Annotated in this window: 110 protein-coding genes (1 of these 110 only partly in view); 59 read left to right on the forward strand and 51 right to left on the reverse strand. The window is 69.5% G+C overall.

From position 1 onward, the window contains the following. Nucleotides 1–128: 128 nt before the first annotated feature. Nucleotides 129–575 (reverse strand): hypothetical protein, encoded by a 447-nt coding sequence (locus tag ACYVF3_RS03430; protein WP_461152787.1) that lies wholly within the window; start codon nucleotides 573–575, stop codon nucleotides 129–131. A 77-nt stretch (nucleotides 576–652) separates the two neighbouring features. Next, on the reverse strand, nucleotides 653–1,237 hold the full coding sequence (locus tag ACYVF3_RS03435; protein ID WP_461152788.1) for a TetR family transcriptional regulator: 585 nt from the start codon (nucleotides 1,235–1,237) through the stop codon (nucleotides 653–655). Between the two features lie 94 nt (nucleotides 1,238–1,331). Between ACYVF3_RS03435 and ACYVF3_RS03440 the strand changes: the two genes are divergently transcribed. Next, nucleotides 1,332–2,363, forward strand: coding sequence for an NAD(P)-dependent alcohol dehydrogenase (locus ACYVF3_RS03440; RefSeq protein ID WP_461152789.1), 1,032 nt, complete (start codon nucleotides 1,332–1,334; stop codon nucleotides 2,361–2,363). Here the strand turns inward: ACYVF3_RS03440 and ACYVF3_RS03445 are convergent. Beyond that, nucleotides 2,327–2,854: a molybdopterin-binding protein gene (locus ACYVF3_RS03445; protein WP_461152790.1), complete on the reverse strand. Its 528-nt coding sequence runs from the start codon at nucleotides 2,852–2,854 to the stop codon at nucleotides 2,327–2,329. The genes ACYVF3_RS03440 and ACYVF3_RS03445 overlap by 37 nt on opposite strands. A gap of 203 nt (nucleotides 2,855–3,057) precedes the next feature. On the opposite strand from ACYVF3_RS03445, the gene ACYVF3_RS03450 reads away from it, so the two are divergent. Further along, nucleotides 3,058–3,981, forward strand: a complete 924-nt coding sequence (locus ACYVF3_RS03450; protein WP_461152791.1) for an alpha/beta fold hydrolase — start codon at nucleotides 3,058–3,060, stop codon at nucleotides 3,979–3,981. Between the two features lie 60 nt (nucleotides 3,982–4,041). Here the strand turns inward: ACYVF3_RS03450 and ACYVF3_RS03455 are convergent, their stop codons facing one another. Together ACYVF3_RS03455 and ACYVF3_RS03460 are read right to left on the reverse strand one after the other, a co-directional pair. Beyond that, nucleotides 4,042–5,250, reverse strand: coding sequence for an acyl-CoA dehydrogenase family protein (locus ACYVF3_RS03455; RefSeq protein ID WP_461152792.1), 1,209 nt, complete (start codon nucleotides 5,248–5,250; stop codon nucleotides 4,042–4,044). Nucleotides 5,251–5,282: 32 nt separating this feature from the next. Then, nucleotides 5,283–6,575, reverse strand: coding sequence for an acyl-CoA dehydrogenase family protein (locus ACYVF3_RS03460; RefSeq protein ID WP_461152924.1), 1,293 nt, complete (start codon nucleotides 6,573–6,575; stop codon nucleotides 5,283–5,285). Between the two features lie 248 nt (nucleotides 6,576–6,823). Between ACYVF3_RS03460 and ACYVF3_RS03465 the strand changes: the two genes are divergently transcribed. Continuing rightward, a complete protein-coding gene (locus tag ACYVF3_RS03465) occupies nucleotides 6,824–8,320 on the forward strand; it encodes a potassium/proton antiporter (RefSeq protein ID WP_461152793.1) in 1,497 nt (498 codons plus the stop codon). A gap of 6 nt (nucleotides 8,321–8,326) precedes the next feature. Here the strand turns inward: ACYVF3_RS03465 and ACYVF3_RS03470 are convergent, their stop codons facing one another. The 5 genes from ACYVF3_RS03470 to ACYVF3_RS03490 all read right to left on the reverse strand — a co-directional run bounded on the left by ACYVF3_RS03470 (nucleotide 8,327) and on the right by ACYVF3_RS03490 (nucleotide 12,638). Then, the gene (locus ACYVF3_RS03470; protein ID WP_461152794.1) at nucleotides 8,327–8,674 is read right to left on the reverse strand and encodes a hypothetical protein; all 348 of its coding nucleotides are present in this window, start codon (nucleotides 8,672–8,674) and stop codon (nucleotides 8,327–8,329) included. A gap of 96 nt (nucleotides 8,675–8,770) precedes the next feature. Then, on the reverse strand, nucleotides 8,771–9,070 hold the full coding sequence (locus tag ACYVF3_RS03475; RefSeq protein WP_461152795.1) for a hypothetical protein: 300 nt from the start codon (nucleotides 9,068–9,070) through the stop codon (nucleotides 8,771–8,773). A gap of 9 nt (nucleotides 9,071–9,079) precedes the next feature. Next, the gene (locus ACYVF3_RS03480) at nucleotides 9,080–10,744 is read right to left on the reverse strand and encodes a sodium:solute symporter family protein (RefSeq protein ID WP_461152796.1); all 1,665 of its coding nucleotides are present in this window, start codon (nucleotides 10,742–10,744) and stop codon (nucleotides 9,080–9,082) included. Between the two features lie 171 nt (nucleotides 10,745–10,915). Beyond that, nucleotides 10,916–11,791 carry a LysR family transcriptional regulator gene (locus ACYVF3_RS03485; RefSeq protein WP_461152797.1) on the reverse strand — a complete coding sequence of 292 codons (876 nt, stop codon included), beginning with the start codon at nucleotides 11,789–11,791 and terminating at the stop codon, nucleotides 10,916–10,918. 91 nt (nucleotides 11,792–11,882) lie between these two features. Then, the gene (locus ACYVF3_RS03490; protein ID WP_461152798.1) at nucleotides 11,883–12,638 is read right to left on the reverse strand and encodes an SDR family oxidoreductase; all 756 of its coding nucleotides are present in this window, start codon (nucleotides 12,636–12,638) and stop codon (nucleotides 11,883–11,885) included. Between the two features lie 222 nt (nucleotides 12,639–12,860). Here ACYVF3_RS03490 and ACYVF3_RS03495 point away from each other — a divergent pair, with 222 nt between their 5' ends. Then, nucleotides 12,861–13,307, forward strand: a complete 447-nt coding sequence (locus tag ACYVF3_RS03495; protein ID WP_461152799.1) for a hypothetical protein — start codon at nucleotides 12,861–12,863, stop codon at nucleotides 13,305–13,307. Nucleotides 13,308–13,312: 5 nt separating this feature from the next. Here ACYVF3_RS03495 and ACYVF3_RS03500 read toward each other — a convergent pair whose 3' ends face one another. Together ACYVF3_RS03500 and ACYVF3_RS03505 are read right to left on the reverse strand one after the other, a co-directional pair. Next, nucleotides 13,313–13,936: a LysE family translocator gene (locus tag ACYVF3_RS03500; RefSeq protein WP_461152800.1), complete on the reverse strand. Its 624-nt coding sequence runs from the start codon at nucleotides 13,934–13,936 to the stop codon at nucleotides 13,313–13,315. A 21-nt stretch (nucleotides 13,937–13,957) separates the two neighbouring features. Next, a complete protein-coding gene (locus tag ACYVF3_RS03505; protein ID WP_461152801.1) occupies nucleotides 13,958–15,145 on the reverse strand; it encodes an MFS transporter in 1,188 nt (395 codons plus the stop codon). Between the two features lie 145 nt (nucleotides 15,146–15,290). Between ACYVF3_RS03505 and ACYVF3_RS03510 the strand changes: the two genes are divergently transcribed. The 4 genes from ACYVF3_RS03510 to ACYVF3_RS03525 all read left to right on the forward strand — a co-directional run bounded on the left by ACYVF3_RS03510 (nucleotide 15,291) and on the right by ACYVF3_RS03525 (nucleotide 17,313). Continuing rightward, nucleotides 15,291–15,743 carry a MarR family winged helix-turn-helix transcriptional regulator gene (locus ACYVF3_RS03510; RefSeq protein ID WP_461152802.1) on the forward strand — a complete coding sequence of 151 codons (453 nt, stop codon included), beginning with the start codon at nucleotides 15,291–15,293 and terminating at the stop codon, nucleotides 15,741–15,743. Continuing rightward, on the forward strand, nucleotides 15,744–16,478 hold the full coding sequence (locus tag ACYVF3_RS03515; protein ID WP_461152803.1) for a protein phosphatase 2C domain-containing protein: 735 nt from the start codon (nucleotides 15,744–15,746) through the stop codon (nucleotides 16,476–16,478). 166 nt (nucleotides 16,479–16,644) lie between these two features. Continuing rightward, nucleotides 16,645–16,962: a type II toxin-antitoxin system RelE/ParE family toxin gene (locus ACYVF3_RS03520; protein ID WP_461152804.1), complete on the forward strand. Its 318-nt coding sequence runs from the start codon at nucleotides 16,645–16,647 to the stop codon at nucleotides 16,960–16,962. Nucleotides 16,963–16,965: 3 nt separating this feature from the next. Continuing rightward, nucleotides 16,966–17,313: a helix-turn-helix domain-containing protein gene (locus tag ACYVF3_RS03525; protein WP_461152805.1), complete on the forward strand. Its 348-nt coding sequence runs from the start codon at nucleotides 16,966–16,968 to the stop codon at nucleotides 17,311–17,313. A gap of 167 nt (nucleotides 17,314–17,480) precedes the next feature. Here the strand turns inward: ACYVF3_RS03525 and ACYVF3_RS03530 are convergent, their stop codons facing one another. Next, nucleotides 17,481–17,969, reverse strand: a complete 489-nt coding sequence (locus ACYVF3_RS03530) for a Pycsar system effector family protein (protein ID WP_461152806.1) — start codon at nucleotides 17,967–17,969, stop codon at nucleotides 17,481–17,483. A 147-nt stretch (nucleotides 17,970–18,116) separates the two neighbouring features. Here ACYVF3_RS03530 and ACYVF3_RS03535 point away from each other — a divergent pair, with 147 nt between their 5' ends. From ACYVF3_RS03535 to ACYVF3_RS03550, 4 genes are all read left to right on the forward strand, one after another. Further along, nucleotides 18,117–18,800: a Crp/Fnr family transcriptional regulator gene (locus tag ACYVF3_RS03535; protein ID WP_461152807.1), complete on the forward strand. Its 684-nt coding sequence runs from the start codon at nucleotides 18,117–18,119 to the stop codon at nucleotides 18,798–18,800. 96 nt (nucleotides 18,801–18,896) lie between these two features. Further along, nucleotides 18,897–19,718, forward strand: a complete 822-nt coding sequence (locus ACYVF3_RS03540; protein ID WP_461152808.1) for a hypothetical protein — start codon at nucleotides 18,897–18,899, stop codon at nucleotides 19,716–19,718. Next, on the forward strand, nucleotides 19,705–21,678 hold the full coding sequence (locus ACYVF3_RS03545; RefSeq protein WP_461152809.1) for a hypothetical protein: 1,974 nt from the start codon (nucleotides 19,705–19,707) through the stop codon (nucleotides 21,676–21,678). Before ACYVF3_RS03540 ends, ACYVF3_RS03545 begins: the two co-directional genes overlap by 14 nt. Next, nucleotides 21,675–22,679 carry a hypothetical protein gene (locus tag ACYVF3_RS03550; protein WP_461152810.1) on the forward strand — a complete coding sequence of 335 codons (1,005 nt, stop codon included), beginning with the start codon at nucleotides 21,675–21,677 and terminating at the stop codon, nucleotides 22,677–22,679. The genes ACYVF3_RS03545 and ACYVF3_RS03550 overlap by 4 nt, the downstream gene beginning before the upstream one ends. A 52-nt stretch (nucleotides 22,680–22,731) precedes the next feature. Here the strand turns inward: ACYVF3_RS03550 and ACYVF3_RS03555 are convergent, their stop codons facing one another. The 5 genes from ACYVF3_RS03555 to ACYVF3_RS03575 form a co-directional block, all read right to left on the reverse strand. Beyond that, nucleotides 22,732–22,938 (reverse strand): DUF397 domain-containing protein, encoded by a 207-nt coding sequence (locus tag ACYVF3_RS03555; RefSeq protein WP_461152811.1) that lies wholly within the window; start codon nucleotides 22,936–22,938, stop codon nucleotides 22,732–22,734. Nucleotides 22,939–22,941: 3 nt separating this feature from the next. After that, entirely contained in the window at nucleotides 22,942–23,766 is an 825-nt protein-coding gene (locus ACYVF3_RS03560) for a helix-turn-helix domain-containing protein (protein ID WP_461152812.1), read from the reverse strand. A gap of 300 nt (nucleotides 23,767–24,066) precedes the next feature. Further along, a complete protein-coding gene (locus ACYVF3_RS03565) occupies nucleotides 24,067–24,888 on the reverse strand; it encodes an FAD binding domain-containing protein (RefSeq protein ID WP_461152813.1) in 822 nt (273 codons plus the stop codon). Then, nucleotides 24,885–25,358, reverse strand: coding sequence for a (2Fe-2S)-binding protein (locus ACYVF3_RS03570; protein WP_461152814.1), 474 nt, complete (start codon nucleotides 25,356–25,358; stop codon nucleotides 24,885–24,887). The genes ACYVF3_RS03565 and ACYVF3_RS03570 overlap by 4 nt, the downstream gene beginning before the upstream one ends. A gap of 57 nt (nucleotides 25,359–25,415) precedes the next feature. After that, a complete protein-coding gene (locus ACYVF3_RS03575) occupies nucleotides 25,416–27,674 on the reverse strand; it encodes a xanthine dehydrogenase family protein molybdopterin-binding subunit (protein WP_461152815.1) in 2,259 nt (752 codons plus the stop codon). 231 nt (nucleotides 27,675–27,905) lie between these two features. On the opposite strand from ACYVF3_RS03575, the gene ACYVF3_RS03580 reads away from it, so the two are divergent. From ACYVF3_RS03580 to ACYVF3_RS03605, 6 genes are all read left to right on the forward strand, one after another. Then, nucleotides 27,906–29,717: a hypothetical protein gene (locus ACYVF3_RS03580; protein ID WP_461152816.1), complete on the forward strand. Its 1,812-nt coding sequence runs from the start codon at nucleotides 27,906–27,908 to the stop codon at nucleotides 29,715–29,717. Nucleotides 29,718–30,280: 563 nt separating this feature from the next. After that, nucleotides 30,281–30,571 carry a hypothetical protein gene (locus ACYVF3_RS03585; RefSeq protein ID WP_461152817.1) on the forward strand — a complete coding sequence of 97 codons (291 nt, stop codon included), beginning with the start codon at nucleotides 30,281–30,283 and terminating at the stop codon, nucleotides 30,569–30,571. Nucleotides 30,572–30,731: 160 nt separating this feature from the next. Continuing rightward, entirely contained in the window at nucleotides 30,732–31,532 is an 801-nt protein-coding gene (locus ACYVF3_RS03590; RefSeq protein ID WP_461152818.1) for a hypothetical protein, read from the forward strand. A 107-nt stretch (nucleotides 31,533–31,639) separates the two neighbouring features. Then, nucleotides 31,640–33,532: a fumarate reductase/succinate dehydrogenase flavoprotein subunit gene (locus ACYVF3_RS03595; protein ID WP_461152819.1), complete on the forward strand. Its 1,893-nt coding sequence runs from the start codon at nucleotides 31,640–31,642 to the stop codon at nucleotides 33,530–33,532. Then, entirely contained in the window at nucleotides 33,532–34,275 is a 744-nt protein-coding gene (locus ACYVF3_RS03600; protein WP_461152820.1) for a succinate dehydrogenase/fumarate reductase iron-sulfur subunit, read from the forward strand. Before ACYVF3_RS03595 ends, ACYVF3_RS03600 begins: the two co-directional genes overlap by 1 nt. A gap of 824 nt (nucleotides 34,276–35,099) precedes the next feature. Then, complete coding sequence (locus ACYVF3_RS03605; RefSeq protein WP_461152821.1) at nucleotides 35,100–35,891, forward strand: VanZ family protein; 792 nt, start codon at nucleotides 35,100–35,102, stop codon at nucleotides 35,889–35,891. A gap of 66 nt (nucleotides 35,892–35,957) precedes the next feature. Here the strand turns inward: ACYVF3_RS03605 and ACYVF3_RS03610 are convergent, their stop codons facing one another. After that, entirely contained in the window at nucleotides 35,958–36,830 is an 873-nt protein-coding gene (locus ACYVF3_RS03610) for an SDR family oxidoreductase (RefSeq protein WP_461152822.1), read from the reverse strand. A gap of 137 nt (nucleotides 36,831–36,967) precedes the next feature. Beyond that, a complete protein-coding gene (locus ACYVF3_RS03615; RefSeq protein WP_461152823.1) occupies nucleotides 36,968–37,501 on the reverse strand; it encodes a DUF305 domain-containing protein in 534 nt (177 codons plus the stop codon). Between the two features lie 379 nt (nucleotides 37,502–37,880). On the opposite strand from ACYVF3_RS03615, the gene ctaD reads away from it, so the two are divergent. The 5 genes from ctaD (at nucleotide 37,881) to ACYVF3_RS03640 (ending at nucleotide 42,721) form a co-directional block, all read left to right on the forward strand. Beyond that, nucleotides 37,881–39,671 carry an aa3-type cytochrome oxidase subunit I gene (ctaD, locus tag ACYVF3_RS03620; RefSeq protein ID WP_461152824.1) on the forward strand — a complete coding sequence of 597 codons (1,791 nt, stop codon included), beginning with the start codon at nucleotides 37,881–37,883 and terminating at the stop codon, nucleotides 39,669–39,671. Between the two features lie 267 nt (nucleotides 39,672–39,938). Then, nucleotides 39,939–41,165 (forward strand): phosphoserine phosphatase SerB, encoded by a 1,227-nt coding sequence (gene serB, locus ACYVF3_RS03625; RefSeq protein ID WP_461152825.1) that lies wholly within the window; start codon nucleotides 39,939–39,941, stop codon nucleotides 41,163–41,165. An 18-nt stretch (nucleotides 41,166–41,183) separates the two neighbouring features. Then, nucleotides 41,184–41,990, forward strand: coding sequence for a peptidyl-tRNA hydrolase (locus tag ACYVF3_RS03630; protein WP_461152826.1), 807 nt, complete (start codon nucleotides 41,184–41,186; stop codon nucleotides 41,988–41,990). A gap of 50 nt (nucleotides 41,991–42,040) precedes the next feature. Beyond that, a complete protein-coding gene (locus tag ACYVF3_RS03635) occupies nucleotides 42,041–42,313 on the forward strand; it encodes a ribbon-helix-helix protein, CopG family (RefSeq protein ID WP_461152827.1) in 273 nt (90 codons plus the stop codon). Next, on the forward strand, nucleotides 42,314–42,721 hold the full coding sequence (locus ACYVF3_RS03640) for a PIN domain-containing protein (protein ID WP_461152828.1): 408 nt from the start codon (nucleotides 42,314–42,316) through the stop codon (nucleotides 42,719–42,721). It begins immediately after the preceding gene. 106 nt (nucleotides 42,722–42,827) lie between these two features. Here ACYVF3_RS03640 and ACYVF3_RS03645 read toward each other — a convergent pair whose 3' ends face one another. From ACYVF3_RS03645 to ACYVF3_RS03680, 8 genes are all read right to left on the reverse strand, one after another. Further along, nucleotides 42,828–43,433: an energy-coupling factor transporter transmembrane component T family protein gene (locus ACYVF3_RS03645; RefSeq protein WP_461152829.1), complete on the reverse strand. Its 606-nt coding sequence runs from the start codon at nucleotides 43,431–43,433 to the stop codon at nucleotides 42,828–42,830. Then, complete coding sequence (locus ACYVF3_RS03650) at nucleotides 43,430–44,104, reverse strand: energy-coupling factor ABC transporter ATP-binding protein (RefSeq protein WP_461152830.1); 675 nt, start codon at nucleotides 44,102–44,104, stop codon at nucleotides 43,430–43,432. The genes ACYVF3_RS03645 and ACYVF3_RS03650 overlap by 4 nt, the downstream gene beginning before the upstream one ends. Then, a complete protein-coding gene (locus tag ACYVF3_RS03655; RefSeq protein ID WP_461152925.1) occupies nucleotides 44,101–45,201 on the reverse strand; it encodes a thiolase family protein in 1,101 nt (366 codons plus the stop codon). The genes ACYVF3_RS03650 and ACYVF3_RS03655 overlap by 4 nt, the downstream gene beginning before the upstream one ends. 5 nt (nucleotides 45,202–45,206) lie before the next feature. Next, on the reverse strand, nucleotides 45,207–46,481 hold the full coding sequence (locus tag ACYVF3_RS03660; protein ID WP_461152831.1) for a class I adenylate-forming enzyme family protein: 1,275 nt from the start codon (nucleotides 46,479–46,481) through the stop codon (nucleotides 45,207–45,209). Nucleotides 46,482–46,486: 5 nt separating this feature from the next. Further along, entirely contained in the window at nucleotides 46,487–47,065 is a 579-nt protein-coding gene (locus ACYVF3_RS03665) for a biotin transporter BioY (protein ID WP_461152832.1), read from the reverse strand. 94 nt (nucleotides 47,066–47,159) lie between these two features. Further along, a complete protein-coding gene (locus ACYVF3_RS03670; protein ID WP_461152833.1) occupies nucleotides 47,160–49,307 on the reverse strand; it encodes an ATP-dependent DNA helicase in 2,148 nt (715 codons plus the stop codon). A gap of 35 nt (nucleotides 49,308–49,342) precedes the next feature. After that, nucleotides 49,343–49,912, reverse strand: a complete 570-nt coding sequence (locus ACYVF3_RS03675; protein ID WP_461152834.1) for an isochorismatase family protein — start codon at nucleotides 49,910–49,912, stop codon at nucleotides 49,343–49,345. Nucleotides 49,913–49,945: 33 nt separating this feature from the next. Next, a complete protein-coding gene (locus tag ACYVF3_RS03680) occupies nucleotides 49,946–51,232 on the reverse strand; it encodes a nicotinate phosphoribosyltransferase (RefSeq protein WP_461152835.1) in 1,287 nt (428 codons plus the stop codon). 187 nt (nucleotides 51,233–51,419) lie between these two features. On the opposite strand from ACYVF3_RS03680, the gene clpS reads away from it, so the two are divergent. After that, nucleotides 51,420–51,713, forward strand: a complete 294-nt coding sequence (clpS, locus tag ACYVF3_RS03685) for an ATP-dependent Clp protease adapter ClpS (protein ID WP_132625503.1) — start codon at nucleotides 51,420–51,422, stop codon at nucleotides 51,711–51,713. Next, nucleotides 51,714–52,277 (forward strand): DUF2017 domain-containing protein, encoded by a 564-nt coding sequence (locus ACYVF3_RS03690; protein ID WP_461152836.1) that lies wholly within the window; start codon nucleotides 51,714–51,716, stop codon nucleotides 52,275–52,277. A 337-nt stretch (nucleotides 52,278–52,614) separates the two neighbouring features. On the opposite strand, the gene ACYVF3_RS03695 is transcribed toward ACYVF3_RS03690, so the two are convergent. The 4 genes from ACYVF3_RS03695 to ACYVF3_RS03710 are packed head-to-tail and all read right to left on the reverse strand — an operon-like array spanning nucleotide 52,615 to nucleotide 56,855. After that, nucleotides 52,615–53,514 (reverse strand): TAXI family TRAP transporter solute-binding subunit, encoded by a 900-nt coding sequence (locus tag ACYVF3_RS03695; protein WP_461152837.1) that lies wholly within the window; start codon nucleotides 53,512–53,514, stop codon nucleotides 52,615–52,617. Next, nucleotides 53,514–54,860: a sensor histidine kinase gene (locus ACYVF3_RS03700; protein ID WP_461152838.1), complete on the reverse strand. Its 1,347-nt coding sequence runs from the start codon at nucleotides 54,858–54,860 to the stop codon at nucleotides 53,514–53,516. The genes ACYVF3_RS03695 and ACYVF3_RS03700 overlap by 1 nt, the downstream gene beginning before the upstream one ends. Beyond that, nucleotides 54,853–55,515 (reverse strand): response regulator transcription factor, encoded by a 663-nt coding sequence (locus ACYVF3_RS03705; RefSeq protein ID WP_461152839.1) that lies wholly within the window; start codon nucleotides 55,513–55,515, stop codon nucleotides 54,853–54,855. The genes ACYVF3_RS03700 and ACYVF3_RS03705 overlap by 8 nt, the downstream gene beginning before the upstream one ends. Before the next feature lie 41 nt (nucleotides 55,516–55,556). Further along, nucleotides 55,557–56,855 carry an MFS transporter gene (locus ACYVF3_RS03710; protein WP_461152840.1) on the reverse strand — a complete coding sequence of 433 codons (1,299 nt, stop codon included), beginning with the start codon at nucleotides 56,853–56,855 and terminating at the stop codon, nucleotides 55,557–55,559. Nucleotides 56,856–56,966: 111 nt separating this feature from the next. On the opposite strand from ACYVF3_RS03710, the gene ACYVF3_RS03715 reads away from it, so the two are divergent. The 4 genes from ACYVF3_RS03715 (at nucleotide 56,967) to ACYVF3_RS03730 (ending at nucleotide 59,867) form a co-directional block, all read left to right on the forward strand. After that, nucleotides 56,967–57,998 carry a P1 family peptidase gene (locus tag ACYVF3_RS03715; protein WP_461152841.1) on the forward strand — a complete coding sequence of 344 codons (1,032 nt, stop codon included), beginning with the start codon at nucleotides 56,967–56,969 and terminating at the stop codon, nucleotides 57,996–57,998. Between the two features lie 101 nt (nucleotides 57,999–58,099). After that, a complete protein-coding gene (locus tag ACYVF3_RS03720) occupies nucleotides 58,100–58,555 on the forward strand; it encodes a M67 family metallopeptidase (RefSeq protein ID WP_461152842.1) in 456 nt (151 codons plus the stop codon). A gap of 69 nt (nucleotides 58,556–58,624) precedes the next feature. Continuing rightward, complete coding sequence (locus tag ACYVF3_RS03725) at nucleotides 58,625–58,903, forward strand: MoaD family protein (RefSeq protein ID WP_461152843.1); 279 nt, start codon at nucleotides 58,625–58,627, stop codon at nucleotides 58,901–58,903. Nucleotides 58,904–58,916: 13 nt separating this feature from the next. Next, nucleotides 58,917–59,867: a PLP-dependent cysteine synthase family protein gene (locus ACYVF3_RS03730; protein WP_461152844.1), complete on the forward strand. Its 951-nt coding sequence runs from the start codon at nucleotides 58,917–58,919 to the stop codon at nucleotides 59,865–59,867. 145 nt (nucleotides 59,868–60,012) lie between these two features. On the opposite strand, the gene ACYVF3_RS03735 is transcribed toward ACYVF3_RS03730, so the two are convergent. Next, a complete protein-coding gene (locus tag ACYVF3_RS03735) occupies nucleotides 60,013–60,855 on the reverse strand; it encodes an SMP-30/gluconolactonase/LRE family protein (protein WP_461152845.1) in 843 nt (280 codons plus the stop codon). A 189-nt stretch (nucleotides 60,856–61,044) separates the two neighbouring features. On the opposite strand from ACYVF3_RS03735, the gene ACYVF3_RS03740 reads away from it, so the two are divergent. The 6 genes from ACYVF3_RS03740 (at nucleotide 61,045) to ACYVF3_RS03765 (ending at nucleotide 65,566) form a co-directional block, all read left to right on the forward strand. After that, on the forward strand, nucleotides 61,045–61,686 hold the full coding sequence (locus ACYVF3_RS03740) for a rhomboid family intramembrane serine protease (RefSeq protein ID WP_461152846.1): 642 nt from the start codon (nucleotides 61,045–61,047) through the stop codon (nucleotides 61,684–61,686). After that, a complete protein-coding gene (gene murI / locus ACYVF3_RS03745; RefSeq protein ID WP_461152847.1) occupies nucleotides 61,683–62,498 on the forward strand; it encodes a glutamate racemase in 816 nt (271 codons plus the stop codon). The genes ACYVF3_RS03740 and murI overlap by 4 nt, the downstream gene beginning before the upstream one ends. Beyond that, the gene (locus tag ACYVF3_RS03750) at nucleotides 62,495–63,265 is read left to right on the forward strand and encodes an MBL fold metallo-hydrolase (protein WP_461152848.1); all 771 of its coding nucleotides are present in this window, start codon (nucleotides 62,495–62,497) and stop codon (nucleotides 63,263–63,265) included. The genes murI and ACYVF3_RS03750 overlap by 4 nt, the downstream gene beginning before the upstream one ends. Nucleotides 63,266–63,391: 126 nt before the next feature. Next, a complete protein-coding gene (gene rph, locus ACYVF3_RS03755; protein ID WP_145743251.1) occupies nucleotides 63,392–64,147 on the forward strand; it encodes a ribonuclease PH in 756 nt (251 codons plus the stop codon). Then, nucleotides 64,144–64,749 carry an RdgB/HAM1 family non-canonical purine NTP pyrophosphatase gene (gene rdgB, locus ACYVF3_RS03760; protein ID WP_461152849.1) on the forward strand — a complete coding sequence of 202 codons (606 nt, stop codon included), beginning with the start codon at nucleotides 64,144–64,146 and terminating at the stop codon, nucleotides 64,747–64,749. The genes rph and rdgB overlap by 4 nt, the downstream gene beginning before the upstream one ends. Nucleotides 64,750–64,807: 58 nt before the next feature. Next, the gene (locus ACYVF3_RS03765; RefSeq protein ID WP_461152850.1) at nucleotides 64,808–65,566 is read left to right on the forward strand and encodes a sulfite exporter TauE/SafE family protein; all 759 of its coding nucleotides are present in this window, start codon (nucleotides 64,808–64,810) and stop codon (nucleotides 65,564–65,566) included. Nucleotides 65,567–65,701: 135 nt separating this feature from the next. On the opposite strand, the gene bcp is transcribed toward ACYVF3_RS03765, so the two are convergent. Both bcp and ACYVF3_RS03775 read right to left on the reverse strand, forming a co-directional pair. Then, nucleotides 65,702–66,175, reverse strand: a complete 474-nt coding sequence (bcp, locus tag ACYVF3_RS03770; RefSeq protein ID WP_461152851.1) for a thioredoxin-dependent thiol peroxidase — start codon at nucleotides 66,173–66,175, stop codon at nucleotides 65,702–65,704. 31 nt (nucleotides 66,176–66,206) lie between these two features. Next, a complete protein-coding gene (locus ACYVF3_RS03775) occupies nucleotides 66,207–66,338 on the reverse strand; it encodes a hypothetical protein (protein WP_461152852.1) in 132 nt (43 codons plus the stop codon). A 211-nt stretch (nucleotides 66,339–66,549) separates the two neighbouring features. On the opposite strand from ACYVF3_RS03775, the gene ACYVF3_RS03780 reads away from it, so the two are divergent. The 3 genes from ACYVF3_RS03780 to ACYVF3_RS03790 all read left to right on the forward strand — a co-directional run bounded on the left by ACYVF3_RS03780 (nucleotide 66,550) and on the right by ACYVF3_RS03790 (nucleotide 69,822). Next, complete coding sequence (locus ACYVF3_RS03780) at nucleotides 66,550–68,283, forward strand: pyruvate dehydrogenase (protein WP_461152853.1); 1,734 nt, start codon at nucleotides 66,550–66,552, stop codon at nucleotides 68,281–68,283. 495 nt (nucleotides 68,284–68,778) lie between these two features. Next, nucleotides 68,779–69,627 carry a helix-turn-helix domain-containing protein gene (locus ACYVF3_RS03785; RefSeq protein WP_461152854.1) on the forward strand — a complete coding sequence of 283 codons (849 nt, stop codon included), beginning with the start codon at nucleotides 68,779–68,781 and terminating at the stop codon, nucleotides 69,625–69,627. Beyond that, nucleotides 69,628–69,822, forward strand: coding sequence for a DUF397 domain-containing protein (locus ACYVF3_RS03790; RefSeq protein WP_461152855.1), 195 nt, complete (start codon nucleotides 69,628–69,630; stop codon nucleotides 69,820–69,822). A 56-nt stretch (nucleotides 69,823–69,878) separates the two neighbouring features. Here ACYVF3_RS03790 and ACYVF3_RS03795 read toward each other — a convergent pair whose 3' ends face one another. From ACYVF3_RS03795 to ACYVF3_RS03805, 3 genes are all read right to left on the reverse strand, one after another. After that, nucleotides 69,879–71,360, reverse strand: coding sequence for a PH domain-containing protein (locus ACYVF3_RS03795; RefSeq protein ID WP_461152856.1), 1,482 nt, complete (start codon nucleotides 71,358–71,360; stop codon nucleotides 69,879–69,881). After that, nucleotides 71,357–71,854 carry a PH domain-containing protein gene (locus ACYVF3_RS03800; RefSeq protein ID WP_461152857.1) on the reverse strand — a complete coding sequence of 166 codons (498 nt, stop codon included), beginning with the start codon at nucleotides 71,852–71,854 and terminating at the stop codon, nucleotides 71,357–71,359. Before ACYVF3_RS03800 ends, ACYVF3_RS03795 begins: the two co-directional genes overlap by 4 nt. 134 nt (nucleotides 71,855–71,988) lie before the next feature. Next, on the reverse strand, nucleotides 71,989–73,488 hold the full coding sequence (locus ACYVF3_RS03805; RefSeq protein ID WP_461152858.1) for a glycosyltransferase family 39 protein: 1,500 nt from the start codon (nucleotides 73,486–73,488) through the stop codon (nucleotides 71,989–71,991). A 193-nt stretch (nucleotides 73,489–73,681) separates the two neighbouring features. Here ACYVF3_RS03805 and ACYVF3_RS03810 point away from each other — a divergent pair, with 193 nt between their 5' ends. From ACYVF3_RS03810 to ACYVF3_RS03820, 3 genes are all read left to right on the forward strand, one after another. After that, complete coding sequence (locus ACYVF3_RS03810; RefSeq protein WP_461152859.1) at nucleotides 73,682–74,929, forward strand: sensor histidine kinase; 1,248 nt, start codon at nucleotides 73,682–73,684, stop codon at nucleotides 74,927–74,929. After that, nucleotides 74,922–75,581 carry a response regulator transcription factor gene (locus tag ACYVF3_RS03815; RefSeq protein WP_461152860.1) on the forward strand — a complete coding sequence of 220 codons (660 nt, stop codon included), beginning with the start codon at nucleotides 74,922–74,924 and terminating at the stop codon, nucleotides 75,579–75,581. The genes ACYVF3_RS03810 and ACYVF3_RS03815 overlap by 8 nt, the downstream gene beginning before the upstream one ends. A gap of 675 nt (nucleotides 75,582–76,256) precedes the next feature. Further along, nucleotides 76,257–77,045, forward strand: coding sequence for a S1 family peptidase (locus ACYVF3_RS03820; protein ID WP_461152861.1), 789 nt, complete (start codon nucleotides 76,257–76,259; stop codon nucleotides 77,043–77,045). A gap of 96 nt (nucleotides 77,046–77,141) precedes the next feature. Here the strand turns inward: ACYVF3_RS03820 and ileS are convergent, their stop codons facing one another. Further along, nucleotides 77,142–80,027: an isoleucine--tRNA ligase gene (gene ileS, locus ACYVF3_RS03825; RefSeq protein WP_461152862.1), complete on the reverse strand. Its 2,886-nt coding sequence runs from the start codon at nucleotides 80,025–80,027 to the stop codon at nucleotides 77,142–77,144. 94 nt (nucleotides 80,028–80,121) lie between these two features. Here ileS and ACYVF3_RS03830 point away from each other — a divergent pair, with 94 nt between their 5' ends. Next, on the forward strand, nucleotides 80,122–80,901 hold the full coding sequence (locus tag ACYVF3_RS03830) for an IclR family transcriptional regulator (protein ID WP_461152863.1): 780 nt from the start codon (nucleotides 80,122–80,124) through the stop codon (nucleotides 80,899–80,901). Between the two features lie 201 nt (nucleotides 80,902–81,102). Here ACYVF3_RS03830 and ACYVF3_RS03835 read toward each other — a convergent pair whose 3' ends face one another. Next, nucleotides 81,103–81,870 carry a dioxygenase family protein gene (locus tag ACYVF3_RS03835; RefSeq protein ID WP_461152864.1) on the reverse strand — a complete coding sequence of 256 codons (768 nt, stop codon included), beginning with the start codon at nucleotides 81,868–81,870 and terminating at the stop codon, nucleotides 81,103–81,105. Nucleotides 81,871–81,941: 71 nt separating this feature from the next. On the opposite strand from ACYVF3_RS03835, the gene ACYVF3_RS03840 reads away from it, so the two are divergent. The 7 genes from ACYVF3_RS03840 (at nucleotide 81,942) to ACYVF3_RS03870 (ending at nucleotide 91,938) form a co-directional block, all read left to right on the forward strand. Next, nucleotides 81,942–82,400: a MarR family winged helix-turn-helix transcriptional regulator gene (locus ACYVF3_RS03840; RefSeq protein WP_461152865.1), complete on the forward strand. Its 459-nt coding sequence runs from the start codon at nucleotides 81,942–81,944 to the stop codon at nucleotides 82,398–82,400. Nucleotides 82,401–82,469: 69 nt separating this feature from the next. Next, nucleotides 82,470–83,333: a fumarylacetoacetate hydrolase family protein gene (locus ACYVF3_RS03845; RefSeq protein WP_461152866.1), complete on the forward strand. Its 864-nt coding sequence runs from the start codon at nucleotides 82,470–82,472 to the stop codon at nucleotides 83,331–83,333. Between the two features lie 104 nt (nucleotides 83,334–83,437). Beyond that, on the forward strand, nucleotides 83,438–86,242 hold the full coding sequence (locus tag ACYVF3_RS03850) for a penicillin acylase family protein (protein WP_461152867.1): 2,805 nt from the start codon (nucleotides 83,438–83,440) through the stop codon (nucleotides 86,240–86,242). A 128-nt stretch (nucleotides 86,243–86,370) separates the two neighbouring features. Then, entirely contained in the window at nucleotides 86,371–88,332 is a 1,962-nt protein-coding gene (locus ACYVF3_RS03855) for a hypothetical protein (RefSeq protein ID WP_461152868.1), read from the forward strand. 23 nt (nucleotides 88,333–88,355) lie between these two features. Then, nucleotides 88,356–89,930, forward strand: a complete 1,575-nt coding sequence (locus ACYVF3_RS03860; RefSeq protein WP_461152869.1) for a type 1 periplasmic-binding domain-containing protein — start codon at nucleotides 88,356–88,358, stop codon at nucleotides 89,928–89,930. A gap of 62 nt (nucleotides 89,931–89,992) precedes the next feature. After that, nucleotides 89,993–91,237, forward strand: coding sequence for an amidohydrolase (locus ACYVF3_RS03865; RefSeq protein ID WP_461152870.1), 1,245 nt, complete (start codon nucleotides 89,993–89,995; stop codon nucleotides 91,235–91,237). A 68-nt stretch (nucleotides 91,238–91,305) separates the two neighbouring features. Next, the gene (locus ACYVF3_RS03870; protein ID WP_461152871.1) at nucleotides 91,306–91,938 is read left to right on the forward strand and encodes an NAD(P)-dependent oxidoreductase; all 633 of its coding nucleotides are present in this window, start codon (nucleotides 91,306–91,308) and stop codon (nucleotides 91,936–91,938) included. Nucleotides 91,939–92,057: 119 nt separating this feature from the next. Here ACYVF3_RS03870 and ACYVF3_RS03875 read toward each other — a convergent pair whose 3' ends face one another. Together ACYVF3_RS03875 and ACYVF3_RS03880 are read right to left on the reverse strand one after the other, a co-directional pair. Further along, nucleotides 92,058–92,927 (reverse strand): Vgb family protein, encoded by an 870-nt coding sequence (locus tag ACYVF3_RS03875; protein ID WP_461152872.1) that lies wholly within the window; start codon nucleotides 92,925–92,927, stop codon nucleotides 92,058–92,060. Nucleotides 92,928–92,983: 56 nt separating this feature from the next. Next, on the reverse strand, nucleotides 92,984–93,418 hold the full coding sequence (locus ACYVF3_RS03880) for a MarR family winged helix-turn-helix transcriptional regulator (RefSeq protein WP_461152873.1): 435 nt from the start codon (nucleotides 93,416–93,418) through the stop codon (nucleotides 92,984–92,986). Between the two features lie 80 nt (nucleotides 93,419–93,498). Here ACYVF3_RS03880 and ACYVF3_RS03885 point away from each other — a divergent pair, with 80 nt between their 5' ends. Beyond that, nucleotides 93,499–93,909: a DUF6010 family protein gene (locus ACYVF3_RS03885; protein ID WP_461152874.1), complete on the forward strand. Its 411-nt coding sequence runs from the start codon at nucleotides 93,499–93,501 to the stop codon at nucleotides 93,907–93,909. Here ACYVF3_RS03885 and ACYVF3_RS03890 read toward each other — a convergent pair whose 3' ends face one another. Next, on the reverse strand, nucleotides 93,910–94,443 hold the full coding sequence (locus tag ACYVF3_RS03890; RefSeq protein ID WP_461152875.1) for a TetR/AcrR family transcriptional regulator: 534 nt from the start codon (nucleotides 94,441–94,443) through the stop codon (nucleotides 93,910–93,912). It lies immediately after the preceding gene. 94 nt (nucleotides 94,444–94,537) lie between these two features. Here ACYVF3_RS03890 and ACYVF3_RS03895 point away from each other — a divergent pair, with 94 nt between their 5' ends. Then, complete coding sequence (locus ACYVF3_RS03895) at nucleotides 94,538–95,467, forward strand: aldo/keto reductase (RefSeq protein ID WP_461152876.1); 930 nt, start codon at nucleotides 94,538–94,540, stop codon at nucleotides 95,465–95,467. A 13-nt stretch (nucleotides 95,468–95,480) separates the two neighbouring features. Further along, nucleotides 95,481–96,890, forward strand: coding sequence for an amidase (locus tag ACYVF3_RS03900; protein ID WP_461152877.1), 1,410 nt, complete (start codon nucleotides 95,481–95,483; stop codon nucleotides 96,888–96,890). A gap of 212 nt (nucleotides 96,891–97,102) precedes the next feature. Here ACYVF3_RS03900 and ACYVF3_RS03905 read toward each other — a convergent pair whose 3' ends face one another. Further along, complete coding sequence (locus tag ACYVF3_RS03905) at nucleotides 97,103–97,669, reverse strand: TetR/AcrR family transcriptional regulator (protein ID WP_461152878.1); 567 nt, start codon at nucleotides 97,667–97,669, stop codon at nucleotides 97,103–97,105. A 231-nt stretch (nucleotides 97,670–97,900) separates the two neighbouring features. On the opposite strand from ACYVF3_RS03905, the gene ACYVF3_RS03910 reads away from it, so the two are divergent. Genes ACYVF3_RS03910 through ACYVF3_RS03920 form a run of 3 tightly spaced genes read left to right on the forward strand, consistent with a single transcriptional unit; the run spans nucleotide 97,901 to nucleotide 101,465 of the window. Continuing rightward, the gene (locus tag ACYVF3_RS03910) at nucleotides 97,901–98,344 is read left to right on the forward strand and encodes a (2Fe-2S)-binding protein (RefSeq protein ID WP_461152879.1); all 444 of its coding nucleotides are present in this window, start codon (nucleotides 97,901–97,903) and stop codon (nucleotides 98,342–98,344) included. Continuing rightward, nucleotides 98,344–99,306, forward strand: coding sequence for an FAD binding domain-containing protein (locus ACYVF3_RS03915; RefSeq protein ID WP_461152880.1), 963 nt, complete (start codon nucleotides 98,344–98,346; stop codon nucleotides 99,304–99,306). Before ACYVF3_RS03910 ends, ACYVF3_RS03915 begins: the two co-directional genes overlap by 1 nt. Next, entirely contained in the window at nucleotides 99,303–101,465 is a 2,163-nt protein-coding gene (locus tag ACYVF3_RS03920) for a xanthine dehydrogenase family protein molybdopterin-binding subunit (protein WP_461152881.1), read from the forward strand. The genes ACYVF3_RS03915 and ACYVF3_RS03920 overlap by 4 nt, the downstream gene beginning before the upstream one ends. Before the next feature lie 309 nt (nucleotides 101,466–101,774). On the opposite strand, the gene ACYVF3_RS03925 is transcribed toward ACYVF3_RS03920, so the two are convergent. Next, a complete protein-coding gene (locus tag ACYVF3_RS03925; protein ID WP_461152882.1) occupies nucleotides 101,775–102,143 on the reverse strand; it encodes a carboxymuconolactone decarboxylase family protein in 369 nt (122 codons plus the stop codon). A 77-nt stretch (nucleotides 102,144–102,220) separates the two neighbouring features. Beyond that, a complete protein-coding gene (locus tag ACYVF3_RS03930; protein WP_461152883.1) occupies nucleotides 102,221–102,703 on the reverse strand; it encodes an RrF2 family transcriptional regulator in 483 nt (160 codons plus the stop codon). A gap of 152 nt (nucleotides 102,704–102,855) precedes the next feature. Between ACYVF3_RS03930 and ACYVF3_RS03935 the strand changes: the two genes are divergently transcribed. The 4 genes from ACYVF3_RS03935 (at nucleotide 102,856) to ACYVF3_RS03950 (ending at nucleotide 107,525) form a co-directional block, all read left to right on the forward strand. Beyond that, complete coding sequence (locus ACYVF3_RS03935; protein WP_461152884.1) at nucleotides 102,856–104,493, forward strand: alpha-amylase family glycosyl hydrolase; 1,638 nt, start codon at nucleotides 102,856–102,858, stop codon at nucleotides 104,491–104,493. A 100-nt stretch (nucleotides 104,494–104,593) separates the two neighbouring features. Then, on the forward strand, nucleotides 104,594–106,219 hold the full coding sequence (locus tag ACYVF3_RS03940) for an alpha-amylase family glycosyl hydrolase (RefSeq protein ID WP_461152885.1): 1,626 nt from the start codon (nucleotides 104,594–104,596) through the stop codon (nucleotides 106,217–106,219). A gap of 219 nt (nucleotides 106,220–106,438) precedes the next feature. After that, nucleotides 106,439–106,777 carry a hypothetical protein gene (locus tag ACYVF3_RS03945; RefSeq protein ID WP_461152886.1) on the forward strand — a complete coding sequence of 113 codons (339 nt, stop codon included), beginning with the start codon at nucleotides 106,439–106,441 and terminating at the stop codon, nucleotides 106,775–106,777. Between the two features lie 88 nt (nucleotides 106,778–106,865). Further along, nucleotides 106,866–107,525 carry a poly-gamma-glutamate hydrolase family protein gene (locus ACYVF3_RS03950; protein WP_461152887.1) on the forward strand — a complete coding sequence of 220 codons (660 nt, stop codon included), beginning with the start codon at nucleotides 106,866–106,868 and terminating at the stop codon, nucleotides 107,523–107,525. On the opposite strand, the gene ACYVF3_RS03955 is transcribed toward ACYVF3_RS03950, so the two are convergent. The 5 genes from ACYVF3_RS03955 to ACYVF3_RS03975 all read right to left on the reverse strand — a co-directional run. Beyond that, nucleotides 107,512–108,168: a dihydrofolate reductase family protein gene (locus ACYVF3_RS03955; protein WP_461152888.1), complete on the reverse strand. Its 657-nt coding sequence runs from the start codon at nucleotides 108,166–108,168 to the stop codon at nucleotides 107,512–107,514. The genes ACYVF3_RS03950 and ACYVF3_RS03955 overlap by 14 nt on opposite strands. 10 nt (nucleotides 108,169–108,178) lie before the next feature. Next, nucleotides 108,179–109,336 carry a sensor histidine kinase gene (locus ACYVF3_RS03960; RefSeq protein WP_461152889.1) on the reverse strand — a complete coding sequence of 386 codons (1,158 nt, stop codon included), beginning with the start codon at nucleotides 109,334–109,336 and terminating at the stop codon, nucleotides 108,179–108,181. Between the two features lie 14 nt (nucleotides 109,337–109,350). Continuing rightward, nucleotides 109,351–110,094, reverse strand: coding sequence for an ABC transporter permease (locus ACYVF3_RS03965; RefSeq protein WP_461152890.1), 744 nt, complete (start codon nucleotides 110,092–110,094; stop codon nucleotides 109,351–109,353). Then, nucleotides 110,091–110,996, reverse strand: a complete 906-nt coding sequence (locus ACYVF3_RS03970; protein ID WP_461152891.1) for an ABC transporter ATP-binding protein — start codon at nucleotides 110,994–110,996, stop codon at nucleotides 110,091–110,093. The genes ACYVF3_RS03965 and ACYVF3_RS03970 overlap by 4 nt, the downstream gene beginning before the upstream one ends. A gap of 83 nt (nucleotides 110,997–111,079) precedes the next feature. Then, nucleotides 111,080–111,942: the 3' portion of a sensor histidine kinase gene (locus ACYVF3_RS03975; RefSeq protein WP_461152892.1), read on the reverse strand. It continues 271 nt past the right edge of the window; 863 of the gene's 1,134 nt are visible here — the last part of the coding sequence; its start codon lies beyond the right edge, outside the window; its stop codon occupies nucleotides 111,080–111,082.

The raw sequence follows: 111,942 nt of genomic DNA on the forward strand, positions 1-111,942 counted from the left end.
TTCACCTGTCTACGGACAACCCACCGGGACAACCTCCCCGGACATCACATTTAGTCCAAACTGAGCCGACATTTCGGGCACGAAGGCCCCTCGGTTTGGACTAAAACTGGGAGATGCCCGGGCGGCGATCAGACTCGGGCGGGCTCTCGGGTGAAGTAGCGGTTCGCGGTGGGTTGGAACATGAGCCAGGTCGCGGCTACCACTCCGATGATGTGGACCAGCCTGACCAGGAGGAACGGCCATGCGAACGGGCCGTCGCCGCCGAGGGCGCCCATCAGGGTGCTTCCGCCGGCGATTTCGAGTGCGGCGGGTACGACCATCGAGGCCAGGCCGAGGACGCTGAGCATCACCGTCAGCGCGGTTCGGGCCCAGCGCCTGCCGCGCGCGAAGTGGAAGATCAGCACGCCCGCGATCGCGAACACCGGCAACCGGATCGCGAGCTGCGACGCCACGTCGGAACCGAGCGCGTTCTCGCTCGCGGCCCGCAGCACCGCCAGGCCCGACTCGACCACGCCGCAGGCCACGGCGATCGTCCAGGCCGTGGTGGCGCGTCGGACCGAATCTGGTGCGTTCATGCCGATCAGTCAACGCCGTGCGCGTGCTCGGCGCCTCCGGCGCATCCCCGGCATCGCCCCTGACGCCGGTCGTGGTCTCAGGGGTTCATCACCGCGCGGCGAACGGTCTCGCGGAGCAGTTCGCGGCGGCGCTCGTGGACCTCGTCGGGTTCGTCGGCGGAGGCGGCGTAGACGTTGCTGACCGGCGACCAGGCCATCGACATCGCGATGACCAGGGCCATCACGTCGAACGGGTCGCCGGGCACGACGTCACCCGCGGCCTGGGCGTCGGCGATCGCGCTGACCTTGTGGTCGTTGCGGTGGTCGGCGTCGGCGAGCAGGTGCCCCTGGGGCCGGCGTTCCATCCGGGACCAGGTGGCCAGCCGGATGAGGTCGGGGCGCAGCAGGTAGTCGTCGTAGAGGCGCACCGCCCAGTCGGCGAGGTCGGGGCCGATCGGCACGGCGTTGACGATCCGGTCGAGGGACGCCGTGAAGATCGCGTCGAACAGGCCTTCCTTGTTGCCGAAGTAGCCGTAGAGCTGGGCCTTGTTGGTTCGCGCGGCGGCGACGATCCGCTCGATGCGCGCGCCCGCGATCCCGTGCTCGGCGAACTCCTGGGTGGCGACCTCGACGATGCGGTCGCGGGTGGCGGCTCCGCGCGAGGTCAGGGGCTTGTCGACCATCGGGTCAGGGTAGCAAACAGAACAGTTGGTTTGCTTTCTGCCGGAGGCCGGTCTAGTTTGAAATAGACAGAACAGTCTGTTTGAAGGAGTGCCGATGCGCACCACCACCGGATGGCGGGCCGACGGCCCGGCGCAGGAGCTGCACCGCGCGTCCCTGCAGCGGCGCGAGCTGCGGGCCGACGATCTCGCCGTGCGGGTCGACCACTGCGGCGTCTGCCACACCGATCTGCACAGCATCAACTCCGCCGCCGGCCCGGTCGTGCCGGGTCACGAGTTCACCGGGACGGTCACCGGCATCGGGCCGGAGGTGACCGGCTTCGCCGTCGGCGACCCCGTCGCGGTCGGCAACATCGTGGACTCCTGCGGCGAGTGCGCGATGTGCCTCGCGGGGCAGGAGAACTTCTGCCACGAGTTCCCGACGCTGACCTACGGTGGCACCGACCGCCACGACGCGACGCCCACGCTGGGCGCCTACTCCCGCGAGTACGTCGTCCGGGAGTCCTTCGCCTACGCGCTCCCTCGCGGGCTCGACCCCGCCGCAGCCGCTCCGCTGATGTGCGCCGGGGTGACCGTGTGGGAACCGTTGCGCGCCCTCGGCGTGGGCAGCGGCAGCCGCGTGGCGGTGGCCGGGCTCGGTGGGTTGGGGCACCTCGCGGTCAAGTTCGCGGTCGCGCTCGGTGCCGAGACCACGGTGATCAGCCGGAGTCCGGGCAAGCTCGACGACGCGGGGCGGCTCGGTGCGCGGGACCTGCTCGTCTCCGCTGACGACGCTGCGATGGCCCGCTCGCGCGACCGGTTCGACGTCATCGTCGACACCATCTCCGCGGCGCACGACCCCGGCCCCTACCTGCGGCTGGTGGCCCTGGACGGAACGCTCGTCCAGGTCGGGCACCTCGGATCGGTCTCGCTCAACGCCGTGGACCTGCTCATCGGGCGGAAGAAGTTCGCCTCAGCCGGGAGCGGGGGACGACCCGCGACTCGCGCGATGCTCGACTTCTGCGCCGAGCACGACATCACCGCAGACGTCGAGGTGCTGCCGTCGTCGCAGGTCAACGAGGCCTTGGAACGCCTGGGGCGCAACGACGTCCGCTACCGCTTCGTGCTCGACATGTCCGATCTGGACTGAGGGTCCTCGCAAGGGGCCACGTTGAGCAGGCTGATGCGGCACAAGCGGCGGACGTAGCGGCTCGCGCGGCCGTCGCCGGGCAGCACGAGGGTCGGCCTCCGCAAGAGCTCGTCGTTGTACCGCGTGGCCAGAAGTGCCCGGTTGGCACCGAATTCCGGATCGACCTCGGCGAGCGAGAGCACCACCTGGAAGCCGTCCTCGGACGTCGCCACCACGACGACGTTGAGCCGGCCCATCTTGTGCCGCCGGTCCCAGTGCGGCTCCAGCTCGGAGAGCACCTCGTGCAGCGGGACGCCGCGCACCCGGTGCACCTCGCGGATGCGCCTGGTCACGTAGTCCACGTCCTGCGCCGCGCTCGCGCGGGCGTCCAGCTCGCGCGTGTCGAGAAGCCGGTCCTGGACGAGGTCGCCGGTGATGAGCACCTGATCGGGTTCGAGGTGCTTCCGCTGAGTCGGGACGACCGCGTCCACCGCACTGCGCAACGGCTCCATGACCGAGCACGGTAGAGCGCGCCACGCCCGGTCACATCCACCGATCAGGGGCGGGTTTCCGCCGCATTCGATCACTCACAGGAACGATTCGATCTCATCTGCGGGTTCACGGAGTGCATGTATCCGCAACTGCGGAATCGGATTTCCCGCTTCCGATGAAGAGGTGAGTTGTCGGCTGCGGACTTCGCGCTCACTCTGGGGAGGTGGACAGCGAGAGCTACGCCCGTTTCCTGCCGGACTCCTACCGGCGGCGTGCCTCCGAAGTGGAGCCGACGCCGACGTGGTGGAACTGGCGGGGTGGTCGCGTGCACATCGCGCGCGCCGCGGCTCCGGAGGCCTCCGCGCGGGTGATGGTGATCCACGGCGCCGCCGGCCACTCGGCCGCGCTGTGGCCGGTGTGCTCGCCCGTCGCGGGCATGGCCGACCTGCTGGTTCCCGATCTGCCGCCCTACGGTGGCACTTCCGTGCCGGATCCGAGCGGGATCCGGTACTCGGACTGGGTCGAGCTGCTGTGCGAGCTGGTGATCGCCGAGCGGCGTCGCGACGACCGGCCGCTGGTGCTGTTCGGCGCGAGCATGGGCGGGATGCTGGCCTACGAGGTCGCCGCCCGGACCGGCCAGGCGTCGGCGGTGGTCGCGACCTGCCTGCTCGACCCGGCCGATCCCGAGGCTCGCCGCAGAGCCGCCCGCACGCCGTTCGGCTGGATCCCGCCCGCCGGTCTGGCCCTGCTGGAGCGGCTCGCCGGTGATGTCCGGGTCCCGATGCGCTGGCTCGCCGACGAGCGCAAGATCAGCGGCAACGCGGAGCTCTCGGCGATGTGCGCGGCCGACCCGCGCGGCGGTGGAGCCCGCACCCCGATCGGCCTGTTGACCAGCTTCGTCCGCTACCGGCACACCTCGCCGGAGACATTCGCCGACACCCCGGTGATCCTCGCCCACCCCGCGGCCGACGACTGGATCCCGCCGGAGCTCAGCCTCCACTTCCTGGAACGCATCGAGGCGCCGACCACCGTGGTCATGCTGGAGAAGTGCGGGCACTACCCGATCGAGGAACCGGGCCTGACCCAGCTCGCCGAAACCCTCTACAGCCTCGTCGGCAACACCCTCGAAGAAACCGCCGAGGGCTGAACGAGAACGGCCCGGGAACCGTCCACGTGGGACGGTTCCCGGGCCGCTTCGGGGCTGTTCCTACTTGAGCTCGGCGCTCGACTTGCCGAGCAGGCGGCGGGCGACGATGAGCTGCTGGATCTGCTGGGTGCCTTCGAAGATGTCGAGGATCTTCGAGTCGCGGGACCACTTCTCCAGCAAGGACTCCTCGGTGTACCCGACGGTGCCGCAGAGCTCGACGCAGCGCAGCGTGATGTCGACGACCGAGCGGCCGGCCTTGGCCTTGGCCATCGAGGCCTGCAGCGAGTTCGGCTTGCGGTTGTCGGCCATCCACGCGGCCTGCAGCGTCAGCAGGTACGCGGCCTCGTAGTCGGCTTCCAGCTGCAGGTACGCAGCGGCGGCGGCGTGCTGGGAGTTGGCGGGGCGGTCGTAGTCGACCGTCACACCGGCCTCGGCGAGGACCTTCGCGGTCTCCTCCAGCGCGGCGCGCGCCACGCCGATCGCCATCGCGGCGACCAGCGGGCGGGTGTTGTCGAAGGTCTGCATGACGCCCGCGAAACCGGACTTGGTGTCGATCTCAGGGGAGCCGAGCAGGTTCTCCTTCGGCACCCGGCAGTTGTCCAGCCGGATGACCGCGGTGTCGGAGGCCTTGATGCCCAGCTTGTGCTCCAGGCGCTCGACCTTGATGCCCGGACGGGTCTTCTCCACCACGAACGACTTGATCGCGGCACGGCCGATCGTCTTGTCGAGCGTCGCCCACACGACGACGGTGTCGGCGCGGTCCCCGGCGGTGACGAAGATCTTCTCGCCGTTGAGGACGTAGTCGTCGCCGTCGGCCACGGCGGTGGTGGTGATGTTGGCCGAGTCCGAGCCGGTGCTCGGCTCGGTGATGGCCATGGCCGCCCAGACGTCGGCGAAGCGCTTGGCCTGCTCCTCGTTGGCGACCGAGGCGATCGCGGCGTTGCCGAGGCCCTGGCGCGGCATGGCCAGCAGCATCGCCACGTCGCCCCAGCACATCTCCATGGTGCCCAGCACCAGGTTCAGGTTGGCGCCGTTGCGGTTGCCCTTGTCCTTGTCGTCGCCGCCCTTGCGCACGCCGGCCGCGCCCGCGCCGCCTTCACCGGAGGAGTTCAGCCCGTCCAGCAGCGCCGCGAGGGTGTCGAGCTCCTTGGGGTAGGAGTGCTCGGCGCGGTCGTACTTGCGCGAGATGGGGCGGAAGACCTCGGAAGCGGCTTGGTACGCCTGGTTGACCAGCGCGTTCGCCTTCTTGGGGATCTCAAGATTGATCATGGGGTAAGTCCTTCGCGTCTCGAGAGCCCTCGTCAGACGAGGACCGCGCCTTCCATCACGCCGATGGCCCGCAGGTCGCGGTACCACCGCTCCACGGGGTGTTCCTTGGTGTAGCCGTGGCCGCCGAGCAGCTGAACGCCGAGGTTGCCGATGAGCATCCCCTTGTCGGTGGCGAGCTTGCGGGCCAGCGCGGCTTCGCGGGCGAACGGCTTGCCCTGCTCGGCGCGAGCGGCGGCGCGCAGCGTGGTCAGCCGGATGCTCTCCAGCTCGATGCCGATGTCGGCGACGCTGAAGGCCACGGCCTGGCGGTGGCTGATCGGCTCGCCGAACGCGGTGCGCTCGTTGACGTAGGGGATCACGTAGTCGAGCACGGCCTTGCCGGTGCCTGCCGCGAGCGCGGACCAGCCCAGGCGGGACAGCCGGACGAGGTCGGTGAACACGTCGAGCTTGCCGCCGCCGAGCAGCGCGGTGACCGGGACGTTGACGTCCTCCAGGTGCACCTTGCCGGTTCCGGCGGAGCGCAGGCCCATGGCCGGGTCGGACTCGATGGACAAGCCGCTGCTGGAGGACTCCACGAGGAACAGCGCGGGGCTGCCGTCGAGGTTCGCCGAGATGATGAACAGCTCGGCCTGCGCAGCGCGCGGGACCAGCGACTTCACGCCGCTGAGCTGGTAGCCCTGCGGGGTGCGCTTGGCGGTGGTCGTCGGCTTGAGCGGGTCGCCGAGCGCGACGTGCTCCTGCAGCGCCAGCGCGGCGGCGGGCACGCTCTCGCCCGCGAAGGCCGGCAGGTAGGTGGCCTGCTGGTCCTCGTCGCCCCACAGGGTCAGCGCGGTCGACACGGCCGACGGCGCGAGGACCGCGACGGCCAGGCCCATGTCGCCGTGCGCGAGTGCCTCGGTGACCAGCACGTTGGTGACCGCGGAGCGCTCGGTGCCGATGCCGCCGAGGGACTCGGGGATGCCCACGACGCTCAGGCCGAGCTCGCCGGCGCGCTCTAGGAGGTCCTCGGGCGGGGTGAGCTTGGCGTCGGCGTCCACGGCGGCGGGACGCAGCTGCTCGGCGGCGAACTCGCTGACCGTCTCGGCGATGAGCGACTGCTCGTCGTCGGGCGAGAGGTCGAAGAGGTCCTTGGCCGGGGCCGGGGTCAGGCGCGCGGGCTTGTTGTGGCCCTGCACCTTCTTGAACGACCTGGTCGCGGCACCGGCGGCCCTGAAGCCGGTCCGGGTGCCCGACTGGACGAGCGTCTCGAACTGCTTCCGCAGGCCGAACTTGTCGATGATCGGCGCGCTGGCGATCTTGGTCAGTGCGGCGAGGCCGAGGCCCATGGCGTCGCGCTTCCGGGCGCCGCCTGCCTGTCCGCGATGGGCGTTTGACACGGTGCGTCTCCAATCGGCCGGCGTCGGCCGGGCATTACCTACTGACGAGTAAAATAACGTGTCCGGGGACGGTTGCGCCAGAGAGGTCGATCACGGCTTGCTTGCTTTTTCGCACGGCGAATGGTTGAGCGACCGATTTCCGGTGGCCGTTGAGGCGATTGGCTAGTATCACTGACCGATTCTGTGGCAGGGGGCACATGTCGCTCGAGCAGCTGTACCTGGCGCTGCTCGCCGGTGGGTTGGTCGTGCTGGCGGGTGTGGTGGGCACTCGCGTCGCGCACGGGGCCGGACTGCCCAGCCTGCTGCTGTTCCTCGCGCTGGGCGTGGTGATCGGGGAGGACGGCTTCGGCGTCGACTTCGACGACGCCGAACTGGCGCGCAACCTCGGCACCACGGCGCTCGCGGTGATCCTCGTCGAGGGCGGTCTCACCACGAAGTGGTCGGACGTGCGCAAGGTCGTGGCTCCGGCCGGAGTCCTGGCCACGGTCGGCATCTGCATCAGCCTCGTGGTCACCGCGACGGGGGCGCACTTCCTGCTGGGCTTCGACTGGCAGCTGGCCCTGCTGCTGGGCGCGATCGTGTCCTCGACCGACTCGGCCGCGGTGTTCTCGGTGCTGCGGGTGCTGCCGCTGCCCCGCCGGGTCGCCGGGTTGCTGGAAGCCGAGTCGGGGTTCAACGACGCGCCGACCGTGATCCTCGTCCTGCTGTTCAGCACCACACCGCTGGTGATCTCGCCGGGGCCGCTGCTGGCGAGCCTGGTCTACCAGCTGCTGATCGGCGTGCTGGTCGGGCTGGGCGTCGGGTGGCTGGGCGGCGTCGTGCTGCCGCGCCTCGCGCTGCCGGCGTCCGGTCTCTACCCGCTGGCGTCCTTCGGTCTCGGGTTCGTCGCCTTCGCCGCGTCAGGTGCGGTGCAGGCCAGCGGTTTCATCGCCGCCTACCTGTGCGGGGTGGTGCTGGCCAACAGCGGGCTGCCGCACCGCTCGGCGACGCGGTCGTTCGCCGAGGGGCTCGGTTGGCTGGCCCAGATCGGCTTGTTCGTGCTGCTCGGTCTGCTGGTCACCCCGAGCAGGCTGGCGGTGGAGGTCGTTCCCGCACTGGTCGTCGGCCTGGTGCTGCTGCTGGTCGCCCGCCCGCTGTCGGTGGTCGTCTCGCTGGTCTGGTTCCGGGTTCCGTTGCGGGAGCAGGCGTTCCTGTCCTGGGCGGGCTTGCGCGGAGCGGTGCCCATCGTGCTCGGCACCTTCCCCGTGGTGCACGGGGTTCCCGGCAGCGAGCGGTTGCTGGACGTCGTGTTCGTGCTGGTCATGGTCTACACCGTCGTGCAGGGGCCGAGCCTGCGCCCGGCCGCGAGGTGGCTGGGCATCCTGCCTCGGGAGGCGACCAGGGAGATCCAGGTCGAGGCCGCCCCGCTGGACGTCCTCGACGCGGAGCTCCTGTCGATGTCGGTGCCGCCGGGCTCGGCCATGCACGCGGTGTCCATCCGCGAACTGCGCCTGCCGGAGCCCAGCGTCGTCACCCTGGTCATCCGGGACGGTCACACCTTCGTCCCCAGCCCCGAGACCGCCATCGAGACCGGGGACGAACTGCTCATCGTCACCACGTTCTCCCAGCGCCAGCGCACCGAGCGGCGCCTCCGCGCGGTGAGCCGCAAAGGCCGCTTGGCGCACTGGTTCGGGGAGCGCGGTGATCCCGCGTGACCCGACTCAGGTCTTGCGGGCGACCTCCGCGCTGAGCGCTTCGGACTCGTGGCGGCGGCGGATCCGCCCGAACGTCCAGATCGTCACCGCGTGCGCGAAGGCCAGCACCAGCAGCAGGACGCCGATCCGGCCGACCACCGTCTTCGGCTCGCCGCCCAGGTCCAGCGGCAGGATCGCGATCAGCGCGGCCAGACCGAGCGTCGCGAGGTGGAACACCACCGTGACCAGCTGGTTCAGCGGGCCCGCGTTCTCCCCGAGCTCGCCCAGGTAGGCGGTTCCGCTGCGCCGCAGCAGGTGACCGTCCACGGCCACCAGCAGCGCGGCCACGAGCAGGAACGTCAACAACGATGCCATCGCACGACTCCTCTCCTCGCCCGTCGCCGTACCCCGAGATCGAGTGCGGGCAAACGCGAGTCCACCGAAGGCACCAATCGCCGGCCGTCCGCCCGGCTACTCCTTCGACGGCGCCTGCAGCGGTCGCAACCGCAGCCAGAGGAGGAACAGGGCGCCGACGACCAGCATCGACAACCCCGTCCACAGGTTGATGTTGATGCCCTGCGCCTTGTCGAGCTCGGCGGTGTCGGGCGCGATCCCGGCGGCGCCGATGAGCACCCCGTAGAGGACGAACAGCCCGCCGATGACGGTGCGGACGTCGAAGAGCCGGGAGGCCGTGCCGGATTCGCGCTCCAGGTCGTCGATCTCGGCTGCGTGGTGGGCGATCTCGGTTTCTTCGCGCGGGTTCTCGGCCATCGCGGGCTCCTAGAGGGTGAACGGGATGTAGCAGAGTGCGGAGAGGATCAGCGCGCCCCAGCCGAGCACGGCGGGCTTGCGGTACCAGGCGTCGTCGCCGGCGGCCACCACGCCCTTGTCCCTGGCGGAGGCCCGGGTGTAGACGAGGCCTTCGAGCTCGGCGTCCGGCTTCGGCTTGGTGGCGAGCGCGATCGGGACGCTGACCAGTAGGTCCACGGCGAACGCGATCATCGAGGCGGTCATGTTCGCGCCCTGGTCGGAACCCATCTCCACGATCCCGGCCTGGTAGGCGAAGTAGAACGCGATCGGGGCCGCGGTTCCCAGCAGCAGGCCCCAGAAACCGGCCTTGGCGGTCATCCGCTTCCAGAACAGCGCCAGGATGAACGTCGCGAACAGCGGGACGTTGAAGAACGCGAACAACGTCTGCATGTAGTTCATGATGTTGCTGAACGACGCCGCGAGGAACGCCGTGCCCATGCCGATGACCACGCCGATGGCGGTGATCGCGCGGCCCACCTGCAGGTAGTGCGCGTCGGGCATGTGCGGCTTGATGTACGCGCGCCAGATGTCGGTGGTGAACACGGTGTTGAAGCTCGACACGTTGGCCGCCATGCCCGCCATGAAGGAGGCCATCAGGCCGGTGACGGCGAGCCCGAGCACGCCGTTGGGCAGCAGGTCGCGCATGAGGATCGGGATCGCGTCGTTGTAGTCGTACCCGCCGGTCTTGCCGATTGTCGGCTCGATGACCAGCGCGATGATGCCGGGCAGCACCACGATCAGCGGGATGAAGATCTTCGGGAACGCCGCGATCAGCGGGGTGCGTCGCGCGGCCGAGAGGTTCTTGGCCGACAGCGACCGCTGCACCTCGGCGAAGTTCGTCGTCCAGTAGCCGAAGGAGATCGCGAAGCCGAGCCCGAGGGTGATGGTCAGCCAGTTGGTGCCCAGCGGGTTGGTCTCGCCGAATCCCGTTCCGGCCCAGGTGGACAGGAACATGTCGCCCTGCTGCGCGGTCACCTTCTCGATCAGCCCGCCGATGCCGCCGACCCGCACCAGGCCCAGCACCGTGAGCGGGATCAGCGCCGCGACGATCACGAAGAACTGCAGCACCTCGTTGTAGATCGCCGAGGACAGCCCGCCGATGACGATGTAGGCGAGCACGAAGATCCCGGCCAGCAGGATCGAGATCGGCAGCGGCCAGCCCAGCAGGGCCTTGAGCACGATGGCCAGCGCGTAGAGGTTCACCCCGGCGATCAGCACCGAGGCTACGGCGAAGATGACCGCGCTGAGCAGGTGCGACGAGCGGCTGAACCGCAGCAGCAGGAACTCCGGAACGCTGCGCACCTTCGAGTTGTAGTAGAAGGGCATCATCACCAGGCCGAGGAACACCATCGCCGGGATCGCGCCGATCCAGTACCAGTGCACGGTGTAGGCGCCGTACTGCGCGCCGTTGGCGGCCATGCCCAGGATCTCGGTGGCGCCCAGGTTCGCCGAGACGAACGCCAGCCCGGTCACCCAGGCCGGGAGCGCCCTGCCTGCCAGGAAGAAGTCGAGGCTGTTGCTGACGCTGCGCCTCGCGGCCAGCGCGATGCCCAGGACCACGGCGAAGTAGATGACCAGGATGAGCGTGTCCATCCAGTTCATCGACAACCTGAGGTCGTCCGCTGCCAGAACCATGGTCCCCATCTCCGTCGTCTCCGCTGACGATGTTCGACCGACCGGACATCGTTCGGGACGCTACGTGAAGGGAGATCGCGCGGTCAATCATCCATTCATACGGCAGGATGCTAGTCCGATCGGATGTGAACCATTGCGGGACCGAAACTTTCGGTCCATCCACAGTGGAACTCACATGTCCGCGGCGGCGAGGAAGTCCTCGCGGGCCTCCGAGCTCGTGTGCTGCGGCCACAGCGCGTGCAGCGGGACGAACGTCGGCGGGAGGAGTTCGAGCACGCGGACCGCGCCGCCGGGAGCCGGGCCCGCGGCGGCGGTGACGAACGCGACGTGGTTCGTGCCCAGCACGGCGGTGGTCGGGGGAGTGCCCTGGATGGGATTGCGCCGGACGTCGGGCTCGAAGCCCGCTCGGCGGCAGCTGTCGATGAGCAGGTCGGTGTAGCCGGAGTTGCCCGGCCGGCCCCACACCATGATCGTTTCGTCGGCGAGCTCGTCGAGCTCGACCGACTCCCGCTGGGCGAGCCGGTGATCGGCCGCCACCGCCACCCGCAGCCGGTGGTGCGCCAGCGTCGTCCGGGTCAAGCCGCGCTCCGGCGCCATCCCGCGGCAGAGCCCGAGGTCGAGCTCCCCGCTGATCAGCTGCTCGGTGAGCTCGGCCGGGTAGCGCTGGTTGACCTGCGTGCACAGCTCCGGCTGCACGTCGTGCGCGCGACGCAGCAGCGCGGTCACCTCGTCACCGGTGACCGCGGGGGTGTGACCGATCCGCAGCACCTCGGTCTCGCCGCGTCCGATCCGCCGGGCGCGGTGCAGCGCCGACCGGGCCGCGCCGTGCAGCAGCCGGGCGTCGGCGATCAGCGCCTCACCGGCGGGCAGCACCCGCAGCGTCGAGCCGCTGCGGTCCAGCAGCTCCACCCCCACCTCGCGCTCCAGCGCGCGGATCGAGGTGGACAGGGCTTGCTGGGACAGGTGCAGCCGACGGGCTCCCCGGGTGAACCCGCCTTCCTCCGCGACGGCGATCAGGTGTCCGAGTTTGTGCAGGTCGATCGTCATCGACACCATCTTGCCCCACGTGCGGCGGTCAGACGCGAGCCGGCGCGGGCCCCCCTCAGCGCCCGCGCCGGCTCGCTCGACTCCACGCCGCTCAGCGGGTGGTGTAGCCCCCGTTGGGGAACAACGTCTGGCCGGTGAACCACCAGCCCTCGGTGGTCAGGTGCCGGATGATCGGCACGATGTCCTCGATGTGGGTCAACTGGTTGCCCAGCGCCTGGGACTTGTGGAACTCGACGCGCTCCGGCGTCTCCTGCGGGTAGAAGAACGGTGTGTCCATCGGGCCCGGGGCGACGACGTTCACCGAGATCCCGCGGTCGGCGAACTCCTTGGCCGCGGCCCGGGTGAAGTGCTCCAGCGGGGCCTTGCCGCCCGCGTAGGTGGAGTATCCGTCGGTGAACGCGGCCAGCAGCGAGGTGCCCAGGCTGATGATCTTGCCGCCGTCGTTGAGACGCCGACCGGCCTCCTGGATGAAGAAGTACCCGGCCTTCGCGTTGATCGCGAACATCCGGTCGAACTCCTCCTCGGAGGTCTCCAGGATCGGCTTGCGCAGCACCATCCCGGTCGTGTTCACCGCGACGTCGACGCCGCCGAAGTCGTCCACGGCCGCGTCGAAGACCCGCTGCACCCCGGCGACCTGCGTCAGGTCGGCCTGCACCGAGATCGCCTGGCTGCCTGCTTCCTGCACGGCGCGCACGGTCTTCTCGGCGTCGGTCGCGGAGGCGTCGCCGTGGTAGTGCACCACGATCTTCGCCCCGTCCTCGGCGAGCGTCCGCGACAGTAGACCGCCGAGGTTCTTGGCGCCCCCGCCGATCACGACGACCTTGCCCTGCAATGCGTTCGCACTCATCGATAACCCCCTCGTCGGTTTCGCACCCCGACGTTATGGGGAGGTGCGGGAGCTGGAAAACGCGAACAACTGGTGGGTCCACAAGGAACTTGGATAAGTGCAGGTCATGGGTTTTCCGGAAGCAGGGTCAACCACTTTCGTGTGACTGGCGGGAAAGCGCCCGAACGCCGTTCTCGATCACCTACACTTCGCCGCGAAACGCGTCCGCTGCATGGAGGAACCGTGGCGACCTGGGAAGACCTGAGCAAGTTCATCCGCACCGAGTACCTGCCGGCGCCGGAGGACGATGACGACGAGGAGCTGGAGGAGGAGCCGGAATACCGGATCATCGAATCCAGCGAGGAGGAGATCCGGATCCTCGTCGAGTACGAGGACGACCGCAGCCAGATCGTCATCGTCTGCCGCGAACGGCTCGACGACACCGAGGACTGGGTCCAGGTGGTCTCGGTGATCGGCCGCGCCGACCAGGTCGACCTGCACAAGCTGCTCGACGAGCTGGGGCAGACGTCGGTGGTCTGCGGCGCGGTGATCATCGGTGAGCACGTGGTGCTCCGGCACTCCGTCCCGCTGCTCAACCTCGACATCAACGAGTTCGTCGATCCGCTGAACTTCGTCGCGGAGACCGCGGATCACCTGGAGGAGATGTTCTTCCCCGAGGACGACTACTGATCCGCTCAGTCGGCGCGCCCGGTGACGGCCACGGTGACCCCGAGGCCGATCATCGAGGCACCGCCGGTGCGGGTCAGCTGGGTGATCCGCCGCGGTGAGCGGCCGAACCAGCCGCGCGCGGCGGATGCCATCAGGCCCCAGGTGCCGTCGGAGGCCAGCTGCAGCAGCGCTCCGGCCAGTCCCAGCACCAGCATCTGCCCGATGACGCCGTCCGCGTCGCGATCCACGAACTGCGGCACGGCCATCAGGAAGACGATGCTCTTCGGGTTGCTGACCCCGACCAGCCCGCCTTCGACGATCCGCCGCGATTCCGGAATCGGTTGCGGGTCACCGATTTCCGGCGTCGGTGCGCGCATCGCCTGAACGCCCAGGAACACCAGGTAGGCGGCTCCGGCCAGCTTGATCGCGGTGAAGGCCAGAGCGGACTGCGCCACCACGGTGCCCAGCCCGAGGGCGACCGCGATGACCAGGAAGTACCCGCCGAGCGCGTTGCCCAGTGCGGACGACAGCGCGGCGCGTCGGCCGTGCGCGAGGGCACGGCCGACGACGAAGAGCACGCTGGGCCCGGGAATCGCGGACAGCAGCAGCGACATCGCGCAGAACGCGATCAGTGCGTGCAGGTCGACCACGGTTCGAGCATGGCACGCGGATCAGCCTGTGGTGGCCGGAATCGCGTCTTCGGCGCGCTCTTCCGGCTTGGTCCGCGTCGCGCCGAGCATCAGCAGCACGCTGACCCCCGCCAGCGCCGCGCCCACCCACAGCGGTGAGGTGAAGCCGAAGCCCGCACCGATGGTCAGCCCGCCGAGCCACGCGCCGAGCGCGTTGCCGACGTTGAACGCCGCGATGTTGATGGCCGAGGCCATCGTCGGCGCGTCACCGCCGTAGGTCATCACCCTGGTCTGCAGCGGGGGAACGGTGCCGAACCCGAACCCGCCCATCAGCAGGATCGCCACCACGGCGATCACCTTGAACCCGGCGAGGGCGCCGAACGCGGACATCACGATCGTCAGGCCCACCAGCAGGACGAGCAGGGTGCCGTCGAGGTTCTTGTCGGCCATCCGGGCCCCGAACAGGTTGCCCGCGAACAGTTTTGCGCCGAAGACCAGCATCAGCCAGGGCACGGTGCCTGCCGCGAACCCGGAGATCTCGGTGACCAGCGGTGCGATGTAGGTGAACGCGCCGAACATGCCGCCGAAGGCCAGGATCGTGATCGCCACCGTCCACCACACCTGGGGGCGGCGCAGCGCGGTGAGCTCGGCCCGCAGCCGGGTCGGCACCACGTCGGCGTCGACCTTCGCCCCCGGCACCAGCAGCTGGATGCCGATCACCGCGATCAGGCCGATCGCGGTGATCGCCCAGAACGTCGAGCGCCAGCCCATCGCCTGCCCGAGGAAGGTGCCCAGCGGAACCCCCAGGACGTTCGCGGTGGTCAGGCCGGTGAACATGATCGCCACCGCGCCGGCCTTGCGGTTCGGCGGCACCAGCGCGGCGGCGACGACCGACCCGATGCCGAAGAACGTGCCGTGTGTCAGCGCGGCCAGGATCCGGCCGGTCAGCATCAGCCCGTAGGTCGGCGCGATGGCCGAGAGCAGGTTGCCCGCGATGAACAGGAACATCAGCGAGACCAGGACCTTCTTGCGGGGGAGCCTGGTGACGGCGGCGGTCAGGAAGATCGCTCCGACCGCCACGGCCAATGCGTAACCGGAGATCAGGTACCCGGCGACCGGGATGCTGACCGCGAAGTCGGCGGCGACCTCTGGGAGTAGGCCCATGATGACGAACTCGGTCAGGCCGATGCCGAACCCGCCGAGTGCGAGGGCCACGAGTGCAACGGGCATCCCCGTCCGCTCCTTACGTGCGTCTGTTGGTATCTAGCGCACGCAGGTAGTTGCACGCGCTTGGTAAATAGTTGCGCGCGCGTTCTATCGGCGCAAACGGCTATAGTGGGGAGGAGGTGGACGTCACCGGCAGGGAGGTGCAGGAGTGGGGATCGCCGACGATGCGGTGGAGATCCGGGCGCACGGCTGGCGCACGCTCGCCGCCCTGCACGGCATGATCGAGACCGCGCTGGAGAAGGCGCTGCAGGCCGACCACGGGCTGTCGGTCGTCGAGTACACCGTGCTCGACGCCCTGAGCAGGCAGGACGGCTGGCACATGCGCATGCGGCAGCTCGGCCGCGCCACCGCGCTCAGCGGCAGCGCCACGACGCGGCTGGTCAGCAGGCTCGAAGACCGGATGCTGCTGACCCGGGTCCTGTGCCGCGACGACCGGCGCGGCATCTACACGGAGCTCACCGACGAGGGTCGTGCCCTGCTGGGGGCGGCCCGGCCGACGCACGACGAGACGCTGGAGAAGGCGCTGGCGGAGGCCGAGCATGTTCCCGAGCTCGCCCCGCTGGTCGAAGCTCTGCACCGTCTCCCGCAGCTCGGCGAGTAGATGCCGGCGACGGGCGCGAGCATCGGCACCCCCGGTCGCCGCAACGAAGACCGCTTCGCCATCGGCCCCGACTGGGCCTTCGTCCTCGACGGCGCCACGGCACCGTCCGGTGTGGACAGCGGCTGCGTGCACGACGTCGTCTGGCTGGTCCGGCGCCTCGGCGGGGCGCTGGCCGAACTGCTCACGATCAGCGACGAGCGGCTGGCCGACGTCCTCGCCGAAGCGATCCACCGCGTCCGCGCCGCCCACGCCGACACTTGCGATCTGAACAACCCCAACAGCCCGTCCTCGACGGCGACCCTGCTGCGGCTCCGCGACCAGGCCGAGTACCTGGTCCTCGCCGACAGCCCGCTGGTCCTCGACGTGGACGGCGAGGTCCGAGCCGTCGTCGACGACCGCATCGACCACCTGCCCAGCCGCACGCTCGACGCGGTCACCGGGCTCCGCAACTCCGAGGGCGGTTTCTGGGTCGCCTCGACGAAACCCGAAGCGGCGCACCGGGCCGTCACCGGCACGCTCCCGCCGTTCCGCAGAGCGGCCCTGCTCACCGACGGCGCCTCCCGCCTCGTCGACCACTTCGCCCTCACCGACTGGCGAGGCCTCCTCGACCTCCTCGACGAGGGCGGCCCGGAAACCCTCCTCAACCGAGTCCGCGAAGCGGAGTCGACCGCACCCCCACCCGCCCGAGGCAAACCCCACGACGACGCCACCACCATCCACTGGACCGAGCGGTAGAACATCACCGGGACCCGTGTCGCGCGGTTCTGGACGAGGTGTGGAAGGGGTCGGTGCGGGTTCCGCCTTGACTGGTGTGTCGAAGCCTCAACCGTGATAACGTGTGGATTATATTACCTGGATGGGATGGTCAGCCGAGCTCCACAGGGATGTGGAGGAGTGGTTCTTGGCACTTGCCGAGCGCGATCCGGTGAGCGCTGGCTACGTTGAGCAAGCGCTCGACATGTTGGTGGCATGCGGCCCCGGTTTAGGTCGCCCCCTGGTCGACAGGATCAAAGGGTCCCGATTCCACAACCTGAAGGAGCTGAGACCGGCATCGGGTGGCAGAAGCGAGATCCGGATGCTGTTCGCCTTCGATCCCCGTCGCAGCGCCTTGGTGTTGGTGGCAGGAGACAAGGCTGGCAACTGGAAGGGTTGGTACGAAGTGAACATCCCGCTGGCGGAGAAGCGCTACGCGCGACACGTTGCTGAGTTGGAGGGCTGAGCGATGGGACGTTCCTGGGACGAGGTCAAGAGTGACAAGCTCGCGCTGGACCGTGCGCGGGGCCGCGACGTGGAGGCAGACCAAGAGCATGCCCGCGCCGTCACCCACGCCTACATCGTCGGCTACCGGCTCGCGCAGTTCCGCGAAGAACGCGGTCTGTCGCAGGCGCAACTGGCTGCTCGGATGGGTGTCAGCCAGCCGCGGATCAGCAAGCTCGAAAAGGGAGATCTCGCGCAGTTCGAGGTGGGCACCATCGAGCGCTACGTCCAGGCCCTCGGTGGTTCCTTGCGGCTGGTCGTCAATTTCGGAGATCAGGACATCACGCTCGATCGGCCCGCGGTCTGCGCATGAGAGTCGTTTCCCAACGTGGTTCCGCTGTGAGGTGCAGCGGTGGGCGATGGCGTCGTGGGGTGCGTGCGCTTTGATGTCGTTGTCGAGGTACGCGTAGACGTCGCGGTTCCTGCGAGCGCTCGGAGGCGGAGCGGTATCACGCGCCCAACTCCACCCGGCCGGACCCATCATTTGAGCAGGCCCGCCCCCAAGGCGGTGATCAAGGCGATCGCGAGCAGCCAGATCGCCGGCGTGACCTTGCGGAACTTGCGCCGCGCGATGTGGCTCGTCGTCCACACCTGCTCCGCCAGAGCCTTCTCCAGTCGAGGGCCGTCGCTGAGCAACTTGCGGTAGGCGGGGACGAACTCGGCCGGGTCGGCGTACTGACGTGCGACGGTGCCGAAGTAGAGCAGCGACTCAGGGCGATCGTTGCGCAGTCGCGGCGCGAAGACCAGCAGGGCGCACAGGATGCTCGCGCTGAGGGCGGCGATGCTCCCGAGCAGCAGCACCACGTGAGGCCATGCGGTCGGCCAGGCGCTGTGCGGAGGTAGCGCCTTGAGCAGGACCCCGCCCAGAACGCCGTTGCCGGTGACGATCGCAGCGGCCTTGGTATCGGCGACCTTGATCAGATCATGCGTCTGCTGAAGAGCCTTCCACGCATCCTCGCTGTGGGCCATACCTACGACACTCCTGAGATTTCGCAGGAATGCCAACGCCATTCGGGTGAGATGACTGTGACTTTTCGGTGGATGCCCTGCTCCCTTCGAGCGGTATCTCGCCGAATTCCTCGCGCGCGGGCGCCCTGACCCGGTACGGAATTCGTCGTGCAACACCACAACGGCGCGGTGCCCCGAGGTTTCCGGGCTCTGCTGGGGGAGAGCCGATGGGGAACGCTCGAACAACGAGGAGGGCTGCGACGTTACGAGCCGGGCGATCACCTGCTCCGCCAAGGTGAGGAAGGCGGCTTCCTCGTCGCGCTGGTCAGCGGAAGGGTCAAGGTTCTGGCCGGTGATCGGCAGGGCTCGGCGGTCCTGCTCTCGCTGCGCGGACCAGGGGATCTCGTGGGCGAGATGGCGGCCGAGCGCAACACCGCCAGGACGGCCACGGTGCAAGCGCTCGACGTGTGCGTGGGGCGGGTGGTGATGCGCTCGGAGTTCGAGCGATTCCTGGACGAGCGGGACGCTCGCGGGGCGTACGCCGACTACCTCGTGGCGAAGTTGTCCGAAACTGTCCCCTACCAGGTGCAACAGGCACACTTCGGGCCGCGACGACGGCTCGCGCGCCTGTTCCTGGAGGTCGTGCGGCACTCGGACGCGAATCCGCCTGCCTGCTACCGGATCCCGTTCTCCCAGGAAGCGCTGGCAAGTGCGCTGGGCCTGGTCAGGAGCACGGTCGCGGAGCAGATCAAGGCCATGCGCGCAGATGGGGTGCTGGGCCCAGGGCCGCGCATCGCGGTCGCCGACATGCGAGGCCTGATCGAGGACGCCGGCGCCATCCAAGTGGAGTGACTCAGGTCACCGTCAAACTGTCCGATCGCGGACAGCGCGGGGCCTGGGGAACCGGCATCTTCCTGTGCGTCTTGAGAAATCTTCGGAAGGAGAGCCATGCCAGTGGAAACGCAGCAGCCGACCGAACTTCCGCCGTACCGAGCGGTTCTGGTCGTGGACGTGAAGGACTTCAGCGGCCGCAAGAGCCGCTTCCACCAGCAGATCACGCGCGATATCCCGCTCATCCTGGAGAACGCGTTCGCCCGGTGCGGCCACGCCGACCTGTGGGGGAAGGGCATCGGCGACACCACTGGAGACGGCTACTTCCGCATTCTCGACCCGATCTACCTGCCGTACCTGCTGAACCCGTTCCTCGGCGCATTGCAGGACGAGCTCGTCGAGCAGAACAACATGGTGCCGCGGGAGTACGGGAACTTGCGCATGCGCGTGAGCCTGTCCGTGGGGCCCGTGACCGACTCAGGTGACGACGTGCTCGGCGACGGCAACGGCGCCACCCGCATCGAGGCGCACCGAATCCTGGACTCCCACCCCGTGCGAGACATCCTGGACCGATCCGCGGACGTGACCCGGGTCGCGGCCATCGTCTCCCAGCGCGTGTACGAGGACGCCGTCCTGTCCGGCTACGCGGCCGAGGAAGCCGGGGAGTACGTCGAAGTCGAGACCGAGGTGAAGACCTTCCGGGGTCGCGCCTACCTGCGCGTCCCCAAGCCCTCCGGCGGACTGCTCCGCGACGGCTTCGTCGTGAAAAAGCTCGAGAACGTTGCGGCCGAGGAGAACGTGAACCGAGTTCCCACGCCGGGAGCGGCGCCGCACTTCGAATTCCACGGTTCGGCGACGACTCAGATGGGAGTGGGGGAGGTCTACGACGGCCTGCACATCGGTGACAACTACTCGGGTGGTCCGCATGACGACCGTTGAGGGACCGGCCTCGGTCGGCATGCAGGACGTTGACTCGAAATACGCCACGAGTGTCGGCAAAGCCGACAACGTATTCATCGGGGAACTGGGCGAGTCCCTGCAGCGACGATTGCTTCGAGACCTCCCCAAAGCGGAACTGGCTGAGTCCCGATTGCAGTGGCTTGCGGACAGATTCGTCGAGCCCGACAACCTCGACGAGGCGCGGTCCAAGCTGCAGCGATCGCGGTCTGTGCTGGTCAGTGGTCCTGCTGGAGCTGGGCGGCGCAGCGCGGCGAAGATGCTGCTCCGCCAGTTCGCGAGTTCGAGGTCACCGATCAGAGAGGTTCCTGTCGACACTGAGGAAGAGGAGAAGGACTTCCTCAGGCCGGAGACGGTTCTCGGAGGTGAGCGCCTGCTGGTGGACCTCTCGGCGGACAGCGAGTTGCGACGGCTCGACTCAGCTGGCCGCACCTTGGAGGCCTTTCTCGGAGCGGTGGAGAAGGGCGAGGGCTGCGCGGTGGTCGTGCTGCCGCCTGGGGCGGTGGACTCCCTCGCGGTGGAGTTGTCCTCACAACTCGTGGAGATCGAGCGTCCGAACGCTTCGGATGTTCTCGCTAGGCACTTGAGCGACCTGTTCTCGCCGTTACCGCAAGCTGTCTTCAACGATGAGAGGGTGACGGAGTTCCTCTCCACCGCCTCGATGGAGGAGATCGGGCGGCTGAGCGAGCACTGCTTGAAGCTCTGCAAGCAGACTCCGGAACGTTCCATCGCGGACTGCCTGCGCTTGGCGTTGCAGGCCGTATCCAAGCGTGACAAGACATTCGAGAAGTTCGTCTCGACTCTGTCGGCCCCCGAACGCGCGCTCTTGTTGTCCGCTGGATTCCTGGAAGGTGCGCATGCCGATGTCGTTGGTGACGCGGCGGAGCGACTGCGAAAACAAGCAGAAGACCCAGGTGGACAGGTTCCGATACTCAGCAGCGCCGGCCTGGACACGCAGCTGCGCGAGTTGCGCCTGGACCTGACCGGGTTGCGCGAAGTGCGTCTCAGCACCTGGTCGGCCGAGACGGTCGTGAACTACTTCTGGCATGCATTCCCGCGGCTTCGTCCAGTTCTGCTGGAATGGGTAGGCCGATGCTGCACGTCGTCGGTGCTGACCAATGCCGATCGAGCGCAGCTCGTGCGGCAGTTCGCGATGGTGTGCAGGCAGGGACGGCACGGTGCGGACCTCTGCACGCTTGCGTCGTGGTTGCTGCAGCTGGATGCGCGCCACCAGCCTCCGCGCGTGCGCGACTGGGCGGCGCGAATCCTGGCCGAAGGTCTCAAGGAAGAGCCGGGCGCGCTGGCGATCAGGCGGCAGATCTACGAGTGGGTCATCAGCCAATCTCTTTCGACGGATCTGGCTGACGTTCTCGTGTTCGTCTGCTCGAACGTGCTCGCCAAAACCCATCCTGAGCAGGCGATGGTGCGGCTGCGTCACCTCGCGAGGCATTCCAATCCTCGAATAGCGGGGCAGGCCTCGGAAGCACTCGTGGATCTTGGCGGCGACGACCGGATCTTCTTCGACTTGCTCTGGCGCTTGTCCCTGGTTTCCAGACGCGCCGATGCCGACGTCGGACTCTTCCTGCGCGTCGCTGATCCCACGCGGCTTCTCCGCGAACCGCGCGTGCTCGGTGACAGCGCTGTGCACGAGCAGCTGATCACGAACTGGGCTTCCGTCGTCGATCGGCCTCGTGGCTTGTGGGACGAGCGGGCGTGCGATTGGTTCAGCGCTCATGCCCGAGACCCCTCGGCTGAAGCGCTTCTTGACGTGTTGGTCGGAGCCGCGAGCAGGGCGGGTCGGCTGGGGCGGTTGTTCGTGGTGTTGCGCGGTTGGACGGCTGACGGCGATGAGGAGTCGGCAGAGCAACGTCAGCGGACGGAGCAGGTGGTGCGGAAGAAGATTGACGAAGTGCAGGTCAAGCGGACTGAGGAGTCGGAATGACCAGGGAGCAGCGTAGTGCCGTGCGGGTCGTGTCCGTGCTCGTCGCGATTCTGTGGGTGGTTCTCGGGTTGATGCTGGGGTGGGCGCCCGGGTTGTGGATCGTGCTCGCGGTGGCGACCGCGATCGCTCCCTCGTTGCTGGCCGGGCCCGTCAGCCAGTGGCTGCACGATCGGCGGCGTCCGGCCCCTGAACCGGCCATGACCTCGGTGGTGCCCGTGGAACCCCCGCCTCCGGGGCGGTACGAGATGCGGCACGTGCCCCTGCCGAGTGCGAGGGATGACTACCGGCTCGTCTTCTCGTGCACGGCTTGGTGGCGGCGCATGTCACCAGAGCCGGGAATTCCGCACGCGGATCCGGGCAGTCTCGCCGCCGAAGTGGTGTTGGAGCAGGCGTGCCAGGTGGTCGCGGCCGTGTCGCCGGAGGAGGTCGAGATCGCGCGGGCGAAGCTGACCTCGTACCTCGGCGTTGTGCGCGCGGACTCGACCGGGCACATCGAGGTGTGGGCGACGGACGTCGCGTTGCGCTTGTCGGAATCGGATGCGGACAGGTTGCGGCGGCTCGCTGACGTCCGGAAGGAAGAGGAGGTCTGGGAGCACGAGCGCAATCACGAGCGGAACAAGCGCGAATACCTCGGTGACGACGTGCTCAAGAGCGCCGGCAGTGCTCTGGTGTGGTGGTTGGCCCGTGACGAGAGCCAGATCGACGATGCGGTGGAGAAGATTCCCAACCTGCGCAAGCTCACCGCTGCAGCGCACGACGAGCGGGTCCCCGGGCTGGACGTGGAAGGCGTGGAATTCGGCCCGCACGATCACCTCGTCGAGCTGATCCGCAGTGTGCAGTCCGACGACGAGGAACGTGCTCTGCTGAGCGACAGCATCGCTTCGGCGCTCGAAAAGCGCGGCCACACCGAGCTCGCGAAGAAGATACGCGCGGAGTTCGACCAGCCGAAGACCGCACCGGACCCGCGCTCCAACGGTCACGCACCAGCGGGAACCCACTGAGCCGACAGGGCGCCGACGGCGGTTCGCCGGAGGTGCCCGGTTCGTGGTGGGGTCAACTCGTGTGAGGAGAGCCGAGCTTTCCTGCGCGGAGCGACTCGACGAAGCGTTGCCACGTCGGCTCGGTGAACTGGAGTGGTTCGCTGCCGGGGTTCTTCGAGTCTCGAGTCAGCACGTCGGTGCCGGTGAAGGCGACTTCGACGCAGTTGTTGTACGTCGAGCTCCGGGAGCTCTTCTTCCAGGGCAGCTCATCAGAGAGCACAGCTCACTCCTTCAGCTCACGAGCAAGTCGCTCAGCGAGGGATGCGATCAATGCAAAGGATTCGGTCGTCGGCAGGGCAAGACCGCGCAGTTGCGTCAGCACGTCCTTCGTCTCGGTCACGTACTTTGGCTCCTCCAGGTAGGAAGTCGCAGCTCGGTTCTCCAGGTAGACCAAGTCCTGGTGGTCGGTGAACTGCAGCAACAGGAGCGGACCGTCCATGCCCGAGTGAGTTCCCACTGAAGACGCCATCACGCGAATCTCAACGTTCTCTCGGCTGATAGTCGAATTCAAGTGCCGGAGCTGGCGGTACATCACCCCGGCCCCGCCGGTGTGGCGTTCCAGCACTGTCTGCTCGATCAAGAACTCGAAATCCTGATCTGGGCGAGTGCGCAGGATCTGCTGCCGCTCCATTCGACTCGTGACCAGGCGGTCGACCTCGGCGGCCGACAACTCGCGCGCAGACGATTCGCACAGCGCGACGGTGTATTCGGACGTTTGCAGCAGACCAGGAATGATCGAGGGTTCGTAGTTGCGGAACGCGATCGCGGTCCTCTCGAACGCGGTCAGTTCCTCCAGCAGCGGCGTCCGGCTTTCCTGCGCCGGCCACCAGTTGGGTTTGTGGGCGTTCCTGACGATCTCCAGCAGTTCGTTTCGGCGTTGTGCTGGGACTCGGTAGAGGCCGAGGAGGGCTGCGACGTCATCCGGTTGGAGGCCGCGCTGGCCGGATTCCATGCGGGAGAGCTTGCTCATGGAGATGCCCAGGGCTCGGGCGACCTCTTCGGCGCCGAGGCCGCTGCGGAGCCGGAGTTCTCGCAGTTCGCTGGACACTCGTCGGACTCGTACCGGTACGCCCGCGCGGCCACTCATCGTTCCTCCCGATCACGATCAACAACGAGATCACGATCGGCACGTGACCAGTGGGCACGTGAGAACAACGGCGCGGATTCAGCCGCCAGGTGTACGCGAGCGGCCCCGGAAGATCGGTCGATCACGTCAAGTGACGGACGGTAGGACGCCGACGAAAGGGAGGACCCGTTTTTGGGGTGGAAGGTAGACGGTGGGGTGGGGGAAGTTTTCATGAAAACTTCCCCCACCCCCGAAAAGAGACCGTCCAGCTCGCTCGGGTCGTCAGCTCGCTCGGGTGGCCGAGGCTTCGAGGGCTCTGCGGACGAGGACCTTGGCGAGGTGGCGGCGGTAGTCCGCGCTCGCCGTGGGCTGGTCCGGGGGAGAGGTGTCCTCCGCTGCGCGTTCCGCTGCTTCGGCGGGGTTGGCGCCGGAGGCCAGGGCCTCCTCGACTCCCGCCGCGCGCATCGGCGTGGGCCCCATGTTGACGAGGGCGACGCGGTTGCCCGCGACGGCCACGCCCACGACCGCCCAGTCGATGGCGCGCTTGGTGAACTTCTGGAAGTCCCAGCCCTGCGCGGGATTCTTCTCGACCCGGATCTCCACCAGGATCTCGTCCTCGCCGAGCGAGGTCTCGAAGAAGTCGGTGAAGAAGTCCGTGATCGCGATCTCCCTGGTGCCCGACGGGCCCTGGGCGACCAGGACCGCGTCCAGCGCGAGCGCCACCGCCGGCAGGTCCGACGCCGGGTCGCCGTGCACCAGCGAACCGCCGATGGTGCCGCGGTGGCGGACCTGCGGATCGCCGATGGTGCCCGCCGCGTGGGCCAGCAGCGGCACCTCGCGCTTGAGCAGATCCGAGTGCTCCACGTCGTGGTGCCTGGTCAGGGCACCGATGCGGATCTGCGAACCCTCCTCGCGGACGTAGGACAGGTCGCGCAGGCCGCCGACGTCGATGACGACCTCCGGTACCGCCAGCCGCAGCTTCATCAGCGGCAGCAGCGAATGCCCGCCCGCCAGCAGCTTCGCGTCGTCACCGTGCTCGGCGAGCAGGCTCAGCGCCTCGTCGACCGTGCCGGCGCGCTTGTAGGTGAAGGCGGCAGGGATCATTCCGCGGCCCCCTGCTTCTCCTTGGCCGCCTCGAGCACGGCTTGGACGATGTTGTGGTACCCGGTGCAGCGGCAGAGGTTGCCCTCCAGCCCGGACCGGACGTCGGACTCGGACGGGTTCGGGTTCTCCTCCACCAGGGACACCGACGCCATCACCATGCCCGGCGTGCAGTAACCGCACTGCAGACCGTGGTTCTTCTGGAAGGCGCGCTGCATCGGGTGCAGCTGCTCGCCTTCCGCCAGGCCCTCGATGGTGGTCACGTCGTGGCCCTCGGCCTGCGCCGCGAGCACCGTGCAGGACTTCACCGACTCACCGTCGAGCAGCACCGTGCACGCACCGCACGACGTGGTGTCGCACCCGATGTTGGTGCCAGTCAGCTCGCAGTCGTCGCGCAGGTACTGGACGAGCAGGGCGCGGTCCTCGACCTCGTGGCTCCGCTGCTCGCCGTTGACGTTGATCGAAACTTGCACGAAGGAAACTCCTCAACGCTTCGCAGGTGTACTACCTGAACAACATCAGCGGGATTTCTATGCCTGGTTGATGGCCTGCCACACCCGTTCGGGGGTGGTGGGCATGTCGATGTGCCGGACGCCGAGGTGAGCGAGCGCGTCGACCACCGCGTTCTGCACCGCCGGAGTGGCCCCGATGGTCCCGGCCTCGCCGATCCCCTTGGCGCCCAACGGGTTCAACGTCGTGGGCGTCTCCATCGTCAGCAGCTCGAAGCTCGGCAGCTCGGCCGCGGTGATGATCGCGTAGTCGGCGAAGCTGGCGTTCTGCGGGTTTCCGTCGGCGTCGTAGGAAACCTCCTCCAGCAGGGCCTGCGCCGCGCCCTGCGCGATGCCGCCGTGCCGCTGCCCTTCGGTGAGCACCGGGTTCACGATCACACCCGCGTCATCGACGGTGATGTGCCGCAGGTAATCGACCTTGCCGGTCTCGACGTCGACCTCGACCACCGCGAGGTGGCTGCCGAACGGGAACGTCGGCCGGTCCTCCACGAAGTGCACGTCGGCGGCCAGCCCGTCGTCGGCCTTCTGCGCCAGCTCCGCCCACGAGACCGTGACGCTCGGAGTGCCGCGAACCTGCCACGTTCCGTCGGTGAGCTCCAGGTCCGCCTCGTCGATCTCGATCATCTCGGCGGCCAGCTTGCGGGCCTTCTCCTTGACGTCGACAGCCGCGCGGTGCACGGCCGTGCCGCCCAGCTGCAGCGAGCGGGACCCCATCGTCCCGACGCCCTTCGGGATCAGGTCGGTGTCACCGTGCACGACCTCGATCTTGTCCAGGTCGATGCCCAGCTGCTCGGACACCAGCATCGCGAACGACGTCCAGTGGCCCTGGCCGTGCGCGGAGCTGCCGGTAAGCACCAGAACGCTTCCGTCAGGCCGGATCTCGACGTGCCCGGTCTCGCCCTCGGTGTTGTTCGGCGCGGTGATCTCCACGTAGCTGGACAGTCCGATGCCCAGCTGCTTGGTGGCCCCGTCCGCGCGCCGCTTGGACTGCTCCTCGCGCAGCGAGGCGTAGTCGGCGGCTTCCAGTACCGAGTCGAGCCCCTTGATGTACTCGCCCGTGTCGTAGAGCATCCCGCCCGCCGTCTGGTACGGGAACTGCTCCGGCTTCACCAGGTTCGCGCGGCGCACATCGGCCGGGTCGGCGCCGATCTCGGCGGCGAACAGGTCGATGGCGCGCTCGATCGCGGCGGTGGCCTCCGGGCGGCCCGCGCCCCGGTAGGCGCCGATCGGCGTGGTGTTGGTGACCACCGTCCGGCCCTGCGACTCGACCTTCGGGATGTCGTAGACGCCGCTGGCCATCATCCGCGTGAACACCGGCAGGAACGCGCCCATCCGCGGGTAGGCACCCACGTCCTGCACGATGTCCAACCGGTAGGCCAGGACCGTTCCGTCCCGCCTGCCGCCGATGGTGACCACGTGCCGCTGCGCGCGACCGTGGGTCATCGCGACCAGGTTCTCGCTGCGGGTCTCGACCCACTTGACGGGCTTGCCGACCTGCTTGGACAGCAACGACAGCAGCGCGGCCTCCTGCTCGGAGCCGATCTTGGCGCCGAATCCGCCACCGACGTCCGGCGTGATCACCCGCAGCTTGTCCTGCGGCAGGCCGAGGTTGGCCATCAGCTCGTCGCGGCAGGACTGCGCGTTCTGGTTGGACAGCCAGAAGGTGACCTTCTCGCCCTCCCAGGCGCAGGCCGCCGATCGGCCTTCCAGCGAGGCCGCGGCCACGCGCTGGTTGAGGATCTGCTCGCTGACCACGACCTCGCAGTCGTCGAAGAGCGAGTCGTCGGGCTCACCGGCGGCACCGATGATGTTGGTGCCCGCCTCGGGGAAGACCAGCTTCTCGCCGGTCAGCGCCTCGTCGAAGTCGATCACCGCGTCCAGCGGCTCGTAGTCGATGGAGACCATCTCCGCCGCGTCCTGGGCCTGGCCGAGGGTTTCGGCCACGACCGCCACGACCGGTTCACCGGCGTAGCGGACCACGCCCTTGGCCAGGTGCGGCCGGTCCAGTCCGGGCGGAGTCGGGCCGGAGAGGCTTCCGCCCGACGCGTAGGGCGGGAGGTCGACGTCATCAGCGGTGAAAACCCCGTGCACGCCCGGAGCGGACTTGGCTTCGTCGACGTCCACTTCGGTGATGGTGGCGCTCGCCAGCGGGCTGCGGACGAACAGGACGTGCAGCGCCCCTTGCAGGGCGGGCTCGCGCAGGTCGTCCACGTAGGTGCCGCCGACTGTGAGAAGGCGCGGGTCTTCGACACGTTGGACCCGGGTGCCGAGAATGCTCAAAGCTGCCTCGCAGTCAACAGGATCAAAAATAGTTCGGGAACTGCCCCAGAGTCTTGTGCTCCGGACTGTGACCCACAAGACTTGAGGCTCGGAGAAGTCGGCGTGTCGAGGATTCTGCGGGGCGGAAGGATCAACGCGGTGATCGGCTGATCGGGTGAACCCGTACTCTGACAACGTTGAATGTCACAGTACGGCCTGACATCGTCGTAGGTTTTGGTGTTCGATCACGGAATGACCTCGCTCATCCAGCAGTCGCCGGGCGCTGCACCGGCGGATGGCGCGGCCCTCAGCCAGATCCTCATCGCCACCGGTAGTGCCGCACTGCTGGCCGCACTGCTGATCGCCCTCGGCTACGGCCACCGCACCGGGAAGATCACGGTGCTGGCCCGCCTCGCCGAACGCTCCGAGCACTCGTGGCTCTTCCGCGGACTTCCCGGCTGGTCCGCGTTCCCGCTTCGGCTCGCCCTGCTCTCGCAGCTGGTGCTGCTGCTGGGGATCTACTGGGACATCGCGCTGCGCATCACGCGGGGACGCGGCGAGGGGCCGCTGTCGAACATGGCGCACTACCCGATCCTGTTCGGGATCTTCGGGCTCTGCACAGCGGGCACGCTGGCGATGGTGCTGCCGGTCGGTGAGCACCCGGGCCGCGCCGCGCTGCGCATCACCCGGTGCTGGGAAGCGCCCACCAGCGGACTCCTGCTGGGACTCGCCGGATTCTTCTCCCTGCTGGGATTCCCGCTCGACGCGGTGTGGCAACGGCTCTTCGGGCAGGACGTCACCTTGTGGGGTCCCGCGCGGTTGATGGTCATCGGAGGAGCGTCGCTGTCGCTGGTGGCGATGGCTCTGCTGGAACGCGAGGGCCGCTTCGTGCGCACCGGCCGCGCCGAGACCATGCGCGCGCTCTACGTGCGGCGCGGCCTGCTCTGCGGAGCGCTGCTGGTCGGGCTGTCGCTGTTCCAGGCCGAGTGGGACTTCGGGGTCCCGCAGTTCCGCATGGTCTTCCAACCGCTGCTGATCGCCATCGCCGCCGGCTGCGCGCTCGTCGCCGCGCGGCTGTGGGTGGGGCCCGGCGGCCCGATGCTCGCCGTGGCCCTGTTCGTGCTCACCCGCGGCGTGCTCACGCTCCTCGTCGGACCGGTGCTGGGCGGGCTGAGCTCGGCGATCCCGCTGTACGTGGTCGAAGCGCTGTGCGTGGAGATCGCGGCCGTCGCGCTCGCTCGACGACCGCTGGCGCTGGGCGTGTTCTCCGGGATGCTGATCGGAACCATCGGCTACACCAGCGAATACGTGTGGACGGCCGCCGCCTACCGGCTGCCGTGGTCGCCCGACATGCTGCCCGAAGGCGTGGCGATGTCGCTGGTCGGCGGCGTCTGCGGCGGTCTCATCGGAGCGTTGCTGGTGCGGGCGCTGCGCGGGGAGCTGCCGACCGCGCGGGTGCGCAACGCCCTGTTCGCGGTGGCGGTCGCCGGGATCGCGGCCGCGGTGGTCAACGGGCTGGTGGGGACGTCCCCGGAGGGCGTGCGCGCCAGCGTGGCGGTCGACGAGGCGACGAAGCAGGCGACCGTGCGCATCGAGCCCGTGACGATGGCCCAGCACCCGACCTGGCTCACCGTCACCGGCTGGCACGGGCACGCGCTGCACGTCGACCGGCTGACCGAGATCGCTCCCGGCGTCTACCGCACCAACCAGGCGATGCCGGTGACCGGGCCGTGGAAGACGATCATCCGGCTGCACACCGGCCGGGCCATCCTCGCGACCCCGGTGTACTTCCCGGCCAACGCGACCCGCAACCAGCCGGGCGTGTCCGCGCCCGCGGAGTTCACCCGCGAAGCGCTGCCCGAGTACCAGCTGCTGCGCCGGGAAGCCGCCCCCAGCGTCCCGGGCTGGCTCTGGCCCGCCGCGTCGTCGGTGGTGTCAGCGCTGTCGCTGGCCTACGTCTTCGCACTGGGCTGGGGAGCGCAGCGCATCGGCCGAGCCATCTCAGGTCCACCCTGCAGCAACTCCCACACCACCCCGGCCCACCTCACCCCAGACCCCCGATAACCCTGGGAAGCGCGTGACCTCGCCCGATCCCAGTTTTAGGGGTCGTTGCAGAATCACCTTGCTTGGCGGTGCGGGTAGCGGAACCTCACACGCCGTCTGGACTCCGTGCGCCACTCCTGATGTATGCCAATACACGGCGTCGCGGCGTACTCGCCAGACGACGTGTGAGAACCCGCGGCGGTGCCAGCTGAGTCCCACACCTGAAACAGCGGCTCCGCCGCATTCTGAAACGACTCCTTAGTCCAAACCGAGGGGTCTTCGTGCCCGATTTGTCCGCTCAGTTCGGGCTAAAACTGGGATTTGCCCGGAAGTTGGGACGTGACTTCGCGTGCTCGCCGGTGTTGTGCTCGACCGGGTTGTGCTGGGCGGTGTTGGGCCGGGTTGGGTGGAGTTGGGCTGGGTCGGGTTGGGTTGGGTTGGGAGTGGTGGTTGTGGGGGTGGGCTCTGGGGCTCGTTCGGGGGACGGGTGGGTGATCGTTGGAGTGTGGTACTTGTCACATTCGGCGTTGGCGGGCAGAGTCTAGGCCGAGGTCCCACCACCTAGGCGCGAGAGGTGTTCGCCGATGGCCCCCACGACGACCGAACTGGCCGAGTTCCAGAGGGCGCTGACGCAGCTGCGGGCAAGCGCAGGCGCGCTGCGGCAGCGGTACGGCGATGCCGCAGTGGTCCGCCGCATCGACAACGACCTCGAAAGACTCGACATCGACACCGCCGAGCTCGCGTCCGCCGTGCCCGTCCCGCGGCGCAGCGATGACGCCCGCGACGACGTGGTGATCGTGCCGGACACCCCCTACGACCCGTCGCTGTGGCGCGACGCCGACGACGAGGGACTCGGCGGGCACTCGCGGTACTGACCCCGGGCGAGCAGGTTCCGCCCGGCGGACCCGTGCAGGGCGCGCGGCGCGGCGAGCAGATTGCGCCGGTCGGGGGACTACCGAGCGTGCTGTGATCTGATCCACAATGATCGGCCTCATGGTGAGCACGTCGGACGACTCACGACAACGAGGTCAAAGAATGTCCGCACCCGCTAGCGCCAGCGGCCGCGCTCGCATCGGTGCGCGCACCTTGCGCACCGATCGCTGGTGGCTCCCGCCCCTGGTGACCTTCCTCGGCCTGCTGGCCTTCGTGGTCTACGGCCTGATCCGCACCTTCATGAACCAGTGGTACTGGGTGCCGGAGCACAACTACCTGGCACCGTTCTTCTCGCCCTGCCTGTCGGCGGCCTGCGTGCCGGGCTCCAGCCACTTCGGGCAACCGTTCCCGGACCTGGGCTGGCTGATCCCGCCGCCGATCTTCGTGCTGCCGTTCGTGCTCGGCTTCCGGCTGACCTGCTACTACTACCGCAAGGCCTACTACCGGTCGTTCTGGGCGTCGCCGCCGGCCTGCGCGGTCGCCGAACCGCACCGCCGCTACACCGGCGAGACGCGGTTCCCGCTGATCATGCAGAACGTGCACCGCTACTTCTTCTACGCGGCGCTGCTGGTCGCGTCGGTGCTGACCTACGACACGGTCATCGCCTTCAAGGGCACCGACGGCGGTGTCGGCGTCGGGCTCGGAACGCTGCTGATGCTGATCAACGTGGCGCTGCTGTGGTCCTACACGCTGTCCTGCCACTCCTGCCGCCACCTCATCGGCGGGCGCCTCAACCACTTCTCCAAGCACCCGGTGCGCTACTGGCTCTGGACCAAGATCACCTGGTTGAACGGCAAGCACATGCTGCTGGCCTGGTCGTCGCTGGTGTCGGTGGCGCTGGTCGACCTGTACGTGATGCTCGTGGCGAGCGGCGCCTTCGCCGACCCCCGGCTCTTCAACTAGCAGCGCCGCAGCCCTCGCGCACGGCCCGGGCTGCGATGCGCCCGGAAATCCCCTGGTGAACATCAGCGGCTGCAGCCGCTTCCCAGCGAACTCACAAAGGACTCGAAGTGGAGATCGAACGGCACGAGTACGACGTGGTCGTCATCGGCGCCGGTGGCGCGGGTCTGCGCGCGGCGATCGAGGCGCGATCAGCGGGACTGCGCACAGCGGTGGTGTGCAAGTCCTTGTTCGGCAAGGCCCACACCGTGATGGCCGAGGGCGGCATCGCCGCCTCGATGGGCAACGTCAACTCCCGCGACGACTGGCAGGTGCACTTCCGGGACACGATGCGCGGCGGGAAGTTCCTCAACAACTGGCGGATGGCAGAGCTGCACGCTCGCGAGGCCCCGCAGCGGGTGTGGGAGCTGGAGACCTACGGCGCGCTGTTCGACCGCACCGCGGACGGCAGGATCAGCCAGCGCAACTTCGGCGGTCACGAGTACCCGAGGCTCGCGCACGTCGGCGACCGGACCGGCCTGGAGCTGATCCGCACGCTGCAGCAGAAGATCGTCTCGCTCCAGCAGGAGGACCACGCCGAGGTCGGCGACTACGAGGCGCGCATCAAGGTCTTCCAGGAGTGCACGGTCACCGAACTGCTCAAGGACGGCCCCGCGGTGTCCGGTGCTTTCGCGTACTGGCGGGAGTCCGGCAGGTACGTGCTCTTCGACGCCCCGGCGGTCATCCTCGCCACCGGCGGCATCGGGAAGTCGTTCAAGGTCACCTCGAACTCCTGGGAGTACACCGGCGACGGGCACGCGCTGGCCCTGCGCGCCGGGGCGACGCTGATCAACATGGAGTTCGTGCAGTTCCACCCGACCGGCATGGTGTGGCCGCCGAGCGTGAAGGGGATCCTGGTCACCGAATCGGTGCGCGGTGACGGCGGAGTGCTGCGCAACTCCGAGGGCCGCCGGTTCATGTTCGACTACATCCCCGAGGTGTTCAAGGACAACTACGCCGACAGCGAGGCCGAGGCGGATCGCTGGTACGACGACCCGGACAACAACCGCAGGCCGCCGGAGCTGCTGCCGCGGGACGAGGTCGCGCGAGCCATCAACAACGAGGTCAAGGAAGGCCGGGGTTCCCCGCACGGCGGCGTCTTCCTCGACGTGGCCACGCGCCTGCCCGCCGAGACCATCACCAAGCGTTTGCCGTCGATGCACCACCAGTTCAAGGAACTGGCCGATGTGGACATCACCACCGAGGCGATGGAGGTCGGCCCGACCTGCCACTACGTGATGGGCGGGGTCGAGGTCGAGCCCGACACCGCCGCCTCCCGCGTACCCGGCCTGTTCGCCGCGGGTGAGGTCGCGGGCGGCATGCACGGTTCGAACCGGTTGGGCGGCAACTCGTTGTCGGACCTGCTGGTGTTCGGCCGTCGGGCGGGCACCGGCGCGGCCGGCTACGTGCAGGGCCTCGCGGACCGCCCGAGGATCGCACCGTCCGATGTGGACGCTGCGGCGGAGCGCGCCGCCGACCCGTTCAACCCGGCCGAGGGCAAGAGCGAGAACCCCTACGCGCTGCACTCGGAGCTCCAGCAGTCGATGAACGACCTGGTGGGCATCATCCGGCGGGACGAGGAGATGCGCGAAGCGCTGGGCCGGCTGCGGGGCCTGGTGGAGCGAGCCGAGCACCTCGAGGTGGAGGGCAACCGGCAGTTCAACCCCGGCTGGCACCTGGCCATCGACCTGCGCAACATGCTGCTGGTCAGCGAATGCGTCGCCCGCGCAGCGCTGCTGCGCACCGAGAGCCGCGGCGGGCACACCCGCGACGACCACCCGTCGATGGACGCGCAGTGGCGCCGGAAGCTCCTGGTTTGCGAGCAGTCCGGCTCGGGGATCGAGATCACCGAGGAACCGCAGGTTCCGATGCGCCACGAGCTGCTGGAGCTGTTCAAGCTGGAGGAGCTGCGCAAGTACTACACCGACGAAGAGCTGGCGGACGTCCAGGTTGAGGAGCTGTGATGGGGTACCAGGCGCACTTCCGGGTGTGGCGCGGCACGGATGACGGCGAGCTGCGGGACTTCACCGTCGAGGTCAACGAGGGCGAGGTCGTCCTCGACATCATCCACCGGCTGCAGGCCACCCAGGCTCCGGACATGGCCGTCCGCTGGAACTGCAAGGCGGGCAAGTGCGGCTCGTGCTCGGCGGAGATCAACGGCCGCCCCCGGCTGATGTGCATGACCCGGATGTCCACCTTCACCGAGGACGAGACCATCACGGTCACGCCGATGCGCGCGTTCCCGCTGATCAAGGACCTGGTGACGGACGTGTCGTACAACTACGTCAAGGCCCGCGAGGTCCCGGCCTTCACGCCGCCCGCGGATCTGGAGCCCGGCGAGTACCGGATGCAGCAGGTCGACGTGGAGCGCTCCCAGGAGTTCCGCAAGTGCATCGAGTGCTTCCTGTGCCAGGACACCTGCCACGTCATCCGCGACCACGAGGAGAACAAGGAGGCCTTCTCCGGCCCCCGGTTCCTGATGCGGGTCGCCGAGCTGGAGATGCACCCGCTCGACGAGGCCGAGGACCGGCCCGACAAGGCGAGGGGCGACCACGGGCTGGGCATGTGCAACATCACGAAGTGCTGCAGCGAGGTCTGCCCGGAGAACATCCACATCACCGACAACGCCCTCATCCCGTTGAAGGAGCGAGTGGCGGATCACCGATACGACCCGATCCTGCGCCTGTTCCGGAAGAAGAAGGACTAGGAACTGCTCGCGTGCGAGCGGAATCTCGCACCTGAGGCGCCGACTCCGCCGCATTCCTCACCGCGGACACGACGGCCCACCGACTTTTTTCGGTGGGCCGTCGTCTTTTCGTGGGAGGCAGCCGCACGGGGCTGTTCGGGTGCGTGTAGTTTCAACCATGCGCCGAGCGGGATGCGTCCCATTCGACACCGCGCGGTGGGAAGCGATTCACTCGCGAGTTCCCCGTTATTCACGGTACTCATCATCGCGTTCACCCGCGGTTACACACAATTCACGAACCTCCGCGCGCTGGCAATTGTGTGAATTATCTGACAGCGAGCGCCCAGAAGTCGCTTTCCGCGCGAATATTCGCTGGCCGCAGCGGATTGACTTCGTCCGGTTCATCCATTGTGGACGGCTGTGACGGCATGGCGTGTTCTCGTCATAGCTGTCGTTCGGCCCGCTTCTCCGGTTACGTTTCAGTGCGAACGGAGTCGATTCAGATGGACATCAACCGACCAGTCGCGGGGCTCGCTCCGTGGACGTCCGGACGGCCGATGGGAACCGTACCCCGACGAGGGCCCATCGATACGCCGAATGGCCTTTCACGACGCGAAACCCCGCCCTGCCGCCGAATCGGCGACAGGGGACTGGCGGCCGGACGTCGCGAAACCCCGAGGCGGCGTCCGGCCGCCGCCGGCTGATGCAGACCCCAGAAAACTTCGGTCAACGCCGACCGCTGGAAATGACAATTCCCAACGGTTTTCAGGTATTCGGGAGATCCGAGGAGGATTCACCGCGTGCCTTGAGTTCTGGCGCTGGCTGCCAGAGGAAGTGCGGCGGACGTGCAGCAGATTCTCGTGGCTTTCGACGGATTCGTTCCGGTGGTGACGACACTGCTCCTGATCGCGGGCGCCGTCGGATGCGGATCAGCCTTGTTCCGAGGCTATTCGACCGAGCCGTTCGTGATGCGGGAGCCGATGATCGACGGGGCCCTGGCCTATTCGGTCCTCGTCGTGGGCTACCTGGTCTTCACGCCCCAGGTGCCGACGCTCGAGCCGTTCCGGCCCGACATCGGCAATGACGTCACGGAGGCGCTCACAGCGGCTCCGGGCGACTCGCAGCCGTGGCTGCAGCTCGTGGGCAACCTCGTGCTGCTGCTGCCGCTGAGCGTGCTGGTGCCGCAACGGCTCCCGTGGTTCGACAACGTCGCCAAGATCGCGCTCGGCGGCCTGCTGTGCTCTGCGACGATCGAGGCGATTCAGTTCATCGCGATCAGCGGGCGCGTCTGCTCCGCCGACGACGTGGTCTGCAACTCCGTCGGCGCCACCCTCGGCGGGATGCTCGTGCGGCTGCCGTTCTGGATCAGCCCCACCAGTCGCCCGCAGCACCGGACCACGGGGCAGAGCGACCCGACGGTCTGGCTGCTCATCGCCCGGATCGAGCACGAGCGCCAGTGCTACAAGGCCGCGGCGTGGAGCCGGCAGAGCCTGCCGCGGCGTCGCCCGTCCCTGCCCCAGCAGCCGGTGCTCACCAAGCGCCCGGCGCTGGCGGGGCAGGAAGTCTTCCGCCAGCCGCCCGGGCTGGTCGGCGGTCCCGCGCCGCGCGCTCTGGTGGGTCAGCAGCGCACCCGCTGAAGACCCCGGTGGTCGGGAGCACTCCCGTCGCGATCCCGACCACCGGCCCTCCGCGCTGCGGCGCTTCTACGAGTTCAGCTTCTCGTTCCGCGCGCTCATGGAGCGCCCGAGCTCGCGGGTCTCGGCCTCCAGCTGCGGGATGAGCCGGATCAGCTGCCGCCGCATGACCAGTTCCACCAGCGCCGAACCCGGCACGTTGCGCAGCCAGTGCATCAGCATGACGGCGCGCGGGACGTAGACGCGGCGCTTGCGGCGCTCGATGGCGTTGGCGAAGGCCGTGGCGCACCGCTGCGGCGTCGTGATGGCGCGCATCGGCCAAGGCAGGCGCTTGCGCATCTCGGTGAAGGTCTTCAGGTCGCCGGCCACCTCGCGCACCAGGTCGGTGTCGATCCACGACGGGTGCGCCGAGCCGACCGACACACCCAGGTGCAGGACCTCCATGCGCAGCGCGGATGCGAGCGCTTCGCTGCCCGCCTTGCTCGCGGTGTAGGCGGCCATGCCGCCGATCGGGGCGAACGCCGACAACGAGGAGACGACCAGCAGGTAGCCCTTGCTCGCGGCCAGCTCCGGCATCACCGCGCGCGCGGTGTGGAACACGCCGTTGACGTTGACGTCGACGGTCTTGAGGAAGCCGCGGGGGTCGCCCTCCCGGACCGTGCCCAGCGGAGCGATGCCCGCGTTGGCGATGGCGGCGTCGATGCGCCCGAACTTCGCGGTCGCGGCGTCGACGGCGACCTGCAGCGAGTCGGGGTCGGTGACGTCGGCCTGGGCCCAGAAGTGGCCCTCGCCGAGCTCGGCGGCGACGGCGGCCAGCTCGTCGGGTTCCAGGCCCACGAGGGCGAGCTTGGCGCCGCGTCGTGCCAGCTCGCGTGCGGTTTCGGCGCCGATGCCACGGGCGGCACCGGTGATCAGGACGACCTTGCCGGACACGTTCGCCATCTGCTCTCCCTCGAGTCGACCGCTAGCTACTCCGCAGTAGCTTACTCGCGGTAGCTTACGCCGAGTAGGTTTCGAGGTGAAGAGCGAAAAAGGCACCCGCGACGAATCGCGGGTGCCTCTCGTGGGAGCTCCGAGGATCAGGCGGCGGCGTTGAGCTTCGCCGTGATCTCCTGCTGCTCGGTGGTCAGCTCGGTCGCCAGCTCCTTGAGCGCGGCGTCGTTCTGGGCCGAGGAAGCCAGCGTGGCCGCCTCGTTGACCAGCGCCAGCACCTGCTGCTTCCACTGGGCGTCGAACGCCGATCCGCTCAGCGCCGACAGCGACGCGTCCGCCGACTCGGCGTGCGCGGCACCGCCCGCGTGCTGCTGGAGTTCGGTGACCTGCTCCGCCGCGGACTGCTGGAGCTCCGCCGCGACCGACTTGGCCTGCGGGCTCGTGGCCTTGGTGGCGCCCAGCTCGGCCAGCGCCAGGACCTGCTGGCGGTTGCTCAGCAGCTGGGCGGCCGGACCGCTCGCGCCGTGCTCGCCCGTCGAGGCCTGCCCGGCCATCTTCGGCGCGTCCGCGGGCGGGGTGCCCGGGGCCGGCGGCTGGTCGCTGTCGTACTCGGCCGGTGTGCAGCCCGCGAGTGCGATACCGCCGACCAGCACAGCGCCGATGATCGTGCTCTTCCGCACGTGCTTCCCCTCCAGGATCTGGTGGACGTCGTCCCAGGGCTGCCCGGTGCGAACGCAGGTGGGCTGCCGGACCTGTTGCCACGTAGGTTATCTGTCCGCCTCGCGCCCGGTGCGCCCGACGTCCACGCGCGCCGCCGCAGATCGCTGTGTGTCTGATGGCTCTCACCCGGCGTGACGATCGAGGCCCCGATGAATAGGGTGGCTACGGCCCGGCCGAACTCCGGCCGGAGCCCAGGACTAGTATCCGCAGTCGGCGGCATTGCGACCGGCTCCCGCGCAGGGGTTCCTGCCGGGCATCGCATGCGGTCACCGGCCCAACCCGGGCCGGGGCGGATCCGTCCGGGTCCGAGCAGGCTTCAAAGGGAGTGCAGGAGGCACCGTGACGGCCGTCGCGCCACAGCCGATCGCCACGCGCCCCTATCCGGTGCGCAAAACGGTTAAGGGGTCGTTCCTGGCGCGGATGTTCCGCACCACGGACCACAAGCAGATCGGCATCCTCTACCTGGTCACCTCGATCGCGTTCTTCTTGGTCGGCGGCCTCATGGCGATGCTGATCCGCGGCGAGCTGGCCGTTCCGGGACTTCAGTTCCTGTCGCAGGAGCAGTACAACCAGCTGTTCACCATGCACGGCACGATCATGCTGCTGCTGTACGCGACGCCGATCCTGTTCGGCTTCGCCAACTACATCCTTCCGCTGCAGATCGGTTCGCCCGACGTCGCGTTCCCGCGGTTGAACGCGTTCGGGTACTGGCTCTACCTGTTCGGCGGCCTCATGGTCGTCAGCGGCTTCCTGCTGCCGGGTGGCGCCGCCGACTTCGGCTGGTTCGCCTACACCCCGCTGTCGGACGCCCTGCACTCGCCGGGCCACGGCGCGGACATGTGGATCGCCGGTCTGGCCGTCTCCGGTCTGGGCACGATCCTCGGTGCGGTCAACATGCTGACCACCGTGGTCTGCCTGCGCGCGCCCGGCATGACGATGTTCCGGATGCCGATCTTCACCTGGAACATCATGGTCACCAGCGTGCTGATCCTGATGGCGTTCCCGATCCTGACCGCCGCGCTGCTCGGCCTGATGGCCGACCGCCAGCTGGGCGCCCACGTCTTCGACCCGGCCAACGGCGGCGTCATCCTGTGGCAGCACCTGTTCTGGTTCTTCGGGCACCCCGAGGTCTACATCGTCGCGCTGCCGTTCTTCGGCATCGTCTCCGAGATCTTCCCGGTGTTCAGCCGCAAGCCGCTGTTCGGCTACTCGGGCCTGGTCTACGCGACCCTGGGCATCGCCGCGCTGTCGGTCGTCGTGTGGGCGCACCACATGTACGCCACCGGCGCCGTGCTGCTGCCGTTCTTCGCGTTCACCACGTTCCTGATCGCGATCCCGACCGGTGTGAAGTTCTTCAACTGGATCGGCACCATGTGGAAGGGGCAGCTGACCTTCGAGACGCCGATGATCTTCAGCGTCGGCTTCCTGGTCACGTTCCTCTTCGGTGGTCTCACCGGCGTCCTGCTGGCCATGCCGCCGATCGACTTCCACGTGTCGGACACCTACTTCGTGGTCGCCCACTTCCACTACGTGCTCTACGGCACGATCGTGTTCGCCACCTTCGCCGGCATCTACTTCTGGTTCCCGAAGATGACGGGCCGGATGCTGGACGAGCGGCTGGGCAAGCTGCACTTCTGGCTGACCTTCATCGGCTTCCACGGCACGTTCCTCGTCCAGCACTGGCTGGGCAACGAGGGCATGCCGCGCCGGTACGCCGACTACCTGGAGTCCGACGGCTTCACCGCGCTGAACGCCATCTCCACGATCGGCGCGTTCATCCTGGGCGCATCGATGCTCCCGTTCCTCTACAACATCTTCAAGAGCTACCGCTACGGCGAGGTCGCCGAGGTCGACGACCCGTGGGGCTACGGCAACTCGCTGGAGTGGGCCACGTCCTGCCCGCCGCCGCGGCACAACTTCAAGGAGCTGCCGCGGATCCGCTCCGAGCGGCCCGCGTTCGAGCTGCACTACCCGCACATCTCCGAGCGGATGCGGCTGGAAGCGCACCTGTCCCTGACCGGCAAGACCTTGGCTCACAAGCACGAGGAGGGCTCCGGCGGTACCGCCACCCTGACTCAGCCCGCCAAGGACAAGGACACGTCGGATCGGGACGACACCACCGAGAAGTGACCTCGTCGATAGCCCCGAACGGCACGGTTGTGCCAGGGTAGGGACTAGCTCGACGGCGAGCCCCGGCAAGCCACACGGCTTGCCGGGGCTCGTTGCTGTTTTTGGTGTTGTCTCGGGGAGGTTCGCGTGGTGGTGCGGGTGTCAGAAATCCCCACAGGGGAAGGCACCGCGGTGCGGGCTGAGTCCCACACCTGAAGCAACGGGAAGCGCCACCTCCTCGAACGACCCACGTCCAGCTTTCTCGGTTAGAGAGGAACTTTCGCAGTCGTGAGCTCCCATGCGACCACCGTGTTGATCACTGTGACCGGCAAGGACAAGCCCGGTGTCACCTCCGTGCTGTTCGCCGCGCTCACCCGTTACGGCGTGGACATCGTCGACGTCGAGCAGGTGGTGATCCGCGGTCGTCTCGTGCTGGGCGTGCTGGTGTCCACCGAGATCGACCCGGAGACGCTGCAAGAAGCCGTGGAACAGGCGATGGCGACGGTCGGCATGACCGTCGACGTCGAGATCGGCGCCGAGGACATCGACGCCGCCAAGCTCGGTTCCACGCACGCCGTGGTCGTGCTGGGGCAGCCGGTGACCGCCCGCAACTTCAGCGACGTGTCCCGGGCGCTCGCCGAGATCGGCGTCAACATCGACTCCATCCGCCGCGTCGCCGACTACCCGGTGACCGGGCTGGAGCTGCAGGTCACGGCGCCGCACGCGGAGGACGACACCGAGCTCACCGAGGCGATGGCCGCCCTCGCCGCCAAGACCGGCGTCGACCTGGCCGTGGAGCGCACCGGGCTGTCCCGCCGCGCCAAGCGGCTCGTGGTCTTCGACGTCGACTCCACGCTGATCCAGGGCGAGGTCATCGAGATGCTGGCCCGCCGGGCCGGCTGCGAGGACCAGGTCCGCGAGGTCACCGAGCGCGCCATGCGCGGCGAGCTCGACTTCGGCGAGTCCTTACGGCAGCGGGTCGCCGTGCTGGAAGGACTGCCCGCGACCGTGCTCGACGAGGTCGCGGCCGAGCTGGAGCTCACCCCCGGCGCGCGGACCACCATCCGCACCCTGCGCAGGCTCGGGTTCCACACCGGCGTCGTCTCCGGCGGGTTCACGCAGATCATCGACCAGCTGGTGGACGAGCTGGGCCTGGACTTCAGCGCCGCCAACGAGCTGGAGATCGTCGACGGCAAGCTCACCGGACGCGTCATCGGCGAGATCGTCGACCGGCCCGGCAAGGCCAAGGCGCTGCGCAGCTTCGCCGAGTCCTTCGGAGTCCCCTCCGCGCAGTGCGTGGCCGTGGGCGACGGGGCCAACGACATCGACATGCTCTCCGCCGCAGGTCTCGGTGTGGCGTTCAACGCCAAGCCCGCCCTGCGCGAGGTCGCCGACACCGCGCTGTCCTACCCGTTCCTGGACACGGTGCTGTTCGTGATGGGCGTCACGCGCGCCGAGATCGAATCCGCAGATGCCGAGGACGGCGTGCTGCGACGGGTACCACTCGAGCAGTGATTCCGGAACACCCACGACGTGACGGGAGTTGAGCTGGTCGTGCTGCCGCTCTCCGTGCTCGACCCGCTCCTCTCCCGCTACGCGCAGTGGCTCGCGCTGACCGGTGAGGCCACCGCCGACACCTCGGACGAAGACCCCGAGCAGGTCGTGCTGATGCCGATGGTGCTGCGCATCGAGCGCCGCGAACCCCCGGCGCGCACGGCGCTGCTGGAAGCCGCCGCCGCGGCCGCGCTCGCGGTCTGCCTCGACGAGCGCTGCGCGCCCGGTGAGGAGTGGCACGAGGCCATGCACGGCTGGATCTCCGGCCGCATCCGCAAGGTCACCCGCCGCGCCCGAGGTTCCCACTGGGAAGCGGTGCAGGCGCTGCCCGGCATCACCGTCGAGGTCGACGGCGCGGAGGCCCGGGCGCTGCTGCCGATGCGGGTCGCCGACATGCCCAAGGAGCTCAGCCGCCTGCAGATCTCCGGCAGCGAGCTCGAACCCGACGAGCCCGGGCCGGTCCCGGACGGCGTGCCGGTCCTGTGGCTCAACCCCGACGCCGGGATGAGCGCGGGCAAGTCCGCGGCTCAGGTCGGCCACGCCACGATGATCCTCGCGGCCCAGCTCCACGGCGAAGGCATGGATGCCGAGCTGGAGCGCTGGGCGGCCGAGGGCTACCCGTGCGCGGTCCGCCAGGCCGCACCGGAGACCTGGGCCCAGCTCCACCCCGGAGACGACCCGGAAACCGCCTGGCGCAAATCCCGGGTCGCCGTGGTCCGCGACGCGGGCTTCACCGAAGTCGACCCGGGCACCGTCACCGTCCTCGCCCAGTGGCCATCGGCGTGATCACCTGAGCGTGGTACCAAAATCGGCCACAGGTTTGGTACCATACTCGCATGGCACTCAACCTGCGGCTTCGTCCCGAGGCGGAGGAGGCATTGCGTGCTGAGGCGGAGCGGTCCGGTCGGTCTCAGCAGGAACTGCTCCGGGATGCGGTAGATCGCTATCTCGGACTGGGAACCTCCGAGCCGAAGCACGAGTGGGATCACCTGTTGAGTTCCGGAAAGGTCTTGCCTCCCAGGGGGAGCTACCGCAAGGTCGTTCCGATGATTGAACTTGCCCCGGGGCAGCGGTCGATCGACCTGCTCGATCGGGAGGACCGCTTCTAATTGCGCGTTTACCTCGACAGCAGCGCGGTGATCAAACGCGTCCTCCGCGAAGCGGAGTCGCAGGCTCTTGTTGATGAACTCGACGAGCTGCATCGCCAGGGGGCTTTGCTCGTGTCAACCACGTTGACGTGGACCGAGGTCGCTAGGGTTCTGCGAGTCGGTCAGGACGCGACGTATCGAGAAATCGCTGATGACCTCCGCAACGCGATGCTCGGAGTGGCCGAGCATCCGCTCGACCTTGAGATCATGAATCTCTCAAGGAGGGTCGACCCGAACCGGCTCCGTTCGTTGGACGCGATTCATCTCGCCGCTGCTGTGGCCGTCGACGCCGACCTGTTGATCACCTACGACGATCGTCTGGCGGCCGCCGCGTTGGCCAGCGGGATTCCAGTGGCCTCGCCGGCGTGACGAGATACGAGTCCTCTCGGGGCATTGTCAGACCCCGGCCGTAGGCGCAGGACTTCACGAGCGGGACTCGACATTCGCGCGAGATTCGAACCGGTGCCGCGCCTAGTCAGTCGTCGCCGATGCCTCTGGCTGCGAGGGCTTCGCCGAGGTCGTCGGCGTGGCGGAGGGTTCTCACCAGGAACGGGATCGCGAAGGCCGGGAGCGAGCGCTCCGCGCCTCGGGCGCGCTGGGCTTCCCGGACCTGGGCCGCGATCGTCGACAGGGCTGCGATCGCCTGGACCGTGAGCCCCACCAGCAGGCCGACCCGTTCCGGGCGGACGCCGAAGCGGCTGAGGGGCGTGAGCGCGCGTTCCACCGACGAGACCAGGTCGTCGACCCTGGTGACCAGGGTGAACAGGTTCGCGGCGGCGAGGGTGGCCAGCAGGCGGAGACTGATCGTTTCGGCGCGGGCGAGGTCGAGCATCCACCACTGCAAGGCGAAGACCACCGCCACCAGCGGGATCAGGAGCCGGCCGATCTGCCAGACGCGGCGCAGCGGAATCCCGGCGACCGCGTAGCCGAGGAAAGCGGCCAGCACGCAGCCCATCAGCGCGGCCGGGGCGCTCAGGACGAACGTCACCACCGCGAAGACGAGCAGCGCCAGCAGCTTCCAGCCGGCGCCGAGGCGGTGCAGCGGACTCGTCCCCGGTTCGTGGAGGCCCAGCGGGTTCACCCGATCAGCTCCCGGTAGAAGCCGACCGCCGCCTCCGGGACGTCGTCGGCCACGATCCGCCCCTGGTCGAGGACGATCACGCGGTCGAACCCGGCGAGCAGGTCGAGGTCGTGGGTGACCAGCACGACCTGCTGCTCCAGCCCGGCCAGGACCTCGGCGAAGTGCCGCTTGTTGCGCAGGTCCAGCAGGGTCGTGGGCTCATCGCAGACCAGCACGTCCGGTTCCAGCACCAGCATCGAGCACAGCGCCAGCAGCTGCTTCTGGCCACCGGAGAGCTGGTGCGCGGGGTGCTCGGCGTAGCCGTCCAGCCCGTGGCGGGCCAGCACCTCGGCCGCGCGCTGCTGCCGCTCCGCCTTGGACAAGCCCTGCCTGCGCAGCGAGAACGCGACGTCCTCGCCGGCGGTGGGCATCACGATCTGGCTGTCGGGGTGGGTGAAGACGAACCCGACGCGGCGCCGGACCTCGCGGCCCTTGCGGGCCACATCCAGGCCGTCGACCAGCACCCGGCCACGGCTCGGGCGCACCAGACCGTTGATCATCCTGGCCAGGGTGGACTTGCCGGAACCGTTGGCGCCGACGAACGCCACCCGCCGCTCGGCCAGCCGCAGATCCACGGCGTCCAGCACGGTCCGCTCGTCGTAGCTGTGCCCGACGCCTTCGAACTCGATCAACCCACTCGCTCCCACATCGTCGCCACGCCCAATCCGCCGCCGGAGGACAGCGCGGCCATGCCGATCCTCGGCCCGTCCTGGCGGACCATCCGGCTGAACAACCGGACCACCAGCACCGCCCCCGACGCGCCCCACGGGTGTCCGAGCGCGATCGCCCCGCCGTCCGGGCTCGCGAGATCATCATCGATGCCCGCCGCGTCCAGGCACGCGAGGGCCTGCCCGGCGAAGGCCTCGTTGAACTCGACGACCTCCGGTGCGTGCCGCTCGCACAGCGCCCGCATCGCCGGGACCGCGCCCAGGCCCAGCCGGTTCGGGTCCACGCCCGAGGTCCGCGCGCCCACCAGTCGCAGACCCGGCACGCCCAGTCTCGCGCGTTGCCGCTCGCTGGTGACCAGCACCGCCGCCGCGCCGTCGCTGATGCCGCAGGAGTTGGCCGCGGTCGCGGTGCCGTCGGGGGTGAAGGCCGGGCGGAACCGGGCGAGTCGCTGCGGCGTGAAGCCCCTGCGCGGGCGCTGGTCACCGGTCACCGAGCCGATCGGGACCAGCTCGGCGTCGAAGCGGCCCGCGTCCTGCGCGGCGACCGCGCGTGCGTGGCTGCGGGCGGCGAAGGAGTCCTGGCGGTCGCGGCCGACACCGGCCTCGGCGGCGACGAGGTCTGCGGCCGGTCCCATGTCCGGATCGCCGATGTCGGCGGGAGCGAACGGCGCTCGCCGGTAGAAGGTCGGTGGCTCGGTCGCGTTCCTCGGCCGCCACGCGCGCCACGGCGCCGTCGACGGGCTCTCCACGCCGCCTGCCAGGAAGAACTCGTCGTCGGAGACCATCGAGGCCGCCGTGGTGATCGCCGTGAGGCCGCTGGCGCACTGCCGGTCGACCGTCATGCCCGGGGTCGCTTCGCCCAGCCCGGCGCGCAGCGCGGCCACGCGGGCGGGATTGCCACCGGGCCCGAGGACGTTGCCCAGCACCACGTCGTCGACGCGCTCGACCCCGGCGTCGTCGAGGACCGCGCGCAGCACCGGTGCCGCGAGCCGGTCGGCCTCCACGTCGCGGAGGAGACCGCCCGACTCGCCGATGGGGGAGCGGCGGGCCGCGATGATCACCGGGTTCACAGCTGCTCCCCGCTGCTCAGCCGCTCGGCGATCACCGCGCGTGCGGGCTTGCCGGACGCCGTGCGGGGAAGCGCGCCGACGATCAGCCAGCGACGCGGGAGCTCGGCGGGGTGCAGCTTCCGGCGGGCGTGCGCGCGCAGGTCGGCCAACCGCGCGTCGCCCTCGACGACCGCGGTGACGATCGATCCGAAGCGCGGATGACTGGTGGGGGCGACGACCACGTCCACCACGCCGTCGACCTCCCGGAGCACCGACTCCACGGCCTCGACCGGGACCAGCCGGGCACCGGTGTCGATCACCGCGCCCACGCGGCCCAGGATCTCCAGCGCGCCGTCGGGATGCTGAACGGCCTCGTCACCGGTCCAGGGGGTGGAGGCGGGGACGAGCTCGCCGCGTTCCAGGTAGCCGTCGAAGGCGAGGTCGGAGCGGACCAGCAGGCGCCCGTCGAGGACCGCGACGTCGACCACCGGCATCAGCCGCTCGTCGTGGCGGACCGCGATCAGCGAGTGCTCGGCCGAGCCGTAGTACTCGACCAGCCCGCAGCCCGGGAGAGCCTCCGCCAGGCGCTCCGCCAACGCGGGATCGGGCTTCGCGCCACCGCACACGACCAACCGCAGCGCGCACTGCGACCGCAGCAGCGGATCGTGCTCCAGCACGGCCAGAAGCGCCGACAGTTGGGCCGGGACCAGGTGGACCACGGTCGCGTCGCGGGTGGCCTCCGCGGCTGCCGACACCGACCAGCGGCCCAGCAGGTGCAGGTCGGCGCCACCGTGGAGGGCGTGCAGGGCGCCGAAGAGGAACAGCGACGAGCTCAGCGGCGCGGGGATCAGCACCCGGTCGCCGGGTTCCAGCGGCACGCCGAGCGCGGCGAAGCTGCGCAGCCACGAACCGCGCGAACGGGCCAGCACCTTCGGCCGTCCCGTGGTCCCCGACGTCGTGGGCAGGTAGAACCACGTCGACTCGTCGCCCACCGGAACCGCGGTGCCCAGGTCGGGACCGGGCGGCGCGTCCGCGTCGAGCAGGACGTCCGGGCGCGCGTCGTCCAGCACCCCGTCGAGATCGGGCCAGTCCGGATCGGTCAGCAGCGACGCGCACCCGGCCAGGTCGGCGCCGAGGAAGTGGATCAGCCGGGACGTCTCGTCCGATCCGGAGATCGCCACCCGCGCACCCGGCGGCACCCTGCGGGCGACCTCGTGCGCGGCCGACATCAGCTCAGGGCCGGTCAGGTCGCCGACGCGCGAGACGGGTTCGCGCCCGAGGATGGGCAGCACGTCGGTCAGCTCTCGACCGGCCGCCGCGCAGCACCCGTGAGCGCCTGCGGCACCGCTCGGTGCACGGCGACGGCCACCAGCGACACCGCGACCAGCTTCACCGCATCTCCCGGCAGGAACACCAGCGACTGCACCGCGGCCGACGGCAGATCGCCGATCATCAAGCCCCAGTACGGGATTCCGACGAGGTAGTCCGCGGCCACCCCCGCCAGGTTGGCCAGCAGCAGGACACCGAGACCCGGCTTCGCCGAGCGCTGCACGATCAGCCCGACGACCAGGGCCGAGAGGATCCAGCCGAGCAGGAAACCACCGCTGGGGCCCAGGAACGGCGCGATCCCGCCGCGCCCGCCCGACAGCAGCGGCAGGCCGATCGCCGTCAGCGCCACGAACAGCAGCACCGACGAGGTCCCGCGACGGGCACCGAGGATGCTGCCCGCCAGCAGCGGTCCGGCGTTCTGCAGCACCACCGGCACAGCGGCACCGGCGAGGTAGAAGCCGGGGAAGATCCCGAGCACCGCGATGAACGCGGCGAACACCACGGTGCGCGCCAGGTTCGCAGCCGGCGAGGACGGGCGTTCGGACACGGCGGTGCTCCCAAGTTCGAGGTCGGCGACCGATTGAACCTACCTGGGTTCGACCAGGCCGCTCAAACGACGAAGCGGAGCTCACACCGCGAGCTCACCCCGTGGTGAGCCGCTTCAGCGCCCCGCGCACCACATCTGGATCGTGCGTCGTCCAGAACGGCGGGAGCGATGCCCGCAGGAAGCCCCCGTAGCGGGCGGTGGCCAGCCGCGGATCCAGCACCGCGATCACGCCCCGGTCGTTCTGGGAGCGCAGCAGCCGCCCGGCGCCCTGCGCGAGCAGCAGCGCGGCGTGCGTGCCTGCGACCGTGAGGAAGCCGTTGCCGCCGTGCTCGGAGATCCGCTGCTGGCGAGCCGAGGCCAGCGGGTCGTCGGGCCGGGGGAACGGGATCCGGTCCATGATCACCAGCTGCAGCGAGTCGCCGGGGACGTCCACGCCCTGCCACAGCGACAGGGTCCCGAACAGCGAGGTCTCCGGATCTTCGGCGAAGCGGTTGACCAGCAACGCCGTGGTGTCGTCGCCCTGGCACAGCACCGGCGTGGACAGGCGCTTGCGCAGCTCCTCAGCCGCCTGATCGGCGGCCCGGCGGGAGGAGAACAGCCCCAGCGTGCGGCCGCCCGCGGCCTGCACCAGCTCGGTGATCTCGTCCAGCACCTGCGGCTGCAGCCCGTCGCGGCCGGGCGGTGGCAGGTGGCGGGCGACGTAGAGGATGCCGCTGCGCTGGTGCTCGAACGGCGAACCGACGTCCAGACCGCTCCACTTCAGCGTCCCGCCGTCCGACGGCGCCTCCTTCGCGGTGGCCATCCCGGCAGCGGGCTCGACCTGCTGCTGCGGGGGCAGGCCCCACTGGCGTGCCAGGGTGTCGAACGAGCCGCCCAGCGACAGCGTCGCCGAGGTCAGGACCGTCGTGCGCTGGCCGAAGAGGCGGTCGCGCAGCAGTCCGCCCACGCCGATCGGCGCCACCCGGACGGCCTTGGGTCGGTTCGGATCGCTGGCCACCCACACCACGTCGTGCTGCTTGGCGTCGTCGAAGGCCTCCAGCAGGCGGACCGCCGTGTCGTGCACGTCCTCGGTGAGCGCGTGCGCGAGCTTGCGGGCCGTGCTGCCCTCGACGTCCTCCTTGCGCTCCGGGCCCAGCGCCGAGATGCACGCCCACGCCGCGTCGCGGACCACGGTCACCGCGCCGGCGAGGGCCTCGGGGAGCTTCTCCAGGCGGCCGGGGGAGGAGTCCTCGAGGACCAGTTCCAGACCTTCGGCCGCTTCGTCGAGGCGGTCGGCGGTCTCCTCGTCGACCGCCCGGCCGCAGCGCCGCGCGGCCAGCTTCACCGCGCCCGGGGTGAGCTCGCCGGTGGCGGCGGAGGTGACCCGGTCCACCAGGTCGTGGGCCTCGTCGATCAGCACCACGTCGTGCTCGGGCAGCACCGGGCGGTCGTCGAGGGCGTCGATGGCCAGCAGCGCGTGGTTGGTGACCACGATGTCGGCTCGACCGGCCGTGCCGCGGGCGCGCTCGGCGAAGCAGTCGGTGCCGACCGGGCAGCGGTGCACGCCCAGGCATTCCTTCGCGGTGACCGACAGCTGCCGCCACGCCTGGTCGGTCACGCCCGGCACCAGCTCGTCGCGGTCGCCGGTCTCGGTCTCGGTCGCCCACTCCTGCACCCGCTGCACCTGGCGTTCCAGGGCGGAGGCGGCGAAGGCGTCGAACAGCGCGTCCTCGTCCGGTTCGGACGGCGCGTTGCCGTGGACGCGGTTCAGGCACAGGTAGTTGCGGCGGCCCTTGAGGATCGCGAACGTCGGCTTGCGGCCGAGGGTTTCGGCCAGCGCGTCCGACAGGCGCGGCAGGTCGCGGTCCACCAGCTGGCGCTGCAGGGCGATGGTCGCGGTCGACACGACGACGGTCGTGCCGTCGGCGACGGCGTGCCGGATCGCCGGGACCAGGTAGGCCAGCGACTTGCCGGTGCCCGTCCCGGCCTGCACGGCGAGGTGCTCGCCCGAGGTGATGGTGTGCTCGACGGCATCCGCCATCTGCGTCTGGCCCTCGCGCGGCACACCGCCGACCGCCTCGACTGCGACCTTCATCAACGTCGCGAGGTCGGGGATGTCCTTGCGCGCCTTGGCCAGCGGCAGCGAAGGCGCCCCGGAACCGGCGCCGCGCTCCAGGTCGGCGGCGATCTCCGGGGGGAGCTCGTCGTCGTCATCGGACTCGAACGCGACCGGGTCGGACCATCGCGGGACAGAGGTGGGCACCCCGAAAACCTACCGCCCACCACCGACGCGATCGGTCAGGAGACCACCGGTTCTCCCAGGAGCGTGACTCCGGCCGCTTCGAGCTCCTGGCACGCCTGGTCGACGGTCGCGCGCGACACGCCGGCGGTGAGCGGGAGACGGACGGTGGTGCGCAGTCCCGCGCGCAGCGCGTCGAGAGCGGTCGCCCGGACGCAGTGGTCCGTGGCGATGCCGACGACCTCGACCTCGTCCACCCCGCGGTCCCGCAGCCAGCTCACCAGCTGCTCGTCCGCGCGGGCCACGCCCTCGAAACCCGAGTAGCCATCGCTGTAATGGCCCTTGGAGAACACCGCGGAGACCCGGCTGACGTCCAGCTCCGGGTGGAACGCCGCGCCCGCGGTGCCCGCCACGCAGTGCCTCGGCCAGGAGCGCACGAAATCGGGCTCGTCGCTGAAGTGAGCACCCGGATCCACGTGTGAGTCGCGGGTGGCCACCACGTGCTCGTGGTCGGAATCGGCCGCGTACTCCGAGATCGCGGCCGCGACCCCGGCACCGCCGGCGACGGCCAGCGCCCCGCCCTCGCAGAAGTCGTTCTGCACGTCCACGATGATCAACGCCTTGGTCATGGCACCTCACCTCCAGCCGATTCTCGCCGAACGTCAGGCCCCGAGGAAGACCGTCGGGATGGCCGGTTCGCCGTTGGAGAGCTTCAGGCCCTCCCACGGCAGCGTCACCAGCGCGCGGCGCAACCGCTCGCGATCCTGCTCCAGCGTCGGCAGGTCGTCGACCAGCTTGCCGTCCCGGATCATCGGGATCTGCACGTGGCGGTCGTGGGGACCCATCGGCGGTTCGGCGTCCGCGCGGTGGACGACCTCCTCCACGGCGGTGCCGGTCTCCTTGCAGCGGCGGATCGCGGCCTTGCGCCCCCCGCGCGACTCCTTGTGCGAGCTGCGCTTGGCCACCGGGCGGCCCTCCACCTCGACCAGCTTGTAGACCATCTCCGCCGTGGGCGCGCCCGAGCCGGTGACCAGCGACGTCCCGACTCCGTAGCCGTCGACGGGCTCGGCGCGCAGCGAAGCGATCGCGTACTCGTCGAGGTCACCGGAGACCACGACGCGAGTGCCGGTCGCGCCGAGGGAGTCGAGCTGCTCGCGGGCCTGCCGCGCCAGCACTCCCACGTCACCGGAGTCGATGCGGACCGCGCCCAGCCCGGTCCCCGCGGTCTGCACGGCGAGGTCGATGCCGCGGCTGATGTCGTAGGTGTCGACCAGCAGCGTGGTGCCGGTGCCCAGGGCGGCGATCTGCGACTCGAACGCGGAGGCCTCCGAGTCGTGCAGCAGCGTGAAGGCGTGCGCGGCCGTGCCGGTGGTGGGGATGCCGTAGCGGCGTCCCGCTTCGAGGTTGGAGGTGGCGGTGAAACCAGCGAGGTAGGCGATGCGGGCCGCCGAGACGGCCGACTCCTCGTGGGTGCGTCGCGAGCCCATCTCGATGATCCGGCGCCCGTTGGCGGCCGAGACCATGCGCGCGGCAGCGGCGGCGATCGCGCTGTCGTGGTTGAGGATCGACAGGATCACGGTCTCCAGCACCACGGCCTCGGCGAAGGTGCCGCGCACCGTCAGCAGCGGCGAGCCGGGGAAGTACAGCTCGCCCTCCGGGTAGCCGTCGATCTGCCCGCTGAACCGGTAGTCGCGCAGCCAGTCCAAGGTGCGCTCGTCGACGACCTGGTGCTCGGCGAGTTGTGCGAGCTCGGCCTCGCCGAACCGGAAGTTCTCCACCGCGTCCAGCACCCGGCCGATGCCGCCGGCCACGCCGTAGCGGCGCCCGTTGGGCAGTCGCCGCGTGAACACCTCGAAGACGCACTCGCGGTGCGCAGTGCCGTCGCGCAGTGCGCTGGCCAGCATCGTCAGCTCGTAGTGATCGGTCAGCAGCGCGGTGCTAGAGCTCATGGGCAGAGATTACGTGCTCCTTGTGGGGGACGGGGAAACCCAGTGCGCGGGCTTGTGCGGGGGTGGGGGAAGTTTTCATGAGAACTTCCCCCACCCCCAGCAACCGGCCGACGCCGCCACCATGCCGTTGTTCGGATTTGTTCGTGCGGTGGGCACGGCCGTTATCGGGTCGTGCGACGATGGGGCCATGACCTCGCCCGCTGAAATCGAGCGCGCGCAACTCGAGCAGGACGCCGAAGGCACGACGGACAAGCCGTGGGTGACCGTGGTCTGGAACGACCCGGTCAACCTCATGTCCTATGTGACCTACGTGCTCCAGAAGATCTTCGGGTACTCCCGGGATCACGCTACGAAGTTGATGCTGGACGTGCACCACAAGGGCAAGGCGGTGGTTTCCTCGGGTTCCAAGGAGAAGGTCGAGGGCGATGTGGCGAAGCTGCACTCCGCCGGCTTGTGGGCGACGATGCAGAAGGATTCGTGAGTGGACGGCTGGACCCGCAAGAACGGCCACGTGCAGGCCGAGTTCTCCCAGCAGGAGGCGGCCGTGGTCCGCGGGCTGGTCGGGCAGATCAAGGACATGCTCACCGCCCGCGCCGATGAGGCCCCGAAGGACGAGCTCGCGGAGCTGACCGGCATCCGCACGGGACCGTCGGCACCTCCGGAGGACCGGGTGGTCGCTCGGTTGCTGCCGGACTTCTACCGGCGCGATCCGGTCACCGGTGACACCGACGAGGAAGATGCCAACGCGGCGGGCGCCATGAGGTCGTTGCACGAACCGGCGTTGCTGGAGGCCAAGACCAACGCGGCGCAACTCGTCCTGGAGACCTGCCCGCCGATGGGCGGCAAGGTCAAGCTCACCAGCGAGCAGGCGGACAACTGGCTGACCGCCCTCAACGACGTTCGCCTGGCCCTGGGCACGGCGCTGGACGTCGAGGACGACATGCCGGACGAGCTTCCCGAGGATGATCTCCGCCGCGAGCACCTCGGCGTCTACCAGTGGCTCACCTGGGTCCAGGACTCCCTCGTCTCCGCCATCCTCGACTGAGCTCGGCTGCGGGCTTGGACTGACCTCGGCATTTCCCAGTTTTAGTCCAAACCGAGGGGCCTTTGTGCCCGAAATGTCGGCTCAGTTTGGACTAAGGAGTCGTTTCAGAATGCGGCGGAGCCGCTGTTTCAGGTGTGGGACTCAGCTGGCACCGCCGCGGGTTCTCACACGTCGTCTGGCGAGTACGCCGCGACGCCGTGTATTGGCATACATCAGGAGTGGCGCACGGAGTCCAGGCGGCGTGTGAGGTTCCGCCACCCGCACCGCCAAGCAAGGTGATTCTGCAACGACCCCTAAAACTGGGAAATGGCGACCACCGCACCCATCCCGCTGTGGGTTAGCCGTGGAGGGTGCGGTAGGTGTTGGCGGCGCCTGGGTGGAGTGGGACTTCGCCGGTGCCGATCAGGTTGCGCACGTCGAGGAACTGGGTTCCCACCGCTTCCCCGGGGACGAGGAACGGGGCGCGGAGCGCCAGCACCCTGACCACCGCTGCGGCCAGGTCGTCGGGAAGGCCCGGGCCGCAGGCGAGGATGTTGGGGACGCCGATGGTCGGCGTGCCCGTGGCCTCCCGGTACGCGCCGGGCGGCACCCGCAGCTGGTCGCAGTCCGGCGTGCAGCGCGCGGCCGCGGTGTGCAACGGCAGCAGCCGAATTCCGATCCGCTCGTCGAGCGTTCTCAGCAGCGGAGTCGGGAGCCCGCCCGACCACAGGAACGCTTCGATCCGGCGTTCCTCCAGCGATCTGACCGCGTCCTCCAGCGAGAGCATCTCGATGCGCAGCCCCGGTTTTCCGCCGAAGAGCCGCGCACCCATCAGCGCCGTTCCCGACTTCGGCGCGCCGACGGACACCGAGCGGAGCTCGGACAGAGCGCGCACCGGCGAGTCGGCGGGCACCACGAGCTGCGCGTAGTTCTCGTAGACGCGGCCGATCGCGCGCAGCGGCGCGGGTGGACCGAGCTCTCCCGCGAGGGCGGCGTGCGCGGCGTCGGCCAGTACCATGCCCAGGTCGGCGCGGCCGTCGCGGAGCATCTCCAGGTTGTCCACGCTGCCCTGGCTGGTCAGCACGACGGGGTGCAGTTCCGGTTCGGCTGCGGCGAGCTCGGCGGCGAGCAGCCTGCCGAAAGCCGTGTAGAAACCCCCGGATTCACCCGCCGCGATGCGCAGCTCGCGCACCGGCTCGGCGCGCCCGCACGCGGCGAGCAGCCCGACGCCGAGGCCGAGGAACGCGCGGCGCCGCATCACCGCACCTCCGGGAGGTCTAGGTGCACGCTGAGCCCGTGCGGTTCGGTGCGGGCGATGCGCATCTCGCCGCCGTGCGCGGCGAGCAGCTGCCCGGCGATGGCCAGTCCGAGCCCGCTGCCGCGGCTGCCCCGGTGGTGATCGGCTCGCCAGAAGCGCTGCGAGGCGAGCGAGATCTCCTCGTCGGACAGCCCGGGCCCGGTGTCCGCGACGGTGAGCGCGCGGCCGTCCCAGATCACCTCGACCGATGCGCCCGCGGCGTACTTCACCGCGTTGTCCAGCAGCACGTCCAGCACCTGCGTCAACTCCTCAGTGGACAGTGCCGTCCGGCCCGAGGCGGATTCCGGTGCGGACAGCGAGATCCCGGCGTCGTCGGCGGCCGGTCGCCACGCGCGGACGCGGTCGTCGATCACCGCCGCCACGTCGCCTGGCTCGCCGGAGTCCGACGCCTCATCGGCGGTGGCCAGCGCCAGCAGCCGGTCCAGCAGCGCTTCCAGCCGGTCGACCTCCCCGACGGTGGAGCGGTAGGTCCGCTCGCCGTCGGGGGTGATGCGCCGTTCCAGCGCGTCGACCCGCAGCCGCAGCGCCGCCATCGGGTTGCGCAGCTGGTGGGAGGCGTCGGCGACCAAACGGCGCTGGCGCTCGTCGGCCTCGGCGACCGCCTCGGACATCCGGTTGAAGGAGACAGCGAGTTCTCGCAGCTCAGGCGGACCGGCGTCGGCGGGAACCCAGGAGCGCCGCGACCCCGCGCTGATCGCCCGCACCCCGGCGCCGAGATCGGCCAGCGGCCGCAGCACCCAGCGCGACAGCACCAGCGCCAGCAGACCGCACACCACCAGCGCGGTCAGCGCGCCCGCCGCGATCAACACCCACTGCCCGGCGATGTCCGAGGTGGCCCGGCGCACCGAGGCTTCCATGACGACGGCCCCGGACACCCGGGTCCCGTCGCCGACCGGTCGGTAGCGGACCAGCTGTTCCCGCGACCACGGGCGCAACCACTGCACCGCGCCAGCGGGTTCGTTGCGCAGCGCTTTGTCGATCGGCCCGGCCACGTCGGCGGCGCGGGCCCCGCCGGTCTCCACCACGGGTGCGCGGGCGGCGTCGACGACGACGAGGGGTTCGTCGTAGAGATCGGTGTAGCGGCGGGCTTCGGCGCGCAGCACGGTGGCGTCGCCGGTGCCGAAGGCGTGATCGGCGAGGCCCGCGAAGCGGTCGAGATCGGCGTTGCGGGCCAGGACCAGCTGCTGGGTGCGTTCGGCGGCGGTGGCGCGCAGCAGCGGCGCGGCGAACCCGGCGACGGCCAGCACCGAGAACGTCAGCAGGACCAGCAGCAGCCGCTTACCCATCGTCGCCGAGCCGGTAGCCGAAGCCTCGGATGGTCACCAGCAGGTCCGGGCGGCCGAGCTTGGCGCGCAGCTGCGCGATGTGCACGTCCAGCGATCGAGACACCGCGAGGTAGGCGTCGCCCCACACCTCGTCCATCAGCCGCTGCCTGCTCACGGCGGTGCCGACCTCGGAGGCGAGGATCGCCAGCACGTCGAACTCCTTGGGCGTGAGCTCCACCGCGTGGCCGGCGACGTGCACCCGGCGGGTCCGCAGGTCGATCCGCACGTCGGCGACCTCGACCTGATCGGAGCCGGGGGAGGGGTGCCTGCCGCGCCGGGCGACGGCTTCGATGCGGGCCAGCAGCTCCGCCATGCGCACGGGTTTGACGAGGTAGTCATCGGCGCCGGAGCGCAGGCCGCGCACGACCATCCGCTCCTCGCCGCGCGCGGTGAGCACCACGACCGGCATCGGTCCGATGCGCCGGAGCTTGCGCAGCACTTCCAGGCCGTCAGTGTCCGGCAGACCGAGGTCGAGCAGCACCAGGTCGTGCTCGCGGTGCTGCAGCAGGGCGTCCGAACCGCGGCTGACGCGCGTCGTCCGGTGCCCGTGGGAGTCGAGGACGTCGACGAGCGCTTCTGCGACGCCGTCGTCGTCCTCGACGAGCAGAACCCGCACCGGCCACACCTCCTCGGGCAGAGTATGGCCGGTGCCGGTCGTCAGTTCCCCATCCGGGAATCCTTCGAGGTTTCCCGCATCCGCAGGTAGACCAGCAGCGAGATGAGCACGCAGCCGGAGACGTAGTAGAAGAACAGGCTCTCCACACCCGCCTGCTTGAGCCACAGCGCGACCAGCTCGGACGTGCCGCCGAAGATCGCCACGGTCAGCGCGTAGGGCAGGCCGACGCCGAGGGCGCGGATGTTGGTCGGGAACAGCTCGGCCTTCACGATCGCGTTGATCGAGGTGTACCCGGTGACGATGATCAGGCCGCCCATCATCAGCAGGAACGCCGCGATCGGGTTCTGCGTGCCGCCCAGCACCGTCATCAGCGGGACGGTCAGCAGGGTGCCGGAGACGCCGAAGAACATCAGCAGCTTGCGGCGCCCGATCCGGTCGGACAGCGCACCCGCCAGCGGCTGCAGCACGCCGAAGGCCAGCAGCGCGAAGAAGTTGATCCAGGCGGCCGTGGGCTTGTCGATGCCGCCCGTGTTGACCATGTATTTCTGCAGGTAGGTGGTGTAGGTGTAGAACGCCACCGTGCCGCCGAGGGTCAGGCCGACGACCAGCATGCATTCCCGCGGGTACTGCAGCAGGGCCTTGACGGTGCCCTGCTCGGCACCCGAGGACGACGAGTTCTTGTAGCTCTCGGTCTCGTCCATGCCGCGTCGCAGCCACAGCACGACCAGGGCGCCGAACGCGCCGATGACGAACGGGATCCGCCAGCCCCAGGCGTCCATCTGATCGCCGGTGAGCACCTGCTGCAGGATGATCTGCACGCCCAGCGCGACCAGCTGACCGGACACCAGAGTCACGTACTGGAAGCTGGAGTAGAAGCCGCGCTTGCCCTCGGTTGCGACCTCGGAGAGGTAGGTCGCGGAGGTCGCGTACTCGCCGCCGACCGAGAGGCCCTGCAGCAACCGCGCGGTGACCAGCAGGAGCGGTGCGGCCAGGCCGATCGATTCGTAGCCCGGCGTCAGCGCGATGACCAGCGAACCGAACGCCATCAGCGCCACCGACAGGGTCAGCGCGGCCCGCCTGCCGAAGCGGTCGGCGTAGCGGCCGAGCATCCAGCCGCCCAGCGGGCGCATCAGGAACCCGACGGCGAACACCGCGGCGGTGTTGAGCAGTTGCGCCGTCGAGTCGCCCTTGGGGAAGAACGTCGCGGCGAAGTAGACGCTGAACGCCGTGTAGGCGTACCAGTCGTACCACTCGATGAGGTTCCCGATGGAACCTCGCACGACGTTGCCGATCACTCGGCGTTCGGAGCGAACCGCCTCGTCGCGGTGTGCTGTCGTCATCTGTCCTCCCGGTCTTGCGTTGAGAAGTGACGATGAACAAGCCGCGACGGGAGGACAACGGTCGGCGCGATTCCTTTACGTCGAGCTAACGTGATCGACAGGAGGTGCGCGATGCCGTTGCAGCCGGGTGAACTGGACGCGTTGGTGGACGTGGAGGGCCTGCTGGTGGGCCATGACCAGCGGCTCGACGAGCGCTGGGCGACCGGTGCGACCGCGGTGATCGCCCCGGGCGGCGCCACCGCCGCCGTCGACGTCCGAGGCGGAGGACCGGGCACCCGCGAGACCGACGTGCTCGAACCCGGCCACCTCGTGCAGCGCGTCAACGGGCTGGTGCTGGCGGGCGGCAGCGCCTACGGGCTGGCCGCCGCCGATGGGGCGATGCGCTGGCTGGGGGAGCGCGGTCACGGCGTCCCGGTCGGCGGACCCGGCCAGGTCGTGCCGGTGGTGCCCGCGGCGGTGATCTTCGACGTGCCGATGAACGACTGGGGCAACCGGCCGGACGCCGAGTTCGGCTACCGGGCCTGCCGGAACGCCACCCGCACCGAGACCCGGCAGGGCAACGTCGGCGCCGGGACGGGGGCCGTGGTCGGGCCGGTCAAGGGCGGTGTCGGCACGGCCAGCGCCGTCCTGCCCGACGGCACCACCGTCGCCGCGCTGGTCGTGGTCAACGCCGCCGGTTCGGCCATCGACCCCGACACCGGCCTGCCCTGGACGCCCACGCCGGGGCTCCGCGCGCCGAGTTCTCACGAAGTGGAAGCGGCGCGCCCGCGTTACGAAGGGAGGCCGGGCCGTAACGGGCCGGTCGACCGCCCGCTCAACACGACGCTCGGCGTCGTGGCCACCGACCTCGCGCTGAGCAAGTCCGAGTGCGGGCGCCTGGCCGTGGCCGGGCACGACGCGCTCGCCCGCGCGGTCCGGCCCGCTCACCTGCTCGTCGACGGCGACACGATGTTCGCCCTGGCCACGGGTACCGGCGAGGCCCTGCCGGATCCGGGAGAGCCCGGCTGGGCGGTGCGGTTGGACCAGGTCAGCGCCGTGGCGGCCGAGGTCGTCGAGCGCGCGATCGTGCGCGGGATGCTCGCGGCCGAGCCAGTCGGAGAGGTGACGTGCTACACGCGCCTCTACCCCTCCGCGCGGGAATGAATCATCGTGGGGCGTCGTTTGCCGTAACGACGAACACGCACCGCTCGACCACGGATCCCACATCCTGGGAGGTCGGTGCCCCACCTACTAGGATGGTTGCTGTGCTGGTGATCCGACGCGACCTCGTGGACGCGATGGTCGCGCATGCCCGACGGGACCACCCGGATGAGGCGTGCGGCGTGATTGCCGGGCCGGAAGGGTCCGACCGTCCGGAGCGCTTGATCGAGATGATCAACGCCGAGCGTTCGCCCACCTTCTACCGGTTCGACTCCGCCGAGCAGTTGCAGGTGTGGCGGGGCATGGACGCCGCCGACGAAGAACCGGTGGTCATCTACCACTCGCACACCTCGACCGAGGCCTACCCGTCGCGCACCGACGTCTCCTACGCCTCGGAGCCCAACGCGCACTACGTGCTCGTGTCCACGCGGGACCCGCAGACCCATGAGCTGCGCTCCTATCGCATCCTCGATGGCCAGGTCACCGAGGAGCCGGTGGAGGTCGTGGAGTCGTACATGTTCGCCCACACCGGTAGCGACGAGGTGCCCGACCGCGACTGATCCGCGGCTCGACCCCAACACCGTTGTTCGCGTTCCCTACGCAGTCCTTTGTGGACAGGAGGATTTCCCATGGCAATCAACGTTTCCATCCCCACCATCCTGCGCACCCACACCGACGGCCAGAAGTCGGTGGAGGCCAAGGGTGACAACCTCGCCGCCGTGATCGACGACCTCGACGCCAACTTCAACGGCCTCAAGGACCGCCTGGTCAAGGAGGGCAACCTCCACCGGTTCGTCAACGTCTACGTCAACGACGAGGACGTCCGCTTCTCCGGTGGGCTCGAAGCCCAGGTGTCCGACGGCGACAACGTCACCATCCTGCCGGCCGTCGCCGGCGGCATGCGCTGACGCAGGAGGAACCGTGGCTCGTTTCGGCTCGCTGCTCGACGCGCTGGGGGAAACCCCGCTCGTCGGGCTGCCGCAGCTCTCTCCCGCGCCCGACGTCCGACTGTGGGCGAAGCTCGAGGACCGCAACCCGACCGGCTCCATCAAGGACCGGGCGGCGCTGAACATGATCGAGGCCGCCGAGAAGGAAGGCCGGCTCACCACCGGCTGCACCATCCTCGAACCGACCTCGGGCAACACCGGCATCTCGCTGGCCATGGCTGCCAAGCTCAAGGGCTACGGCCTGGTCTGCGTCATGCCGGAGAACACCTCCGAGGAGCGGCGCCAGCTGCTGCAGGCCTACGGCGCGCGGATCGTCTCCTCGCCCGCGGCCGGCGGGTCGAACCAGGCCGTGGCGATGGCCAAGGAGCTGGCCGAGCAGAACCCCGACTGGGTCATGCTCTACCAGTACGGCAACCCGGCCAACGCCGATGCGCACTACCGGGGCACCGGGCCGGAGATCCTGCGGGACCTGCCGACCATCACCCACTTCGTGGCCGGTCTCGGCACCACCGGGACGCTCGTGGGCGTCGGCCGGTACCTGCACGAGCACAAGCCCGGGACCCAGGTCGTGGCGGCCGAGCCGCGCTACGGCGAGCTCGTCTACGGGCTGCGGAACCTCGACGAGGGCTTCGTGCCGGAGCTCTACGACGAGAGCGTGCTCAACCGGCGGTTCTCCGTCGGGTCCTACGACGCCCTGCGCCGGACCCGCCAGCTGCTGGAGAGCGAAGGCATCTTCGCCGGGATCTCCACCGGCGGGGTCCTGCACGCGGCGCTGACCATCGCCGAGAAGGCGGCGGCCGCGGGGGAGTCCGCGGACATCGCCTTCGTGGTCGCCGACGCCGGCTGGAAGTACCTCTCCACCGGCGCCTACAGCGGCACGATCGACGAAGCCGCGCAACGCCTGGAGGGCCAGCTCTGGGCCTGACACGCACGTGAAGTGAAGCCCCCGCCTCCAGCATCGGAGGCGGGGGCTTCTTCGTCCGCACCGGTCCGGGGCATGCGAATCTCGCGCGAAATTGGAGGGCTGAGTTCCCATCTCAATTTCGCGCGAAATTGAGATGGGGTCTGGGTCAGCCGGTGAAGGCGAAGGTGCGGAGGCCTTCGGCGGGAGCGCGGAGGGTGAGGACGGTGCCGTCGGTCCCGGTGGGCGACGGGAGGCCGTCGCGGGTCGTGGTGATGTAGAGGTCGCGCAGGTCGCGTCCGCCGAAGCAGAGGCCGGCGGGTCGCTGAGCCGGGAGCGGGATCGTCCCCACGAGCTCGCCGTCGGGGGCGTAGCGGTGCAACTCGCCCTTGTCCCGGACCGCCGTCCAGAGCGTCCCCTCGGTGTCCACCGCCAGGCCCGAGGGCTGGCCGCCGACCTCGCAGAGGGTTCGGCGGTTGCCCATCAGGCCGCCCGCGACGTCGAAGTCGAGGACTTCGATCCGGCTCGTGCCCGCGTCGGCGATGTAGAAGCGCGAGTCGTCCGGGCTGATCGCCAGGCCGAGGCCCGCCTGCAGGTCCTTGATGATGACGCCCGCCGAGCCGTCCGGGTTCACCCTGGCCAGCCAGCCGCCCCCGGACTCGTCCTCGCGCATCGTCGTGGCCCACATGCGGCCGGTGCGGTCGATCGCGGTGGCGCCCGCGGTCATGCCCTCCCGGGCCCAGTAGACCAGCCAGGTGCGCTGCTCCCCGTGGGCGTCGAACAGCGCGACGCCCTCCTGCAGGTGCAGCACCAGCCCGCCTCGGCTGCGCGGTTTCGCGCCGCCGGTCTGCTGCTGCAGCGTCATCGTCGCGTTGGTGTGGCCCGGGCGGTAGCGGTGCACGTCACCCGCGGGCGGGTCCGTCCACAGCAGGGTCTCGGTGCCGATGTCCCAGGTGGGCGCCTGTCCGGCACGAGCCGTCGCCTGCACTGCGATGTCGACCTGGGCGTGCACACTCCACCTTCCAACCACCGGACGCAACGGGCCCGAACCTTACCGCCAAGATCATCCGATGGGGCCGGATGGCGGAATCCCGGCTCATCCGCAACTCACTCGACACCGGGATGATGCTCGATCGCGGTGTCGGAGAAATCAGGGACGATCCCGATCCTCCGCTTCTCCCGGAACGCTAGGCTCGATGGTGTGACACGCCCGATGGAACGCCCACGCCCGCGAGTGCTGCCAGCGAACCCGCTCCGGGCCGCGATCGGAATGCTCCTCGCCATCGCGGGGCTGTTCGCCATCGAGTTCTACGACGCGGCGACGCCCGCGCCCAACGTGGCGATGGACCTCGACGGCAACGGCATCCAGCCGCGCACCGTCGACGGGCTCGACGGCATCCTCTGGGCGCCGCTGCTGCACTTCGGCTGGGGGCACCTGATCAGCAACTCGCTGCCGCTGTTCGTCCTGGGCTGGCTGCTGCTGGCCGGCGGGATCCGGCAGTTCATCGGGGTCACCGCGGTCGTGTGGATCGTCGCGGGCATCGGCACCTGGCTCGTCGGAGCGCCCGGATTCCACGTCGGGGCGTCCGGCGTGATCTTCGGCTGGATGGTGTTCCTGCTGCTGCGCGGGTTCGCCCAGCGCAGCATCGCCCAGATCCTGGTGGCGGTCGTGCTGTTCTTCTACTGGGGCGGGATGCTCTGGGGCGTGCTCCCCGGCCAGCCCGGCATCTCGTGGGAAGGCCACCTGTTCGGTGCGCTCGGCGGGGTGCTCGCCACGTGGTTGGTGGCGCGCAGCACGCGACGGCGGGTTTCGCGCTCGGAGCCTGGCACACTGACCGCGTGACCAACGCTCCGATCGGGATCTTCGACTCGGGCGTCGGCGGGCTGACCGTGAGCCGCGCGATCATGGACCAGCTGCCCGGCGAGACCATCCACTACGTCGGGGACACCGCCAACGCCCCCTACGGGCCCATGCCGCTGGCCGAGATCCGCTCCCGCACCTTGGCGATCACCGACGCGATGGTCGACGAGGGCGTGAAGATGCTGGTCATCGCCTGCAACACCGCTTCGTCGGCCTGCCTGCGCGACGCGCGCGAGCGCTACTCGATCCCCGTCGTGGAGGTCGTGCTGCCCGCCGTCCGCCGTGCTGTGGCCACCACCCGCAACCGGCGGGTCGGGGTCATCGGCACCGACGCCACGATCCGCTCCCGCGCCTACGACGACGCCTTCACCGCGGCCCCGGACATCGCGCTGACCACCGCGGCCTGCCCGCGGTTCGCCGACTTCGTGGAGCGCGGCATCACCAGCGGCAGGCAGGTGCTGGGACTCGCGCAGAACTACCTCGATCCGCTGCAGCAGGCCGGTGTCGACACCCTCGTGCTCGGCTGCACGCACTACCCGCTGCTGACCGGGGTCCTGCAGCTCGCGATGGGCGAGCACGTCACGCTCGTCTCCAGCGCGGAGGAGACCGCCAAGGACGTCGTGCGGGTGCTCACCGAGCACGACCAGATGGCCGAACCGGACAACCTTCCCGAGCACGAGTTCCGCGCTACGGGCGAACCAGAGCGTTTCGCCCGATTGGCCCGGCGCTTTCTCGGTCCGGCTCCCTCAGCCGATGCCGTTCGGCCGCTTCGCGTGACAAGCTCTCTCGCATGAAGCTGACGGTCCTCGGTTGTGCCGGGAGCATCCCCGGACCCGACTCGCCCGCGTCCGGATACCTGCTGGAGTCCGGTGGCACCCGCATCGCGCTGGATCTGGGCAACGGCACCCTCGGCGCCATGCAGCGCTTCATCGACCCGTTCGACCTCGACGCGCTGCTGTTCAGCCACCTGCACCCCGATCACTGCGCCGACTTCGGCGCGCTCACCGTCTACCGGCGCTACCGGCCGAACCCGCCGTACGACGCGCGCGCCCGTCGGCTCCCGGTGTTCGGCCCGGACAACGCCCCGGAACGGCTCGCCGCGCTCTACGCGCCGACCGCGGCCGAGCTCGCCGAGACCGACCTGTCCGACGTCTTCGACTTCCGCCCGGTCAGCACCGAGCCGGTCCGCGTCGGGCCGTTCAGCATCCGCGCGGTCGAGGTCGCGCACCTGTGCCCGACCTGGGGATTCCGCGTCGAGGCCGAGGGCCGCGTGCTCGCCTACACGGGTGACACCGGGCCGTGCGGACAGCTCGACGAGCTGGCCTCCGGTGCGCACGTGCTGCTCGCGGAGGCGTCCTGGGAGCACCACGAGGACGCCCCGATGAACGTGCACCTCTCCGGCCGTCAGGCGGGCGAGGTCGCCAAGACCGCGGCAGCCGAACGCCTGCTGATCACCCACCTGGTGCCCTGGACCGACCACGGCGCCATCCACGCCGAGGCCGCCGCCACCTTCGACGGCCCGACCCAGCTCGTCCAGGCGGGCGCCACCTACGAGGTGTGAGGGAGTTCGAGTTCCGAGGGCGAACCCTCGGACTCCAATTTCGCGCGAAGTTCGAATGGGTCCCGGGGTCGTGCCGGTGGGCGGGGCCTCCGACGGGAAGTCGAGGCCTGGGCTTAGGGTTGAGCCGTGGCTAGAGCGGATGGGCGTAGTGACGATCAGCTTCGCGATGTGAAGATCACCCGGGGGTACCAGGACTGGCCGGCCGGTTCGGTGCTGGTGGAGTTCGGCCGTACCCGGGTGCTGTGCGCGGCCAGCGTGCAGGAGGGCGTCCCGCGCTGGCGGACCGGCTCCGGACTGGGGTGGGTCACCGCCGAGTACGCGATGCTGCCCTCGGCGACCAACACGCGCAGCTCCCGCGAGTCGGTGAAGGGCCGCATCGGCGGCCGCACCCACGAGATCTCCCGGCTCGTCGGCCGGTCCCTGCGCGCCTGCATCGACATGGCGGCGCTGGGCGAGAACACCATCACCCTGGACTGCGACGTGATCCAGGCCGACGGCGGAACCCGCACCGCCGCGATCACCGGTGCCTACGTGGCGCTGGCCGACGCGGTGACGTGGCTGGGCGCCGCCAAGCGGCTGTCCGACCCGAAGCCGCTGTCGTGCTCGATCCAGGCGGTCAGCGTCGGCGTCGTCGACGGTCGGGTGCGGCTGGACCTGCCCTACGAGGAGGACTCGCGCGCCGAAGTCGACATGAACGTGGTCGCCACCGACCACGGCACCCTGGTCGAGGTGCAGGGCACCGGCGAGGGCGCGACCTACACGCGGTCCACCATGGACAAGATGCTCGACTTCGCGCTGGCGGGCTGCGGTGAGCTCGCGCGGCTGCAGGAGTCCGTGCTCGCCGAGCCGTACCCGGGCGAACTGCCCGGAGGCGCTGCGTGAGCCGGTTGCTGCTGGCCACCCGCAACCAGAAGAAGCTGGTGGAGCTGCGCCGCATCCTCGACGCCGAGGGCGTCACCGGCCTGGAGGTCGTGGGTCTGGCCGATGTGCCGGAGTTCCCCGAAGCGCCCGAGACGGGCGCGACCTTCGAGGAGAACGCGGTGGCCAAGGCCGCCGACGCCGCCCGCGCCACCGGTCTTCCCGCCGTCGCCGACGACTCCGGGCTGGAGGTCGACGCGCTCAACGGGATGCCGGGCGTGCTCTCGGCGCGCTGGGCGGGCCGGCACGGCGACGACCAGGCGAACCTCGACCTGGTGCTCGGGCAGATCAACGACGTGCCCGACGAGCGGCGCGGCGGGGCGTTCGTCTCCGCCGCCGCGCTCGTGCGGCCCGACGCGCGCGAGACCGTGGTGCGCGGCGAGTGGCGCGGCACGATCATCCGGGAATCGCGCGGAGCCAACGGGTTCGGCTACGACCCGATCTTCGTGCCGGAGGGCGGGACGCGCACCAGCGCGGAGCTGTCCCCGGAGGAGAAGGACGCCGACTCCCACCGCGGCCGGGCGCTGCGCCTGCTGCTGCCCGCTCTGCGGGAGCTGGCGGGCTGAGTGTGATGCCGCTCGCCCCGGTGGGGGCAGCAGCGGCATCGGCGGTTAACTTCGGTGCGTGTTCACCGATTGGTTCGAACTGGTCCTGCTCGTCGTCGTCGGATTCCTGTCCGGCGCGGTGAACGCGGTGGCCGGTGGAGGCTCCCTGCTGGTGTTCCCGGCGCTGCTGGCGACCGGGATGTCACCGCTGGTCGCCAACGTGACCAACTCGGTCGCCCAGGGCCCGGGTTTCGTCGGCGCGGCGGTCAGCCAGCGCGACGACCTCACCGGCAACGCGCGCAGGTTGTGGAGCACGTCGATCGCGGCCTGCCTGGGCTCGGCGATCGGCTGCGCGCTGCTGATGGTCCTGCCGGGCGAGGTGTTCGACGCCGTGGTCCCGGCGCTGGTGGGGCTCTCGGCGGTGCTGATGGCCTTCCAGAACACCATCCGCAAGTGGCTCGGCACACCGGCGGAGGGAGAGGGGGACCGGACGGTCCTGCTCACCGTCGGGATCTTCCTCGCCTCGATCTACGGCGGGTACTTCGGCGGGGCCCGCAGCGTCATCCTGATCGCGATCCTGGTGCTCGCCGCGACCGACAGCATGCGCAGGCTCAACGCGCTGAAGAGCTGGCTGGGCATGATCGGCAGCGCGGCCACGCTGGTGGTCTACTCGCTTATCGCGCCGGTCGACTGGCTGGCGGTGGCGATGCTGGTGCCCACCACGGTCCTCGGCGGCTACGTGGGCGGCAAGGTCGCGCAGCGCCTGCCCTCAACGCTGCTCCGCTACCTCGTCGTGGTCATCGCCGCGGGCGTGGCCGTCTACATGGTCCTGGACTGAGAGGCCGTTCCTCCGCTCGTCTCGGGTGGGGTGGGGAAGTTTTCATGAAAACTTCCCCACCCCAACCCACCCGACGAAACGCCGGGAGAGCCCTCGAGGGGACCCTGCACTTGGAGCAACGGCTCGTGCCGGCTCTTAGACGCCGATCTCCTTGCGGAGGCGCTCGACGTGGCCGGTGGCCTTGACGTTGTAGAGGGCCTTGGCGATCTTGCCGTCGGCGTCGACGACGAAGGTCGACCGGATGACGCCCTGGACGACCTTGCCGTAGTTCTTCTTCTCACCGAAGGCGCCCCAGGCTGTCATGACGGCCCGGTCCTCGTCGGACAGCAGCGGGAACGTCAGCCCCTCGTTGTCGCGGAACTTCGCGAGCTTGGCGGGCTTGTCGGGCGAGACGCCCAGCACCTCGAAACCGGCGTCGTTGAGCTCGGCGAGGCTGTCGCGGAAGTCGCAGGCCTCCTTGGTGCAGCCCGGGGTGCTCGCGGCGGGGTAGAAGTAGACGACCACCGAACGTCCGCGGAAGTCGCTCAGCGACACGGTGTTGCCGTCGGCGTCCGGCAGCGAGAACTCGGGCGCGGCGTCGCCGTCGGAAAGTCGGTTCTGTTCGCTCATGCCCGCGACGCTAGCCGATGGGCCGGACGGCTCATTCGGGCAGCGCCGCCCCGCCTGCCGCGGGGGTGAGTTGGGACACCTGCTGGATCGCCGGCTGCACCGGTTGCTGCTGGACGACGATGAACCCGCCGACGATCAACCCGGCCAACGCCGAAGTCGTCACGGCAATTGCGCACCTCGTGTAGACGCGGACGGACACCGTCGAATTTCCTTTCGCAGTACCGGAAACCGCCTCCGAGGCGGACACACTGGAGATCGCCGGTTCCGCGGAGATCGTTACCGGTGTCCCTCGATCGGGCTATGGGGTTGCAGGGGTGATGACCTACGCGTAGACGAGGAGGTGGCCATCGACCGCGTTCAACGACAGGAGTGCTATGCCGACCGTCGCCGAACAGTTCATCGAAGTCCTCGTGCAGGCCGGTGTGAAGCGGATCTACGGGATCGTCGGCGACAGCCTCAACCCGGTGGTCGACGCCGTCCGCCGGACCGAGGGAATCGAATGGGTGCACACCCGGCACGAAGAAGCAGCGGCGTTCGCCGCGAGCGCTGAAGCGCAGGTCACCGGGCGGCTCGCGGTGTGCGCGGGCAGCTGCGGCCCGGGCAACCTGCACCTGATCAACGGGCTCTACGACGCGCACCGCAGCAGCGCTCCGGTGCTGGCGCTGGCCTCGCACATCCCGTCCGCGCAGATCGGCACCGGCTTCTTCCAGGAGACCCACCCCGAAGAGCTGTTCAACGAGTGCAGCCACTTCTGCGAACTCCTCTCGCAGCCGACGCAGATGCCGCGACTCCTGCGCTCGGCGATCCAGACCGCGGTCGGGCGGCGCGGGGTGTCGGTGCTGGTGATGCCGGGTGACGTCGCCGAGGAGGCCGCGGCGAAGCCGACCGGTCAGGGCGTGGTCGACTGGGATCCGCCGACCCTGCTGCCCTCGCGCGACCAGGTCGACGAACTCGCGGAGAGGATCAACCGCGCCGAGCGGCCGATGCTGTTCTGCGGCGCGGGTTCTCGCGGTGCGCACGCCGATGTGATGGAGCTCGCGGAGAAGATCAAGGCGCCGGTCGGGCACGCGCTGCGCGGCAAGGAGTGGATCCAGTACGACAACCCCTACGACGTCGGCATGAGCGGGTTGCTCGGCTACGGCGCCTGCCACGAGGCGATGCACAAGGCCGACCTCGTGCTGCTGCTGGGCACCGACTTCCCGTACGACAACTTCCTGCCGCAGGCCAACACCGTGCAGGTCGACATCGAGCCCGCGCACCTGGGCCGCCGCACGGTCCTGGACCTGGCGGTGCACGGCGACGTCGCCGAGACGATCCGGGCGGTCCTGCCCGAGCTCTCGACCAAGACCGACCGCTCCTACCTGGACCGGATGTTGCGCGAGCACGCCGGCCAGCTGGAGAAGGTCGTCGACGCCTACACGCGCAACGTCGAGTCGCAGGTGCCCATCCACCCCGAGTACGTCGCCGACGTGCTCGACGACCTGGCCTCCGACGACGCCGTGTTCACAGTGGACACCGGAATGTGCAACGTGTGGGCGGCCCGCTACGTCACGCCCAACGGGCGACGCCGGGTGCTCGGCTCCTTCGTCCACGGCTCGATGGCCAACGCCCTCCCGCAGGCGATCGGCGCGCAACTGGCCGCGCCGGAGCGCCAGGTGGTGTCGATGTCCGGCGACGGCGGTCTGTCGATGCTGATGGGCGAGCTGCTGAGCCTGCGCACCCACCAGCTGCCGGTGAAGACCGTGGTGTTCAACAACTCCTCGCTGGGCATGGTGAAGCTGGAGATGCTGGTCGACGGGATGCCGGACTTCGGCACCGACCACGACGGCGTCGACTTCGCGGCGATCGCGCGCGCGGCCGGCATCCACTCGGTCCGGGTGGAGAAGCCCGGTGAGGTCCGCGACGCGCTCGCCGAGGTGCTGGCGCACCCGGGGCCCGCGCTCGTCGACGTCGTGACCGACCCGAACGCGCTGTCGCTGCCGCCGCAGATCACCGGCGAGCAGGTGAAGGGCTTCGCGCTCGCCGTCAGCCGCACGGTCCTGTCCGGCGGCGTCGGCAAGATGGTCCAACTCGCCAGGAGCAACCTCCGCAACGTCCCGAGGCCGTAGGCCGACAGGTTCGTCGAGACGAAGGCGAATTCAGATCCAGGCGGCCGCGGCGGCAGCCGCTGTTCCAGGTGTGGGACTCAACCTGCACCGCCGCGGGTTCTGACACGTCTTCTGGGTGAGTACGCCGCGGCGCCGTGTATTGGACATACATAAGCCGTGGCGCACGGAGGCCAGAAGACGTGTCAGGTTCCGCTACCCGCACCGCCAAGCAAGTCGGCCACTGGGACCTTGGAGACCTCAATCCGGATCCCTGGGAGAGGTGAGGTGGCCTGCTCTCCACCAGAGGAGCAGGCCCATGCCGAAGAACAGGGCCCAGACGAGAACGGACGCGAGCATCAACAGGTACACCTGGAACGTCACCCCCCCCGAGATGGCGGTCCGGCCCTCCTGATCGGGCCGCCACGACGAGCATCCACCCGCAGAAGCTTCCTGTGAAGATGTCGTAAGGGTGATCAGGATGTGACTCGGTGTGGCGGGCCCGGCAAGATGGGGGCCATGACAGTCAGTCCCACGGTCCGTCGTCGCAGGCTGGCCGCCGAGCTGCGCAAGCTGCGCGCGCAGTCGGAGGTCACCCAGCAGCAGGCCGCCAGCCACCTCGGTTGCACGCAGGCGAAGATCGGGCGGTTCGAGACCGCGAAGAGGTCACCCTCGGTCGGTGATGTGTCGGCACTGCTGGACTTCTACGGCGTGGACAACGCCGAGCGGGAGCCCCTGATCAACCTCGCTCGCGACGCCCGCAAGCGCGGGTGGTGGCACTCCTACAGCGACGTGCTGCCGGAGTGGTACGAGACCTACGTGGGGCTTGAAGCTGAGGCGTCCAGCATTCACACCTACGAGTCAGAAGCGATCCCCGGATTGCTGCAGACGCGTGAATACGCCTACGCCATCACGAAATCCACGTTGTTCCGGGCGCACGACGCGGAGATCGGGAGGCGCGTGGACCTGCGGATCCAGCGCCAGGAGCGCGTCACCGGGGACACCCCGCTGGAGCTGTGGGCGGTGGTGGGCGAGGCGGCGCTGCGCCGGCCCGTCGGCGGTGATGGGGTGCTGCGCAGGCAGCTGGAGCACATGCTCAAGCTGGGGCAGCTCGCCAACGTCACGTTGCAGGTGATGCCGCTGGACGCAGGAGCGCATCCCGCGCAAGCAGGTCCGTTCGTGATCCTCCGCTACTCCAACCACATTGACCCGGACGTGGTCTACCTGGAGACCCATGTGGGTGGGCTGTACCTGGAGCGCGAGATCGAGCTGACGAACTACGCCACGATGATGGACCATCTGAGAGCGCATGCGGTAGACCCGGAGGGTTCGATCGATTTCATCCAACAACGCATAGGAGAGTTGTAGATGCCGGAAATATCCTGCTGGCGCACCAGTTCCCGCTCCCAGGGGCAGGGTCAGTGCGTCGAGGTCGGCTTCGGGTCCGATCACGTTGGTGTGCGGGACACCAAGAACCGGGGGGCGGGACGGATCGAGGTCGCCTCGAAGCTGTGGCAGGAGTTCGTCGGCGGTATCAAGAGCGGCCGGTTCGACCAGGGCTGATGCGCCGAGGGGAGCGCGTTGCATCGGGGGCGCTCCCCATCAGCATCCGAAAAACTCTATTTCTCAACGCGTTCCAGGAACGGCGCGAGCAGGCCGGGAACGGCTTCGTCCGCCAGTGCCAGGCCTTCACCGGCCGGAACGTCGTAGATCCGGTACACGCTCGATCCGGCAGCGGTCGTCGCGCCGACGGTCATCAGACCCGAACGGCGCTGGAACACCGTGCGGGAGATCCGCCATCCGATGATGTTCTCGCGTTGCAGCGCCACGGTGCGCCGCAAAGCGCTTCCGTTGCGCGCCAGCAGGTACCGCTCGTCCAGCGCGTGCCCGAGGGCGCGGTAGGCGTCGACGGCGAAGCCCAGGCCGGCCACCAGCGCCAGCAGCACCAGGGCGATGGCGAAGCCGGCCGGGATCCAGCCCGGCACGGCCGGGATCGCCACCACGACGGCGACCGCGAGTGCGCTCATGAGCGCCCAGCCGATGCGGCGCCGCATCGCCGAGGTGGGGTGCCGGGTGAGAGCGACGTCGAACGGCTGGTCGCGCAGCACGGCGGACGCGACCCGCCGGGCTTCGGTGCGGGGAGCCGGTGGCAGCAGCGTCTTGCTGTCCGGCTGCTTCTGGTCCTGCTTCTGCTCCTGCAGGCCGGTCGCGACCGCGTTGAGGCGGGCGCCTCCGGCCAGCCGCAGCGGCAGCGGTTCGCACAGCTCCAGCCCGCGCAGCCGACGTTCTTCCAGCGAGAGCGATCGCGTGGTGAGCAGGCCGCGCTTGACCCGCAGCGTCCCGGGTTCGCGGGTGAGCTGGAAGCCCCACCACATCTCCAGCGAGAGCAGGAACGACCCGAGCACCCCGATCACGATCGCGATCGCGGCCACGACCAGCACGAAGGTCACGATGCCCAGCGCGGTGATGATGCCGCCGAGCGCCTCGAACGCGCCCCACTTGCGCAGCAGCTCGTCGAAGGAGCCCACGGCGGAGCCGATGGCGCCCCAGACGACCAGCATCAGCGAGAAGGTCAGCGCGGAGTATCCGAGCCACTCCGGCTTGAGCCGGGACAGCACGCCGTCGTCCGGTGAGTCCTCCACAGTGGACTCGCCGCCGAGGGTCATGTCCCTGCGGAGGCTCTCGGCGGCCGATCGCGTGATCGACTGCAGCCGGATGGTGGCCTCGGACGCCTGCGCGCCGGTGCTGATCTTCACCGTGGTGATGCCGAAGAGCCGCTCGTGCGGCGCGGCGGTCAGGTCCACGGTGCGGATCCGCTCGCGCGGGAGGGACCGGTGGTTGCGGAACAGCCCGCCGAGTCGCTGCTCGAAGCGCTCCTCGGTGATCCGGTACCGGAAGAAGTACCACTGGTAGGCGGCGATTCCGGCGACGAGCAGCGCCGAAGCGAGTCCGATCAGCAGGGTGATGAGCACCGGCATGACACCGGCGCCCGCGATGGCCATGACCAGCACCGCCGCCAGAACTGGTCCGGCGACGACCGCCCCCGCGGCCGCGATCGACTTGGCGTCCAGCCGGTGCCACTGCCCGTCCGTGACGTTCATGTCGCGTCTCCCGGGGTGGCCTGGGTGGTGGCGGTGAGCTGCTCGACGACCGCCGTCGCCTGCTCGCGGTCCATGCCGTCGATGCTCAGCGGTCCCGCTGCGGAGGCGGTGGTGACGGTGACGCTGGAGAGGCCGAACATCTGCTGCAGCGGACCGCGCACCGTGTCGACGGTCTGGATCCGCGACATCGGCGCGATCCGCCACTCCTGCCGCAGCCAGCCCGCAGCCGTGTAGACCGCGTCATCGGTGATCTCCCAGCGGTGCACCCGGTACCGCCACTGCGGCATCACCGCGGTGTAGACCGCGCCCAGCGCGGCGATCAGCACTGCGGGCAGCAGCAGCCAGAAGCGGGCGGGCTCGATCAGGACGCCCAGCACCACGAGAACGATCACCGGTGGGAGCACCAGCGCGAGCGCTTGAGCCGTCCACCAGCCGATCGCTCGTCGTTCGACCCGGTTGCGCGGCGGGCGCAGCCGCAGTCCGTCTTCGGACATCACAGCGGACCCCTTTCGTGGGTGGTGCTCAGGATTGTGTCGAACAGCCCGCGGACGCGTGGGGATTTCGTGCGGTTTCATGATCGCCGGAACCGCGCCTCCTGCGGGGGAGCGGCTCGCGGCGCCGTCCCGCGTCACCCGAGGGACTTCAGCTGCGGCCAGATCGCCGCCCAGGACTGGGTCCGGCCGGTGGCGATCCACCCCTTGAGGTCGTCGCCGGGGATCGCGGGCCGGACGTCGGTGAAGTAGGGCCGGATGGACTCCACGTCGCGCCCGTAGTAGACGACCGCGTCGATCTCGTCGGTCGGTGCGCCGAAGTAGCCGTAGCCCCGGTGCGGGCTGTAGACCTCGGGCATCGGGTGGTGCGCGCTGCCGACGTCGAGCATCGCCGCGGCGATGTAGCTGTCGCCGATCACCGCCGTGCGGCTGCGCTGCTCGGCGGGCAGCGCCAGGTACGCACCGGAGACGTCCCGGGCGATGCGGTCGCTGACCGTGTCGCTCTCGATCTTGGTGAGCGCCGCCGAGAAGGTCTGGTTGATCGCAGCGCCCGCGAACACCAGCATTTCCGCGGTGACCACCGAGAGTGCGTAGACAGGCCAAGCCGCCCACCCCCAGCGGGGCGGCTTGGCCTGCCTGCGCCGCTGCAGGCCCACGACCGCCGCCGCGATCGGCAGGCCGTACATCCCGATCAGGTAGTACGGGCGGCCGGCGGTGGCGACGAAGAAGACCCACAGCAGGATCGCCGTGACGGCGAACATCCGGTAGGGGCGCAGCCACGGTGCGCGCAGCAGCAGCCACAGGCCGCCGAGCACCAGCGCGGTGCCGAGCACCCCGGCGTAGAGCACCAGCTGCACTGCGGTGCCGTCGCGACCGCCGGAGAGCATCGGGGACTCCTGCGCGACGACCGACGACATCGCCAGCTGCGGCCACCCGTTGACCGCCTGCCAGATCAGCGTCGGCGACGCGATCAGCAGCCCGACACCGGTGCCCGCCCACAGCATCGGCCGGGTCAGGATCGCGCGCGGGCCCACGGCCAGGGCGCTGACCAGCAGGGCTGCGCAGAGCAGCACGACCTGGAACTTCACCTGCAGGTTGATGCCCAGCAGCACGCCGAACACCAGCAGCAGGCGGTCGTCGGCCGCGCCTTCGGAGTGCTGCCGCAGCCAGCGCACCACCGGCAGCAGCAAGGCGGTCCACAGCAGCGGCTCGAAGGTGTACGGAGCCGTCCAGTGACCGATCAGGTTGCTCCACAGCCCGGTCGCACCGGCCAGCGCAGCGATGGTCTGGGCTCGCCGGTCGGCGCCCAGCTCGCGGGCCAGCAGGGCGATCAGCACCACCGTGCCGCCGGTGGCGAGCGCGGCGGGCAGGCGGAGCACGAACATCGAGTCCGGCGCGATGAAGTCCATCGCCGCGGCGAGCAGCGGCGTCAGCGGCGGCTGGTCGACGTAACCCCAGTTCGGGTGGTACTTCCCGGCCGCCAGCATGTAGACCTCGTCGATCCAGTAGTCCCCGAACGCGCCCGCGACGGCGTGCACCAGGGCGAGGACACCGGCGATGGTCAGCACCGGCCACCGGGCCGGCGCGTGCAACCCGACCGGCGGTGCCGGTCTCACCTTCTGCGGATCGATGATCATGACTTCCCCCAGGGATCGTGATGTGGCATCGAGTAAATCCGGGTGGAGCGGGAGATCGACACTGCGGTTGGTCGTGAGCCGGGTGGACGAAGGTTGTGCCGTTCCGGGCCGGGCGCAACTTTCGTCTAGACCTGGGCGGCGCAGGCGGGATTCGGCTACGCGATCGGGGAAGGCGCCCTCTACCGTGGATCGGGTGAATCGACCGCCCTGGCGGCTTCTTTGGAACTCCCCGCGTGAGGCCGTATTCGACATCTGCCTGGTGATCGTGCTGAACGCGTTCGCGTACGCGTTCATCGTCGCCTTCCCGACCGACACGCCGTTGAGCGCCTACGACTGGGTCGGCGGGTTGTGGCTGACTCGCGTCCTCGACGTCGTGCTGAACCTCGGGCTGCTCGCGCGTCGCCGGTTCCCGATGGTGCTGCTGTGGATGATCACCGTGCTCTCGGTGGCCCAGGCCCTGCTCATCGAGCTCGGCCCGGGACCGTTCATGCAGGTCAACCTGGAAACCGATCCCTGGGTGCCCGGTGTCACGCCGTGGGTCCTCTACGCCGTGATCGTCTACGGTCGCGGTGCCCGCTCCCTCACCTGGGCGTTGATGGCCGTGGTGACCGTGGTGGGCATGAGGTTGTGGAACGTCTCCAACCCGGAGGTGATCGTCGCCGGTGCGGGCTGGACGATCTTCCCGATCGTGCTCGGCCTCTACGCCGCCGCGCGCCACAAGCTGGAGGTCGCGCTGCGGGAGCGCGCCGAACGCGCGGAACGCGAGCGCGAACTGCTCGCCGAGCAGGCGCGCGTGGACGAACGGGCCCGGCTGGCCGTGGAGATGCACGACGTGGTCACCCATCGCGTCAACCTGATGGTGCTGCAGGCCGGTGCGCTCGGCGTGCTCAGCGACGATCCCGCCGTGCACCGAGCAGCCGAGGAGATGCGCACCAGCGGTGGTGAAGCGCTCGCCGAACTGCGCGACCTGGTCGGCGTTCTCCGCCGCAGCGAGATCGAGCAGGACGAAGCCGAGGTCGCCCAGCCCACCGACGTTCCCGACCTCCGCGAGCTCATCGCCCGGTCCGAGGGCGTCGGCATGTCCGTGGAGCTGACCACGAGCGGCGACGCCGGGCCGGTCACCTCGGCCGTGGGCAGGACGGCCTACCGCGTCGTCCAGGAAGGGCTGACCAACGCGCACAAGCACGCGCCCGGCGCCGACGTGCACGTGCGCGTCCTCTACAGCGACGACCGGGTCCGCGTGAGCATCCGCAACACCGCTCCGTCCGGTCGCGTGCCCGAGCTCGCCGGCAGCGGAGCGGGAGTCGGCCTGCTCGGACTGCAGCAGCGCGTCGAGCTCGTCGGCGGTTCCTTGCGGTCCGGGCCCGTCGACGGCGGTGGATTCGAGGTCGAGGCCATACTGCCCGGGTACGTGCCCACCGAGGAGAGCGCCGATGCCTGAGACGGTCCGCGTGCTCGTCGTCGACGACGAGCCGATGGTCTGCGCGCACCTGCGGACGATCCTCGGATCGGCACCCGACATCGAGGTCGTCGACGACGCCCAGGACGGCGCCGCGGCCGTCGAAGCCGTCGTGCGGCACCAGCCCGACGTCGTGCTGATGGACCTGCGGATGCCCGGTGTCGACGGGCTCACCGCCACCGAGCGGATCTGCCGGATGTCCCCCGCCCCGGCGGTGGTCGCGCTGACCACGTTCGACGCCGACAAGTACGTGCTGCGCGCGCTGCGAGCCGGCGCCGTCGGCTTCCTGATCAAGTCGACTCCGCCGCAGGACCTCATCGGCCTGGTCCGGGTCGCCGCCGACGGGCACACCGTCCTCTCCGAGGAGGCGAAACGACGCCTGCTGGCGGCGACCGGCGGCGAGCAGGCATCCCGGGAGCGCGCGGTCCAGCTGATCCGCGACCTCACCGAGCGGGAGGTCGAGGTGCTCACCTGCCTCGGGCGCGGGATGTCCAACTCGCAGATCGCCGCGCAGCTGCACCTCTCCGAGGCCACGGTGAAGAGCTACGTGTCCAGGATGCTCGTGAAGCTCGACTGCGAGAACCGCTTGCAGGCGGGGCTGCTGGCCTACGACGCGGGCCTCGTGCCGCGATGATCTGAGTCACGCCCGTTCGTCACTGGGCCATCCGGGTGGATTGGTCCAACAGGTTTAACGATCAATCGAGTGAGCTCCACCGATTGGCTCTGGAATATTCCAACCAAGATCGGTACACCATAGGTGACGCGTTTCGAACGGTTGTCGGGGCCGGAAACGCGTCAGCGCCCTCGGTTCGGGGATCGATGGCGCACCGGTCGGAGGGGTCCGGCCGCAACGAGGGCACCCTCGGCGCATTCGGGGTGCGCCGAGGGTGCCTTTCTCCTTGTCTTCGAGGGCCCTCTGCCGGTGGTCTCTGTGCTCAGCGGTGCGGGTGGGGGAACCCCCGGCGGTGCGGGTTGCGAGGGTGGGGCAGTGAGAAAGGGAAGTTTTCATGAAAACTTCCCCACCATCCCCGCGTCACCACTCCCATCACCTCCACCCGCGTCGCCGGCTTCGCCGTATGCCTGGCGTTGGTTTCACCGGTGAGCAAATGTCGCCCGGGTGTTGCTTTTCCTTTGGCCATCAGGCTTGTGACCTGGGGATCAATGGGGAAAAGCGGCAAAATCCGTCTCTTTCGCGCTTGTAACGGGGTTGGTTAGTGTTCGGACAAGATTGCTGCGGGGAGCCGGTTGCGGGAAGGCAGGCCTTCGGCTGGAGTTCTCGTGGCAAGACCTTCGGACAAGGAGATTCACGATGGTCGATGCCTCACGTCGCCTGGCCCGGTTCGCCGGTGTCGCAGCGATCGCAGTCGCCGCGCTGACCTCGGCTTCCGTCGCGCAGGCGGCTCCGGCCGACGTCAACCCCAACATCGTCGGCGGACAGGACGCTCAGATCGCGGACCACCCGTTCACCGTTGCGCTGACCACGCCGGACGGTCAGCAGTTCTGCGGTGGCTCGCTGGTTTCCCCGACCAAGGTCCTCACCGCTGCCCACTGCACCACCGGGCAGCAGCCCGCTGACATGAAGGTCGTCAGCGGTCGCACCGTCATGAGCTCCACCGAGGGCACGGTTTCCGACGTCACCAACGTCTGGATCCACCCGGAGTACACCGACGCCACCAAGGGCTTCGACGTCTCCGTGCTGACCCTCGGTGCCCCGGTGCAGGAAGCTCCGATCGAGCTCGCCACCGCCGACGACGCGGCGTACGCCCCCGACACCCAGGCCACCATCCTGGGCTGGGGCAACACCACGGAGGGCGGGGAGCAGGCCGACAACCTGCAGATGGCGAACGTGCCGGTGAACGCCGACGACACGTGCTCCAAGGCCTACCCGGAGTACAGCAACGAGTCGATGGTCTGCGCCGGCGTGCCGGAAGGCGGAGTCGACAGCTGCCAGGGTGACTCGGGCGGCCCGATGGTCGCCGACGGTCGCCTGATCGGCGTCGTGTCCTGGGGTCAGGGTTGCGCGCAGCCCGGCTTCCCGGGCGTCTACGCCCGCGTCGGCGCGTACAACGACGTGATCACCGAGCAGATCAACTCCTGACGCGCGCTCCGGCCGGGGTTGTCATCCCGCTGGCTCCGGCCGGGCCCGCACCAGGAGCGCTGAAGGCCGCGGACGTCCCTCGTCCGCGGCCTTCAGCTATGCCCGCACCAGGCGCACCGACATGCCCAGCTTGGCGTCGGAGTGCTCGTCCGCCTCGGGGTCCTCGACGACCTCGGTGGCGAGCACGGCGCCTGCGATCTCGTCGTGGTGCGCCCGCACCGCCGATGCGATCTCCGCGGAACCGCTCCAGCGCAACGAGATCCGGTCGGCGATCTGCAAACCGCCCTGCTTGCGGCAGTTCTGGACGAACCGGACGATCTCCCGCGCCAGCCCGGCCAGCCTCAGCTCCGGCGTGATCTCGGTGTCCACCGCGATGGAGACCTCCCGCTGCGTCTCCGACGCCCACCCGGACCCCGGCACGTCCCCGGCCACGACCTCGCGGACGTTGATCTCCTCGGCGAGATCGGCGCGCAGCTCGGCCGGAAGATCCGGGCTGATCACGGCCGTCGCCAGCGGCTGGCGCACCTTGAGGTTCTCGTTGCGGCGCAACGAACGCCCCGCCGCCGCCAGCTTCCGCTCGACGTCGACCTGAGCCAGCAGCGTCTCGTCCACCAGCCCCGGATCGGGTTCCGGCCAGGTCGCGAGGTGCACGGATTCGGGGTGCCCGGGAGTTCCCGGGCGCACGCTGTGCTGCCAGACCTCCTCGGTGAGGAACGGGACGAACGGCGCCAGCAGCCGGGTCAGCACGTCCAGGCACTCGTGCAGCGTGCGCAGCCCGTTGAGCTCGCCGTCCCAGAACCTCGGGCGGGACCGGCGCACGTACCAGTTCGACAGGTCGTCCACGAACTCCGCCAGAACCCGTCCCGCACCGGCGGTGTCGTAGTCCTCCAGCCGCGAATCGACCTGCTGCGCGACCTGGTTCAGCCGAGCCAGCACCCACCGGTCCAGCACCGGTCGCTCGCCGGGCGGATCCGGTTCGCCCCACTCGGCCAGCGAGGCGTAGCGGTTGAAGAACGACGCCGTGTTCCAGTACGTCAGCAGCACCTTGCGGACGATCTCGCGCAGCGCCTCGTGCCCGACCCGGCGCGGTGACCAGGGCGAACCGCTGCACAGCATGAACCAGCGCAGCGCGTCCGCGCCGTGGGCGTCCATCAGCGGCAGCGGCTCCAGCACGTTGCCCAGGTGCTTGCTCATCTTCCGGCCGTCGTCGGCCAGGATGTGCCCCAGGCACACCACGTTGCGGTAGCTGGAGCGGTCGAACAGCAGCGTGCCGATCGCCATCAACGTGTAGAACCAGCCGCGCGTCTGGTCCAGCGCCTCGCAGATGTAGTCCGCCGGATAGGTGCGCTCCAGCTCCTCCGCGCTGCCGTCGGCGTGCGGGTAGCCCAGCTGCGCGAAGGGCATCGATCCCGAGTCGAACCAGGCGTCGATCACCTCCGGCACCCGCGTGGCCTCCGCGCCGCAGACCGCGCAGCCGAAGGTGATCTCGTCGATGTGCGGCCGGTGCGGATCGAGGCCGGCGAGATCGCGACCGGTGCGCTCACCCAGCTCGGCGCGCGATCCGATCGCCGTCACGTGGCCCTGCGGGCAGCGCCACAGCGGCAGGGGAGTGCCCCAGAAGCGGTTGCGGGACAGCGCCCAGTCGACGTTGCCCGCCAGCCAGTCGCCGAACCTGCCGTGCTTGACGTGCTCCGGGTACCACCGGGTGTTCTCGTTCTCCCGCTGGAGAGCCCGGTGGATCGCGGTCGTGCGGATGTACCAGGACGGCTGCGCGTAGTGCAGCAGCGGTGTGTGGCAGCGCCAGCAGTGCGGGTAGGCGTGCTCGATCGTCCCCTCGCCGAGCAGCAGGTCGCGCCGCCGCAGGTCCTCGACGATCACCGGGTTGGCCTCCTGGAAGAACATCCCGCCGACCAGCGGAAGCGCCGGGTCGAAACGTCCGTCCGAGCCGATCGGGTTGACCACCGGAAGACCGTTGGCCCGCCCGGCCGCGAGGTCTTCGGGGCCGAACGCCGGTGCCAGGTGCACCAGTCCGGTGCCGTCGGTGGTGGAGACGTGACCGGAGAGCACCACGCGGTGCGCGTCGGCGACCGCGACCAGGTCGAACGGCGGCCGGTAGGTGAGGCCTTCCAACGCGCGGCCGGACATCCGAGCCAGCTCGTCGCCGTCGACGGTGCCGGCCAGCGGCTCGGCGACCACGAACGTGCCGCGCTCACCGCGTTTGACCAGGTAGGTGACCTCCGGGTGGACGGCCACGGCGGTGTTGGACACCAGCGTCCACGGCGTCGTCGTCCACACCAGCAGCTCGGCGAACTCGCCCGCCACCGGGGCGTTGAGCGGTAGGCGCACGAAAACCGAGGGATCCTCGACCGTTTCGTAGCCCTGAGCGACCTCGTGGGCCGACAACGTCGTCTGGTCGCGCGGGCAGTACGGGGCCGCGCGGTAGTCCTCCACCAGCATTCCGTCGTCGAAGATCCGCTGCAGAGCCCACCACACGCTGTCCACGTAGGACTCGGACATGGTCCAGTAGGCCGTGGAGAAGTCGATCCAGTAGCCCATCCGCGTCGTGACGTCCTCGAACTCGCCGACGTAGCGCTGCACCGATTCCCGGCAGCGCGCGGTGAACTCGGCGATCCCGAAGCGCTCCACGTCCGGCTTGCCGGTCAGCCCCAGCTCGCGCTCCACCGCCAGCTCCACGGGAAGCCCGTGGCAGTCCCAGCCCGCCCGGCGCGGCACCCGGTATCCCTTCATGGTGCGGAACCTGGGGAAGACGTCCTTGAAGACCCGCGCCTCCACGTGGTGGGTGCCCGGTGTCCCGTTGGCAGTCGGCGGACCTTCGTAGAAGACCCACAGCGGGCCGTCGGCCGTCCGCTCCAGGCTCCGCTGGAAGATCCGGTGTTCCTGCCACCACTCGATGCGCCGCCGCTCGGCCTCCGGCAGGTCGATCGCCGAGGCCAGCGGGTGGAACGGAGAAGCCGATCTCATGCCCCCATGGTGGAGCCGCGCGGCCCTCGCGCGCTCGCTGTACTGTTCGGTAGGTCCCGGCTCGGGACGACGAGGGAGCAGGAGGATTCGAGGGGTGACGGCTGACGAAGCGGCCAGCTCGCACGGGCAGAACCTGGTGAAGTCGGCGGACCGCGCGTTGATCATCCTGGAGCTGCTGTCCCGGGGACGGCACCGGCTCAGCGACATCGCCGAGACGCTCCGGCTGCCGCTGTCCAGCGTGCACGGCCTGCTCGGCACCCTCGTGCACCGCGGTTTCGCCGAGTTCGACCCGACGACCCGCACCTACGGGCTCGGGCTCAAGGCCTGGACCGTCGGGCAGGGCTACACCGGGCACCGCGACATCGTCGGGCTGGCGCTGCCGCTGATGGAACGCCTCGCGCAGCAGACCGGTGAGACCGTGCAGCTCTCCCGGCTCGACGGCATCGAGAACGTCTACATCGCCATCGCCGAGTCCCCGCAGCCGATGAAGCTCGTCTCCGCCGTCGGCATGCGGTTGCCCGCGCACTCGGTCGCGCTCGGCAAGGCGCTGCTGGCGGGGTTGAGCGACGACGAGGTCGCAGCCCGCTACGAGGACGTCAAGCTGGAGCGATTCACCGACAACACGATCACCGAGCTCCCGGAGCTGCTCGCCCGGCTCGACGAGGTCCGCCGCGACGGCTACTCCGTCGACGACGAGGAGTACATCGTGGGCTGCCGTTGCCTGGCGGTGCCGATCCGCGACCACGCGGGAGAAGTCGTCGCGGGCATGTCCGTCTCGGCCCCCACTCCCCGCTGCGGCCCCGACTGGACCGAGAACACCAAAGCCCCCCTCACGCAGGTGGTGGAAGCGATCCACCACCAACTCCGCCACTGACCCTGCTCAAGCCGCACCAAGCCGCGTCGGGTCACGTCGGGTTCGCGTCCTCGCCCCTGGTCAGTTTTGGTCCGAATTGACCGGGCAAAACGGATATTGATCATGGACGGTTCGGACCAAAACTGCCCCTTGCCGCCCCACCACGGCCCCGCGGCGATCGGACGCTCCGCGATCAGCTCTGTGGGGCCGGTGGTTCGTGGGTCAGCCGAATTGGAGGGAGCGTTTTGCCAGGCCCCACCAGAAGCCTTGGATGGGGACCGTGTGGGAGCCGAGGTCGTCGCCCGCTGCCCCGAGGGTGACGAAGAGGGGTGCGAAGTGCTCGGTGCGGGGGTGCGCGAGCCTGCCGGCGGGGGCCTTGCGCTCGAAGTCCAGCAGCGCGTCGATGTCGCCCGAGGCGAGCGCCGCGCCGCCCCAGTCGTCGAACTCCACCGACCAGTTCGGGGTCTCCGGAGAGCGCAGGGCGGCCAGGTTGTGGGTGAAGAACCCGCTGCCGACGATCAGGACACCCTCGTCGCGCAGCGGCTGGAGCGACCGCCCGAGGCGCATCAGGGCTTCGGGCTCCAGCGTCGGCATGGAGATCTGCAGGACCGGGATGTCGGCGTCCGGGTACATCTCCTTCAGCGGCACGTAGGCGCCGTGGTCGAGGCCGCGGTCGGGCACGTCGACCACGGGCGTCTCGGCGCCGCCCAGCAGCGCGCGCACCCGTTCGGCCAGGGCCGGAGCGCCGGGGGCGGCGTAGCGGACGTCGTAGTACCGGTCGGGGAAGCCCCAGAAGTCGTAGACCAGCGGAACGGTGCTGGTCGCGCCGATCGCCAGGGGCGCTTCCTCCCAGTGCGCGGAGATGATCAGGATGGCTTCCGGGCGTCGCAGGTCGCTCGACCAGGCGGCGAGCTCGCCGGGCCAGAGGTCGTCGTCGGCCAGCGGCGGTGCGCCGTGGCTGAGGTACAGGGCGGGCATGCGATCGGCCATCGGGGCCTCCTAGTTCGAATTTGAATCAAATGTACCTCGTGGTTCAAATTCGAACAAGATAAGATGGGGGAGTGACCGAACCGCGCTGGCTCGACCCCGACGAGATGGCCGCCTGGAACGCCTTCGTCGAGGTGGGCAACCTAGTGAACCGCCGCGTCGAGCAACAGCTCCGCGAGCAGGCGGGCCTGTCCCACCCGCAGTACGAGATCCTGGTCCGGCTCTCCGCCGCCGAGGGGGGCGAGATCCGCATGTCCGAGCTCGCGCAGCTCGTGGTGACCTCCAAGAGCGGCCTGACCTACCAGGTCACGCAGCTGGAGAAGGCGGGGTTCGTGCGCCGCCGCACCTGCGACACCGATGACCGGGGCGTGATCGCCTGCTTGACCGAGGCCGGACGCCGCAAGCTGGAGGAGGCCGCGCCGGGGCACGTGGAGATCGTCCGCGAGCACCTCATCGACGTGCTCGACCGCGAGCAGCTGCGCGCGCTCGCCGACGTCCTGGGCACGGTCTCCCGCGAGTTGCGCGGGTCTTGACGACGCTCGTGCGCGCTGATCGGATTTCGCTTGCTCGAATCGTTTTCACATGAGCGAAGCGGGGTCGGGATGAGGTTTCTGAGGCTGGGGTCGTTCTCCGAGGAGCGTCCGCACGTGCTCGACGATCGGGGGCGGCTGTTCGACCTGAGTCCGCTGACCGGTGACGTCGACGCCGCGTTCCTCGCCGGTGACGGCGTCGCGCGCACCCGCGCGGCGCTCGCGGCCGGCGAGCTCGCCGCCGTCGACGACCCCGCGGACGGGACCGGGTCGCGGGTGGGCGCGCCGATCGCGCGGCCGATGGCGGTGCTGTGCATCGGGCAGAACTACGCCGCTCACGCCGCCGAATCTGGTTCGCGGCCACCGGATGTGCCGATCCTGTTCTTCAAGCACCCCAACACCGTGGTCGGCCCGCACGACGACGTGGTGATCCCGCGCGGCGCCGAGCAGGTCGACTGGGAGGTCGAGCTGGGCGTGGTGATCGGCAGGCGCGCGAGCTGCCTCGACAGCGCGGAGCAGGCCTTGTCCCACGTCGCCGGGTACGTGCTGGCCAACGACGTCTCCGAGCGCTCGTTCCAGAAGGAGCAGTCCGGCGGTCAGTGGTCGAAGGGCAAGTGCGCGCCGACGTTCAACCCGGTCGGGCCGTGGCTGGTGCCTGCCGACGAGGTCGGCGATCCGCAGGGGTTGCGCTTGCGCAGCTGGGTCAACGGCGAGCCGAGGCAGGATTCCAGCACGGCCGACATGATCTTCGGCGTCGGGGAGATCGTCCGCCACCTCTCGCAGTACCTGACGCTGGAGCCGGGTGACCTGGTGATCACCGGCACCCCGGAGGGCGTGGCGCTGTCCGGCCGGTTCCCGTTCCTGGCGCCCGGCGACGTGGTCGAGATGGAGATCGACGGCCTCGGTCGTCAGCGCAGCGCGCTGAAGTCGGCTTGAGGTTGCGCCGTTCGGATCAACCCGAACGTGAAATGCTTTCTATTTTACTTCGGGGTAGCTAGCGTCCGGTGCCGGAGCAGTTCGCGCATCGGAAAGGGCTTGGCATGGCGAGACGTTCACCGATCGCGGCCCTGGTGGCGATCATCGCGGGGTCGCTGCTGGTCGCACCGGGAGCCCATGCCCAACAGCCGGAGCCTCCCCGGTCGCCGGAGGACTACTGCCGCGAGCAGTGCCACGACATCCTCCCGCCGGGCCAGAACGGCAACGCGACCTTCGCCGAGCTGGTGTCGCACATGCTGCTGGGCACCCGCCCGAAGCACTCCGACGACCAGCTCGCCCAGTACGACGCGCTGGCCGGGGGTTACGAGCAGCTGACCACCGACACCGTGCAGGAGTTCTTCAACGACCACTCCTTCGGCGTCAAGCCCGACGACGTGGAGCGCACCTACCGGCCGCGCGCCGACGTCACCGTCGTCCGCGACAAGACCGCGGGCGTCCCGCACGTCTACGGCGACACCCGCTCCGGGACCACCTTCGGCGCCGGGTACACCACGGCCGAGGACAAGCTGTTCATGATGGACGCGCTGCGCCACGCCGGTCGAGGTGAGGTGACCCCCTTCGCCGGTGGGGCGCCCGCCAACCGCGAGCTGGAGCAGAGCTTCTTCTCCGTCGCCCCCTACACCGAGGAAGAGCTGCAGGAGCAGGTCGACCGGGTCGCGGCCCAGGGCGAGCGCGGCAAGCTCGCGATGCAGGACGCGCTGTCCTACGTCGACGGGATCAACGCCTACATCCAGGAATCGCACCAGGGGCGCTACTTCCCGGGCGAGTACGTCGCGACCGGGCACGTCGACCCGATCACCAACGAAGGGCGCATCGAGCCGTTCGAGCTCACCGACCTGGTGGTGCTCGCGTCGCTGGTCGGAGCCCAGTTCGGCGGTGGCGGCGGGGGAGAGGTGAGCAACGCCGTCGCCAAGATGGCGCTGATCGAACGCCTCGGTCCCGAACGCGGCGAGCAGGCCTGGAACACCTTCCGCGCGGAGAACGATCCCGAGGCCATCAGCACGATCCACGACGGAAGCTCGTTCCCGTACGGCAACACCCCGGCGAACCCGAAGGGCGCGGCGATGCCCGACCCGGGTTCCGTCGAGCAGCAGCAGCTCATCTTCGACGCGTCGGGCTCGGCGACGAAACCCGACGAGGAGACCCCGCGTCCGGCCGTCGACCGGCAGAACCCGTTGCGCGGCATGTTCAACGAGGGCATCGCGCCCGAGGGCATGGGCGAGCGCCGGGGCATGTCGAACGCGCTGATGGTGTCCGGCGAGCACACCGAGAGCGGGCACCCCGTCGCCGTCTTCGGTCCGCAGACCAGCTACTTCTCGCCGCAACTGCTGACGCTGCAAGAGCTTCAGGGGCCGGGGATCTCGTCGAAGGGCGCATCGTTCGCGGGCCTGAGCTTCTACACGCTGCTCGGCCGCGGCCAGGACTACTCGTGGAGCGCGACGACGGCCTCCCAGGACATGATCGACACCTACGCGGTGGAGCTGTGCTCGCCCGACGGCGGTCCGGTCACCAAGGAGTCGAACTCCTACCTCTTCCACGGCGAATGCCTGCCGATGCAGACGCTGGAGCGCAACAACTCCTGGAAGCCCAACCTCGGCGACGACACCCCGGAGGGGTCCTACCGGCTGGTGTCGTTCCGCACCCGGTACGGACCGGTGACCCATCGGGCCACTGTGGACGGAAAGCCGGTCGCCTACACCACCGCGCGCTCGACGTTCCTGCACGAGGTGGACTCGATCATCGGCTTCCAGGAGTTCAACGATCCCGGTGCGGTGAACTCCGCCGAGTCCTTCCAACGGGCGGCGCACGACATCAACTACACGTTCAACTGGTTCTACGCCGATGCCCACGACGCCGCGTACTTCAACTCGGGCGCCAACGTGGTGCGGCAGCCGCACCTCGACCCGAACATGCCGATCGCCTCCGACCCGGCCAACGAGTGGCCGGGCTGGGACCCGAGCACCAACACCGCCACCTACCAGGACTTCGAGGAGCACCCGCACTCGATCAACCAGGACTTCTACATCAGCTGGAACAACAAGCAGGCCCCGGGAACCGCGGGCGACCGGGTGGAGAAGGGCTCGGTGCAGCGCGGGGACCTCCTCGATCGCCGGGTGCGCGAGCAGATCGCCGCGGGCGACGAGTTCAGCCGCGTCGAACTCGTGCAGGCGATGGCCGACGCCGGCATCACCGACCTGCGCGCCGAGCGGATCGTGCCCGACCTGCTGCGCGTCATCGGGGAACCGGACGAGCGCGCGAAACCCCTGGTGGATCAGCTGCGCGCGTGGCTAGCTGACGGCGGCAAGCGCACCGAGACCTCGCCCGGCAGCAAGGAGTACGCCCACGCCGAGGCCATCGAGCTGATGGACGCCTGGTGGCCGCTGCTGGTCCGCGGCCAGTTCGAACCGGCCGTCGGCGAACCCGCCTACCGGGCGCTGACCGAGGTCATGCCGATCAACCAGTCGCCGTCCGGCTGGCAGAACGGCGAACCCGGACTGCACGTCGGCCAGAGCCACCAGGGCTCGGCGTTCCAGCTGGGCTGGTTCGGCCAGGTCTCCAAGGACATCCGCGGGGTTCTCGGCGAGCAGCCCCCGGGCGGCTTCAGCACACCGCTCTGCGGAAGCGGCGACCCCGCCACCTGCCGCCAGATGCTGCTCGACACCCTCGTCCAGGCCGCCGCCACGCCTTCGGAGGAGACCTACCCGGGCGACGACGAGTGCGAACCCGGCGACCAGTGGTGCGCGGACTCGATCGTGCAGAACAAGATCGGCGGCATCAACCAGGAGAAGATCTCCTGGCAGAACCGACCCACGTATCAGCAGGTGATCGAGTTCCCAGACCACCGCTGACCCGTTCGCCGGTACGCCTCTTCCGTCATTCGGCCCCGGCAAGTGATCAACGCTAGTAACATGGATCACTTGCCGAGAGAGGGCGGCGGGGATTGCGGGGTGCGGATCGCATGGAGGACACGGGGTCTTTGTCCGACAGCGTCGCGCTGACCAGGCGGTTGTTGTGGAACCGCAAGGTCGGTGGCGCTGCGGGTCAGCAGCCGGTGGTGGTTCTCCTGGGGCCGGCCGGTGCGGGGAAGACCGAAGCGCTGAAATCGATCTCGCTCGATTGCGGCAGCGGGGTCGTGCACAACCAGCCGCTGGACTTCGCTCAGGAAGAGCTGACCACGGTGGAAGTGCTGGCCCAGATCGCCTTCGGGCTGTCCCGCAAGTGGCCCGCCCGCAAGCCACCGCGTTTCACCAGGTTCGCGCTGGGGCTGCTCGCCGCGCAGACCTCGTTACCCGAGAACCGCGAGCAGGCCCGGGCCAAGCTCAACCAGGCCATCCGGGAGTTCGCGAAGAACCCCTCCGCGGAACGGATCGCGGAGATCCTCCGGCAGATGTCCGACGTGGCAGAGCCGCTCCTGGAGCCGGTGTGGGCGAGCACCGTGAAGCTCCTTCCCACGCTGGTGCAATACGCCGGTCGCAAGCCCCTCGCGAACGCGAAGCGATGGCACGCCGACATTCCCGAGGCTGAAGGCGCTCGTCCACTGGACGCGCTGATCCAGCTCAGCCTGCGTGGCCGGGCGGACGAAGCGGAGATGACCAGCTGGCTGACCTCGGCGTTCCTCGCCGACGTGCGCGAAAGCCACCCGGTCATGGCCAAGCCCGAACCTAAGAGCCCCTGCGCGTGCATGAATCCGGCAGAGCACGCGCATCTGCACAACTGGGTCGTGCTGCTGGACAACGTCGACCACCGCGCCGGTCTTCGCTTCCTCGAAGACCTCACGGCCGCACGTGAACGGCATCTGCGGCAGCACGACGAACACGACCCGCTGCTGGTGATCGGTACCAGCGGGCGCTGGTACCCGGGCTGGGAAACCGACTGGTACCCGCCGTGGAAGTCGCTCCAGCACAAGCCCGACGACGTTTCCACCGTGCCACGTTCCCGGGACGTGGGCTACTGGCGCACGAACCGAACCGAACGCAAACCCACCGCCACCTACCTGCCGGTGCTGCTCGAAGCACTGGAGATCCAGGAGACCGCGCGGATTCTGGGAACCGGCGTCCGGTCGCCGGAAGCGCAGCTCGCGCAACGTGCCAGCGGGGGTCTTCCCCAAGCCGTGCAGACCATCAAGAAGCTGCTCGACGGTGAATCTCCGAACCGACGGCGCCGGGACGCCCTGTGGCCGACGGATTCGGCCGGATCCAGCTCGGTTCTGGAACGGTTGCACGATCTTCGACTCGCTCAGCACCTGCCCGACATCGACATGGAGGAGTTCGTCATCGCCGCCACGTGGGCGACAGCCCCGTGGCTGGTGCCGGCCGAGTCGACGAGCCTGTTGTCCCGGCCGCAGCTCGGCCGGATCCTCACCGAGTTGCGCACCGCGTTGTGGGTGATCGCCCCGGAACGACGTGGCGGCACCGAAGATCACACCGTGCTGCATCCTTGGATCGCGCGGAACCTGTTGCGGGCGTTGGCCGCACGCACCGAGGAGCCGTCGTACGCGACGCAGTTCAAGGCGATGCTCGAGGTCACCGTCGATTCGGAGCGCCAGGCGTACTGCCGGCTGGCGCTCGGCGATTTCTCGACGGTCGTGGACATGCTCGAGAAGCGGTTCGACCGGATACCGCATCAGGACTGGGTGGATCTCCTCGGTTTCGTGACCAGCGCTCCGGACGACAAGCCGTTGGACACCGACCACGACGATCTCTACCAGGCACTGGTGCGAGAAGACCTGCGCGGGAACGCGGAGGACCGCACCACGGTGCGCAACATCCTGGCTCGGCTGGTCGCGGCCGCGTGGTTGCTGGCCAATCCGCAGGCGGGTCCGGACGACGAGCGCAAGCGCATGGCCGCGCAGTGCTTCCGGGAACTGGCGCCGCTGTCCCGGAGGCCCGACGTCGCCGCATTGCACGAAGCCGCCCGGCAGACCGAGCGGACGTTCTAACACCCGAGGGAGTGGAACTGGGAATGTCTTCGTCGCCGACTTCGATGCCCAGCCCGGTGAATCCTTGGCCGTGGTGGCGTCGTCACAAGGTCATCCTGTTAGTGCTGGTGCTGATTCTGGTGGTCGGCGGTCTTGCCTGGTGGCGACCGTGGGAGCGCTGCGGTGCGGGGATGTCCGAGGTTGACGGTCAGTGCGTCGGACTGAACCTCGACGAGGCACAGGTCTGGAACGACGATCGCCTCAACGAGCTTCAGGGGATGAGCAAGGAGCAGAACAGGTCGAAGGAGCTGCAGGACAGCGGTGGCGAGTTCATCACCGTGGTCGTGCTCAACAACCTGACGCCCAATGGAGATGTCGACAGTGCTGGGCTCGGCAACGTGCAGCACGCAGTTGCCGGGGCGTTGGCGGCACAGGATCGGGCGAACAGGTCCCCGATCAGATCGCCGGTCCCGCCGGTGAAACTGCTGATGGCCAACTACGGTTCCGGGGCCGGCCAGTGGTCAACTGCGGTAGACGAGATCATCAAGCACAAGGATGAGCAGCACATCGTGGCTGTCGCCGGCTTGGGGCAAAGTCTGAGCGAAACACGCGAGGCGGCTGCCAGGCTTTCAGGAGCCGAGATCGCAGTCGTGTCCGCACTTGCCAGCGCGGACTCCATGAACACGATCCCTCCCGGCAACGCGCCGATCAAGCGGTTCTTCCGAATCAGCCCGACCAACGACGATGCTGCGAAGGTGGGCGCTCTGTACCTCCACGAGAGGTCCGCCCAAAACGTGTTGCTGGTACGTGACGTCAACGAGAAAGACATCTACTCGACCAACCTGGGAGCGGACTTCCGCAACGCGTATCAGGCAAAGTTCGGCGGCCAGGCTCTTGACGAGAAGACCTTCAGCTCACCGGAAGGTTTGAAGGAAGGGCTTGCACGCGAAAGCGCGATGCGCGGGCAATTCGCCGGTATCAGCAACTGGGTGTGTCAGCGGAGGCCGGACTGGATCTACTTCGCTGGCCGTGGGGCTGACCTGAAGTCCTTCCTCCGCGCCGTCACAGAAGGAGGGGCCTGCGCCAATTTGCCCACGGTCAAGGTGCTGACCAGTGATGACGCGTCCAGTCTGCGAGCTGCAGACCTGCCGCAGGGGGGCAGCACTGCCGTGGAGCTGTACTACACGAGCGTGGCGACCGGGGGCATGTGGCAGCCCAGTGACGACCGGCATGAGGCGGAAACGGCGGACTTCGCACGCTTTCAGGAGTTCTTCATCCCTCGCTACGGCCTAGCGCCCGACCTGCTGGACGGCTATGCCATGGCGCACCACGATGCCGTGCTGCTGCCGGTGACCGCACTGCGGAAGGTCGCAGAGAAAAACCCGGCGGAACTACCTACGTTGAATGAAAACGGTGTGCTGACAGCTGATTATTTGAGCAACACCTTCCCCTGCGAGGATGCTTTTCCCGGCGCTACCGGAAAAATCACGTTCTTCCCGGAGGGAAATGGCAACCCGGTGAACAAGCCGATGGCCATCATGCGTATGGCGCCTGATGGCATCACCAAGCATGACCTGCAGTGGCCGTTGGGCAAACCGTTCGTGCAGTCCTGCGGTTAGCACTGGCGATCCGGGAACGACGCGGGGGATGATCGCCTCGGTGTCGCTGATCGGAGGTTGTGGTGGAGTTCGGACGGCTTGACGAGATCCGAGATGACCTGACCGCGCTGTACAAGGATCTCCACGCGCACCCGGAGCTGTCGTTCCAGGAGCACCGGACCGCCGCTGAAGTCGCGCGGCGGCTGGAGGCGCTGGGGCTGGAGGTCACCACCGGGGTGGGCCGCACCGGCGTCGTCGGGGTGCTGCGCAACGGGTCCGGTCCGACGGTGCTGCTGCGCGCGGACTTCGACGGGTTGCCGGTGCAGGAGCAGACCGGGTTGGACTACGCGAGCGCGCAGCGGGCCACGTCGTCCGACGGGTCCGACGTGCCGGTGATGCACGCCTGCGGGCACGACATGCACGTCACCTGCCTGCTGGGGGCGCTGGACCTGTTGAACGACTCCCGTTCGAGCTGGTCGGGCACGGTGGTGGCGGTGTTCCAGCCCGCCGAGGAGATCGGGACTGGAGCGCGGGCGATGCTCGACGACGGGTTCCTGGAGCGGTTCCCGCGACCGGACGTCTGCCTCGGGCAGCACGTCTTCCCGTTCGAGAGCGGGTTCGTGGGCATGATGAGCGGTCCGAGCATGTCGGCCGCCGACTCGCTGAAGATCACCATGTTCGGCCGCGGCGGGCACGGTTCCCAGCCGCAGAACACCGTGGACCCGGTGGTGATGGCCTCGGCGACGGTGCTGCGGTTGCAAACCGTGGTGTCCCGCGAGGTCGCCGGCGATGACACCGCGGTGCTCACCGTCGGCTCGATCCGCGCGGGCACGAAGGAGAACATCATCCCCGACCAGGCGGAGATCCTGGTCAACATCCGCTCCGTCGACGAACGCGTGCGCGAACGGGTGCTGACCGCCGTCCACCGCATCGTCCGGGCCGAGGCGGTGGCCTCGGGCGCCGAGCGGGAACCCGAGTTCGAGCAGATCACCCGGTTCCCGCTCCTGGTCAACGACCCGGAGGCGGCTTCCCGCACCGGAAGCGCCCTGCGCGCTGCCCTCGGGGACCGCGTGCTGGACCTGCCACCGGCGATGGCGAGCGAGGACGTGGGCCTGTTCGGCGCCGAAGCAGGCGTGCCCACCTGCTACTGGTTCTTCGGCGGGACCGAGTCCGGCCGTTTCCGGGCGGCTGTGGCCGCGGACGACGTCGCTCGCGCGATCCCGGCCAACCACTCGCCGCACTTCGCACCCGCGATCGAACCCACCCTCACCACCGGTGTGAAGGCCCTGACCACGGCCGCGATCGAATGGCTCGGAACCCGCGGGTGAGCCAAGGTCGGTGGTGAAGCGGGCGCTGGAAGCGAGCCGAGGCGGCCGCTCACGACTGGGGAGGCGTCATGCGACTCGCGATCTTCGGTGCGACGGGTGGGACGGGGGCGCAGCTCGTCGAGCAGGCGTGCGCGGCGGGGTACGCGGTCACGGCCGTGGTGCGCGACGCGGACGCGCTGGAACCGCGCGCCCGGCTCACCACCGTGGAGGCCGACGTCATGGATCCGGCGGTGATCCCCCCGCATCTGAAGGGCAAGGACGCGGTCATCTCGGCGATCGGGTCCCGCAGCGCGAAGCGGCCCACGACCGTCCAGACCGACAGCACGCGCAGCATCCTGGAAGCGATGGCCGAGGCCGGGACCCGCAGGTTCCTGGTGATCAGCAACAGCGGGATGATCAGCGATCCCGCTGACGACCTGCTGACGCGTCGCGTGGTGAAACCGCTGCTGTGGCGAATCCTGAAGCACCCCTGGACCGACATGGGGCGCATGGAGGACCTGCTCCGCGCCTCAGACGTCGACTGGACGATCATCCGCCCACCGATGCTCACCGACAAGCCCGGCAGGGGCGTCTACCGCACGGCGACCAACGTGAGCCTCCTGGGCGGACGCAGTCTCTCCAGGGCCGATCTGGCCCATTGCGTGTTGCAGAACATCGCTGACACCAACAGTTCTCGCGCCGTCGTCACGGTCGCCGACTAGGGGTTGTTGATGTATCACCACGGGGAGGTCGTGTGGGTGGGGTGGGGAAGTTTTCATGAAAACTTCCCCACCCCACCCACACGACCTCCCCAGGAGTTCTCAGGGACGGTTCCGCAGCGTCAGGGCTTGGCCCAGGCGAGGTATCCGGATTCCAGTGCGGTCCAGAGGGTTCCGTCCGGGGCGAGGGTGAGGCCGTGGGGCTCGGAACCCGGTTTCGGGAGGTCGTGGACGTCGATCGCGCCGGTGCGATCGATGCGGCCCACTCGGCCGGCGGCCCACTCGGTGAAGTAGCAGCAGCCGTCGGTGGCCGCGGTGATCGCGTGCGGCCGGGCGGCGCGGTCGGGGAGCGGATGCTCCGTGATGTCACCCTCTGGGGTGATGCGGCCTATCTGACCTGCGCCGATCTCGACGAACCAGAGCGAATCGCGGTCCGCTGCGATGCCGACCGGTGCCGCGCCGGGCGTGGGCAGCGGGAAGGTGGTCACCGAGCCCTCGACGGTGATCCGCCCGATCGCGTTGGCCTGGTTGAGCGTGAACCACAGCGCTCCGTCGGGCCCGGTGGTGATCAGCGACGGGAATCCGCCCGGATCGGGCAGGTCGAAAGCGGTCATGGTGCCGTCGGTGGTGATCCTCCCGATCTGGCCGGTGCTCATCGCGGTGAACCACAGCGCCGCGTCCGGCCCGACCGCGAGTCCGTACGGGTTGGCCTCGGGCACGCCGAATCCGCTGACCGCGCCGTCCGGGCCGATGCGCCCGATCCGGTTGCCCTGGTACTGGGTGAACCACATCGCCTCGTCGGGGCCGGCGACGATCACGGTCGGCTGCGCGTCCGCGGGTCCGACCTGGAAACCCCGGTAGCTCCCACCGGGATCCAGCCGACCGACGCGCCCGTGATGGACCTCGGTGCACCAGATCTCGCCATCAGGGCCGGCCGCGACCCCGTACGGGCCGCAACCGGACTCGCCAACCGGCACCTCGGTGAATTCCACCCGAGAAGCGTCCTCCTGGAACCCGGCAGCGGCAACCGATTTCCGCGGCCGACGCGTCACTCCGGAGACCGGAACGCGGCCATGAGCGCGCGGGTGAGCGGCGCGCGATCCTCCTCGGGGATGGTCGCGAGGAGCTTCTCGTCGGCCGCGGTGATGGTGGTCTGCGCCGCGGTGCGGAGCTCGTCTCCGCGGTCGGTGACCTGGAGGCGGGCCGTCCGGCCGCGGCCGGCTTCGGTGGTGCGCTCGACGGCGCCGAGGGTTTCGAGCTGGTTGAGGGTGGCCTGCATGCTCTGCGCGGTGACCTCCGCGCGCCGGGCGAGCTCGCTGTAGGAGAGCCCCGGTTCGCGCGAGAGGTGGCCGAGCGCGGAGAGGTGCCGCAGCGACAATCCGCTGGCGCGGAGGTCGCGTTCGACTTGCTCGCGCAGCTTCCGCCCCAGGGTCATGATCAGGAAAGTCGGGCTCGGCGGCGGTGCGCCCTCGGGAACGCTCACCGGGCCATCCTCCCACCCCACCTTGAGTTGCAGCCAGGTTGCAACCTATGGTTTCAGTCAGGCTGAAACTAGGAGGACTCGTGGAAACCGCCTTGAACCTGATCTCGCCCGTGGTCATCGCGCTCGTCTACATCGCGCTGTGCTCGCAGCTGCCCGAGCCGACGCGGCAGAAGCTCAACGCGGTGATGGTCGCCGGCGCCGGGGCCGTCTACGTCTCCGGCGGCGGAATGGGCACGTGGGAGCTGGGCTTCGCGACCGCGCTCACCTTCTGCGCGTTCAAGGGGCTCACCGACTACCGCTGGATCGGCCTCGCCTGGCTGCTGCACACCGCATGGGACGTCGTCCACCACCTCAAGGGCGCACCGATCATCCCGGCTTTCGCGCACTCCTCGTTCGGCTGTGCGATCTGCGACCCGGTCCTGGCCGTGTGGATGTTCCGCGGCGCCCCGGCGATCCAGACCTGGTTCGCCACCAAGCGCGCAGCGGCCTGATCAGGAACGGAGTCCGTCCACCATCAGGTCGAGCAGCCGACCGGCCTGCTCGGGCTGGTCGGGGCCGCAGGACAGGAAGATCCCGACGATTCCGGCCACCACGTCCTCGGCGGGCACGTCGGACCGCAGGGACCCGTCCTCGGCTCCGGCGTCCAGCAGGGCTCGGGCGGCCTCGGCCAGCTCCGCTCGCTTCTCCGACAACGAGATCGACGACATGACCGAGCGCAGCGCTTCGGCCATCTCGCGCTTGGTCGCGATGTAGTCGGCGAAGCGGTTCATCCAGGACCGCAGTGCGGCGTCCGGCGGCTGGTCGGCGAGCAGTTCGGCGGCGCAGTCGCGCAGCGCGGCGAACTCGGTGCGGTACACGGCTTCGGCGAGCGCGTCCCGGGTGGGGAAGTGCCGGTACAGCGTGCCGATGCCGACGCCGGCTGCGCGAGCGATCGATTCCAGCGACACCGTCGCCGCGTCCGAGGTGAACGCCTCCCTGGCTGCCGCGATCAGGCGCTCTCGGTTCCGGCGCGCGTCCGCGCGCATCTCGTCGTCGCTAATCGGAGGATCCTCCGTTTCTGCTAGCGTGGCGGAAGCGGAGGATCCTCCGCCTAGCTCTCCACTATGGCAGGAGCGCACCATGAACATCTCCGAGGTGGCGCCCGGCGGCGTGGCGACCCTGGCCGGACGGCCGGTGGCGCGCGTCGGGTTCGGCGCCATGCAGCTGCGAGGACGTGACCGGGACGCTGCGATCTCGGTCCTGCGTCGTGCCGTCGAGTCGGGCGTCAACCACGTCGACACCGCGCACTTCTACGGTCGCGGCGAGGTGAACGCGCTGATCCGCGACGCACTGCACCCCTACCCCGACGACCTGGTGCTGGTCAGCAAGGTTGGTGCGGTGCACGCGCCGGAGACCGACGTCGGCTTGGCGCTCGCGCAACGACCGGAGCAGCTGCGCGCCGGGGTCGAGGAGAACCTCGCCCAGCTCGGCGTGGAGCGGCTGCCGGTGGTCAACCTGCGTCGCACCGACGCCCCGCCCGGCGTGGTCGCCGAAGGCGACCAGCTGGTCGACGTCGAAGACCAGCTGGCCGAGCTCTCCGCGCTGCGCGAGGAGGGCAAGATCGGCGGCATCGGGCTCAGCGCGGTCACCGCCGAGAAGCTGGAGCAGGCGCTGCCGGTCGGCGTCGCGTGCGTCCAGAACTCCCACAGCGTGCTGGACCGCCATGCCGAGCCGGTCCTGGAGGTCTGCCGCGAGCACGGGATTCCGTGGGTCCCGTTCTTCCCGCTGGGCTCGGCCTTCCCGGCCGGGACGGGATTCCCCGGGCTGTCGAAGGTCATCGAGAACCCGGTCGTGATCGACGTCGCCGCCGCGATCGGCGCCACCCCGGCGCAGGTGGGGCTGGCCTGGCAGCTGGCGCACTACGAGAACACCCTGCTCATCCCGGGAACCGCCGACCCCGGCCACCTCGACGAGAACATCGCGGCGGGCGGGGTGCGCCTGACGCCCGAGCTGCAGTCCGAATTGGACTCGCTGTCCGGAAAATCAGCTGACGGATCGGCGGTCCTGTGATCTCCTGACGAGCATGGGAGACGAACGCCTGTGGGCGTGCACCGCGGTTGACCTCGCCCAGCTCGTGGCCGACCGGCAGGTCAGCGCGCGCGAGGTCGTCGAGGCGCACCTCGATCGGGTCGACGCGGTCAACCCGCAGGTCAACGCGGTGACGGAGGTCTTCGCGGACACGGCCGCCGCCGAAGCGGCCGAGCTGGACGCCCGGCTCGCGCGGGGTGAGCCGGGCGGTCCGCTGGCGGGCGTGCCGTTCTCGGTGAAGGACAACACCGACGTCGCAGGACGGGCCACGACGCACGGGCTGCCGCGGTTCCGCGAGTTCGTGCGGCCGGTGGACGCGCCGCCGGTCGAGCGGCTGCGCCGGGCGGGGGCGATCCCGATCGGGCACACCAACCTGCCCACCATGACCCTGCGCGGCATGCACACCGTCAGCGAGCTCCACGGGCACACCATCAACCCGTGGGACCGGACGAAGACCCCGGGCGGCACCAGCGGCGGTGACGCCGTCGCCGTGGCGACCGGAATGGCGCCGGTCGGGCTGGGCAACGACTCCGGCGGTTCGCTGCGCAACCCGGCCACGTTCGGCGGGGTCTGCGGCCTCAAGCCGAGCACCGGGCGGTATCCGTCGGACCACCGCTTCGGCCCGGACGACCCGTCGTTGAGCTCGCAGGTCATCCCGGTCGACGGGCCGATGGCCCGGACCGTGGGCGAACTCCGCCTCGCGCACCGAGCGCTGGTGGGCACCGAAGCGCGTGATCCGCGCGCGGTCCCGGTGCCGGTCGAGGGGCCGGATCTGGAGCGCCCGATCAAGGTCGGTTTCGTCGTCGACCCCACCGGCAGCGGCGTCGACGCCGAGGTGCGGGCGGGTCTCGTCGGCGCGGCCGACGCGCTCACCGACGCCGGGTACGAGGTCGTGGAGGTCGAGCTGCCGAGGCTGCAGGAAGCGCTCGACACCTACGGCAAGATGATCATGACCGAGTTCGCGCCCGGCTGGCCGATGATCCGCGACCTGGTCGGTCCCGAGGCGGCCCGCTACATGGAACTGTCCATGCAGGAGGGATCACCGGTCGAACTTCCGGAGTACCTGGGGCTCACCGGAACTCGTCTCGGCATCCAGCGCGCGTGGGCGCAGCTGATGGACGAGTACCCGCTGGTGCTCGGTCCCGTCAGCACCAGGCTGTCGTTCGAGCCGGAGGAGGAATCGCGCGGCCTGGAGGAGTTCCGCGCTTACGGCAGATCGATGGCGTTGTGCACGGCGAGCAGCTTCGTCGGAGTCCCAGCGGTGGCGGTGCCCACCGGAACCGCCTCGGGCCTCCCGCGCGGAGCGCAGGTGATCGGCCAGATGTTCCGGGAAGACCTCTGCCTGGACGCGGCCGAGGTGATCCAGGGCGCGTTCCAACCGAGCACCCCGATCGACCCGCGTTAGGAGTTGTTTGTGGGTTGCTTTGCTTGGCGGTGCGGGTGGCGGAACCTGAGCGCCTTCGTGGTCTCCGTGCGCCGCTCCTGATGTCTTCCGCTTACCCCGGGGTGGACATCGGCGTCCTGGCGTACTCGCCACGAAGGCGCTGGCGAACCCGCGGCGGTGCGGGCTGAGTCCCACACCTGAAACAGCGGCTCCGCCGCAATCCTCAACTACGCCTAGGCGCTCATCCCTCGCCAGAGGAGGTCGATGAGCTCCGCCGTCTCAGCGCGCCAGTCCCCCTTGGGGTCGAGGTAGAAGAGGCCGCCGAGGCCGCGCAGCACCGTTTCCGGGTTCAGGTCCGGGCGGATGTTGCCGGCCTCGGCGTTCGCGATCAGCAGCGGCGTGAGCGCGTCGAGCAGCTTCTCGTGGGCGTTGACCGGGAGCTCGGCCGGCGAGGACGTGGCGGCGACGAGCGCCTTCGCCAGTCCGCGCTTGGTCATCATGTAGTTCGCCAGGTGGTCGGTCGCCCAGGTGCGGAACGCCTGTTCGGGCTCGTGGGTGGCCAGCAGCTTCGGGACGACTTCGCCGAGGAGTTCGAGCTCGCGCTGGTAGACGGCGATGATCAGGGCCTCGGTGGTGGGGAAGTGCCGGTAGACGGTGCCCACGCCGACGCCGGCCTGCTTGGCGATGTCGTTGAACGAGACCCGTTCCGAGCAGGCGAGCGACCTGGCGCCGACGTTGAGGATGGCCTCGTGGTTGCGCCGGGTGTCGGCGCGGCGCGGGTTCACCGAGCCCGTGGTCATCGTTCCTCCCCGCTCGTCCACCTGGTCTTCACCCGGAATGTAGTGCACCGCAATGGGGGCTTGGGCATTCTTGAGGGCGAGAACATACGTGCTCGTTGATGACCGGATAATTATCCGGTAGCTTGGTCTCAGCTGAAGTGGATGAGTATCCGGTTCAGCCTTCGAGTTTAGCTCCCACCACCACGAGCATTCCGCCGTGGCGTTCCGGCGTCAGGGCGGGGAAGAGATTCTGTGGACATCTCCCTGGAAATCAACGGTAGGACGGAAGAGCTCAGCGTCGAACCCGGCGTGACCCTGCTCGACGCGCTGCGAGAGAACCTCGGCGTCACCGGCCCGAAGAAGGGCTGCGACCGGGGGCAGTGCGGCGCCTGCACGGTGCACGTCGACGGGCGCCCCGTCCTGTCCTGCCTCACCCTGGCCGCCACCGTGCAGCAGCCGGTGACCACCGTCGAAGGGCTCGCGGACGGCGAGTCGCTGCACCCCGTGCAGCGGGCCTTCATCGAGCAGGACGCGCTGCAGTGCGGGTTCTGCACGTCCGGTCAGGTCATGTCGGCCGTCGCGGCGGTCGACAAGGACGTCGAGGACGTCCGCGAGTTCATGTCGGGCAACATCTGCCGCTGCTCGGCCTACCCGAACATCGTCGCGGCAGTTGAACAAGCTAGGCGGGCGGGCTGATGCGCTCCTTCGAACTGACCGCACCGAGCACGATCGACGAGGCGTTGGGCGACACCGGCGCCTTCCTGGCCGGCGGCACCACGCTCGTGGACCTGATGAAGCTCGACGTGCTCACCCCGCAGCGGGTGCAGAACATCAACGGCCTGCCCTTGCGCGGGATCGACACCTCCGACGGGCTGCGCATCGGCGCGCTGGAGCGGATGAGCGACGTGGCCGAGAACCCCGGTGTGCCACCGGTGATCTCGCGCGCGCTGCTGCAGAGCGCGTCGCAGCAGCTGCGCAACATGGCCAGCATCGGCGGGAACCTGATGCAGCGCACGCGTTGCGGCTACTTCCGCGACACCGACATGCCCTGCAACCGGCGTGACCCGGGCAGCGGTTGCCCGGCGGTCGAGGGTGCGAACCGGATGCACGCGATCCTCGGCACCAGCGATGCGTGCGTGGCCACGCACGCCAGCGACCTGGCGGTCGCGCTGGTCGCGCTCGACGCCGAGGTCCGGCTGGTCAGTGCCTCCGGCGAGCGCACCGTCAGGCTCGCGGACTTCTACCTCCAGCCGGGTCAGACGCCGGAGGCCGAGCACGACCTGCGCGAAGGCGAGCTGATCGGCGAGGTCGTCGTGCCGAAGCTGGACTTCGCCGCCCACTCCACCTACGTCAAGGTCCGCGACCGGCAGTCCTACGAGTTCGCCCTGACGTCGGCCGCCGTGGCGCTCGACGTCCGCGACGGCGTGATCGCCGACGCTCGCGTCGCCGTGGGCGGAGTCGCCACGGTGCCGTGGAAGCTCGGCGTCGTCGAGGACCTGCTGCGCGGCAGGCCCGCCACCGAGGAGACCTTCGAAGCCGCCGCTGCTCTCGCCGCCGAAGGTGCGAAGCCGCTGTCCGGCAACGCCTTCAAGGTGTCCTTGCTGAAGCGGACGATCGTTCGCGCCCTGCTCGAAACCACCGAAGGGATGCAGCTGTGACCAGTCGGCTGGACGGTCCGCTGAAAGTCACCGGACAGGCCAAGTACGGGGCCGACAACAACCTCCCCGGAACGGTCTACGGCTATCTCGTGCTCAGCACGACCGCTCGCGGTGAGATCGAGAGCATGGACGTCACCGCGGCCAAGAGCGCGCCCGGCGTCGTCGCCGTGTACACGCCGTTCGACAAGCTGGAGCTGACCACGCCCAGCTCGATGCTCGGCGAGACCTGGGTTCCGCTGCAGAACCGCGAGGTCTCCTACTACGGCCAGCCGATCGGCCTGGTCGTGGCGGACTCCTTCGAGCGGGCGCGCGACGCGGCAGCGCTCGTGGAGACCGGTTACCAGGTGGCGCCCGCCAGGACCTCGTTCGAGGACGGGATCGCCGAGGCCGAGGCCGCGCCGGGTCGCGAGGACCTGGAGATCCTCGACCCCGATGCGGACCTGGATTCCATCGCGGATGCCTTCGGGACCAGCCCTGTCGTCGTCGACCAGACCTACTCGACCGCGACCCAGAACCACGCCGCGATGGAGCCGCACTCGGCGGTCGCGGTGTGGGAGGGCGACGAGCTCACGCTCCACACCCCGAACCAGGGTTCGCACATGACCGCCGCGGACGTGGCGACCGCGCTCGGTGTCGACGCCTCCAAGGTGCGCGTGGTGAACCCGTACGTCGGCGGCGCTTTCGGCGGCAAGGGCAAGACCTCCACGCCCGCCTTCCTGGCCGCGGCGGCGAGCCGCGCGCTGGGTCGTCCGGTCAAGATCGTGCTCAGCCGCGAGCAGGTGTTCACCGCGACCGCCGGACGCGCGTCCACGCGGCAGCGGGTCGCCCTGGGCGCCGACCGCGAAGGCCGGTTGATCGCGGTGCAGCACGACTCGTGGTGCAGCACCGACGCCGCCCGCTCGTTCGTCGAGCCGACCTCGCACGGCACGTCGCTGGAGTGGTACGCGACCCCGAACCTCGCGGTGTCCCAGCGGATCGTGCCGCTGAACATCCCGCCGACGACGTTCATGCGCGCTCCCGGCGAGGCACCGGGGTCGTTCGCGCTGGAGAGCGCCGTCGACGAGCTCGCGATCGAGCTGGAGATGGACCCGATCGAGCTGCGCAAGCGCAACAACTCGACGGCCCCGCCCGGCAAGGACCTCCCGTGGTCCAGCAAGCACCTCGACGAGTGCTTCACCGTCGGATCGCAGCGCTTCGGCTGGGCCAACCGCAGTCCGCAGGGCCGCACCGAGGGCGACTGGCAGGTCGGCATGGGCGTCGCCGTGGCGATGTTCCCGGCTCTGCGGTTCCCGGCGACGGTCGGCATCGAGCTGCGGGCGGACGGGACGGCGGTGGTCTCCACCAGCGGCGCGGACCCGGGAACCGGCCTGCTCACGGTGATGTCGACGATCGGCGCGGAGGCGCTGGACCTGCCCGAGGAGCGGATCACCCCGCAACTGGGCGACTCGGCGCTGCCGCCCGGCGGCATGTCGGGCGGTTCGACCGCGACCGCCAGCGTCGGCACCGCGATCCAGCTCGCGGGCGTCGCGGCGGTCGACGAGCTCACAGCGCTGGCCTCCGGGCCCGGTGCGCCCTTCGAGGGCAAGGACGTCACCTACGCGCACGGCGAGCTCTTCGCCGACGGCGAGACGATCGCCTTCGGCGACCTGTTGCGCCGGCTGGGCCGCGAGTCGGTGTCGGTGAGCGGGTCGTCGGCTCCCGGCGAAGAGCTGACCAAGCACTCCTTCAGCTCGTTCGGCGCGCAGTTCGTCGAGGTCAAGGTGCACAAGTGGACGCGCGAGATCAGGGTGTCCCGGATGCTCGGCGTGTTCGACTGCGGCCGGATCATCAACGACAAGCTGGCGACCAGCCAGCTGCAGGGCGGCATGATCTGGGGCCTGTCGGCGGCGCTGCACGAGGGCATGGAGATCGAGGGCAGCGGGCGGGTGGCCAACGGTGATTTCGCGAGCTACCTGCTGCCGGTCAACGCCGACATCGGCGAGGTGGGTGTGGAGTTCGTGAAGTACCCGGACACCCTGCACAACTCGGTGGGCGCCAAGGGGCTCGGCGAGATCGGCACGGTCGGCGTGGCCGCCGCGGTCGCCAACGCCGTCTGCAACGCCACCGGCGTCCGGGTCCGCCACATCCCGATCACCATTGAGAACCTCCTGGTGGACTGAGAGAGCACAGCCGGGAATCCCAGTTTTAGTCCAAACCGAGCCATGATCATGTCCGAAATGTCGGCTCAGTTGGGACTAAAACCGGGATCCACCGTGATCACCACGTTCCGCTCGCGGTGGCCTTGGCGAGGCTTCGCGGGAGGTGGGCAGTTTTGGTCTGAACTGCCCGCCTCCCGCGTCCGTTTTTCCGGGTCAATTCGGATCAGAACTGCCCGCGGCCTCAGGGCGTGTAGGAGCCGGGGACCGTCCTGTTGATGACGCTGATGCGGTTCCAGGCGTTGATGGCCGCGATCAGCATCACCAGCGCGGTCAGCGTCTCCTCGTCGTACTGCTCCCGCGCCTTCTCGTAGACCTCGTCCGGGACGCCGTGCGGGTTGTCGGCGAGGCGGGTGCCGGATTCGGCCAGGTCCAGGGCCGCGCGCTCGGCGTCGCTGAAGTGCGGCGACTCGCGCAGGCCGCGACCTGGAACAGCCGCTCGTCGGTCTCGCCTCCCTGCTGGGCGTGCTTGCTGTGCATGTCGACGCAGAAGGCGCAGCCGTTGATCTGGCTGACCCGCAGCTTCACCAGGTGCTGCAGGCCCTGCGGGATGCCGCTGCCTGCGAGGTAGGCCTCCAGCGAAGCCATCGCCTTGTACCCCTTGCCCGCCTTGGCCGGAATGTCGTCGATCCGTCCCTGCATCGTTCACTCCTTATCGTGGATATCTGTTGTCCAGAATCTGTGGATGTGCGAATCCCGTGCGGGGCGGGATTTTTCGCTCAGGTGCGGGTGTCATCGAACCAGCGGCGGACCCGCTCGGGTGCGGCCGAGGAGTGGCCTTCCACCGTGGACGCGATGTCGGCGATGGTCTGCGAGGCCAGTTCCCGGCGCCACGCGAGCTCGGCCTTGCGCATGGAGGTGTGGATCGCGCACGGCGTCTCGCTGCGGACGCCGCTGTCGGATCCGCCTCGATGACGGATCTCGGTGCAGCGGAACGCCTCCTCCTCGCCTTCGATCGCCGCGACCACATCCATCAGCGTGATCTTCTCCGGCGGCCGTGCGAGCCGGAATCCGCCGCGCGGACCGGAGGTCGAGGTGAGGATCCCCGCGCGGGCCAGCGCCTGCAGCTGCTTGTTCAGGTATGCGGCGGGAAGTTCGTAGAACCCGGCGAGCTTCGCGGCCGGGACCGCGCGTTCGTCGCCGAGCCAGGCGAGGTTGAGGCAGCTGTGCACCGCCCACTCCACGCCCTCGTTCATCCGCACAACCAGGACACTATGTGTCCAGGATTAAACCTGGCAACCGGGAATGGCCTGGGCCACTCGGGTCTGAACGCGATCTTGCGCGTTCCGCGGCGTGCGGGGGCGGCGTAATTTCGGCTCTCGTTCACAGGCGAATACCGATTGGGGAACCGAACATGCCGATGTCCAGGCGATCGTTCATGATCTCCACCGGTGCACTGGTCGCGGGCGCGACCGTGCTGCCGATCTCCCAGCAACGCCTCCCGATGGCCGGCGCGGACAGCTCGTGGCTGGCCGACGCGGTGCTCTACCAGATCTACCCGCAGACCTTCGCCGACACCGACGGCAGCGGGATCGGGGACTTGCAGGGCATCATCGACCACCTCGACCACCTCCAGTGGCTCGGCGTCACCGCGGTGTGGATGAACCCGATCTTCCCGTCGCCGCTGACCGACGCGGGCTACGACGTCTCCGACTACGTGGGCGTGCACGAGCGCTACGGCACGCAGGACGACGTCGCGCGGCTGACCGACGAGGCCCGCCGCCGAGGCATCCGCATCCTGTTCGACCTGGTCGCGGGGCACACCTCCGACCAGCACCCGTGGTTCCAGAACTCCCTGCAGGACTCCGGGGACGACCGGTTCATCTGGGCGAGCCCGGACCAGTTGCCGCCGGACGGCAGCCTTCCCGACGGCTTCGTGGCCTCGCCCGGTCCGCGCGAGGGCGCGTTCCTGAAGAACTTCTACGACACCCAGCCGGCCATCAACTACGGCTACGCGCGGATGAACCCGGACGAGCCGTGGCGTCAGCCGGTCGATGCCGAAGGTCCCAAGCGCAATCGGGAAGCGATGCGCGAGGTGATGGATCACTGGCTGAAGCTGGGTGTTTCGGGATTCCGCTGCGACATGGCGGGCAGTCTGATCAAGGACGATCCGGACCTCGTCGAGACGGGCGAGCTCTGGGGCGAGATGGCGGCGTGGCTCGACGAGAACCACCCGGACGCGGTGCTGATCTCGGAGTGGGGGGATCCGGCGGTCGCGGTGCCCGCCGGGTTCGACGGCGACTTCTTCTTCCAGACCGGCGAGGCGTGGAAGTCGTTGTGGCAGGACAACCCGTACTTCGGTGCTGACGGGACCGGCACGGCCAAGACCTTCATCGACGCCTGGCGAGATGCGGAAGCGGCGATCGGCAGGCCGGGAGGAGTGCTGCTGCCCTCGGCCAACCACGACACGGCGTTGCGGCTGAACAACGGCGTGCGGACTCCGGAGGAGATCCCGGCGGCATTCGCGTTCTGGCTGACCTGGCCGATCGTCCCGCTGCTCTACTACGGCGAGGAGATCGGGATGCGGCTGATCGAGGGGCTTCCCGACGTCGAGGGCAGCGACGGCAGGCAGAACAACCGGACCCCGATGCAGTGGAACGGCGGGACCAACGCGGGGTTCTCCACCGCACCGGCCGAAGAGCTCTACCTGCCCATCGATCCTGACGAGAACCGGCCGAACGTCGAGGCACAGCGCGGTGATCCGGGCTCGCTGCTCAACCTGGTGCAGCGGCTCCTCGCGCTGCGCGCGAACCACCAGGAGCTCGGCATCGCGGCCGAGGTCGAGGTGTTCCACGACGGCTACCCGCTGACCTACCTGCGGGGTGACCGGTTCCTGGTGACGACCAACCCCAGCCGCGACTCGGTGACCGTCACGGTCCCCGACGACCGGCTGGCGAACGCGGCTCCGGTCGAGGACTCCGGAGTCACGATCAACGGCCGGGAGATCACCGTGCCGGGATTCGGCTACGCCGTGCTGGATCTTCGGCCGTGAGCACCTTTCCTCGTTCACTCGGATGACGTAGATTCGGCGCCGCTGTGTGAATACGTATTCAGGCGAGGAGCTGGGTGCAGTGGTGTCGAGGCGTTCGTTCATGATCGGTACGGGTGCGGTGCTCGCCGGAGCTGCGGTGATGCCGATCGCGCGGGTGAGTCCCGCAGCGGCGTCCGGCCAGCCCTCGTGGCTGGCTGACGCCGTGCTCTACCAGGTGTACCCGCAGAGCTTCGCCGACACCGACGGCGACGGGATCGGCGACCTGCGGGGCATCACCGAGCACCTCGACCACCTGGCTTGGCTGGGAGTCACGGCGATCTGGGTGAACCCGGTGTTCCCGTCACCGTTCACCGACGCCGGTTACGACATCACCGACTACGTGGGCGTGCACCCGCGCTACGGATCGCAGGAGGACGTCGGGGCGCTGGTCGAAGCGGCCCGGGCGCGCGGCATCCGCGTGCTGTTCGACCTCGTCGCCGGGCACACCTCCGACCAGCACCCGTGGTTCCTGAACTCCTTGCAGGACAGCACCGACAGCCGCTACGTGTGGGCGACTCCGGATCAGCTGCCGCCGGACGGCAGCCTGCCGGAGGACTTCGTGGCCTCGCCCGGTCCGCGCGAGGGCGCGTTCCTGAAGAACTACTACGACACGCAACCGGCCATCAACTACGGCTACGCGCGGATGAACCCGGACGAGCCGTGGCGCCAGCCGGTCGATGCCGAAGGTCCCACGCGCAACCGGCAAGCGATGCGCGAGGTGATGGATCACTGGCTGAAGCTGGGTGTTTCGGGATTCCGCTGCGACCTGGCCGCCACGCTGGTCAAGGACGACCCGGGGTGGGTCGAGACCGGAAAGCTGTGGGGCGAGATGCGCGCGTGGCTCGGCGAGAACCACCCGGACGCCGTGATGATCGCCGAGTGGGGCGACCCGGCGACCTCCGTGCCCGCGGGGTTCGACGGCGACTTCTTCCTGCCCGTCAACGGTCCAGGTGATGGTGCTCCGTGGAAGACGTTGTGGCAGGACAACCCCTACTTCGGCGCCGACGGGACCGGCACGGCGAAGGTGTTCGTCGACGCCTGGGAGCAGACGGAGCAGACCATCGGCAAGCCGGGCCACATCCTGCTGCCATCGGCCAACCACGACGGCGCGTTGCGGCTGAACAACGGCGTGCGGACTCCGGAGGAGATCCCGGCGGCGTTCGCGTTCTGGCTGACCTGGCCGACGGTCCCGACGCTGTACTACGGCGAGGAGATCGGGATGCGGCTGGTCGAGGGGCTTCCCGACGTCGAGGGGAGCGCGGGCAGGCAGCACAACCGCACGCCGATGCAGTGGGACGACGGCCCCAACGCGGGGTTCTCCACCGCGCCCGCCGAGAAGCTCTACATCCCGCAGGACCCGGACCCGAACCGGCCGACCGTCGCCGGCCAGAAGGCCGACCCGGGGTCGCTGCTGAACTTCGTGCAGCGGGTCATCGCGCTGCGCAAGCAGCACCCCGAGCTCGGCAGCGGCGGTGGGGTCGAGGTGTTCCACGACGGCTACCCGCTGACCTACCTGCGGGGTGACCGGTTCCTGGTGACCGTCAACCCCAGTCGCGAGCCGGTGACCGTTGAGGTCCCCGACGACCGCCTCGCCCACGCCCGCCCGGTGGAGGACAGCGGCGTGCGCGTCGACGGCCAGACCCTCCAGGTCCCGGCCTTCGGCTACGCCGTCCTCGACCTCCGCTGACCTCGCCCTCTCCCGGTTTTAGTCCAAACCGAGGACGCTTCGTGCCCGAAATGTCCGCTCAGTTCGGACTAAAACTGGGACGTGGTGAGGTCTCGGGCGCTTGAGCGAGCGGGTCTCCGGGGTGGATCAGGGATGGGTTCGGGGTGGTTCCGGACGCCGGTGGCGCGGGGTGGCGGCGAAGGTGGTGGACGTCGCCGCACCACCCTGGGAGGAACGGAAATGGACCTCAGCCGCGTCTACGAGATCCGGGTCCCCGGTTTCGCCAACGACGCCGAAGCGATCGCAGCGCAAGACCCGATCGCGCGCCTGCTGTGCCCGGACGAGTTCCACCGAGCCCCGTGCGAGATCCCGTGGAGCCTGTCCGTCGCGGACGACCCGGACGTTCCCGAACGCGGAGTCCTCGTGGTCGCCGTGCTCACCACCCGCTCGAAGGCGCTCGACCTGCTGCGCCCGATCGGCGAGGTCACGGGCCGTCCGGCGCACCTGCTCGACGCCGACCCCTCGGACTACGAGGCGCTCGTCGAGCAGCACCGGATCGAAGCGCTGATGTCCCGCTGATCGCGGGAGTTCACCTGTTGTGGCCGACGAATTCCCGATCACCGATTAGCATCCTCCGCGGTTGACCACTCGCGCGGAGGGACTCCAGATGATCAGCAGGACCGCCACCACCGCCACAGCGGCGCTTCTCGCCCTCGCGGTCGCCCCCGCGGCCGAGGCCGAGGACACCTACGCCGACTACGCCGACCTGGCCGCCCACGAGACCGAAGGCGTCGACTACCGGCGCGCCGTGCGCGACGGGAGCACCGACGTCGTCCACATCGCCATCCACGGCGGCGGCATCGAACGCCCCACCACCGAACTCGCCGACAGCGCGGCCACCTCCGGTGACCACGGCTTCGGCACCTTCGAGGGGATCAAGCCCTCGGGCAACAGCGTCCTGCACATCACCTCGACCCACTTCGACGAACCGCAGATCAGCGAGGCCGTGGCCGGTTCCACCTACACGGTGTCCTGGCACGGAGCCAAGGGCGACGAACCCACCACCTACGTCGGTGGCCTCGACACCGAGCTGCGCGACGCCGTTCGGGAGGAGCTCCGCGAGGAGGGCTTCGACGCGCCCGACGCGCTCCCCGACGGCCTCACCGGCGAGGACCCGGACAACATCGCCAACCGCAACACCCGCGGCAAGGGCGTGCAGCTGGAGCTCACCCGCGCTCAGCGCGACGCCCTGGTGAAGGATGGCGTTCCCACGGCGGAGTTCGACGACTACGTCGCCGCCGTCGAGAGGGCCGTCAGCCGTCGATGACCATCGGGGCCGAGACCCCGGGTGGTTCGTCGAGGATCGTCGGTGCGTATTCGAGCAGCTGGAGTCGGCCGTCGAAGGTCCGGGTGCTGAGCAGGTCGAGCTTGACGTCCGGGTATCCGTCGAAGATGCGCTGCTGACCGGTCACGCCGGTGATGACGGGGAAGACGACCACGCGGAAGCGGTCCACCACCCCCGCTCGCAGCAGCGATCGGGCGAGCGCGAGGCTGCCGAGGGTGCGCAGCGGCCGGCTCTCGCGCTGCTTCCACTCCCGCACGGCCGCCACCGCGTCCCCGGTGACGAGCTCGGTGTTGGCCCAGGACAGCGGGGGTCGCAGCGTCGAGGAGAAGACGACCTTGGGCAGGGCCGTCAGCTCGGCGAACCCGGGCTCCTCGGGCGCTTCGGCGGCGAACCCCGACATCAACCGGTACGTCGTGGCCCCCATGAGCGTGACGTGCTCGTTCTCGGAGCTCTCGGCGATCCAGTCGAGGTATTCCGGTCCTCCCATGCCCCACAGGCCCGGCCATCCCTCGGCAGCGGCGTAGCCGTCGAGCGAGATGATGAAGTCGACCATCAGATCCGGCATCGCGTTCGTCCTCTCCGCGCAGGTCTCGATGTGCAGACCCGCGGAGACGGCCGAACTCATCGCCGGCGCGTCACGCCGACGCGATGTCCTCCGAGCGCAGGGGGAGGGTGGCGTGGACGCGGTAGCCGCCGTCCTCGGTCCGGCCGGTGTTGAGCCTGCCGCCGGTCAGCGCGACGCGCTCGCGCATCCCGACCAGGCCGAAACCCGAGCTGGGCAGCGCCACGGCGTGCCCGCGCGGGCTGCGCCGGTTGGTCACCGTCACCGCGAGGTCGTCGCCGTCCGAGGACACCGAGACCACGACGGCCGCGTGCGGGGAGTGCTTGGCGGCGTTGGTGAGCGCTTCCTGCACGACGCGGTACGCGGCGCGCCCCACCTCGGGCGGGACCTCCGGCGCGGGCTCGGCCATGTCGAGCCGCACGTTCGACCCCGAGCGCACGGCCCCTTCGACGAGCTCGGCGATGCCGGTCGTGCTCGCCGACGCGGGCTCAGGTTCGGCCTCGTCGCGCAACGCGCGCAACATGTCGTGCAGTTCGGTCATCGCGGTGGCGCTGGTCGAGCGGATGACCTCGGCCAGTTCGGAGCTGCGCTGGTCGGTGGCGTTGGCGGCCAGGAGGTCCGCGTGCCGGGAGACGACGCCGATGCGGTGCGCGACGACGTCGTGCATCTCCCTGGCGATCTCGCGCCGCTGCGCCTCCACGGCGCGCTCGGCGAGCAGCTCTCGCTCCCGCTCGGCCTGCTCGGCCTGGTCCCGGAAGTCGGCCAGCACGCGCCGCCGACCGAACACCCACAGCCCGAGCAGCACCGGAACGGCCACCGAGCCCACGATGATGGTCGTCGCGGGTCCGAGCCGGAAGTCGTCCCAGCGTGCCACGATGGGCAGCATCGCCAGCACCTGCGCGCCGGCGGCCAGCCAGGTCGGCAGGCGGGGTCCGCGTCGGCTCGCCACCGTGTACGTCGCGACTTCGATGAACCCGAGGACGCGCTCGACGCCCAGCGACGTCACGGCCACCACCAGCGCTGCCGCGAACGGGAACCGCCGCCGCACCAGCAGGGCGGAGAACGCCGCGAGCATCGCCGTGATCGTCAGGGGGGAGGTGTCGGTGAGGCGGCCGCCGTGGGCGTAGAACTCACCGGCGATCGGTGCTCCGGCCACCGCGAGGTCGAACAGCAGCGACCTCGGCGAATCGTCCCACCAGGACAACCACGAGCGCTGCTGCTTCCTCGACACGTCCGTCACGGTACTCACACGTCGCGGCGGGTCAGGACGACGCCCGCGGCGCCGAGCAGAACCGCGGCGAGTCCCAGCATCGGCAGCGCGTGCGGCCACTGCGGCGTTTCGCTGATGAGCTGGCGAGCCGAGTAGAACGGCTGCAGCACCACGAGCAGCCACTCCGGCAGGTCCAGCCGGTTGATCAGCAGCATCTCGACCTCCGGCCACACCACGAGGAACGTGATCGGAACGATCGAGCCGTGCAGGAGGACCGCCAGCGCGAGCCCGACCAAGGTCATCAGCGTCGTGTAGATCACGGCTCCGACGCCCGTCATCAGCGAGATCGACGCGGTCGGTGCGGCTCCCATGAACACCGCGAGCACCAGCCAGGACGCGGAGATCACCACGGTTTCGGTGGCGATGGCCGCGATCGCGACCACGGCGACCTTGGCCCACAGCACCCGCAGCCGGGACCGCGCGGTGAGCACGGTCGTGGTGATCGTGCGGTACCGGTACTCGTTGCCGAAGGCGTTGACGCCCAGCGCGCCCACCAGCGCCCCGAAGATCCACGCCACCGAGATCACCTTGTCGAAGGTGACGTCGCCGTGGTCGCGCGAGTCGTGCGCGAAGACCGTCAGCAGGACCTGGACGAGGATCGCGGCCCCGATCAGGACCCAGTTGGAGCGCACGGTCCGGAAGGCCGCCCACTCGTACTGAACGGCGCGCAGTCCCGCGGAGGTGGTGTCGGCCTGCGGCCTGGCTGCGAGCGTGGTCATGCTGCTGCTCCTCGGTAGGTCGTGGCGGTGGCGGTGGCGTTGAAGAAGGCGTCTTCGAGGCTGCTGCGGCGGGTGTGCAGCTCGCGGATCGGGATGCCCGCCTGCCGCGCGGCGGCGCTGATCGCCTCGGCCTCGGCGTTGTGGATGGCCAGCACGTCGGGTTCTTCCTGCTGCACCTGGAATCCCGCCTGGTGCAGCCACTGCCCGAAACGCCCGGCTTCCGCCGTGCGCACGACGACGTGGGTGCGGGTGTGCGCGGCGATGAAGTCGCGCACCGGCTGGGCGGCGATGAGCCTGCCCTCGCCGATGACGACGAGATCGTCAGCGAGCTGCGCGATCTCGGACAGCAGGTGCGAGGACACGAACACGGTCCGGCCCTCGTCGGCCAGGTTGCGCAGCAGCGAGCGGATCCAGCGCACGCCTTCGGGATCGAGCCCGTTGGTGGGTTCGTCGAGGATCACGTACTCGGGGTCGCCCAGCAGCGCGGCGGCGATGCCGAGACGCTGCCGCATCCCGAGGCTGAAGCCCCCGATGCGCTGGGAGCGGACCTCGTCGAGCCCGACGGCGGCCAGCACCTCGCGGACCCGCTGCTCGGAGATGCCGGCCCCGGCGGCGATCATCCGCAGGTGCTGGTGCGCCGACCGCCCCGGGTGCACGGCCCCGGCGTCGAGCAGCGCGCCCACGGTGCGCACCGGGTTCGGCAGGTCCTGGTAGCCGCGGCCGTTGAACAGGACTTCGCCCTCGCCCCGGTCGAGGCCGAGCATGAGCCGCATCGTGGTCGACTTGCCCGCCCCGTTCGGGCCGAGGAAGCCGGTCACCACGCCCGGCCGGACGGTGCAGGTGAGGTCGCGCACGGCGAGCTTGTCGCCGTAGCGCTTGGACAGTTCCCGGATGGTGATCAACCCTGCTCCTCGATGTCGGATCGGATTTCCCGCATGACAACGAGAATCGCGAATCCGATGGGTGCGGGGCGTCTGACTTCCAGCTACGAGCGGGTACGACTTTCGGGCAGCGGCAGCACCGCGGTCACCCGGAAGCCCCCCTCGGAGGTCGGGCCGGCCTCCAGCGAGCCGCCGGCGAGCCCGACGCGCTCCCGCATCCCGAGCAGCCCGTACCCGGCTCCGGATGAGGGGGACGGCCTGCTCGGTCCGTTGGCGACGGTGACGGTGAGGCCCTCACCCCCCTCGACGACGACGGTGACCGCGGCCTCGGGCGCGTGCCGGGCCGCGTTCGTCAGCGCTTCCTGCACGACGCGGTACGCGGCGCGCCCGGTGGTGCTGGAGGTTTCGGGGAGGTCGTCGGGCATGGTCAGCCGTACCCGGGTCCCGGTCTCCGCGGCGTCGCGGACCAGTTCGGTGATGTCGTGCACGGCGGGCGCCTCGGTGACCTCGGAGGGGCCCTCGCGCAGGACGCGGAGCATGCCGCGCAGTTCGGTGAGCGCTTTCGCGCTGTTGTCGCGGATGATCTCGGCGGTGTCGGCGGTCGTCTCGTCCTTGGCGTGCACGGTGAGCGCGCCCGCCTGCAACGTCATCACGCTGGCCCGGTGCGCGATGACGTCGTGCAGCTCGCGGGCGATGCGCCGCCGCTCCTCGCCGACGGCCCGCTCGGCCAGCAGCGCTCGTTCGCGCTCGGCCCGGTCGATGCGTTCGCGCGTGGCCGTCATCAGCACCTGCCGCTGCTGCAGCCACAACCCGAGCATGACCGGCACGCAGTACAGCGCGGACTTCACGGCGATGCCGACCAGCATCGGGAACCCCACCCAGCCGTTCTGCCCGATGATCTCGGAGCCGACCCCGATCCCGATGATCACGAACCCCACGATCCACGTCGCGCGCGTGGCCCCGTGGT

Source organism: Saccharopolyspora tripterygii, from assembly GCF_054778355.1.

Bases quoted from the DNA above. Each gene is read 5' to 3' on its own strand.
- ACYVF3_RS03790 (WP_461152855.1), top strand. From the start codon at position 69,628: ATGCCGGAAATATCCTGCTGGCGCACCAGTTCCCGCTCCCAGGGGCAG.
- ACYVF3_RS03815 (WP_461152860.1), top strand. From the start codon at position 74,922: ATGCCTGAGACGGTCCGCGTGCTCGTCGTCGACGACGAGCCGATGGTC.
- ACYVF3_RS03820 (WP_461152861.1), top strand. From the start codon at position 76,257: ATGGTCGATGCCTCACGTCGCCTGGCCCGGTTCGCCGGTGTCGCAGCG.
- ACYVF3_RS03550 (WP_461152810.1), top strand. From the start codon at position 21,675: ATGACCAGGGAGCAGCGTAGTGCCGTGCGGGTCGTGTCCGTGCTCGTC.
- ACYVF3_RS03895 (WP_461152876.1), top strand. From the start codon at position 94,538: ATGAACATCTCCGAGGTGGCGCCCGGCGGCGTGGCGACCCTGGCCGGA.
- ACYVF3_RS03515 (WP_461152803.1), top strand. From the start codon at position 15,744: ATGCCGGCGACGGGCGCGAGCATCGGCACCCCCGGTCGCCGCAACGAA.
- ACYVF3_RS03835 (WP_461152864.1), bottom strand. From the start codon at position 81,870: ATGGCCGATCGCATGCCCGCCCTGTACCTCAGCCACGGCGCACCGCCG.
- ACYVF3_RS03915 (WP_461152880.1), top strand. From the start codon at position 98,344: ATGCGCTCCTTCGAACTGACCGCACCGAGCACGATCGACGAGGCGTTG.
- ACYVF3_RS03635 (WP_461152827.1), top strand. From the start codon at position 42,041: ATGGCACTCAACCTGCGGCTTCGTCCCGAGGCGGAGGAGGCATTGCGT.
- ACYVF3_RS03505 (WP_461152801.1), bottom strand. From the start codon at position 15,145: ATGCCCGTTGCACTCGTGGCCCTCGCACTCGGCGGGTTCGGCATCGGC.
- ACYVF3_RS03490 (WP_461152798.1), bottom strand. From the start codon at position 12,638: ATGAGTGCGAACGCATTGCAGGGCAAGGTCGTCGTGATCGGCGGGGGC.
- ACYVF3_RS03470 (WP_461152794.1), bottom strand. From the start codon at position 8,674: ATGGCATCGTTGTTGACGTTCCTGCTCGTGGCCGCGCTGCTGGTGGCC.
- ACYVF3_RS03845 (WP_461152866.1), top strand. From the start codon at position 82,470: ATGAGGTTTCTGAGGCTGGGGTCGTTCTCCGAGGAGCGTCCGCACGTG.
- ACYVF3_RS03925 (WP_461152882.1), bottom strand. From the start codon at position 102,143: ATGCAGGGACGGATCGACGACATTCCGGCCAAGGCGGGCAAGGGGTAC.
- ACYVF3_RS03870 (WP_461152871.1), top strand. From the start codon at position 91,306: ATGCGACTCGCGATCTTCGGTGCGACGGGTGGGACGGGGGCGCAGCTC.
- ACYVF3_RS03890 (WP_461152875.1), bottom strand. From the start codon at position 94,443: ATGCGCGCGGACGCGCGCCGGAACCGAGAGCGCCTGATCGCGGCAGCC.
- ACYVF3_RS03750 (WP_461152848.1), top strand. From the start codon at position 62,495: ATGAAGCTGACGGTCCTCGGTTGTGCCGGGAGCATCCCCGGACCCGAC.
- ACYVF3_RS03455 (WP_461152792.1), bottom strand. From the start codon at position 5,250: ATGATCAATCTTGAGATCCCCAAGAAGGCGAACGCGCTGGTCAACCAG.
- ACYVF3_RS03955 (WP_461152888.1), bottom strand. From the start codon at position 108,168: ATGAGTTCGGCCGTCTCCGCGGGTCTGCACATCGAGACCTGCGCGGAG.
- ACYVF3_RS03900 (WP_461152877.1), top strand. From the start codon at position 95,481: ATGGGAGACGAACGCCTGTGGGCGTGCACCGCGGTTGACCTCGCCCAG.
- ACYVF3_RS03715 (WP_461152841.1), top strand. From the start codon at position 56,967: ATGCCGTTGCAGCCGGGTGAACTGGACGCGTTGGTGGACGTGGAGGGC.
- ACYVF3_RS03530 (WP_461152806.1), bottom strand. From the start codon at position 17,969: ATGGCCCACAGCGAGGATGCGTGGAAGGCTCTTCAGCAGACGCATGAT.
- ACYVF3_RS03800 (WP_461152857.1), bottom strand. From the start codon at position 71,854: ATGTCCGAAGACGGACTGCGGCTGCGCCCGCCGCGCAACCGGGTCGAA.
- ACYVF3_RS03725 (WP_461152843.1), top strand. From the start codon at position 58,625: ATGGCAATCAACGTTTCCATCCCCACCATCCTGCGCACCCACACCGAC.
- ACYVF3_RS03965 (WP_461152890.1), bottom strand. From the start codon at position 110,094: ATGACCACGCTCGCAGCCAGGCCGCAGGCCGACACCACCTCCGCGGGA.
- ACYVF3_RS03525 (WP_461152805.1), top strand. From the start codon at position 16,966: ATGGGACGTTCCTGGGACGAGGTCAAGAGTGACAAGCTCGCGCTGGAC.
- ACYVF3_RS03675 (WP_461152834.1), bottom strand. From the start codon at position 49,912: ATGACCAAGGCGTTGATCATCGTGGACGTGCAGAACGACTTCTGCGAG.
- ACYVF3_RS03905 (WP_461152878.1), bottom strand. From the start codon at position 97,669: ATGACCACGGGCTCGGTGAACCCGCGCCGCGCCGACACCCGGCGCAAC.
- ACYVF3_RS03695 (WP_461152837.1), bottom strand. From the start codon at position 53,514: ATGCGGCGCCGCGCGTTCCTCGGCCTCGGCGTCGGGCTGCTCGCCGCG.
- ACYVF3_RS03780 (WP_461152853.1), top strand. From the start codon at position 66,550: ATGCCGACCGTCGCCGAACAGTTCATCGAAGTCCTCGTGCAGGCCGGT.
- clpS (WP_132625503.1), top strand. From the start codon at position 51,420: ATGACCTCGCCCGCTGAAATCGAGCGCGCGCAACTCGAGCAGGACGCC.
- ACYVF3_RS03795 (WP_461152856.1), bottom strand. From the start codon at position 71,360: ATGAACGTCACGGACGGGCAGTGGCACCGGCTGGACGCCAAGTCGATC.
- ACYVF3_RS03485 (WP_461152797.1), bottom strand. From the start codon at position 11,791: ATGACGATCGACCTGCACAAACTCGGACACCTGATCGCCGTCGCGGAG.
- ACYVF3_RS03585 (WP_461152817.1), top strand. From the start codon at position 30,281: ATGGCCCCCACGACGACCGAACTGGCCGAGTTCCAGAGGGCGCTGACG.
- ACYVF3_RS03540 (WP_461152808.1), top strand. From the start codon at position 18,897: ATGCCAGTGGAAACGCAGCAGCCGACCGAACTTCCGCCGTACCGAGCG.
- ACYVF3_RS03440 (WP_461152789.1), top strand. From the start codon at position 1,332: ATGCGCACCACCACCGGATGGCGGGCCGACGGCCCGGCGCAGGAGCTG.
- ileS (WP_461152862.1), bottom strand. From the start codon at position 80,027: ATGAGATCGGCTTCTCCGTTCCACCCGCTGGCCTCGGCGATCGACCTG.
- ACYVF3_RS03460 (WP_461152924.1), bottom strand. From the start codon at position 6,575: ATGGGCCTCGGCCTCGCCGCACTGACCAAGATCGCCAGCGCGCCGATC.
- ACYVF3_RS03680 (WP_461152835.1), bottom strand. From the start codon at position 51,232: ATGAGCTCTAGCACCGCGCTGCTGACCGATCACTACGAGCTGACGATG.
- ACYVF3_RS03480 (WP_461152796.1), bottom strand. From the start codon at position 10,744: ATGGTTCTGGCAGCGGACGACCTCAGGTTGTCGATGAACTGGATGGAC.
- ACYVF3_RS03545 (WP_461152809.1), top strand. From the start codon at position 19,705: ATGACGACCGTTGAGGGACCGGCCTCGGTCGGCATGCAGGACGTTGAC.
- ACYVF3_RS03580 (WP_461152816.1), top strand. From the start codon at position 27,906: ATGACCTCGCTCATCCAGCAGTCGCCGGGCGCTGCACCGGCGGATGGC.
- ACYVF3_RS03785 (WP_461152854.1), top strand. From the start codon at position 68,779: ATGACAGTCAGTCCCACGGTCCGTCGTCGCAGGCTGGCCGCCGAGCTG.
- ACYVF3_RS03610 (WP_461152822.1), bottom strand. From the start codon at position 36,830: ATGGCGAACGTGTCCGGCAAGGTCGTCCTGATCACCGGTGCCGCCCGT.
- ACYVF3_RS03940 (WP_461152885.1), top strand. From the start codon at position 104,594: ATGATCGGTACGGGTGCGGTGCTCGCCGGAGCTGCGGTGATGCCGATC.
- ACYVF3_RS03700 (WP_461152838.1), bottom strand. From the start codon at position 54,860: ATGGGTAAGCGGCTGCTGCTGGTCCTGCTGACGTTCTCGGTGCTGGCC.
- ACYVF3_RS03950 (WP_461152887.1), top strand. From the start codon at position 106,866: ATGATCAGCAGGACCGCCACCACCGCCACAGCGGCGCTTCTCGCCCTC.
- ACYVF3_RS03805 (WP_461152858.1), bottom strand. From the start codon at position 73,488: ATGATCATCGATCCGCAGAAGGTGAGACCGGCACCGCCGGTCGGGTTG.
- ACYVF3_RS03445 (WP_461152790.1), bottom strand. From the start codon at position 2,854: ATGGAGCCGTTGCGCAGTGCGGTGGACGCGGTCGTCCCGACTCAGCGG.
- ACYVF3_RS03565 (WP_461152813.1), bottom strand. From the start codon at position 24,888: ATGATCCCTGCCGCCTTCACCTACAAGCGCGCCGGCACGGTCGACGAG.
- ACYVF3_RS03600 (WP_461152820.1), top strand. From the start codon at position 33,532: ATGGGGTACCAGGCGCACTTCCGGGTGTGGCGCGGCACGGATGACGGC.
- ACYVF3_RS03475 (WP_461152795.1), bottom strand. From the start codon at position 9,070: ATGGCCGAGAACCCGCGCGAAGAAACCGAGATCGCCCACCACGCAGCC.
- ACYVF3_RS03850 (WP_461152867.1), top strand. From the start codon at position 83,438: ATGGCGAGACGTTCACCGATCGCGGCCCTGGTGGCGATCATCGCGGGG.
- ACYVF3_RS03435 (WP_461152788.1), bottom strand. From the start codon at position 1,237: ATGGTCGACAAGCCCCTGACCTCGCGCGGAGCCGCCACCCGCGACCGC.
- ACYVF3_RS03710 (WP_461152840.1), bottom strand. From the start codon at position 56,855: ATGACGACAGCACACCGCGACGAGGCGGTTCGCTCCGAACGCCGAGTG.
- ACYVF3_RS03860 (WP_461152869.1), top strand. From the start codon at position 88,356: ATGTCTTCGTCGCCGACTTCGATGCCCAGCCCGGTGAATCCTTGGCCG.
- ACYVF3_RS03465 (WP_461152793.1), top strand. From the start codon at position 6,824: ATGTCGCTCGAGCAGCTGTACCTGGCGCTGCTCGCCGGTGGGTTGGTC.
- ACYVF3_RS03945 (WP_461152886.1), top strand. From the start codon at position 106,439: ATGGACCTCAGCCGCGTCTACGAGATCCGGGTCCCCGGTTTCGCCAAC.
- ACYVF3_RS03590 (WP_461152818.1), top strand. From the start codon at position 30,732: ATGTCCGCACCCGCTAGCGCCAGCGGCCGCGCTCGCATCGGTGCGCGC.
- ACYVF3_RS03935 (WP_461152884.1), top strand. From the start codon at position 102,856: ATGCCGATGTCCAGGCGATCGTTCATGATCTCCACCGGTGCACTGGTC.
- ACYVF3_RS03430 (WP_461152787.1), bottom strand. From the start codon at position 575: ATGAACGCACCAGATTCGGTCCGACGCGCCACCACGGCCTGGACGATC.
- bcp (WP_461152851.1), bottom strand. From the start codon at position 66,175: ATGAGCGAACAGAACCGACTTTCCGACGGCGACGCCGCGCCCGAGTTC.